The sequence below is a fragment of the Treponema parvum genome, from assembly GCF_017893965.1.
Lineage (GTDB): Bacteria > Spirochaetota > Spirochaetia > Treponematales > Treponemataceae > Treponema_D > Treponema_D parvum.
Genome location: NZ_CP054142.1, coordinates 2,017,560 through 2,132,902, shown reverse-complemented (window position 1 = coordinate 2,132,902; position 115,343 = coordinate 2,017,560). Strand labels below are relative to the sequence as shown.

General features: G+C 43.2%; 91 protein-coding genes and 1 pseudogene (1 of these 92 only partly in view). 62 read left to right on the top strand and 30 right to left on the bottom strand.

Going from position 1 to position 115,343, the window contains the following annotated elements; genetic code table 11:
- The first annotated feature begins 216 nt into the window (after window positions 1-216).
- From HRQ91_RS09390 to HRQ91_RS09370, 5 genes are all read left to right on the top strand, one after another.
- Window positions 217-654: a radical SAM mobile pair system MarR family transcriptional regulator gene (locus HRQ91_RS09390; protein WP_210117973.1), complete on the top strand. Its 438-nt coding sequence runs from the start codon at window positions 217-219 to the stop codon at window positions 652-654.
- A complete protein-coding gene (locus tag HRQ91_RS09385) occupies window positions 651-1,340 on the top strand; it encodes a radical SAM mobile pair protein A (protein ID WP_210119302.1) in 690 nt (229 codons plus the stop codon). The genes HRQ91_RS09390 and HRQ91_RS09385 overlap by 4 nt, the downstream gene beginning before the upstream one ends.
- On the top strand, window positions 1,328-2,236 hold the full coding sequence (locus tag HRQ91_RS09380; protein WP_210119301.1) for a radical SAM mobile pair protein B: 909 nt from the start codon (window positions 1,328-1,330) through the stop codon (window positions 2,234-2,236). Before HRQ91_RS09385 ends, HRQ91_RS09380 begins: the two co-directional genes overlap by 13 nt.
- Window positions 2,237-2,574: 338 nt before the next feature.
- Window positions 2,575-3,048, top strand: a complete 474-nt coding sequence (locus tag HRQ91_RS09375) for a cyclophilin-like fold protein (RefSeq protein ID WP_246473207.1) — start codon at window positions 2,575-2,577, stop codon at window positions 3,046-3,048.
- A 196-nt stretch (window positions 3,049-3,244) separates the two neighbouring features.
- Complete coding sequence (locus tag HRQ91_RS09370) at window positions 3,245-4,306, top strand: family 20 glycosylhydrolase (protein ID WP_210119300.1); 1,062 nt, start codon at window positions 3,245-3,247, stop codon at window positions 4,304-4,306.
- Between the two features lie 69 nt (window positions 4,307-4,375).
- Here HRQ91_RS09370 and HRQ91_RS09365 read toward each other — a convergent pair whose 3' ends face one another.
- The 5 genes from HRQ91_RS09365 to HRQ91_RS09345 all read right to left on the bottom strand — a co-directional run bounded on the left by HRQ91_RS09365 (window position 4,376) and on the right by HRQ91_RS09345 (window position 10,760).
- Window positions 4,376-5,332 carry a helix-turn-helix domain-containing protein gene (locus HRQ91_RS09365; RefSeq protein WP_210119299.1) on the bottom strand — a complete coding sequence of 319 codons (957 nt, stop codon included), beginning with the start codon at window positions 5,330-5,332 and terminating at the stop codon, window positions 4,376-4,378.
- 567 nt (window positions 5,333-5,899) lie between these two features.
- A complete protein-coding gene (locus HRQ91_RS09360) occupies window positions 5,900-7,642 on the bottom strand; it encodes an ABC transporter ATP-binding protein (RefSeq protein ID WP_210119298.1) in 1,743 nt (580 codons plus the stop codon).
- 24 nt (window positions 7,643-7,666) lie between these two features.
- Complete coding sequence (locus tag HRQ91_RS09355) at window positions 7,667-9,502, bottom strand: ABC transporter ATP-binding protein (protein WP_210119297.1); 1,836 nt, start codon at window positions 9,500-9,502, stop codon at window positions 7,667-7,669.
- A 608-nt stretch (window positions 9,503-10,110) separates the two neighbouring features.
- Window positions 10,111-10,548, bottom strand: a complete 438-nt coding sequence (locus tag HRQ91_RS09350) for a PIN domain-containing protein (protein ID WP_210119296.1) — start codon at window positions 10,546-10,548, stop codon at window positions 10,111-10,113.
- The gene (locus HRQ91_RS09345; protein ID WP_210119295.1) at window positions 10,545-10,760 is read right to left on the bottom strand and encodes a DUF2281 domain-containing protein; all 216 of its coding nucleotides are present in this window, start codon (window positions 10,758-10,760) and stop codon (window positions 10,545-10,547) included. Before HRQ91_RS09345 ends, HRQ91_RS09350 begins: the two co-directional genes overlap by 4 nt.
- Before the next feature lie 272 nt (window positions 10,761-11,032).
- Between HRQ91_RS09345 and HRQ91_RS09340 the strand changes: the two genes are divergently transcribed.
- The 9 genes from HRQ91_RS09340 to HRQ91_RS09300 all read left to right on the top strand — a co-directional run bounded on the left by HRQ91_RS09340 (window position 11,033) and on the right by HRQ91_RS09300 (window position 25,322).
- Window positions 11,033-12,010: a helix-turn-helix domain-containing protein gene (locus tag HRQ91_RS09340; RefSeq protein WP_210119294.1), complete on the top strand. Its 978-nt coding sequence runs from the start codon at window positions 11,033-11,035 to the stop codon at window positions 12,008-12,010.
- A 296-nt stretch (window positions 12,011-12,306) separates the two neighbouring features.
- Window positions 12,307-14,034, top strand: a complete 1,728-nt coding sequence (locus HRQ91_RS09335) for an ABC transporter ATP-binding protein (RefSeq protein WP_210120780.1) — start codon at window positions 12,307-12,309, stop codon at window positions 14,032-14,034.
- Window positions 14,035-14,154: 120 nt separating this feature from the next.
- Window positions 14,155-15,765 carry a DNA methyltransferase gene (locus tag HRQ91_RS09330; protein WP_210119293.1) on the top strand — a complete coding sequence of 537 codons (1,611 nt, stop codon included), beginning with the start codon at window positions 14,155-14,157 and terminating at the stop codon, window positions 15,763-15,765.
- Window positions 15,766-15,769: 4 nt separating this feature from the next.
- The gene (locus HRQ91_RS09325; RefSeq protein WP_210119292.1) at window positions 15,770-16,546 is read left to right on the top strand and encodes a TdeIII family type II restriction endonuclease; all 777 of its coding nucleotides are present in this window, start codon (window positions 15,770-15,772) and stop codon (window positions 16,544-16,546) included.
- 248 nt (window positions 16,547-16,794) lie between these two features.
- On the top strand, window positions 16,795-17,841 hold the full coding sequence (locus HRQ91_RS09320) for a nucleoid-associated protein (protein WP_210119291.1): 1,047 nt from the start codon (window positions 16,795-16,797) through the stop codon (window positions 17,839-17,841).
- Window positions 17,834-19,372, top strand: a complete 1,539-nt coding sequence (locus tag HRQ91_RS09315; protein WP_210119290.1) for a hypothetical protein — start codon at window positions 17,834-17,836, stop codon at window positions 19,370-19,372. The genes HRQ91_RS09320 and HRQ91_RS09315 overlap by 8 nt, the downstream gene beginning before the upstream one ends.
- Complete coding sequence (locus tag HRQ91_RS09310) at window positions 19,345-20,382, top strand: nucleoid-associated protein (RefSeq protein ID WP_210119289.1); 1,038 nt, start codon at window positions 19,345-19,347, stop codon at window positions 20,380-20,382. Before HRQ91_RS09315 ends, HRQ91_RS09310 begins: the two co-directional genes overlap by 28 nt.
- Window positions 20,383-20,917: 535 nt before the next feature.
- On the top strand, window positions 20,918-22,672 hold the full coding sequence (locus HRQ91_RS09305; protein ID WP_210119288.1) for an ABC transporter ATP-binding protein: 1,755 nt from the start codon (window positions 20,918-20,920) through the stop codon (window positions 22,670-22,672).
- Between the two features lie 655 nt (window positions 22,673-23,327).
- Window positions 23,328-25,322, top strand: a complete 1,995-nt coding sequence (locus HRQ91_RS09300) for a DEAD/DEAH box helicase (RefSeq protein WP_246473205.1) — start codon at window positions 23,328-23,330, stop codon at window positions 25,320-25,322.
- Window positions 25,323-25,414: 92 nt separating this feature from the next.
- Here HRQ91_RS09300 and HRQ91_RS09295 read toward each other — a convergent pair whose 3' ends face one another.
- The 7 genes from HRQ91_RS09295 to HRQ91_RS09265 form a co-directional block, all read right to left on the bottom strand.
- Entirely contained in the window at window positions 25,415-26,347 is a 933-nt protein-coding gene (locus tag HRQ91_RS09295; protein WP_210119287.1) for a hypothetical protein, read from the bottom strand.
- A gap of 140 nt (window positions 26,348-26,487) precedes the next feature.
- Window positions 26,488-27,081, bottom strand: a complete 594-nt coding sequence (locus HRQ91_RS09290) for an ECF transporter S component (protein WP_210119286.1) — start codon at window positions 27,079-27,081, stop codon at window positions 26,488-26,490.
- Between the two features lie 78 nt (window positions 27,082-27,159).
- The gene (locus tag HRQ91_RS09285) at window positions 27,160-28,134 is read right to left on the bottom strand and encodes a nucleoside hydrolase (RefSeq protein ID WP_210119285.1); all 975 of its coding nucleotides are present in this window, start codon (window positions 28,132-28,134) and stop codon (window positions 27,160-27,162) included.
- A gap of 8 nt (window positions 28,135-28,142) precedes the next feature.
- Window positions 28,143-28,940: an energy-coupling factor ABC transporter ATP-binding protein gene (locus tag HRQ91_RS09280; RefSeq protein ID WP_210119284.1), complete on the bottom strand. Its 798-nt coding sequence runs from the start codon at window positions 28,938-28,940 to the stop codon at window positions 28,143-28,145.
- A 4-nt stretch (window positions 28,941-28,944) separates the two neighbouring features.
- Window positions 28,945-29,796 (bottom strand): energy-coupling factor ABC transporter ATP-binding protein, encoded by an 852-nt coding sequence (locus HRQ91_RS09275; protein ID WP_210119283.1) that lies wholly within the window; start codon window positions 29,794-29,796, stop codon window positions 28,945-28,947.
- Window positions 29,784-30,539: an energy-coupling factor transporter transmembrane component T gene (locus tag HRQ91_RS09270; RefSeq protein WP_210119282.1), complete on the bottom strand. Its 756-nt coding sequence runs from the start codon at window positions 30,537-30,539 to the stop codon at window positions 29,784-29,786. The genes HRQ91_RS09275 and HRQ91_RS09270 overlap by 13 nt, the downstream gene beginning before the upstream one ends.
- Window positions 30,540-30,687: 148 nt before the next feature.
- Complete coding sequence (locus HRQ91_RS09265; RefSeq protein ID WP_210119281.1) at window positions 30,688-31,593, bottom strand: ribokinase; 906 nt, start codon at window positions 31,591-31,593, stop codon at window positions 30,688-30,690.
- Between the two features lie 393 nt (window positions 31,594-31,986).
- Between HRQ91_RS09265 and HRQ91_RS09260 the strand changes: the two genes are divergently transcribed.
- Window positions 31,987-33,915, top strand: coding sequence for a PfkB family carbohydrate kinase (locus HRQ91_RS09260; protein WP_210119280.1), 1,929 nt, complete (start codon window positions 31,987-31,989; stop codon window positions 33,913-33,915).
- A gap of 23 nt (window positions 33,916-33,938) precedes the next feature.
- On the opposite strand, the gene HRQ91_RS09255 is transcribed toward HRQ91_RS09260, so the two are convergent.
- The 4 genes from HRQ91_RS09255 to HRQ91_RS09240 form a co-directional block, all read right to left on the bottom strand.
- Window positions 33,939-35,465 carry an NFACT RNA binding domain-containing protein gene (locus HRQ91_RS09255; protein ID WP_210119279.1) on the bottom strand — a complete coding sequence of 509 codons (1,527 nt, stop codon included), beginning with the start codon at window positions 35,463-35,465 and terminating at the stop codon, window positions 33,939-33,941.
- An 87-nt stretch (window positions 35,466-35,552) separates the two neighbouring features.
- Window positions 35,553-36,182, bottom strand: a complete 630-nt coding sequence (locus HRQ91_RS09250; RefSeq protein WP_210119278.1) for an adenylate kinase — start codon at window positions 36,180-36,182, stop codon at window positions 35,553-35,555.
- A 76-nt stretch (window positions 36,183-36,258) separates the two neighbouring features.
- Window positions 36,259-36,861: a helix-turn-helix domain-containing protein gene (locus HRQ91_RS09245; protein WP_210119277.1), complete on the bottom strand. Its 603-nt coding sequence runs from the start codon at window positions 36,859-36,861 to the stop codon at window positions 36,259-36,261.
- Complete coding sequence (locus HRQ91_RS09240) at window positions 36,839-37,930, bottom strand: hypothetical protein (protein WP_210119276.1); 1,092 nt, start codon at window positions 37,928-37,930, stop codon at window positions 36,839-36,841. Before HRQ91_RS09240 ends, HRQ91_RS09245 begins: the two co-directional genes overlap by 23 nt.
- Window positions 37,931-38,181: 251 nt before the next feature.
- Here HRQ91_RS09240 and HRQ91_RS09235 point away from each other — a divergent pair, with 251 nt between their 5' ends.
- From HRQ91_RS09235 to HRQ91_RS09195, 9 genes are all read left to right on the top strand, one after another.
- Window positions 38,182-39,441, top strand: a complete 1,260-nt coding sequence (locus tag HRQ91_RS09235; RefSeq protein ID WP_210119275.1) for a vWA domain-containing protein — start codon at window positions 38,182-38,184, stop codon at window positions 39,439-39,441.
- Window positions 39,442-39,511: 70 nt separating this feature from the next.
- Window positions 39,512-40,477 carry an RluA family pseudouridine synthase gene (locus HRQ91_RS09230; protein WP_210119274.1) on the top strand — a complete coding sequence of 322 codons (966 nt, stop codon included), beginning with the start codon at window positions 39,512-39,514 and terminating at the stop codon, window positions 40,475-40,477.
- Between the two features lie 266 nt (window positions 40,478-40,743).
- Window positions 40,744-41,637: a nucleotide exchange factor GrpE gene (locus HRQ91_RS09225; protein ID WP_246473204.1), complete on the top strand. Its 894-nt coding sequence runs from the start codon at window positions 40,744-40,746 to the stop codon at window positions 41,635-41,637.
- Window positions 41,638-41,717: 80 nt separating this feature from the next.
- Window positions 41,718-43,694 carry a molecular chaperone DnaK gene (dnaK, locus tag HRQ91_RS09220; RefSeq protein ID WP_210119273.1) on the top strand — a complete coding sequence of 659 codons (1,977 nt, stop codon included), beginning with the start codon at window positions 41,718-41,720 and terminating at the stop codon, window positions 43,692-43,694.
- 286 nt (window positions 43,695-43,980) lie between these two features.
- Entirely contained in the window at window positions 43,981-45,123 is a 1,143-nt protein-coding gene (dnaJ, locus tag HRQ91_RS09215; RefSeq protein WP_210119272.1) for a molecular chaperone DnaJ, read from the top strand.
- A gap of 117 nt (window positions 45,124-45,240) precedes the next feature.
- Window positions 45,241-46,644, top strand: a complete 1,404-nt coding sequence (locus HRQ91_RS09210) for a PP2C family protein-serine/threonine phosphatase (RefSeq protein WP_210119271.1) — start codon at window positions 45,241-45,243, stop codon at window positions 46,642-46,644.
- The gene (locus tag HRQ91_RS09205; RefSeq protein WP_210119270.1) at window positions 46,641-48,902 is read left to right on the top strand and encodes a PP2C family protein-serine/threonine phosphatase; all 2,262 of its coding nucleotides are present in this window, start codon (window positions 46,641-46,643) and stop codon (window positions 48,900-48,902) included. Before HRQ91_RS09210 ends, HRQ91_RS09205 begins: the two co-directional genes overlap by 4 nt.
- A gap of 3 nt (window positions 48,903-48,905) precedes the next feature.
- Window positions 48,906-49,232 carry an STAS domain-containing protein gene (locus HRQ91_RS09200; protein ID WP_210119269.1) on the top strand — a complete coding sequence of 109 codons (327 nt, stop codon included), beginning with the start codon at window positions 48,906-48,908 and terminating at the stop codon, window positions 49,230-49,232.
- 18 nt (window positions 49,233-49,250) lie between these two features.
- A complete protein-coding gene (locus HRQ91_RS09195) occupies window positions 49,251-50,030 on the top strand; it encodes a M15 family metallopeptidase (protein WP_210119268.1) in 780 nt (259 codons plus the stop codon).
- Between the two features lie 54 nt (window positions 50,031-50,084).
- Here the strand turns inward: HRQ91_RS09195 and HRQ91_RS09190 are convergent, their stop codons facing one another.
- Window positions 50,085-50,954 carry a diacylglycerol/lipid kinase family protein gene (locus tag HRQ91_RS09190; protein ID WP_210119267.1) on the bottom strand — a complete coding sequence of 290 codons (870 nt, stop codon included), beginning with the start codon at window positions 50,952-50,954 and terminating at the stop codon, window positions 50,085-50,087.
- Between the two features lie 260 nt (window positions 50,955-51,214).
- The gene (gene leuS, locus HRQ91_RS09185; protein WP_210119266.1) at window positions 51,215-53,881 is read right to left on the bottom strand and encodes a leucine--tRNA ligase; all 2,667 of its coding nucleotides are present in this window, start codon (window positions 53,879-53,881) and stop codon (window positions 51,215-51,217) included.
- A 273-nt stretch (window positions 53,882-54,154) separates the two neighbouring features.
- On the opposite strand from leuS, the gene HRQ91_RS09180 reads away from it, so the two are divergent.
- The 17 genes from HRQ91_RS09180 to HRQ91_RS09100 all read left to right on the top strand — a co-directional run bounded on the left by HRQ91_RS09180 (window position 54,155) and on the right by HRQ91_RS09100 (window position 72,754).
- Entirely contained in the window at window positions 54,155-56,218 is a 2,064-nt protein-coding gene (locus tag HRQ91_RS09180; RefSeq protein WP_210119265.1) for a toprim domain-containing protein, read from the top strand.
- Between the two features lie 137 nt (window positions 56,219-56,355).
- Window positions 56,356-58,281, top strand: a complete 1,926-nt coding sequence (locus HRQ91_RS09175; RefSeq protein WP_210119264.1) for a DNA topoisomerase IV subunit A — start codon at window positions 56,356-56,358, stop codon at window positions 58,279-58,281.
- Between the two features lie 3 nt (window positions 58,282-58,284).
- Window positions 58,285-59,307, top strand: a complete 1,023-nt coding sequence (locus tag HRQ91_RS09170; protein ID WP_210119263.1) for a glycosyltransferase family protein — start codon at window positions 58,285-58,287, stop codon at window positions 59,305-59,307.
- Window positions 59,304-59,915 (top strand): IMPACT family protein, encoded by a 612-nt coding sequence (locus tag HRQ91_RS09165; protein WP_210119262.1) that lies wholly within the window; start codon window positions 59,304-59,306, stop codon window positions 59,913-59,915. The genes HRQ91_RS09170 and HRQ91_RS09165 overlap by 4 nt, the downstream gene beginning before the upstream one ends.
- A 61-nt stretch (window positions 59,916-59,976) precedes the next feature.
- On the top strand, window positions 59,977-60,831 hold the full coding sequence (locus HRQ91_RS09160) for an aldo/keto reductase (RefSeq protein WP_210119261.1): 855 nt from the start codon (window positions 59,977-59,979) through the stop codon (window positions 60,829-60,831).
- Between the two features lie 95 nt (window positions 60,832-60,926).
- Window positions 60,927-61,325 (top strand): type II toxin-antitoxin system RelE/ParE family toxin, encoded by a 399-nt coding sequence (locus HRQ91_RS09155; protein WP_210119260.1) that lies wholly within the window; start codon window positions 60,927-60,929, stop codon window positions 61,323-61,325.
- Window positions 61,312-61,584, top strand: a complete 273-nt coding sequence (locus HRQ91_RS09150) for a helix-turn-helix domain-containing protein (RefSeq protein ID WP_210118011.1) — start codon at window positions 61,312-61,314, stop codon at window positions 61,582-61,584. The genes HRQ91_RS09155 and HRQ91_RS09150 overlap by 14 nt, the downstream gene beginning before the upstream one ends.
- 202 nt (window positions 61,585-61,786) lie before the next feature.
- A complete protein-coding gene (locus HRQ91_RS09145; RefSeq protein WP_210118012.1) occupies window positions 61,787-62,068 on the top strand; it encodes a BrnT family toxin in 282 nt (93 codons plus the stop codon).
- Complete coding sequence (locus HRQ91_RS09140; RefSeq protein WP_210118013.1) at window positions 62,037-62,357, top strand: BrnA antitoxin family protein; 321 nt, start codon at window positions 62,037-62,039, stop codon at window positions 62,355-62,357. The genes HRQ91_RS09145 and HRQ91_RS09140 overlap by 32 nt, the downstream gene beginning before the upstream one ends.
- 228 nt (window positions 62,358-62,585) lie before the next feature.
- Complete coding sequence (gene pflB, locus HRQ91_RS09135; protein ID WP_210119259.1) at window positions 62,586-64,841, top strand: formate C-acetyltransferase; 2,256 nt, start codon at window positions 62,586-62,588, stop codon at window positions 64,839-64,841.
- A gap of 153 nt (window positions 64,842-64,994) precedes the next feature.
- A complete protein-coding gene (gene pflA, locus HRQ91_RS09130) occupies window positions 64,995-65,741 on the top strand; it encodes a pyruvate formate-lyase-activating protein (RefSeq protein WP_210119258.1) in 747 nt (248 codons plus the stop codon).
- Window positions 65,742-65,870: 129 nt separating this feature from the next.
- Entirely contained in the window at window positions 65,871-67,097 is a 1,227-nt protein-coding gene (locus HRQ91_RS09125) for a DUF3798 domain-containing protein (protein ID WP_210119257.1), read from the top strand.
- A gap of 31 nt (window positions 67,098-67,128) precedes the next feature.
- A complete protein-coding gene (locus tag HRQ91_RS09120; RefSeq protein ID WP_210119256.1) occupies window positions 67,129-68,352 on the top strand; it encodes a DUF3798 domain-containing protein in 1,224 nt (407 codons plus the stop codon).
- A gap of 227 nt (window positions 68,353-68,579) precedes the next feature.
- A complete protein-coding gene (locus HRQ91_RS09115; protein ID WP_210119255.1) occupies window positions 68,580-70,205 on the top strand; it encodes a sugar ABC transporter ATP-binding protein in 1,626 nt (541 codons plus the stop codon).
- On the top strand, window positions 70,202-71,263 hold the full coding sequence (locus HRQ91_RS09110) for an ABC transporter permease (protein WP_210119254.1): 1,062 nt from the start codon (window positions 70,202-70,204) through the stop codon (window positions 71,261-71,263). Before HRQ91_RS09115 ends, HRQ91_RS09110 begins: the two co-directional genes overlap by 4 nt.
- Window positions 71,263-72,369 carry an ABC transporter permease gene (locus HRQ91_RS09105; RefSeq protein ID WP_210119253.1) on the top strand — a complete coding sequence of 369 codons (1,107 nt, stop codon included), beginning with the start codon at window positions 71,263-71,265 and terminating at the stop codon, window positions 72,367-72,369. Before HRQ91_RS09110 ends, HRQ91_RS09105 begins: the two co-directional genes overlap by 1 nt.
- 1 nt (window position 72,370) lies before the next feature.
- Entirely contained in the window at window positions 72,371-72,754 is a 384-nt protein-coding gene (locus tag HRQ91_RS09100; RefSeq protein ID WP_210118021.1) for a DUF6672 family protein, read from the top strand.
- 114 nt (window positions 72,755-72,868) lie between these two features.
- Here HRQ91_RS09100 and HRQ91_RS09095 read toward each other — a convergent pair whose 3' ends face one another.
- Together HRQ91_RS09095 and HRQ91_RS11890 are read right to left on the bottom strand one after the other, a co-directional pair.
- Window positions 72,869-74,995 (bottom strand): methyl-accepting chemotaxis protein, encoded by a 2,127-nt coding sequence (locus HRQ91_RS09095; protein WP_210119252.1) that lies wholly within the window; start codon window positions 74,993-74,995, stop codon window positions 72,869-72,871.
- Window positions 74,996-75,464: 469 nt separating this feature from the next.
- Window positions 75,465-76,559, bottom strand: a pseudogene (locus HRQ91_RS11890) (adenine-specific methyltransferase EcoRI family protein); the annotation flags it as partial.
- Between the two features lie 421 nt (window positions 76,560-76,980).
- Between HRQ91_RS11890 and HRQ91_RS09085 the strand changes: the two are divergent.
- From HRQ91_RS09085 to HRQ91_RS09045, 9 genes are all read left to right on the top strand, one after another.
- Window positions 76,981-78,441 (top strand): FGGY-family carbohydrate kinase, encoded by a 1,461-nt coding sequence (locus HRQ91_RS09085; RefSeq protein WP_210119251.1) that lies wholly within the window; start codon window positions 76,981-76,983, stop codon window positions 78,439-78,441.
- Window positions 78,442-78,473: 32 nt separating this feature from the next.
- Window positions 78,474-79,538 carry an L-ascorbate 6-phosphate lactonase gene (gene ulaG, locus HRQ91_RS09080; RefSeq protein ID WP_210119250.1) on the top strand — a complete coding sequence of 355 codons (1,065 nt, stop codon included), beginning with the start codon at window positions 78,474-78,476 and terminating at the stop codon, window positions 79,536-79,538.
- A gap of 234 nt (window positions 79,539-79,772) precedes the next feature.
- Window positions 79,773-81,023: an ABC transporter substrate-binding protein gene (locus HRQ91_RS09075; RefSeq protein ID WP_210119249.1), complete on the top strand. Its 1,251-nt coding sequence runs from the start codon at window positions 79,773-79,775 to the stop codon at window positions 81,021-81,023.
- Window positions 81,024-81,320: 297 nt separating this feature from the next.
- Window positions 81,321-82,211: a carbohydrate ABC transporter permease gene (locus HRQ91_RS09070; RefSeq protein ID WP_210119248.1), complete on the top strand. Its 891-nt coding sequence runs from the start codon at window positions 81,321-81,323 to the stop codon at window positions 82,209-82,211.
- A 19-nt stretch (window positions 82,212-82,230) separates the two neighbouring features.
- The gene (locus HRQ91_RS09065) at window positions 82,231-83,076 is read left to right on the top strand and encodes a carbohydrate ABC transporter permease (protein WP_210119247.1); all 846 of its coding nucleotides are present in this window, start codon (window positions 82,231-82,233) and stop codon (window positions 83,074-83,076) included.
- A 6-nt stretch (window positions 83,077-83,082) separates the two neighbouring features.
- The gene (locus HRQ91_RS09060; protein WP_210119246.1) at window positions 83,083-84,816 is read left to right on the top strand and encodes a glycoside hydrolase family 3 protein; all 1,734 of its coding nucleotides are present in this window, start codon (window positions 83,083-83,085) and stop codon (window positions 84,814-84,816) included.
- 558 nt (window positions 84,817-85,374) lie between these two features.
- Window positions 85,375-86,649, top strand: coding sequence for an ABC transporter substrate-binding protein (locus tag HRQ91_RS09055; protein WP_210119245.1), 1,275 nt, complete (start codon window positions 85,375-85,377; stop codon window positions 86,647-86,649).
- A 28-nt stretch (window positions 86,650-86,677) separates the two neighbouring features.
- Window positions 86,678-87,580, top strand: a complete 903-nt coding sequence (locus tag HRQ91_RS09050; RefSeq protein WP_210119244.1) for a carbohydrate ABC transporter permease — start codon at window positions 86,678-86,680, stop codon at window positions 87,578-87,580.
- Window positions 87,580-88,416, top strand: coding sequence for a carbohydrate ABC transporter permease (locus HRQ91_RS09045; RefSeq protein WP_210119243.1), 837 nt, complete (start codon window positions 87,580-87,582; stop codon window positions 88,414-88,416). Before HRQ91_RS09050 ends, HRQ91_RS09045 begins: the two co-directional genes overlap by 1 nt.
- A 6-nt stretch (window positions 88,417-88,422) precedes the next feature.
- Here HRQ91_RS09045 and HRQ91_RS09040 read toward each other — a convergent pair whose 3' ends face one another.
- The 6 genes from HRQ91_RS09040 to HRQ91_RS09015 form a co-directional block, all read right to left on the bottom strand.
- Entirely contained in the window at window positions 88,423-90,498 is a 2,076-nt protein-coding gene (locus HRQ91_RS09040) for an ADP-ribosylglycohydrolase family protein (RefSeq protein WP_210119242.1), read from the bottom strand.
- Window positions 90,499-90,523: 25 nt separating this feature from the next.
- A complete protein-coding gene (locus tag HRQ91_RS09035) occupies window positions 90,524-90,781 on the bottom strand; it encodes a hypothetical protein (protein ID WP_210118028.1) in 258 nt (85 codons plus the stop codon).
- Window positions 90,774-91,061, bottom strand: coding sequence for a toxin (locus tag HRQ91_RS09030; protein WP_210118029.1), 288 nt, complete (start codon window positions 91,059-91,061; stop codon window positions 90,774-90,776). The genes HRQ91_RS09035 and HRQ91_RS09030 overlap by 8 nt, the downstream gene beginning before the upstream one ends.
- Window positions 91,062-91,125: 64 nt before the next feature.
- Window positions 91,126-91,920: a DeoR/GlpR family DNA-binding transcription regulator gene (locus HRQ91_RS09025; RefSeq protein ID WP_210119241.1), complete on the bottom strand. Its 795-nt coding sequence runs from the start codon at window positions 91,918-91,920 to the stop codon at window positions 91,126-91,128.
- A gap of 25 nt (window positions 91,921-91,945) precedes the next feature.
- A complete protein-coding gene (locus HRQ91_RS09020) occupies window positions 91,946-92,980 on the bottom strand; it encodes a hypothetical protein (RefSeq protein ID WP_210119240.1) in 1,035 nt (344 codons plus the stop codon).
- Between the two features lie 202 nt (window positions 92,981-93,182).
- Window positions 93,183-94,712, bottom strand: coding sequence for an FGGY family carbohydrate kinase (locus HRQ91_RS09015; RefSeq protein WP_210119239.1), 1,530 nt, complete (start codon window positions 94,710-94,712; stop codon window positions 93,183-93,185).
- 303 nt (window positions 94,713-95,015) lie between these two features.
- Between HRQ91_RS09015 and HRQ91_RS09010 the strand changes: the two genes are divergently transcribed.
- On the top strand, window positions 95,016-96,185 hold the full coding sequence (locus tag HRQ91_RS09010; protein ID WP_210119238.1) for a cation diffusion facilitator family transporter: 1,170 nt from the start codon (window positions 95,016-95,018) through the stop codon (window positions 96,183-96,185).
- 190 nt (window positions 96,186-96,375) lie between these two features.
- Here HRQ91_RS09010 and HRQ91_RS09005 read toward each other — a convergent pair whose 3' ends face one another.
- Complete coding sequence (locus HRQ91_RS09005; protein ID WP_210119237.1) at window positions 96,376-97,056, bottom strand: ATPase domain-containing protein; 681 nt, start codon at window positions 97,054-97,056, stop codon at window positions 96,376-96,378.
- A gap of 8 nt (window positions 97,057-97,064) precedes the next feature.
- Window positions 97,065-99,155, bottom strand: a complete 2,091-nt coding sequence (fusA, locus tag HRQ91_RS09000; RefSeq protein ID WP_210119236.1) for an elongation factor G — start codon at window positions 99,153-99,155, stop codon at window positions 97,065-97,067.
- A gap of 497 nt (window positions 99,156-99,652) precedes the next feature.
- On the opposite strand from fusA, the gene HRQ91_RS08995 reads away from it, so the two are divergent.
- The 11 genes from HRQ91_RS08995 to HRQ91_RS08945 all read left to right on the top strand — a co-directional run bounded on the left by HRQ91_RS08995 (window position 99,653) and on the right by HRQ91_RS08945 (window position 112,098).
- Window positions 99,653-100,657, top strand: coding sequence for a C4-dicarboxylate TRAP transporter substrate-binding protein (locus tag HRQ91_RS08995; RefSeq protein ID WP_210119235.1), 1,005 nt, complete (start codon window positions 99,653-99,655; stop codon window positions 100,655-100,657).
- 121 nt (window positions 100,658-100,778) lie between these two features.
- The gene (locus HRQ91_RS08990; protein ID WP_210119234.1) at window positions 100,779-101,288 is read left to right on the top strand and encodes a TRAP transporter small permease; all 510 of its coding nucleotides are present in this window, start codon (window positions 100,779-100,781) and stop codon (window positions 101,286-101,288) included.
- Window positions 101,285-102,619 carry a TRAP transporter large permease gene (locus HRQ91_RS08985; protein ID WP_210119233.1) on the top strand — a complete coding sequence of 445 codons (1,335 nt, stop codon included), beginning with the start codon at window positions 101,285-101,287 and terminating at the stop codon, window positions 102,617-102,619. The genes HRQ91_RS08990 and HRQ91_RS08985 overlap by 4 nt, the downstream gene beginning before the upstream one ends.
- A 322-nt stretch (window positions 102,620-102,941) precedes the next feature.
- On the top strand, window positions 102,942-104,477 hold the full coding sequence (gene gatB / locus HRQ91_RS08980; protein WP_210119232.1) for an Asp-tRNA(Asn)/Glu-tRNA(Gln) amidotransferase subunit GatB: 1,536 nt from the start codon (window positions 102,942-102,944) through the stop codon (window positions 104,475-104,477).
- A 257-nt stretch (window positions 104,478-104,734) separates the two neighbouring features.
- Window positions 104,735-105,514 (top strand): nucleotide-binding protein, encoded by a 780-nt coding sequence (locus HRQ91_RS08975; protein ID WP_210119231.1) that lies wholly within the window; start codon window positions 104,735-104,737, stop codon window positions 105,512-105,514.
- On the top strand, window positions 105,501-106,760 hold the full coding sequence (locus HRQ91_RS08970; RefSeq protein ID WP_210119230.1) for a nitrogenase component 1: 1,260 nt from the start codon (window positions 105,501-105,503) through the stop codon (window positions 106,758-106,760). The genes HRQ91_RS08975 and HRQ91_RS08970 overlap by 14 nt, the downstream gene beginning before the upstream one ends.
- The gene (locus HRQ91_RS08965) at window positions 106,757-107,965 is read left to right on the top strand and encodes a nitrogenase component 1 (RefSeq protein ID WP_210119229.1); all 1,209 of its coding nucleotides are present in this window, start codon (window positions 106,757-106,759) and stop codon (window positions 107,963-107,965) included. The genes HRQ91_RS08970 and HRQ91_RS08965 overlap by 4 nt, the downstream gene beginning before the upstream one ends.
- A 20-nt stretch (window positions 107,966-107,985) precedes the next feature.
- Window positions 107,986-109,083 carry an ABC transporter substrate-binding protein gene (locus HRQ91_RS08960; protein WP_210119228.1) on the top strand — a complete coding sequence of 366 codons (1,098 nt, stop codon included), beginning with the start codon at window positions 107,986-107,988 and terminating at the stop codon, window positions 109,081-109,083.
- Between the two features lie 117 nt (window positions 109,084-109,200).
- On the top strand, window positions 109,201-110,301 hold the full coding sequence (locus tag HRQ91_RS08955) for an ABC transporter substrate-binding protein (protein ID WP_210119227.1): 1,101 nt from the start codon (window positions 109,201-109,203) through the stop codon (window positions 110,299-110,301).
- A 1-nt stretch (window position 110,302) separates the two neighbouring features.
- Window positions 110,303-111,313 carry a FecCD family ABC transporter permease gene (locus tag HRQ91_RS08950; RefSeq protein ID WP_210119226.1) on the top strand — a complete coding sequence of 337 codons (1,011 nt, stop codon included), beginning with the start codon at window positions 110,303-110,305 and terminating at the stop codon, window positions 111,311-111,313.
- Window positions 111,310-112,098: an ABC transporter ATP-binding protein gene (locus tag HRQ91_RS08945; RefSeq protein WP_210119225.1), complete on the top strand. Its 789-nt coding sequence runs from the start codon at window positions 111,310-111,312 to the stop codon at window positions 112,096-112,098. The genes HRQ91_RS08950 and HRQ91_RS08945 overlap by 4 nt, the downstream gene beginning before the upstream one ends.
- 116 nt (window positions 112,099-112,214) lie before the next feature.
- On the opposite strand, the gene uvrB is transcribed toward HRQ91_RS08945, so the two are convergent.
- Window positions 112,215-114,212, bottom strand: a complete 1,998-nt coding sequence (gene uvrB, locus HRQ91_RS08940; RefSeq protein WP_210119224.1) for an excinuclease ABC subunit UvrB — start codon at window positions 114,210-114,212, stop codon at window positions 112,215-112,217.
- A 20-nt stretch (window positions 114,213-114,232) separates the two neighbouring features.
- Window positions 114,233-115,343, bottom strand: partial view of a S1C family serine protease gene (locus HRQ91_RS08935; protein ID WP_210119223.1) — the 3' portion only. It continues 137 nt past the right edge of the window; 1,111 of the gene's 1,248 nt are visible here — the last part of the coding sequence; its start codon lies off the right edge, out of view — the gene reads right to left on this strand; the stop codon is at window positions 114,233-114,235.

The following is a 115,343-nucleotide window of genomic DNA, read 5'->3' as shown; positions in this document are numbered from 1 at the left end:
TACTGTTTTGATACTAAAAATGAGAAAAAGTAGGTTTAAAAGGAAGTTGTTGAATTTAGATAAATTGTTTAGAAAGCCTTCCATCATTTTGGTGGGAGGCTTTTGTGGAAATAGTGGTTGATAAATTTGAATTTACCTCTATTTAGACATACAAACTGTTGGCAACAAAGCTCCTATATAGTATGATTTGATAAACTACTATATAGGAGCTTTTGTATGGAAATGAATGGAGGATTTCTTGTTACCAAAATAAAACAGCTTGGAGACCGGATCTTTGAGAAGATTCTCAGTGAAAAGAATATTGATGCGTTCAATGGAGCCCAGGGGCGTATTCTTTATGTGCTGTGGCAGGAGGATGGAATCCCGATTGGGTCACTCTCGATCAAATGTGGATTAGCGATAACTTCTCTTACGACGATGCTGGAAAGAATGGAAAATCAAGGGCTGATAAGCCGCGTTCAGTCTGAAACGGACAAAAGGAAAATACTCCTGTTTCTGACTGAGAAAGCACATGCCGTAAAGGACGAGTACAATTCTGTATCTGATGAGATGGGCAGTATTTACTACAAAGGTTTTTCAGAGGAAGAAATTACCCGGTTTGAGGAATGCCTCGACCGTATCAGAAAGAATCTTGAGGATTGGCAGGAGTCATGAGTATTTGTATCAAAAATCAGATTCAGAACATGAATATCGTCATCGGCTGCACAGTGGGGTGTGCATATTGCTATGCCCGCAACAATGTGAAACGCTGGCATATGATTGATGATTTCGCTGTTCCTGAGTTCTTCTCGGGTAAGCTCAAGATGATGGAAAAGAAACGTCCGCAGAACTTTCTTCTTACCGGCATGAGCGATCTCTCCGGATGGAAGCTGGAATGGAGAGACGAGGTATTTGCAAAGATCCGTGAAAATCCACAGCATCAGTTCCTGTTTCTTACCAAGCGCCCCGATCTGCTGGATTTTGATACCGATCTGGAAAACGCATGGTTTGGCGTTACGGTAACGAGGAAAGCAGAACTGTGGCGTATTGACGCCCTTCGGAAAAACGTCAGAGCAAAACACTACCATGTTACCTTTGAGCCGTTATTCGACGATCCCGGTACAGTTGGTCTTTCCGGAATCAACTGGATCGTTGTCGGCACCATGACTGGAGCTCAGAGCAGGAAGGTTCATACGGAGCCGGAGTGGGCATGGTCTCTGACGGACCAGGCACACGCGCTCGGCATTCCGGTGTTTATGAAGGAAGACCTTGTCTCTATCATAGGGGATGAAAATATGATTCAGGAAATGCCGGAAGAATTCAATAAAGTGTTGGAGGTACAGAGATCATGGCAGAAGTAATCGATGGAATCCTCATTGGTGAGGTGGAAACAAAGAACATCATGACCAAGTCCAGTCTACCTGTAGGCGGTTACTCGGTCAATCCCTATGTAGGCTGTACACATGCCTGCAAGTATTGCTATGCTTCTTTTATGAAGCGCTTTACCGGACACAAGGAGGAATGGGGCACTTTCCTTGATGTGAAGCATTGGCCGGAAATTAAAAATCCGAAGAAATATGCCGGACAGCGGGTGGTCATCGGTTCTGTGACGGATGGCTACAATCCACAGGAGGGGCAATTCGGGAATACCAGAAAACTTCTGGAGCAGCTGATCGGCAGTGACGCAGATATTCTAATCTGCACAAAGTCTGATCTTGTGGTACGGGATATCGATCTGCTGAAGAAGCTTGGACGAGTAACCGTTTCATGGTCGATCAACACACTGGATGAAAATTTTAAGAACGATATGGACTCTGCTTCGAGCATTGAGCGTCGTATCGCTTCTATGAAGCAGGTATATGACGCAGGGATCCGTACAGTCTGTTTCGTATCCCCGGTATTCCCCGGTATCACGGACTTTGAAGCGATCTTTGAGCGGGTAAAGGATCAGTGCGATCTGTTCTGGCTCGAGAATCTCAATCTTCGGGGCGGTTTCAAGAAGACGATTATGGATTATATCGCTGGAAAATATCCTGACCTTGTACCGCTTTACGATGAGATCTATAACAAGCATAACCGCAGCTACTTTGAAGCGCTTGAAGTAAAAGCTGAGGAAATGGCTAAGAAGTATGATTGTCCCTTTGTGGATAATGAAATGCCTTATGGCAGAGTCCCGCAGGGACATCCGGTGATCGTGGATTATTTCTATCATGAGGAAATCCGAGGGACAGAAAATACCGGAAAAAGGAAACGTTAAACAGAAATTGACCGAGCTCTTTGAACGAGGGAGACTCCTTGTCCGAAGGGCAAGAAGGTGCAACCGAGAAGACTTAGAACAACTCCAGTTTGTCTAAAGCATCAAACAGCATAAAAAGCACATGACTTTAAGATTGTAAAATCTTTCAGCTATGTGCATTTAATGAGCAAAGAATAAAAGACTATCAAACAGGAGCATATGAAAGGGCAGGTGGAGTAGTCGATCCACTTCCTGAAGATGCACCTCAGTTTGTAAAAGATTATTATGCTTATTATAAGACAGAGCGTGGTTATCATAGCAGGTCGCTTAATTCCAATGAGGGATGGAATACTATAGGGATGATATCTTTTCTAAACCAACCAATTCTACAGTATAGTAATGAAATCCGTAGTGCTGTACTTATCGTTCATGGGGATAAGGCATATAGCTATTACTTTGGAAAAGATGCCTATGAAAATATGATAAAAGACATGCAAATAGATGGCACTGTACTTGATGTTGAATGGGAAAACAATAATACTGTAAAGGAACTAAAGGAAGAATTAAAACAAGGAGAGGTAACCATCCGGTTATCTAAATATAGCGATTTTGAGCAGGTAGGAGAATTGGGTAAAACTTACTCCTCATCTGATAAAAGAATTACAGCAGAAGCCGGAGATATAATGCTGTACTCCGGAAACAAAATAGTTGTATTTTATGGAGCAAACACATGGGAATATACTCGAATTGGGAAGATTAAAAATTTAAGCAAGGAAGAAATAAAGCGATTATTAAGCAATAGTGATGTGGTATTAAAGATAAAAATGGAATGATTATGATAGTAATATTTTTAGTATCATTATTGATACTGTTTTGATACTAAAAACCTCTAAAACCACAAAAAATAGGTATAAAATGTTTGGTTTTAGAAACTTAATAGATACTGACAATACATAAAAGAAACAAATATGCTATGGTAATTATTGAGTGGGAGTGATGAAGGTGGTACTCTAAATAAGGAGGTTCACTATGACAGCAAAAACTCTCAAAAAAAAAGCAATAGTACTAGTATCCTTGTTCTTGCTTCTTTTATTTTTACAGCCGGCTGTTTATGCTCAAACAAAGGGTGTGCCGGAACAAGAATTCGTCATTGCATTTCACGCAAGCGTCAATTCCGACAAAACGGGTAAAAATCTCATAAAAGAACTGCCCGGCTTACAAAAACGGGGAATCAACACGCTTTTTCTCCAAATAGGCTACAACTACCAATGGAAAAGCGATCCGAAACTCTATAACAAATATGTGCTTTCCGAAACCGTCGCACGCGAAATTGCCGCCGAATGCCAGAAGCTTTCCATCGACCTTATCCCCGAAATAAACTGTCTCGGCCATCAATCATGGAAAAACAAAACCTTCTCCCTGCTCAAAGCCTATCCCGAACTGGACGAAACGCCGGACCTCTACCCCGGAAATAAGGGTATTTATTGCCGCAGCCTGTGTTCTTCCAATGAAAAAGTCTACACGATTTTATTCGGTTTAATCGACGAGATTACCGAAGTCTTTTCGGTAAAAAAAATACACGTCGGCTTGGACGAGGTGTTTTTGATAGGCGAAGATGCATGCCCCCTTTGCCGCGGAAAAGACAAGGCCGAACTGTTTGCCGGCGCTGTGAACAGGCTCTACGATCACTGTGTCAAAAAACGGGGACTTACAATGTATATGTGGGGCGACCGCCTCATCAATAGCGAGGATGAAGATAGCGGTTATAAGGGCGAATACGAAAGTTCGTGTAACGGCACCGCAGCCGCCGTCGACCTCATTCCCAAGGACATCATCATTTGCGACTGGCACTATGACGAGCTGGAACACTACGGCTCCATTCCTTATTTTTTAAACAAGGGCTTTCGCGTCCTGCCGACAAGTTTCAAGGGCATTAAAGCGGTAAGCGCTCTCATCGACTATTCGTTTTTGTACAAGGATAACCCTGCTATGCTCGGGCACATGTACGCGGCATGGGACAATTTTACAAATAAGAATCTTGCGCGATATAAACCGATGATCAAAACGGTCGAAAAATTAAAAGAGTACTGATTTTAAAAAGAAAACTATCCGTCATCGTAGTGTCACTCATCTTTCTGACAAATATTTTTCGGGTTTTATTTATGTCGCTCTGTTTACGCGAAAATCCGACGGCAGAATGCCTGTGTAGTTTTTGAACTGCACGGAAAAACTTCCCGCATTTTCATAGCCGAGCCGGTAGGCAATTTCCGAAACATAGAGATTGTTATGCTTCAACAGGTCACACGCACACTCCATCTTTTTTCGCATTATGTAATCGGAATATGTTTGCCCCGTAACCGCTTTAAACACATATTTGAATTTTGAAACGCTCATATATGCCTCAGACGCCAGCTCGGACAATAAAAAGTTTTTAGATAAATGATCGTTCATATATGCTATAACCCTTGCAACGGCGTGTCTGTCGGCAGCTGCAATTTTCCTGTCATCCGGCAGGCGGAACTCTTCCGCTTTTTGAATAATGATTGCAGTAAGTTCATCGATCTTGCCCTTGAAAAAAAGTCGCGTACTGAGTCCGTTCCCGTTAAAAGTGCGTATCCTGCTAAATATTGCTGCAATTTCCGGAATTACAACACCGTGCGGAAATGCTTGTAAGTCTTTTTTCAAATCGATGCCTTTTATACCGGACTCTTTTTTCAGATACATTTCGTAATAATCCGGCATAAGCTGAACGCCGATCACTTTTGCGGGAACGTCCTTTTTGATTACATACCGGTATGTTCTGTTTCCCGGCGCATAATCGATATACTGCATCCCTGCCGAAACATTTCCCTGCGGATAACGCCGATCGGAATCGATCGAATCGTACTGCTGTATGATGATGGAGTCTTCCGTCGTCACAGCATATTCAAAATCTCTGACGTATGAATGTTCCGCAATGCAAATGCTTGCATAAGAATCGAGTTCGTATACGGCAGTGTACCCATTGCCGTAGTCTGATGAAAATTGATAGGTGTCAAAACACTCGTTCAGCACCGCCCCCTTTTTTGTAAGCGTGCTGCCGGTATGTTCTATAAAACTTTGATAGCTTTTGGTCATTTTCGGTGTTCCTAATATAATCAATTATAAAATTGCACTTTTGCGCATGGGCTCAGGCGTTCTCCAGTGCATCAAGATTACGGAATGCCGTTATCGACTGATAAATCCTGCTTGAGAATCTTCAAAACACACATCGTTATCGGTAATTAAAATTCCATCTTTTTCACAAAAAACTTTACGGCTCATAATAGGCACCTATAGCCTAATTATACGATACATAGTCGAATAATGCTATGTATGGGCATTCATTTTATTGGAGTAGAGGATCGAAAAAAGGAGTCCTTTCCTCGTGACCGAGAGGATAGCGGAAAAACAAACGGCAGGCGGAAATAAAACAATTGTTGCGGTTGAGAGAACCGAAAACGCAACCGCGAATGCTGCAAAAGTATGCCGTTTTTTGTAGCGATGCCCATCATTTTACGTCCATGTAAAATAATGGGCGCGGGTTTTGTGAAACACAAAACATCACACATAATTTCTTTTGTGCCATCCATGGCACAAGCTTTTATTCGGGGAGACTTCCCCCTCCTTATACATCTATAAATATTCTGTAATGAAAATACAAGTTTATCCCAGCGACCATTCCTTCGAGCGGTTTTGCAGATTCCACAGGCGGGCGTATAGACCGTTGCGTTCAAGCAGTTCGCGGTGTGTACCGGTTTCTTCAATGCGCCCCTCGTTCACGACCAGAATCTGATCGGCGTGTTCGACTGTTTTAAGGCGGTGGGCAATCATTATGACGGTTTTATTCCGTACCAGCTGACCAATCGCTTTTTGTACCGCAACCTCATTCCGTGCATCCAAACTGGCAGTCGGTTCATCGAGCAGCAAAAGAGGCGCATCTTTCAGTAACGCCCGCGCAATAGCGATCCGCTGTTTTTCTCCGCCGGAAAGCGTGGAGCCTCCTTCACCTGCAACCGTGTCATACCCTTGCGGCAGCTTCATAATAAAATCGTGGCAATTCGCCTTTTTCGCCGCACGAATCATCTGCTCTTCGGAGGCATCCTTTCTACCGAATAAAATATTTCCCCGAATCGTTTCGTGAAACAAATACACATCCTGCAGCACCATAGAAACTGCCGCAAGCCATTTTTCATTGTCGATTGTTTTTATCGGCGTATCACCGCATAGAATCGTTCCGGTGTCCGTTTCCCAAAATCGCGCCAGCAGCCGGATAATCGTTGATTTTCCGCTTCCGCTCGGCCCCACAATCGCCGTGAGCTTTCCTTTCGGGATAGTGAACGACACATCTTTCAGTACGGCGCTGCCGCTTCCCTTCACATACGAAAAGCCGATATTCTTAAATACGATATCGTCAACCGCAAAGTGTTCCATCGTTCCCGGTAAGGGCTCCTGCTTCATCACTGCACCGATGCGGGACGCTGACACATAGTGTACCCGCAGGAGTGCGATATAGCGCATCCAAACGAGCAAGGGGCTGACAATCTTCGTACCGACAATAATCAAACTGAGATAATCAACCAATGCAAATCGTCCGCCTTGAATAAGATAGGCGCCGGTAAAGCACATAAGCGGCAGGCCGAGCCGGATGCAGGTTACGGCAAGCGATAAAAGCGTACCGCCGGTGATTTCTCCTTTTAAAGCAGTATCCCGCACATCACGATATGCATTGCTCAGGCGGGTAAATCCCTGTCCCGTTTGATTATATGAGCGCAGCACCTTCATCCCGAAAAGATATTCATTTAGCGAATCGGCTGCCGCGTCTTTTGCCGACTTTGCTGCAGAATCCAGTTTTCCGAATGTCTTTAATGAAAGCACGATGATGAGCGCTGCAACCGGCATCGTCATATAAAACGCGAAGGCCATCTGCGGATTAAAATAAAACATAAAGAGGGAAGTGATGATGCAGCTGAACACTACCCCTGCCAAGCCGGTAAACAGGGCGACCATCGACTGTTCAAGCGCAAGAAAGTCCGACGTAAAAGTATTGATCAGCTCTCCTGCCGCCTTTTTGGAAAAATAACCGAGCGGCAGTGTTTTCAGTTTGTAGACAAAATCGGTTTTGTTTTCAGCCGAATGTGTTGCAGCCGGTAAGAACGTACCGAGAAACGAACCCCAGCTGACGAATAGCTGCACGGCAAACAAGCCGCCCATTACAATACAGATGATGCGGAGTGTGTGCATATTCAGTGCAGCCGGATTCGCAAAACCTTCAGCCAACAAATTGATTGCAAAGTATACGGCGATGGCAGGGAACGAAATCGTCAGTCCTTCAAAAAAATGGCACAGCGCCGGTCCAATCATCTGCTTTGGGTGTCCCATCGTAAATGCATCGATGATATTTTTCATACTGTTGTCCTACCTTTCATCTTCTTATTCATGCCGCCGGTCAATCGACCATTCGTCCGCGGTGTGCTGTAAGTTCCACAGGGCTTTATACTCCGTGTCTCCGCTCATAAGTATGTGGTGCGTACCGCGTTCAATAATCTTTCCATCCTGCATCACCAAGATTTGACCGGCTTCGGCAATGCTTTGCAGCCGATGAGCAATGACGATGAATGTTTTATCCCGTACCAGATTTTTAATCGCTGTCTGAATTTGATTTTCATTTTCCGCATCCGTATAGGCAAGCGCTTCATCAAGAATAACAATCGGTGCATTTTTCAAAATCGCCCGTGCAATGGAAATCCGCTGTGCTTCCCCTCCCGACAGTTTGCTGTGTCCCGACCCGACCATCGTGCCGTACCCGTGCGGCAGCTTCATAATAAAATCGTGACAGCACGCCTGCCGTGCAGCTTCCATAACCGCCTCATCGCTCGCGTGTGAATGCATTCTGATGTTTTCCATAACCGTGCCCGCAAAGATGTACGTGTCTTGAAAAACCGCCGCCGTATACTCCATCAGGCGGGAAAAGGGAATATCGCGGATAGACACACCGCCGATACTAATTGCCCCTTCTTCCGTTTCCCAAAAGCGCAAGAGCAGCTGTCCGATTGTTGATTTTCCTCCGCCTGATTCTCCGACCAGCGCTGTCATTTGTCCCTGCGGTGCAGTAAACGATATCCCGGACAGCGCTTGCTTCCGTAGCGGGTCGGTGCTTTTTTGATACGAAAAAGAAACATTGTCAAAACACACCTCCCAGCTGCGCGGTACAAAAGCAGCGGCTCCGGCATCGGAATCGGTATCTATATCTGTTGCTCCTGTATCGGAATCGATATATGTAGGTTCCTGCACAATCTCATCAATTTGCACAAGACCTGCTTGCAGCATCCGCAGCTGCGTTGCATATTCGATACAGCCGGTCAGCGGTTCAAACAATGCCGGTACAAGAATCAGCGTCATCAAAATAGAAAGAATTAACTCCTTGCTCGGATCACGGGCAAGCAGCCATACGCCGACAGGCAGGGCCACACTCAAAAGCGACAGCACAATGCTCTTATACATGCTCATCGCGAAAGCGCTGTTTTTATAACTTTTTATCTCCCACCCCATATACGCGGCGATATGCTGTTTCAACGCATTCGTTACCGCCCCCGCACGTCCGAACAGTTTAACCTCAGCCATACCCCGCACATATTCCGAAAAGGCGCCCGTCATCTTTGCGGAAGACTGCATCACCTCCGTCATAATCGTTTGCACTCTGCTGCCGCCGAACACCAGCATCTGAAAAAAGAAACCCGCGATAATTGCAGAGGCGACAGCCGCAGCTAATACGAGGTTCAGATACGCGATACTCAAGAACAGGATAGTAACCATAACCAGCGAGCCGATAAGATCAGGCAGTATATGCGCGATAAAGCCTTCCATTTTTTCGATATTTTCATCCATCAGTTTTTGAATACCGCCGCTCGTGTGCGTAGAAAAATAGCCCATCGAAATACGGCCGAGATGTTCCATTACGTACAGGCGGTAACGATACAGCGCATCAAAGGCAACCGCATGACACCCGGCGCTGCCTAAAAACGTGAACACCATATTTCCGATAATGGCGCCTCCGGCAACCGCCGTCCACAGCACAATACCGCCGTGCTCCCCCGCCGCACCCAGCAGAAAATATTTGCAGATAAAATACACGGAGAGATAAGGCACCAAGCTCAGCGTCATACCGAGCACGGAAGCAATACAGCTCGCTGCCAGCAGCCCCTTCCCTTTCGATGAAACGGCAAACACCCGCTCCAACACACCTTTTTGTTTATGGTTTTCAGTCATAATCCGCTCCTCGACCTCACTTACATTTCAAAGCAACCTGTTCCGAAACAGAAGCTTTTAAACAGGGTTTAATCCCCCGATGCTCTGCGTCAGGGGTGTTGATTCAATCCTTTTCGTCAGTAACCCACGGCAAACTTATATGGGCAGTATAAACGAAACGCTTTTCTGATTCAAGCTGGAAAACTGTAAAAAAGAAAGAATGTTGAGGAAAATAGCTGTTTTTAGTGCCTTTATGCTGCAAATAAAGAATAGGTTGCTGTAAATAGAGAAGATGCAAGAAGGATAAAGAAGATGGCGTTCCGGTTTACGCGAGTTTTGGCAGCAATCAAAACATCGATTCTGACTCACCCCACCGACTTCCTTGTCAATTTTTGAATGAGATTTTTTGTTCAACTCCCGTCACGGAGGGGTGGGTGTTATCTGTGCATGGGGGGGGAAATAAAAAGTGACTTCTATTTTTTCATCTTTGCAAAAGCGGGTATTAGGTTTTATCGTTCCTTAAAATTCAACAGTCGAGCAAAATATCAATTTTGGAGACTGTTGAATTAGAGCGCTCTTTGCGCACAGCTATAATCAGCGACGTTTCGGCTTTATCCGAAACTCGTCGTTTAACGAGACCGCGATGTCTCAGCGGTCGAAGTTAAACCTTCTAATTTTTTGTTTTCTTTCCAGTCAAATAAATCCAATTGAGGCAAAAATTCCTGCATAAGTTTAAAATGCTTATCATTAGTCCACACTTTGCAAGCATACTTTATTGCAATATATGCAATCATTGCATCTTGAAAAGGAACTGCAAGCCCATTTTGTTTCAATGTAATAAACTGCTTTGAAAGTCCAAGCCAATCATTGTCAGAAAATGAAAGATATGAAAAGTCGTTAAGAGCTTCCGCAATCTGTAAAAATTGCTTATCCAAATTACTTCCGCGTAAAAGTTCTGTTTTTATAACTCCACAAGTCGCAATTTCGTATTCTTCAAAGATTTTCTTTGCTTCTTCCGTGGGGTTATTCCAAAAATCTATGATAATATTTGTATCGACAAGAATCATAACAAACTTGACTCACGAAGTTCTGTCACAGAATTACAGTCAAGATGGATTTTTCCTGCCAATTCAAAAAAATTTTGCTTAGTTTTCGGAGGTATTTTTATTTCATTCTTTCCACATTGTTCTGCTTCAAGAAATTTTATAAATGCAGCGACCGATGTTAAAAGCTGTTCGGGAAGGGTTTTGATTTGTTCGATAACCATTTCGTATGACATATACACCTCCGCTTCGTATAATTTTGAGACATTTTTTACACTCATATTCTGTCACTATATTTTCTACCTCCAATTATACATTATCACACATGATCTATCTATACTTTATTTTCAAACTTTAACATTCTCGTAGATACTTTTACTGTTTTTATATCAGCTATCATAAATTTGTGCCCTCCGTGGCACAAGCTTTTATCTGGAGAGACTTCCCCCTCCTTATACATCTATAAGAAATACGCTACAATCAAAGTAGTTATAATGTAGAGAACACTATGAGAACGATCGAAGATTATTGGAAGGATTGGGAGCGGCTGGGGTTTGAAAAGAAAGTGGAAGCGGGATGTATTCGGTACACGGCGTCGCCTGAGCTGGGGACGGGAGGTTTTACCGTTATGGGGGACACTCGGACTGCGATGGGGATTGTGTCCGACTGTACGCTGGAGAAGCCGTGTATTATAGAAGAGTCGGTTGACGAGCGGGGAATCGAGATCGGCCGGTATTACGAGGGTTCGGTGGAAGTGTATGATGCGGGGCGTAATCCCGTGCCGGATGCGGTGGACTACGGATTAAATGTCTATGTGAATGAGCCGGTTTTTCATGGGTTTAAGCGGATCAACCCGCACGTACGGATTGTCAATGCAGGGTTTTCGTATCGTCCTCAGTTTTTTGAAACGCTGCCTATCGCACTGCCTGATGATTTTTGGAAACGTGCGGCGGCACTTCTTAATCCTGCTCCGCTGCATATTCCGCAGATATCCGCGATCTGCGATCAGCTGAAAAACTGTGAGCTGACGGGAGATTTACTCGTGCTGTATATACAAGCGAAGGCGTTGGAAGCGTTTGTGTATCTTTTTGACTATATCTATTCGCATACGGAAAAACGGACAGTACATTTATCAGCGGATGATAAAGTGCGTTTGCATGCATTGAGGGTGTATCTTGAAAAGCACGCGGTGAATCCGCCGACTATTCAGGCGTTGTCGAAACAATTTGCGTTGAACAGGGAAAAACTGGTAACGGGATTTAAGGAAACGTACCGTATTACGGTCAATGGGTATGTGCAAAATGTGCGGATGCATAGAGCGGTTGAGCTTTTAAAAAACAGCGATGTGTCGATTACACAGATTGCTCGCGAGGTGGGCTATTACGGCGACGGGTATTTTCAAACCGCGTTTAAAAAATGCTACGGAGTTAGTCCCGGCGAGTTACGAAGAGAGATGAAAGAAAGAAATACAGCGAATAACAGTTAACGGACGGCTTTATAAAGAGCATTCCTTTGTATTATAACTTGCCGTCATTTTGCTTTCAGCCAAAATATATCGCTATCGGACAAACTTTTACCGGTTTTGCGTACAGCCCATTCAAAAAGACGTATAAACAAACCATGCGATTTAAAGATTTTGTAAAAGAACGTTTATTTTCAGTCGCTAAAATGGCACGGCTGAAAAACACTGTCGAGTTTCGGACGGAGCCGAAACATCGCAAAATTGTATGTGCGCTTTTCGCGTACCAATGCAACAGTTTCCAAAGTTCAAACTTTGTTCAACTGTTGCATTTGAAAGAGCATATTCCGGTTTATAGTGTTTCCGTGGCCTTGGCGATTGCTTCCGTGTTTTTCGGGCTGTTGCCGTATTATATGGTGTATCGGTTGCTGCTGCGTATTGTGCAGAGCTGCGATGGGCGGACGGTGTTGTGGTATGCACTGTTGATTTTGCTGTCGCTTGCGCTCGAGATACTGATGCACTGTCTTTCAACCGCTCTTTCGCATAAGACGGCGTTTTCTATTTTGAAAAAAGTGCGGCTTTCTATTACGGAAAAAATGATGCGTATGCCGCTCGGCTACATGCAAGCAAAAGGGAGCGGCTACTTTCACAGTCTCTTGATTGACAGCCTCGAACACCTCGAATATCCGCTTGCGCACGCAATCCCCGAAACGACTTCAAACATAGTGCTGCCTGTCAGTATTATCGCGCTGCTTTTCAGTTTTGACTGGCGGATGGGACTTTCGGTTTTGGTTCCTGCGGCGTTGACGTTGTTGTTTTATCTTCCGATGTATATCGGCATTATGAACGAATTTGCTGACACCTATTATACCATGCTCGAAAATATGAACGGTAGAGTTATCGAATATATCCGCGGAAATAAAGAAATCAAAATTTTCGGGAGAGAGGATGCAGCGCTTTCTCAATATGAAACTTCCATCGACAAATACAAAACGGCAACACTCCGGCTTTATAATCGAATGTATGTTGCAGCGTCCCCTTCGATTGTTTTGCTCTCCTCGCTTTTGGCAAGCGTACTGAGTGTCGGCGGCTTTTTATATTGCGCCGGCAGTTTAAGTGCACACTTGTATTTGTTTTCCGTGTTAGTGTCCGTCGGGATCGGCACTTCGCTTTTGAAGTTCACGGAATTTATGGATAACTTTTATTACATTAAAAACGGCGAACGCCTCATCAACGAAGTTCTCTCTGCTCCTGAATTACAAGAACCCGATAAGGTCGCCGGTGAAATACCGAATAACGAAATTGCACTGCATCATGTTTCTTTTGCGTATGACGATGTCCAGGTGCTGCATGATATTTCACTTGTGTTCCCTGAAAAAACAAAGACCGCGATTGTCGGGCATTCAGGTTCCGGTAAAACGACCGTCGCGAATCTTATTGCACGCTTTTGGGATGTACAGGAAGGAAGTATAACAATAGGCGGTGTTGCGTATCGAGATTTATCTCTGGATCAGCTGATGCAGCGGGTCAACTATGTAACGCAAGACACCTTTTTATTCAATATGCCGATTATCGAAAATATACGGCTTGGTAAGCCCGATGCATCCGATGAGGAAGTGATTGAAGCGGCGAAGAAAGCTCGTTGCCACGAGTTTATCATTGCGTTTGAGAATGGCTACAACACGAGTACAGGAGACGATGGAGCAAAATTGTCGGGAGGACAGCGGCAGCGAATTATTATTGCACGTGCTCTATTGCGGAACGCACCGATACTGATTCTTGACGAAGCAACCGCTTATGCGGATATGGAAAATCAGCACAAAATTCAAAAGTCGCTCGAAGAATTGTGCAAAGACAAAACGCTCATTGTAATTGCACACCGGTTATCAACGGTTATCGGCTGCGATCAAATTATCGTGATGAATAATGGAACGGTCGCTGCAACGGGAACACACGGCGAACTGTTGAAGCAATCACCGCTGTATGCAAAGCTGTGGAGTACGCAGGTACAGAGCCGGAACTGGAAGCTGGCGAGGGGAATGGGGGAGTAAAGTGCGGTAAAAGGTATTTTATAGTGTTAAGGGTCTAGCGAAAGATAGAAAAAAACAGCAGAATATGGTAAGATAATTCTCAATTTTACCGTTGCTTTAACGGTAAAATTGGGAGATCCTATGCAAAATGAGCTTTTCGCTACAGTACAGCAGGACGATTTTATCTCTATCCCCGAAGCAGGTCATTGGGCTACGGTATTACTGGGAAAGCATGTAACCAACTCAAATATTACGTATCTTATTCAATACGGACGAATAAATAAATTTTTTCATAACGGTGCCCCTGCAGTTTCAAAAACGGAATTGCTTCACTATTATCAGTCGCGTTCCGGTAAACGGCAGACGGATTGGGAAGAGAGGCTCGGTGAAAAATTGAATTGGACTTTGTCTTTCGAACAATATAAAGAAGCTGAAACGACAAAACATGTTCATAGGCTGCATCCTTATAAAGGGAAATTTATTCCGCAGCTTGTCGAATATTTTTTAGATAAGCATACCGACAGCTTTAAACAAAATGTCTTTTTTCATAAGGGCGATGTTGTGCTTGACCCTTTTTGCGGTAGCGGAACAACACTTGTACAGGCAAATGAACTGGGTATTCATGCAATCGGCGTGGATATTTCGGAGTTTAATACAGTCATTGCAAATGCAAAAATACAAAATTGCGATTTACAAATGCTTGAAAATGAACTTTCGTTTATAACAAATAGACTTCGCGATTTTACCGCTGCTTCCTCCATACCGGAATTTGAAGATGCGCTAAGCGCTGAGCTTTTAACTTTTAACAATAAGTATTTTCCGTCGCCGCAGTTTAAAATCGATGTACGGCAAAAGAATATCGATGAAAAGACCTATGGAGCTGAAAAAGAAAAAGAATTTTTTCCTCTTTATGAAAAACTTGTCCATACATTTAATATTCAACTAAAGCAAAAAGAAACGGATACATTCTTAGATAAATGGTACGTGCAGAATATTCGGAACGAAATTGATTTGGTCTTTCAGCTTATTAAAAAAATACCGAATGAAACTGAACGGAATATCGCAAAAATAATTTTAAGTAGAACAATGCGCAGTTGCCGGGCGACAACCCATTCAGATCTTGCGACAATCTATGAGCCAGTAACTACTCCGTACTATTGTACAAAGCATGGAAAGATTTGCAAGCCGCTTTTTTCGATATTGAGATGGTGGAATACTTATGCAAATGATACCATCAAACGCTTAGCCGAATTTAAAATGCTCAGGACGCAAACTTTTCAATATTGCGTAACCGGAGATTCCCGCACAATCAATCTCGATGAAAAAATAAAACAAAATAAACCTGAGTTATATGAATTAATCCGGAATCATAAAATTGCAGGTATTTTTTCTTCTCCGCCGTATGTCGGATTAATAGACTACCATGAACAACATGCGTATGCATATGACATATTCGGCTTTACCCGTCATGATGATTTGGAAATAGGCCCCTTATTTAAAGGAAAGGGAAAAGATGCCCGCGAAAGTTATGTGGAAGGCATTAGCGCTGTTCTAAATAATGCAAAGCCCTATTTAGCGGCAGACTATAATGTATTTTTGGTTGCAAATGATAAATTCAATATGTATCCGCTTATTGCAGAGAAAGCCGGAATGCGTATTGTTAATCAATATCATCGTCCGGTTTTAAATAGAACAGAAAAGGATAAGGGCGCTTATTCCGAAACAATTTTTCATATGAAGGAATGGAGATGAAAAGATGAGTCTTACAAATACACAAATGACTGAAATTGAAGAGATTTTAAAACAAAGCTTACGGAATAAATTTACGCATTATAATCCCGAACCTGCCGTTATGCCTTTTCATACCCGCTTATTAGGAAAAGACAGAATGGCATTGTTTTCGTTTATTCATTCCCTAAATACAAATTTCGGTACAACTATTTTTGAACCGGTAGCGGCTGCTCTTGCAAAAACAGCATTTAAAAGCGCTGAAAAGCAACAAACAGCCGGAAAAACTATTTCAAGTGAAGCGCAAAATATCATTCAGACTATTATGGACGATCTTGAAACAGGACGGCAACTACCGAACAAACTTCAAGAAATTGAACGGATACGGGCGGTATGCCAAAAAGGAGAAATGAAAGAAGTAAAACCGACAAAAGTTGATATAAAACTTGTTTCAAAGAATGATGAAATTTTCCTTATCGATATAAAAACAGCCAAACCAAATAAAGGTGGGTTTATAGAGTTTAAACGCACGCTTTTGAAATGGGTCGCGGTAACACTTGCTGAACATCCGACAGCTCATATCCATACACTTCTTGCAATTCCGTATAATCCGTATGAACCGAAAGAATACGGTCGCTGGACAATGCGAGGGATGATTGATTTGGAATATGAGCTAAAAGTTGCGGCAGAATTTTGGGACTTTTTAGGCGGCACCGGATCATACGAAGCATTGTTGAATATTTTTGAGAAAGTCGGAATTGAATTGCGCCCCGAAATCGATGCGTATTTTGCACAGCATAGATAGAAAAAAATCGGAATTTGTGTATGATAGATAAGAAAATAAAAAGTCTGATTTAGCCGTAGTTACAGAGCCTCGATTGACAGAATTAAAAGCCTTTCGGTGCAAGCGGATCCGATTGAAGAGCAGCGGAAGGTCATCAAAGAGATAGCGATCTACGAATCCGAGATTGCGTCTGCAAAAGGGATGATAGCTGCTTGCGCAGAAAAGAAAAAAATGATATTGGAAAAGTGGTTGTGAGGGGGGAAATTAATATGGAAATAATATTTTATAACTTATTAAAAGTGGATAATGAGGAAAATACAGTATCTGTTGAATCTTTTGCAAATAAACAAAATATTCAAGGTTATATTTGGGACTTGATTACTAATTGTGTAGATACTAAAGGAGATAGAGAATATATTTTTGACCCAAATTTGCAAACAACTAAAACCCATATTGATAATATTATTCAAAACAATAATAGTAGAGATGATGTATGCAAGTTGTTGGCAGAAAAATTACTATCGGTTGAAAATGATACAAAAGAAAAAATTGCACATTTAGACAAAGAAATTCCTAAAGGGATTTTAATGATTTCATTTACAAAAATGACAGAAACCGAATACAAGTTGATTATTACAAAAGCTGATTATACAGAATTTTTGGAAGAACTAAGTGGAGAAAAGAAAAGCGGATTACCAACTAAAAAGAAGATATTTAAATCCTTTATTATGAATGTTTCATATTTTGATTATAAATTTGAATATACAAAAATATTGACATATGATGCTAATTCTAAAAAAGCAGCTTATTGGTGGAAAAACTTTTTAGAATTAAGTGAAGTAAGGGACGATATAAAAAATACAAAGACAGCATATGATGCCATAAAAAAAGATATAATTGAACCTTTAAGGCGTAAACACAAACAAGATTATCTATATTTAAGAAATGCTACTATTGCCTATTTTAGAACAGATGGTGATTTTGATATAAATCATTATAAGGATGTTATCATTGGAAATTATCAACCTTTTGATAATTCTTTAAATATTGAAAATATAAAGATAAAAATTGAAAGACTACCCCAAAAACATGGTTTTGATAATTCATTCCAAAAAACACCGACTGTAATAACAGATAAATTCAAAGATACCATTTTTCTCTCTGAAGGAATAGAATTAAAACTCAAGCAAGACATATTAGATATTAATAGAGTTATTAAGCCCCATAGAGATGATGAAGGTAAAGAATATATTATGATTTTGAGTTCTGAGGGATATCAATACGCGATAGGTCTGGACAGAGAACAAAATGAGTAAGATCTGTTATAATATAATAAGTTTATTTTCCACATCTTTTGAATTAATATCAGAAAAAGAAGATTGTGATGAGGTAGTTGCTGTATATGAAGTAAAAGATTTTGTCAAAATATTATCACAACAAAATATATGTGAATTTTTAAATGCTCGTGACCAAATTGCCATCTATGTTTCCGAAAATGAAGAAACAATATCTTATCTCTCAAAACTTAAAAATAGCTGGAATGATTTTATTGATGAATTTCGTTTAAAGAATATTCAGCATGCCAGAATTAAAATTCATATAGCAAAATATATTAAAGAAAATTATTTATCAATATATGATATTAATAATTTTACTAAATATATCAATGAATTATCATTATCGCAATTTCTTGAAGTGATTAATAATAGATTAAATGGTTTTCTTATTTTTGAAATTCAAGATGAAAATTATTCTCAATGGAGTACAACTACAATCTCTTTTATTCCTAAAAATGCTACAGGCAATATATCAGGCATCGAAAGTATTATCAAAAGGAATAGAATAAATGATGCCAGAAAATTATGTTACAGTGAAATGAAAAAATATAATCTCATTCCTGAAGATTTGTATTGCTCCGAAATAGATGTAACGAATTCCTTACAAAAAACTTTTTTAAAGGCGTGCATAATTTATATGTGCAATTTTATATTTGATTATTCAATCTTTAAAAATGATGTCTATGAGTATAAGATCAATGGTTTTAAAACACTAAGTGAACAAATTGACATAAAAACAATCTCTAATATCAAAGTAGATATAAATTCTTGTAGAGCAATATATGATATTTATCGATGGATATATTTAGGTGGAAATAGTACAGATAAAATAAATATTGCTAGAAATATTATATCATTAAATATTAGTTGCATGACATTACAACTTAATCCTTTGGCTTTTGAATCTATACTTTCAAATTACAAGATATATGAAAAGCAAAATGTAACACAATACCTTGAAATGAGAAATCAGTTATCAGAATTACTTATAAATCTCCAAGAAAAAATTATGAATATAATGGATACATTTATCGGAGATTTTAAAAAAAATATATTAACATTAGTTTCTTTTTTTATATCAGTCATAGTTATTGAAGTTGTATCAAATGGAGATTTTACACATGGATTTACAAATGAAATCATCGGCTTGTCATCGCTCTTTTTATTGATATCATTCGGATTACTTATATATTCACGCTGGGAATTAACACAAAAGCTTAACTTATACAATAAACATTATAATCAAATAAAAGAGCGGTATAAGGATGTTTTAAGTGATATAGAATTAGAAAATATCTTTGAAGAGTGTGACCCGCAAAAAAATGATACAAATGCTCATTTTGTAAAAAAACAAAAGAAATACTATTCTATTTTATGGTTCTTGTCTATCATAGGATTAGGTGTATTTTTATATATAATCTATTTGGATAATAATAGCAATAGTAATAATGTTTCAAATCCTGACATTGGAGGTGCATTGATATGTTGTATACGGAATATCTTTCAATAAAGAAACTTATACTTCATATAACTGGTAATAAATTAAATCAGGATAATATTATATTGTCAACAGATATAATTGAAATTAATCCGGATATGGAGAAAAACTTAATATCCTACTTCCTCACTCCTTTCGATTCTGAAGAATTTTATCAGTTTTATCATGAAAGTGATTTAGCTTTGAACGAAGTATATACCTATGTTTCAAAAATTTTTGACAATGGAGAACAACTTTATGAACAATCCGTCAATTTAGCCAAGCACCTCTATGAACAAAGCACTCATCCTAAAATTAAGGGTGGCGAGTTTTATACCGTTTATTTTAAAGATTGTATTTTAGACAGCGAAACGCTCGATGCAGTAGGTTTATTTAAATCTGAAAATAAAGACACCTTTTTAAAAGTTCTACAGGAAAACGATAATTTTAACTTACAGACTGAAAAAGGTATCAATATTAAAAAACTGGATAAAGGGTGCCTTATTTTTAACAAAGATCGTGAGAATGGTTATATAGTTGCTGTAGTAGATAACGCCGGAAGAGGCGTTGAAGCCCGCTATTGGCTTAATGATTTTCTACATGTCTGCCGCCGAAAAGATGAATATACCAATACGCAAAATTTTATGACTTTAGCAAAAAACTTTGTTACACAAGAGTTGCCCAAGGAGTTAGGCACTTCAAAAGCCGATCAAATTGATCTTTTGAATAAATCTTTGGATTTTTTTAAAGATAAAGATACTTGTGATATTGATGACTTTACCAATGAAGTTATGATTGAACCCGATATCATTGAAAAATTCTATCACTACAAACAACGCTGCGAAGATGAAAGCGGCACATCAATAAACAATAGCTTTTCTATTTCCGAAACCGCACGAAAAAAACAGCAGCGATCGTTCAAACGGGTCATCCAACTGGATAAAAAAATCAAAATCGTTATCGATGGTAACAGTCAAAACATCGAACAAGGTACGGACAAAAAAGGTAAATTCTACAAAGTGTATTACAACGAAGAAAAATAGAACTTATTGTATACGTATATTGCTCATACGATATCGAAACTAAGATTATATAAATTTTTAAATTTTTCACAGAAGATGACGGTTCTGACATAAGCTCGTCTGTCGTGCATATTCTTGTCACGGATACCGCTGGTTCCAAGCGAACTCATGTTCAGCAGAGCCTCAAATGTTCCTTTCTCAAACGGACAAGGATGTCAATTCTTGGACAGCGTGAGGGATTGCAGCGGTAGCCTTTTTGCCGTTGATACGTAGCAAAAGCAGTTTTCGACGTGAGGCGAAACACTGCTTCTATAATGCAGTAACGGCAAAAAGCTACAAGCGAAAAGCCCGACGGTTTACGCCGCGGCACATAATTGTGCGGCGTAAACCGGCACGCCCGAAATCATAATATTATAATTAAAAAATGCAATCATGTTCATTTACTTCCCCCACTTATGCTTGCAGTTAAAATATATCGCAGGAAGACAATGTTTCGTTTGTTATACGGACAGCGGACGGGAAAATGATATAGAATTGCAGAAATGGGGGAATCGGTATGTTAAAAACAGTACGGGATTTTATCAAGTTGATGAGCGGGCAAAAAAGAGAGCTGTATGCTTCGCTTGTGTTGAGCTTTTTTGACGGCTGGCTGATTGTGGTTCCTTTGCTGGCAGCGTTTCATATTACCGCGCGGATGCCGGAATTTAATCCTGATGTTGCGGAGGCTTTGACGATGCCGGTAATGATCCGGTATTCGCTGATTATGCTGGCGAGTATTCTTGTCCGCATCGTGCTGCGCTACCTTGTTTCGCGTCTGCGGTCGGGCGCGGGGTATAAGTGTATGGCGGAAGAGCGCAAAACGTTGGGGAAGGAATTGCGGAAGGTGCCGCTCGGTTTTTTTAATGAAAAGAATTTGGGCGATGTGGTTTCGACGATTACCTCGGACGCGGCGTTTTTGGAAATAGAAGGCATAGGTGTCATTGAAAAAGTTGCAGTCGGCATTCCGGTATTTGTCATCGCGCTTATGATCTGCCTCTCATTTGATTACCGTATTTTTTTGCTCGTGCTTGTCTTGCTCATTCCGACATGGTTTGCCTACCGATATCTTGCAACACGGCAGGATGCGCTCAAGCTGAACCGGCAAAAATTGATCGGACAGGTAACGGAGGATACGATTGAATTTATCAAGGGACTGCCCGTATTGAAATCCTACAACATGACGGAAAAACAATTTTCTAAAACACAAAACGCTTATGAAAGATTGCGCGCATTTTCCGTGCGAGGAGAATTTGTTCATATCCCGCCGATAGGCATGTATCAATTATGTTTTCGGCTCATTACGACGGGGATTGTATTTCTTTCCGGACTGTTTCTATTGCACAAGGACTTCGTATTTCCGCAAGCCTTTTTATTGATGCTTGCCTCGTTCAGTCTTTTTACCGGCGCCGAAGCGATGGGGATATTCAGTATCTTTGCAAAGATGACGCAGCAGTCCATCGACCGGATGAATCAAATTAAGACGATTCCTAAGTTAGAAGATATTTCCGGCACGGAAAAACTTGAGCGGTACGATATTTGTTTTGAGCATGTGAATTTTGCATACAATAAAACGCCGGTATTGCGAGATGTTAGTTTTTGCGCACCGGAAGGAACGACGACGGCTCTTGTCGGACTTTCGGGAGGCGGCAAAACAACGGTTACGAATTTGATTGCACGCTTTTGGGATATCCGGCCCGGGCATGGGGAGATCAGCATCGGCGGTAAGGCAGTAAAAGCGCTCTCGTACGAACACTTGTTGAAGAATATCAGTTTTGTATTTCAGGATATGTTTTTATTTAATGATACCGTGCTGAACAATATCCGTATCGGACAGCCGGACGCAACGCTCGAAGAAGTCCGTGAAGCGGCTCGGCGTGCAGGCTGTGCGGAATTTATTGAAGCGATGGAAGATGGCTACAACACGGTTATCGGTGAGGCGGGAGCACGACTTTCCGGCGGAGAAAAGCAGCGTATTTCCATTGCGCGTTCTCTTATCAAGGATGCGCCGATTATCCTTTTGGACGAGGTAACGGCAAATGTCGATGCGGAAAATGAACAGCTGATTCAAACGGCTTTACAGGAGCTTTTAAAAAACAAAACGGTGATTATGATTGCGCACAAACTTTCGACCATACAAAACGCCGATCAGATTCTCGTGCTGGAAAACGGAACAATCAGTCAGCGCGGCGCTCATGAAGAGCTGATTGCACAAGCGGGACTATATCGGCGGCTGTGGGATATACAATATGAAGCGGAACGGTGGAGAATGTAGGGACTTCCCCGACATCCGTGCCGGGAATCCCTTCTTTATACTAGACTCTCGAGAAGAAAAGGCGCTCGCGATTTCTGCGCAATCGCTCTTTTAAGTCTGAAGTAGAAAAACCGGCCGAGCCGCTTTTCTTTTATAGGAGGCGCTCACAAATCCTGCGCCTGCTCGGATTTGCTCGTTTAAGTCCAAAGTAGAAAAACCGGCCGAGCCGTTTTTCTTTTATAAGAGGCGCCCGCGATTTCTGCGCCACTGCTCGAAATCGCTCTTTTAAGTCTGAAGTAGAAAAACCGGCCGAGCCGTTTTTTCTTTTATGAGAGGCGCCCGCGATTTCTGCGCCACTGCTCGAAATCGCTCTTTTAAGTCTGAAGTAGAAAAACCGGCCGAGCCGTTTTTTCTTTTATGAGAGGCGCCCGCGATTTCTGCGCCACTGCTCGAAATCGCGAGCTCTTCTTGCAATTATTCCTCTTATTATATATATTAGCGGAGCACGATCAAAGTAGTTAATGTGCGGATCTTATCTGCGTGTTATGCCTGCCTCTAATGCACGGTCTGTCTAAACAGCGGCTTTAATTTCCTTGACATCGATATTAAATGTTTTTGTAAGGAAAGGAATAGAATATTTTTGCGTTTCCGGCGGTTCGTCACACAGTATTGTAATATGCGGCAAGTTTTTCTTGTCGCCGGGAAACGGATGGAAACGGAAGAAATCTCTTTTGAAGACTTGGGTCTTGACGAAAAGACCCTTGTCGCTGTTACTAAAAAAGGCTTTGAAACGCCTTCTCCAATTCAAATTTTGGCGATTCCCCGTCTTTTAAACGGCGACGCCAATATCATTGCAAAGGCGCGCACAGGCACCGGTAAGACGGCGGCTTTCGCCCTTCCTCTTATTCAGGAGCTAAGAGAGCAAAGCGACCATGTGAGAGCTTTGATTCTTGAACCTACGCGGGAACTTGCCGTTCAGACTTGCACTGAAATAAAGTCGTTTGTTTTTGATAAATATCCCAGATCGGCGGTCGTTTACGGCGGCGCTTCCATGGGAATGCAAATAAAGGACTTAAAGCGCGGAGCGGAGATCGTCGTGGGAACTCCGGGGCGTATTCAGGATCATCTTGAACGCGGCAGTTTGAACATTGAAAAAATCGATTATTTTATCCTTGACGAAGGCGATGAAATGCTTGATATGGGGTTTATCGAGGATATCGAAGCCATTTTTGCAAAGGCGAATCCTTCAAGCAGGATTCTTTTGTTCAGCGCGACTATGCCCGAACCCATTCTCAAGATCGCTCATAAATTTATGGGCGAGTATGAAATAATTGAAGAAGAAGGAATAACGGAAGAGCCGCTCTTAATTGACCAAAAATATTGGGTTGTGCGTGAAAATGAAAAGATAGAGGCTCTAGTACGCCTTATAGATATTTCTCCGGATTTTTACGGCCTTGTGTTTACGCAGACCAAGGTCGACGCGGACGCCGTAAGCCGCATGCTTGACGAGCGCGGATACGAAGCTTCCGCCCTGCACGGCGATATTCCGCAGCTTCAGCGTGAAAAAATCCTTATGCGATTCAGAAGCAAAAAAACGCGCGTCCTTGTAGCCACGGATGTAGCCGCCCGAGGTATAGACATTACGGGGCTGAGCCACGTTGTAAATTATTCTTTGCCTTTTGACGGAGCTACCTATGTTCATCGCATAGGCAGGACGGGGCGCGCCGGTTCGTCGGGATGCGCAGTAACCTTTGTAAGGCCTGACGAACGTAGAAAACTTAAGTTTATGCAAGCGGCTGTGCGGCGCGCAAGCAAGGGTGAAATGATCGAAGAAGAAATTCCTTCCGTAGATGCAGTTATTGAGGCAAAGCGTAAACGATTGTTCGATGAGATTAAAGTATCTCTCGGTGTTTCCGAGCCTGCTGAGGCGGACAGTGTTCGGAACGGCATATCCGAACGATGTGGGGAAGACGATCTTCTCGGCAGCGTTTCCGATCCTTCTGGGGCAGGCGGTTTCAATGGCGGCGTCTCTGAGGCGACCGTTTTGGGCGATATTAACGATCCGGAAAATCACGTAAAGGCGTCTTTTATTTTTGAAAACCTCGCGGAACAGTTATGTTCCGGTATATATTCGAATCCTAAAGAGATTCTTGCGAGAGTACTTGAAAATTTTTACGGTAAAACTCTTGACAGATCGCGCTACGGTTTGATTTCTTCGGTAAAATCTTACGGAGAAGGCGGTCAGATAAGATTGTTTGTTCAGCTCGGCAGGAGGGACGGATACAATGCGCGTTCGATAGCCGATTATTTTAGCAATTTGCTGCATATTCCCGGACGTATGGTCGATAACATTGACATATCTTCAAGTTTCAGCCTTGTAAGTTTGCCTGTCTCGGCCGGAAAGAAGGTTCTTGAAATGTCCCGTAAAGACAAGGGTTTACCTCACATGCATGTTGACAGTAAATCCGGCGGAGGCTTTGTCTTAAATTCCCGTACCGGTCGAGAAGGCAGAGTCGGGCGAGGAAAGTACGGCAGAGCTTTTCCGAACGATGTGCGTTCGCCGTCAGGCAGGGCTAAAAGGCGGGCGGGCAAGGGTTTGAACAAAGTCGAAGGGCGTAAGGGCGGCGCTGAACTGTATAAAAAAAAGAAATCCGGCGAGGAAAGGTTTTAACGCTTTTTAAGAAGCGCGCCTTGCTGCCGGCTTATAGGCGCACTGTCAGTCTGCGATTAAAGTGCGCTTAGCGTGCTGTTAACGTGCGTTTTTTATAATTTTGTTTTGTCTTGTCCCGTCGCTTTTGCATGGCTTACGATCCATCGCTGCACGGGTACTGCCCAATCGTCCTCATGACAGCCTTCGAGTATGAGCCTTTCATACATATAGTGTATGTGTTCGATCACTGCGCGGCGGTTTTCGCCTGTAAGTTCCGGCGTGTTTTTAAAAAGATCGTTTATAAAATTTACTGCGTCGTCCGTTGTAAAAAAATCCGTGATATGCGACATCATATAAAGCGCAGCAGGAATGCAGTTTACGCTGTGCTGCTTTACAAAAAGTACGGATTCCGTTATAGCGACGGCTCCTTCGTAAAGTTCCTTGTTCCACTTTTCTTTTTCCCGTTCGGTAAAATTTTCTCTCTCAAAAAGCATTTTGTAATATGAAAAACAAAGAACCGCTATTGCGACGTGCAGGCTCGGCACGCAAAGATAGTGCGGATCCAGATTGTGAATATTTTTGAATTTTGCATTTTTACGATAATCGGGACGGTTTGTCGTCGTCAGTCTGAACTTATACACGCGGGCAGCTTCGTTATATGCCTTTGTTATGTATTCTACAAATTCCTTTGCGAACGGTAAGGAACGGCCGGCGCCGAACCGTTGTATGAGCATGCTTAAGGGCGACAGCCAGAAATTCACAAAGTGCATGTAAATGTCGATTTTACCGGGAATAAACGGAACCGTATTGTCAAGAGGACTTTCCACATTTACGACCGGTATGTGGTAAAAGCCCCATTTTTGAAAGAATTGTAATATAAAAAAATTTTTTATTACGGACCCGATGTATTTCCACGACGTCTTAAAGGTTTTCGCCCTCCACGGAAGGACAAAATAAGGAAGCAGCCAATTAAAGGATGATAGCGAACGCGAAGAAACTTTTGCAATACGGCGCAGCTGCTTATTTGAAAAAATATCCGGACGCATTATTTAATTTTATAGCAAAAACTGGGGATTTTCAATTGTAAGATGAAACTGTTGTCGGCCTGTATTTGCGGTCTTGAGGTTATACTTCAAGCCGCATTTTTATACGATGGCCGACTTTAACACAAACTGCTTAATGTGTACTATTCGCTCTTTGCTTTTATAAATTTATCCCCATATTTATATTTTACAAGAGATCTTTCCGGTATGGCTTTAATGATAAAGTATGCTATAAATATGGAAATTAATTTACCTACACTTTCAGTTACAATGTAAACTGATAAAACCGACTCTAAAATCTGTTTTCCGGTCGCCATCAGTCCGGCAGCCAGCATAGAGGCGCCTCCGCCTGTTGATCCTCCAAAGAAGAATACGGTGATCGGCGTTGCTGTAATTGTTGCTACCAAAGCAATAATAATTCCTGAAACTATTAATTTCCAAATCTTATTCATCATATTGTATTTTGACAATAATCCTGCCGCAATTCCAATAAAGAATGCACAAAATGCATACGGAATCCATGTTGGATCAAAAATACCGTTAATCAGGTTTGTCAATACGCCTGTAACCGCTGCCGGGATCGGTCCTGCGAGCGCGCCTACCAGTAAAACGCCTATCATGTCTAAATCTACCGGTATTTTCAATAAGGAGGTCATCTGTCCTCCGACAATATTAATTGCAATTGCTACCGGAATTAATAAAATAACCACCATTGAAAATGTTTCGTTCTTTTTCATTGTTTATTCCTCCTATTTTTTTGTCAATCAAAGCTGTAATGTCTTCATATTGAAAACATTTTATTTTTTTTTCATTATTCATTCCTCCTGTTTTTTGTCGATCAAATCTGTAATGTCTTCATTGAATATTTCTTTATAAAACAACTTATAAAATTTAGCTGTATCAACATCATATGCATATTTTGCATTACATTTGTTTTTATTCCAATGTCCATTTATATCTACAATGGACTGTCCCCGGGCAATTCCTTCCGTCACTACATCAATATATGCCGGTTTTACATTCACAATGGAATTGTCAAGGAAGTACGCAACAGTTAGTACGTCATGCATTGGCGAAACGGCTTTTCTTCTTTCTTTCCAGTTTTCATCCATCCCTATTTGAGTAATATTATAAACAAATGTTGATAATTTGGTATTTAACATTCTTAATATTTCCCGCATGTTGCAGTCTAAGGCAATTTTATTTGTAACATCCAAACCTATCATCGTTACTTCTTGAATACCTGCCATCAGAACTTCATGCGCTGCCAGCGGATCCGCCCAAAAATTATACTCTGCCACAGGACTCATATTTCCAGTGTACTTTGCCCCTCCCATAATAATTAAATGTTTTAGATTTTTGGCAAAATCCTTAGACTTGCGTATCGCATGGGCTATATTCGTACAAGGTCCTATCGCAAATAGTGTAATTTCGTTAGGATATTTATTCACATATTCAACCAAAAAATCTACTGCGTTCAGATCTTCTTCTTTTTTATTTGAAGATATAGTATCTGCAAAGCCTCCCAGGCCGTCATCGCCAAATGCACTCACTGTTGCCGGCTGTTTCCGGTCTAATGCAACTGCCGACCCGCGATATAACGGAATGTCCTCTCTTCCACATAACGAAAGAATATTCAATCCATTCCTTGTTGTCGTATCTAATGCTCCATTTCCTGTCACGCTACATACTGCTTTTAAATCCAATTTTCCTGAGTATAACGCCAATATGATAGCCAGCGCATCATCTGTTCCCGGGTCACAATCAATGATAATTTTTTCTTTCTCCATTTAAACCTCTAGTTGTAATAACTCAGAAATTCTTCCATTGTGACAGCTGTTTTATCCGATTTTAACTTATCGCATAATTGTCCTATATATGTCTTTTTCAACATACTATCTTTTAAAAGATCTTCATCGGAAAATATCTCTTTTGCACTTCCTACTTTAAGCAGATTTTTATGTGACATTACAAATATTTTCTTGAAATTATTTACCGCAAATTCTATATCATGGGTTATTGTAACTACGGTTTTATTCTCTTTTTTTAATTCTTTAAGGATGTCCTCCAATCTCTTGATTCCAAACAAATCCTGACCTGCGGTGGGCTCATCCAGTATCAATATTTTTCCGTCCATTGCCAATACGGACGCAATGGAAACAAATTTACGAATGGAAAGCGGAAGATTATAAGGATTTTCCTGCATCTGTTCCGATAATCTACATAGATCGGCTGCCCATTCGGTTTTTTGCGCAATTTCTTTCTCCGACAATCCCTGCTTTTTTGGTCCGAATCTAATCTCATCTTCCACATTGTTATGAAAAATTTGATCATCAGGATTTTGGAATACATATCCTGCAACTTTTGACAATTGCGCTGTTGTATAGTCTTTCGTATTCATTCCATCAACCAAAACCGTTCCTTGAGTTGGTTTTAATAATCCGTTAATCATTTTAACAGTTGTTGTCTTGCCGGCGCCGTTCTGACCTATGATAGCGACTGCTTCTTCTTTATTAATTTCAAAACTTATATTTTCAACAGCAGAAAAACCATTCGGATACTGAAAACTTACGTCTTTGAATTCAATAATCCCCATACTGCTACTCCTTCTTTCCGATTTTTTGAAGCTGATAAGCCATTTCATCTGTAGTAATAATATTTTCTTCTATTCTTACTCCATGTTTTTTTAATTCATTTGCAAGATATACTGTTAACGGCAACCTAACCCCAAACTGTTCTAATTCAATTTCAGATAAAACTTTATGTTTATCGCCATGTCGAATTACTTTCCCTTGGTACAAAATTACTACTTCATCACAATATTCAGCCACTAATTCCATCTTATGCTCAACAAGAATGATGGTCTTTCCCATTTTTTTCATTGTTTGTATAATTTCAAAAACACGTTCCGTTTCCTGTGGATCCAACTGTGATGTCGGCTCGTCTATCACTAATATATCCGGTTCCAGAACCAGCACCGATGCCAAAGCTACTCTCTGTTGTTGACCGCCTGATAACTCAAAAGGATTTTTATTTTGAAGATAAGCGGTGTTGGTAATTACCATAATCTTTTCTACACGCTGCTTTATTTCCTCTACCGGAACTCCAAAATTTTCCAATCCATATGCGATCTCGCCATATACAGTGTCTCTGGCTCCCGTAATCTGATTAAATGGATTTTGAAAAACATATCCTATTTTAGATGCCAGTTCTCCCATTTCATAGTCTTCTAGATTTTTTCCGTCAACTATTACTTTTCCTTCGATCTTTCCTTGAAAAAAATTAGGAATAAATCCTCTTATAATGTTACACAGTGTTGTTTTTCCACTTCCATTTGCGCCTAATATCGCATAAATTTTTCCCTTTTGGAAAGATAAGTTTACATCAGCAATACTTGGTGTTTTAGCCAAAGGATATGTGTAATTAACATCTTGTATATCTATATAAGCCATAGCGCAACCCTCCCGGCAATACCTAAAACACCGAATATTGTAATTAGTATAACGACTTTTTTATCCGATTCCGTTTTTTCTATATCATACAGATGTGTCGGCTTTATTCCTGATGAAAAACCTCTGGCTTCCAATGTCAACGCCCGTTCTTCTATTCCTGCTATTGAACTTAATACAAGTGGAATAATTGTTGGAACAAATACTTTTGCTCTTACAAAAAGATTTCCTTCCGTTTCCACTCCTCGTGCTTTTTGTGCATTCATAATCGTCTGGGATTTTTTCTTTAAAACGGGAACCATTTGTAGTGTTGACAGCACCACATAAGAAGCTTTTGCACTCATTACGCTCTTTTCTAACGCTAATACAAAATCTTTTTCCTGCGTAACTGAAAAGAGCCAAATCAAACTGCCTCCTGCACCCATTAATGTAAAGCCAAGTTTTAAGGCAAATAAAAGTCCTTCCAGCTTTGCATTAAATATCCAAACTGAAAATATAACTTCTCCTTTCGGATAGAAAAACGTTTGTATAAATAGCAATATCAGAAACAAAAGCCCCACGGAATTTTTCACTCTTCGGATAAATATTTTCCAAACACCGCTCATTGCAGCTATAATATTTATTATTACAAATATAACCAGCTTGCTCAAAATTCCCGGCATAATAATATCTAAAACAACCAGAACTATTGCCAAATAAAATTTAGTTAACGGATATAGCGCAACAATTTTATTCTCTTGCTTCATTATTTGCTCTCTCCTTATTGAAAAATAACATCACAAAGATCGTATTTGTGATTTAATAAATTCAGCGTCCCTTAAACAAGAAACGTTTAATCACGTAGTTATTATCCGACTGCATAATTTGCAACATAATATGGCATCCGTTGTAAGTTTATTTGAATTGGTGTGACAGAACCTCTTCCATATAAGGAATGGATTCGGTCGCACCTTTTTTTGAAACAGCCAAAGCTGCAGCCTTTGACGCTATCTCCATCGCCTTTTGTATGCTCTGTCCCCCTGCAAGCTGTGAAATAAAATAGCCTGTAAAAGTGTCTCCCGCTCCCGTAGAGTCCACAACAGGCGCGTCATAGATACCTTGGAAGCATGAAGTCTTATCGTCCAGGTAGAGCGCTCCGGCCTTGCCCAATGTCAACACAATTCGGCTGTGCGGAAATTTCTTTGCTATTGCTTGTGCAAGCCGTTTATAATCGCCGCCATATTCCTCTTTGCAGCCGGACAAGGCCATCCCTTCGACTCTGTTCATTATAAATATGTCTACAAGATCGAGCGGATATTCATATACAGTTTCATCCAGCGGCGAAGGATTAAATACTATTTTTATGTTTTTTTCCTTTGCTTTTTTCATTATATAGGCAATGTTGTTGATTTCGTTTTGCAAAAGCACGTAATCGCCTGCGGTAAAATTATTAAAGACTCTATCGATATGTTCTGTCGTAATAGTGCGGTTTGCTCCGCTGTAAAGTAAAATACAATTTTGCCCGTGCGTATCCACTTGGATTATGGCATGCCCTGTTTCAACCTCCGGGTTTTCGACAACAAAGCCTGTATCGACGTTGAATTTTTTGCAATAATCGGTAAGAAACTTTCCCGATGCGGCAACCGAGCCCGCTAAAAAGGTTTGGGAGCCGGCTTTTGCCAGCGCTGCCGCCTGATTAAGACCCTTTCCTCCGCATTTTTTTGAAAAACTTTTTGAGGAAATGGTTTCTTCCGCTTTTACAAACGTATTTACTTCATAGATATAGTCGATATTTAATGAACCGAAGCAAAGGATTTTCAATGTTCCTCCTCATCATATTACGGCGCCGGTATGAGCCGGCCATCGCTTTTAGTTGGCATAAACAAATTATGAATTGCGAAAATATTTTCGAAAACTGTTTCGTTCAGCTGTCAATAAATATTGTATATTGAGAATTTCAATAACGCAAGAAGAATTTTATCTTTTTTTCGTGCGGAGGGTTTGATACCCCGACGCTGCTTGAAGCTTTGCTGCGAATCTGCGTGAGGACTGCTGATTTCTAAATATAAAGCAATATAATGCGAAACTTGCCGTCGGTTTTAAAACCCGTCGTTATTCAACCGTTATTCTGCATGTTGTCTGCAATGGACAATATAGGGTAATATTAAAGCGACCTTATGTTCTTAGATCCGTTGTATTTGGAGGGATGTCAAAATGAATATGAAGGATATTGCAAATATTGCAGGCGTGTCCATATCAACGGTATCAAAAGTCGTTAACGATAAGGCTGCCGATATAAGCGAATCTACGCGTAAAAAAGTTTTGGACGTCATAAAAAAGCACAAATATCATCCGTACGGTTTAAAGAGCGGCGCGAAATACGGAATGCGCATCCTCGCGCTTATAATCCCTTCGGTCAGTAAAATGTATTACGGACGGTTGCTTGAGTCCATAGAGAAAGAGGCTGCACAGAACGGATACGCCCTTTCTATTTTTTGTTCGATGTTTGATGAAAACCGTGAACACCGTTTGATCATGACGGTTGCGGACGGTTATTATGACGGACTTGTGCTTGTGACATTTTCCGGAGCGAATGCTTCAAAATATAAAAATTATAAAAAGCCTTTCGTAGTGATAGGCGTTCCGTTTGATCATATATCGTCATTTTATTTTGATTATGTAGGCATGTGCGAAAGAGCCGTATTTGAATTGCTGGAACATAAACATAAAAACATAGGCTGCGTTTTTGACGACCATTCCGAAGAATTTATTCAGGGCGCGAAATTTGCAGTGTCTAAGGCGGGACTTTCGGCGGATAAATTATCGTGCGCGGATTTAACTTCCTCAACGGCAGGAATAGGTGAAACCTCTATTGCAGCTGGGATTGAAAAAGAAGTTGAGCATTTGCTTTCGTTGGGGATCACCGCTTTTTTTTGCGGCAGCGTGAAGATTGCCGCATGTATTTATAAGCTGATGGATAAGAGCAATTGGAAGATCGGCAGGGATGTTTCTTTGATCGCCTTTGAAGACGAAGAAGTTCCCGATATTTTTTTTCCGGAAATTTCTACCGTTCGCATCAATTTTGAAAACGTTGCCTCAAAAGCCGTGAACGGGCTGATAAATTTTATTGACAACGGAATCATAAAAACGCGATCTTCAAAATGTGACTTTTTGTTAAAACGGACAGCCGGTATTGCCTTTCCTCCATCCGTAAAAGGCAGAGAAATCGTTGTGATAGGAAGCCTTAATACGGACACTATTTTGTCCCTTCCTCATTTACCGCAGACAGGCGAAACTCTTATGGTGCGCTCAAAATCATCAATTCCGGGGGGAAAGGGGGCAAATCAGGCTATAGGCGCTGGAAGGCTTAACGGTCAGGTTTCAATTATAGGAAGATTGGGTGATGATCTAAAGGGACATGAAATCTATAGGAATTTGCTTAATAATAATGTGAACGTCGAAGGAATAATATTCGATGCCAGAGAAAGAACGGGATCGGCTTATATAATGTTTGACGAAAAGGGAAATAATACTATCGCCGTTTACGGAGGGGCAAATGATTATTTCGTTGCCGATCAGCTTGAAAACGCAGAAAAAATAATTTCACGCAGCGCATACGCCCTTATACAGACTGAAATTCCTATTGAAACCGTAAAAACGGCAATAAATTTATGCAGGAAAAACGGAGTAAAAGTGATTTTAAAACCGGCCCCTGTAGTGCATATTCCGCCGGAATTTTTTAAAGATCTTTTTTTGTTGATCCCGAACGAGATGGAAGCCAGATCCATGTGTCCGCAAAAAAAGACCGTTGAAGATCAAGCGGATTTTTTTATAGAGCAGGGGATAAAAAATGTTATTATTACTCTTGGAGAAAAAGGATCGTTTTATACCGACGGCAAAACAGGCGTGTATTATAAGGCTTTCGATTTTACCGCAATAGATACGACGGGCGCAAGCGATGCTTTTATAAGCGCGCTTTCGGTATACCTTTCGGAAGGCAATGATATGAAATCGTCGATCGTCTTTGCAAGTTATGCTGCGGGACTTAGCGTCACAAAAGCCGGTGTTCAGACGTCTCTCCCTGGCAGAGAACAGCTTAGAGACTTTGAAAGAAATTCTATGAAAGCCGCATGCAAGCCGTAAAGACGCGGTTTTTAACGGACTCCTCACGGTTCTTCTTCCTGCGCCCTTATTCGGTCGAGTTCTTTTAAGATTCTGTCGTCAAGCTCTATTGTCAGATTTTTTTCTTGCGTAGGGATTACAAGCCCTTTAGGACCGTTTTTTGCACGGCGCAGATATTTTACATAAGTGTAATACAGATCGGCTTTTTTCGATTTTCGCGCTTTTGAATGATAAACGGCAAGATTCCCTGCGTATAAAAGTATTTTAAGAGGGACGGTCTTTCCTGCGCGGTTTTTAATAAAGACAAACCCTCCCGGGCAGTCCCTCGTATGCAGCCACAGATCGCTTCCCTTTGCGTGACGGCGCAATAATTCGTCGTTTTCATCGGCGTCGCGTCCTACAAGTATGTACCATCCGTCTACAGTGTAGTCCAGCCCGGGGCGGATCTTTTTTTCCTGCTGTTTGGGAGTTAAGTTTTTCCGGAGCATCTGTTCGATTTTTATCGGGTTTGTTTCTTTTTTTATCGCCTCATACGAGCGCTCCAGTGCGGCAAGGGCTTTTTTTGCCGAATCTATTTCATATTCAAGTTCAGTTGCGCCCGACATCTCTTTTTTATATCGATTGTAATAGGCTGCGGCATTTTCCTGTACGGTCTTTGAGGGGTCTATCTTTATGCGAACCGTGCTTCCTGTAGTAAAATCTCGGCACTCGAGAAAATTCGAACTTTTGTCTACGGCACAGCCTACGCAGCTTAGAATCAAGTCGCCCTGATGCTTAAGGTATATAGCGTTTTTAAAATTTCTTTGCTTTACGGTCAGACGCTCAAGAGCGTTTTCCTGCCGGCTCTTATGGCTGTTGTACCATTTTTTTGCCTGTTCAAGCAGGGCTTCGCGCGACAGCGCCTGAGCGTATTCGCTGTACCAAATATCGACTTTTTGATTAAAGGTGAGAGGTCCTTTTGACGGATTCGTTTTGCGGTATTCCTCTTCAATATCGTCGAAGCGGCGGATGGGGTAGCTGTCTTTAGGCGGCGGCTCAGTCGGAATTGACGTAATGCCATTTGCACTATCGGCAGCGGCCGGTTCGTAATTTTCCGCTTTGTTTATTTCGGGCGGAATGTAAGTCCGGCCCGAAACCTCGCCTTTTGAAGGTCTTCTGTACATTGAATCGAGTATATTGTTGTTTTTATCGCAGAGAATTATATTTGCGGCGCCGCTCCACAATCGGATAAACATGTTAAAATATTCGTCTTCACCACTGTGGCGTAATTCCATTTTAATAATGCGTTCCAGACCGATCTGTTTACATGAAGCGATCTTGTAACCGCGTATCTTCGAACGCAAAAATTCCATAAAGCGCAAGGGCTTGTCGTTCTTCGGGATTTTTTTGCAAGTCTCGTTTATACGGCAGGAATTGGGCTTTGTGCAAATTATAACCGTCTTTGCAGCGCCGTTTTTATACGTACAAAGCGCGACGGTGTCAAAACCCGGCTGTATTATGTCCTGTATAAAGGCTCCTGTCAGATCCAGTTCTTTAAGAATAAGGTTTATCTCATTGCAGTTTAGCGACACGCAGGAATTATAGCAAAAGTTTTATTCAAAGTGTAGCCGCCGTGCGCAAGTGCGAAGTTTCCCTCGCAACGGAGGCCGCCGCCGAAATCAAATCTTGAATTTCATTTTAAATGACTTTAGAACTTCCGCCGTGGGTTTTTCAGCGTCTATGTCGAAAAGCCTCCCTTTTTCCCGATAAAAAGCTATCAGAGGCTCGGTCTGTTCGCGGTAGACTTCCATACGGTGACTTATGGCTTCAGGTTTGTCGTCGTCTCTTTGAAAAAGCTCTCCGCCGCATTTGTCACAAATTCCTTCTTTTTTCGGAGGAACGCTTACGATATTGTAATTTTCTCCGCATTTTTTGCATACGCGGCGCGTGCTCAACCGTCGTATTACGGACTCTTCAGGTATTGCAAAATTTACTGCCGTAGCGTCGGGGCAAAACGTATCAAGGGCATTTGCCTGGGCTATCGTTCGCGGAAAACCGTCCAAAATGAACCCGTTTTTGCAGTCGTCTTCGGCAAGGCGCTCCTTTACAAGAGCAGAGGTGATGTCATCGCTTACGAGGGAACCGGAATCGATTATAGCTTTAACCTGTATTCCAAGCGGTGTCTTATTCTTTATTGCCGCACGAAAAATATCTCCGGTGGAAATATGAGGAATTTTGTATTCCTGAGCGACTTTTACGGCAAGGGAGCCTTTACCGGCTCCCGGCGGTCCTAAAAAAATAAAATTCATAGCGTCTCTCCAGTTATTTATTTTGTTCGACTGTTGCATTAGTGCGCGCCTTGCGCACAGTTAAACGATCGATGCTTCAATATACAAAACGCTGAGGCGGGGTTACTACCCAGATCGCTTCAAGCGGCACTTGTCCTATGTTATAGATAACGTGAGGCGTTCCGGCTGAAAAAGAAACGCTGTCGCCTTCGTTAAGCTCATACACCAAGTTTTCATAGTGCAGTTCCGCTTTTCCGCGCACTATAAACCCGAATTCCATGCCTAAGTGCCCGTAGGATCCCTTGTGCGTATGTGAAGCGACGGGAACCCTCAGAATAAATGCTTCAAACGCGCGCTCTCCGTTGCCGGTTTCAGGATGCGAAATTTCTTCAAACGTGATGTCTTTTTCAGAAACGATTCTGCCTTCGTCTTTTCGAATAATTTTAACAGGCCTGTCGCGCCGGTATTCTTCAAAAAGAAATTCAAGGTTTATATCAAGGACAGCCGCCAGTCCGAGAAGCGTGTCGATCGCAGGAGAAACCCTGTTCCTTTCGATTTGGGAAACAAGACTTTCGCTCACTCCCGCACGTTCTGCAACGGTTCTAAGCGTATATCCTTTTCTTTCACGCACTGCGCGGAGTTTTTCTCCGAAGTGGTAGGGTATGCGCTTCTTTTTTTTATCGGCCTGCGGCTGAATCATTTTGCTGCTTCTCCCTGTTTAATTCCATGACGAATTGTATAAAGTAATCTTCAAGCGTTTTATGCGGGCCTTCCAAGTGCATGCGGCGGCGTGCTCGGGCGTTGTCGCGGCGAAGAGTGTATATGGAATAAAAATCTCTGTAATCCAGACCGGCGTCAACTTTTACGTGTTCGCCTAAAAAATCGGAAACTTCGTCGCGGCTTATGGCGGAGATTCCCTTATTTTTAAGTATGGAACGCAATGTTTTTATCTGTTCGTAAGAGATGCCGAAAAGGAACTCTTCCATTGCCTGCGAAACTTCCGGCGTCCCGAGTTGCTTTTTTATAAACTGTATCCACTGACTGTCCATCTGTATTGAAATAAGCAAGAGTTCGCTTGTTCCCATCATTGTACCGAAAGCAGGAGCGAGTTTTCGCCTTGCGTTCCAGACGCTTTGAAGAACGGGAGCTATATCGCTTATGTTTTGGTCGTTTCTGTGTTCCCACAGGAGCAAAAGTGATATTGACAGGTGCCGCCTAAATTCCATGGGGATGGAAGTGTCGCGTATCAGGTTAAGATATACGTCTTCTGCCAGCAGCATGAACATCATGGAAATTGTTTCCGTCTGAAAATCGTCGGCGAGGTCCTGCAGTTCCGGCGTGCGGTGCGTAAGACTTGTTAAGGAAGAAAACGTGTGGATCTTTGCGACTAAAAAACCCTTGCCCAATGTCGCTTTCGACGGCAGCTGCAATGTCTGATCGCCTTCGTTTTGATTTGAAATCAGGGAATCTATGAGAATCTGCGGCGTTCGCAGGTCTGCAGTGAGTTCGTGCTTTTCAAGCAGAGAAGGAAAATTTTCAAAACTTTCAACGAGGAGTTCAAGATCTGTTATTCGCTCTCGTATTCGTCTGCAGCGCTGTTTGTCTATAGGTTCAAGGCGCGAAAGGAAGGAGTCTATCATAGTCCTTTGCTTAGGGGTAAAAACGACTATGTGGGTTTCCTGAGGCGTTTCTTGGGCGCCGTCAAAAAAGTCGCTTATATTAACGGATTCATATTCTATTTTTTTTGACGTAAAAGATTCTTCAGACACATAGATCAGTATATCACATTTGGGACGAAAAATCAAAGATCCGCGAGGGGTATATCGCGCGGGACTGCTGATTTCGGCAGGTGGTTTTGCGCGAGCTCGCTTGCGGGTTCGGCGTGTTTCGGCTGCGGGCACGCTGCTCGACGTATGACGCCGTAATACGTTCCTGCGGTGTTTCGACGTGTTGACATCGCCCTCCCGCCGAAATGCACGGATTTTTACAGAATGCGGAATTTTTATCCGATAATTGAAGTATGAAAAAGTTTACGGCATTTTTTCTTTCATCGCTGCTTGCAGCGTTCTTTTTAAGCGCCCAAAGCGGCGCTGCGGATGATCTTTGGGTTACGCAAAGCGACATAAGACTTGTGCCCAAAGACGGCAGTGATTTTTCATCCGTGACGGGCTACGATCTTTACATTAAAAAAAAGCCCGGCATCGAATCCGTTTTACTTACGGAAACTACCAAAGACCCTGAAGGGAAAAAAGACAATTACGCTTACCGCGCGCTTGAATGGAATGCGGTAAACGGCGACGAAATACGCTATCTTGACGGCAAAGTGCTGGATTCAAAGTACGCAAGATATTCTTTGGTGGATTCGAGCGCTTCGGAATATGACGACATGGGCGAATGCTTCCATATATATATTCCCGCGAACATAGTGTTCGGCTATCCGTGGTCAAGAAACGGAAGCGTAAAAATCGGCAGAGGCTTTTTTATCAACATAAGAACGTTTGAAAAAAAATACGCCGATTATACCGGGCGCTATTTTGACAATCCGTTTATGTTCGACTTGGGAAGACCCGTCGAGCGGCAGCCTGAAATAAAAGCGCCCGAAGCCGCCGCTCCTGAGGCTATCCCCGATCCGCCTAAAGAAATTTCAGCAGGTCCTGTTTTGACCGACGCGTATAATCCCGTCGCCGCCGAAAAATTCAAAGAAATTTCCGAAGAATTGATATATTCCGCAGGACCTTCGACTATCATTGACGACATTATGCAGCCCATAAATTCCATAGCGGCCGGTTCTACTGTTGATTGCGTCTTTGCGATCGACGCCACAGGCAGCATGCAGGACGACATTGAAAAATTGAGAAAGGAATGGATACCTCGTCTTTTGGAAGATTTGAAGAAATTCAATCGCGTTAGGCTGGGATTGATTTTATACCGCGATTATGTGGATTCTTGGCGGTACAGAAATTTGCCTTTAAGATTTTTTGACTTTACGGACGATTTAAACGTGTTTTTGAAAAATTTAAACGACTTTGAGATAAAGGGTTTTGAAGGCGGGGACATACCGGAAGCCGTTTATGAAGCCTTGTACGCTTCGATTGAATTTTACAGGTGGCGGCCGGCCGCGGTTAAAAAGATAATACTCATAGGCGACGCCGAACCTCATCCCCGTCCGCGCGGTACGGGACGCTATTCAAAGGAACTCATCGAAGAACTTTCCGTCAAAAAAGGGATAAGCGTAAACGCGATAATTTTGCCCGACGATAAGGCGAGCCGCGGAAGATAGCGAGCATTGAAATTTCGGCCTTTGCGGAAGGCATTTTTTTTGAACCGTATAGAGTGAAATTATGGCAGTGATGAATTTTGATTTAAAAAACGGCGTCCGTAAAAGGCTCGATATGATTTTGCGCGAAAAACTTCCGGAATTTATGTGCGCACCTCTTTCCAACGGAAAAATACGCCGCCTTATTGTCGCCGGAGGAGTGAGCGTCGACGGAAAGATCGTCCGATCTCCGAGTTTTTCGGTCTGTGCGGGGGCGGTAATCAAAATAAGAGTTGACGAAGAAAAATTATTTTTTGAAAAAAAGACGAACGATATTGAGTTTGAACTTGAAGAAAAAAATATTTTATTTGAAGACGAGTATATTATTTTAATAGACAAGCCCGCATTTTTTCCTGTGGAAAAGACTTTTTTAGAGAGCAGGGACAATCTGCATGACGCTCTTGTAAGGTATTTATGGAAGAAAAATCCTCATCTTTTAAATCCGCCTTACGCGGGAATCATGCACCGCCTTGACCGCGAAACCAGCGGAGTCATACTTTTTACAAAGCAGCGTTCGGTAAATGCCGCCGTACACGAAATGTTTGATTTTTATAATAACGAACGCCGCGTAAGTAAAGTGTATAGAGCCGTGTGCTCTCAAAGGAGCGGCGGCATAAAGCATATAGGCGACAAATTCAGCGTTGAAATGTTTATGGGAAGGATAAGCTCCAAGACTAAGGCCGGAAAATGGGGCAGGCTTTCCGAAAGCGACGGGGGTGTTTTTTCTCATACGGATTTTTTTATAAAAGATGAAAAAAATGTCGGCGGAAAAAACTTATTGTACATTGAAGCCCGTCCGGCTACGGGAAGAACTCACCAGATAAGAGTTCATCTTTCGGACATAGGTCTTCCGATTATGGGAGACTCTCTTTACGGCGGCGCTCCTTCGCTCCTGCCGGACGGCAGGATAATGCTGCATTCTTTGAGTCTTTCGTTTACGCATCCTGTAAGCAAAAAAGAGATGACCGTGAGCTCCGTGCTGCCGGACGGTTTTTTTTGACAAGCGGGAAATCCTATAAACACATGTGTGCATCACGAAAAAATCGCCTTTAGCGATTTTTTCGTGATTTTGCGCAAGGGATCGCGCGGAAAGACCGGAGCCGTATTCGGACGGCGAGGACTTGTAGCAAGAGCCCGACGGCGGCTTGCCGCCGGTGCGCCCGTATTAAAATTAGATTTTTTATGCGTTTATTTTTAAATTTGTTGACGTTTTTTGTTCCTGTTTATTATCTTTAATAATGAAAACAATCAAAATAAGGAAAAAGAGTGAAAGCTAAAGAAGATGAGACCGTAAAGGCCTCGGAAAAAGATTTTGAAAAAAACGGTAAGATGGAGCACGGTTTTGAGGGCCCGCACGGCGGAAAACATGCTGAAAAAGTTCATCACGGTAAGCATTCGGAGACCGCTTGCGAAGCCGCACAAGATGCGGCGGACAAAGGCGACGCAAAAAATGCGGACAGGGCTTTCGGCTCGGAAACCGGTACGGGCGGTAAAGAAGGCGCGTCCGGCATGAAGCAGGGCGGAGCGCGTGAAAGCGGGGAATGCGGCGCTCGGAATGGGAGCGGCTCTTCAAGTGTGTGCAGTTCCGAAAAAGTCTGCTGCGGCGAGGGATCTTCTGCGTCCGACGCCGAAAAAATCGAAGCTCTTACAAAAGAGAACGCTGAATTAAAAGATCAGCTTTTAAGAAGGGCTGCGGATTTTGACAATTACCGAAAGCGCATGCTTAAAGAAAAGCAGGACGCCTTTGATTACGCAAATACGAATCTTTTGCAGGACTTGCTTGAAAGTCTTGATAATTTTGACCGCAGCCTTGAAGCCGCTAAAAATGCGACCGATATAAAGGCCATCGTCGAAGGCATTAAAATGGTGAGCGGGAATTTGGTTTCGATGCTTGAAAACAAATACGGATTGATATCTTACGGCAACGCAGGGGACGCTTTTAATCCGGACGAGCATGAAGCTATAGGAAGCAGCGACGGGCCTGTGGCCTCGCCGGTCCTTAAAGATGTCTTTTTAAAAGGCTATAAATTAAAGGACAGGATAATAAGGCATGCGAAGGTTTCTGTTATGATGCCGGACGGAAGCGCAGGTGAAAAGCAGGCAGACGCGGACGGCGCGAATGCTGAGAGCGCTGCAGACTCTGCGAACGCTCTCAGCTGACATCTGAAACGGCGAATTTTAAACGAAAATAATGTGAGAAGATCCTATGGGGTCTTTGTTTATAATTAGGAGAACAGGATATGGGTAAGATTATTGGTATTGATTTAGGAACAACGAATTCTTGTGTTGCGGTTATGGAAAACGGCGAGCCCGTCGTTATTCAGAACTCGGAAGGCGGACGCACTACGCCGTCGATCGTAGGTTTTACTTCCAAGGGAGAGCGCATTGTGGGTGCGCCCGCTAAAAACCAGATGGTCACTAATCCCAAAAACACGGTTTATTCGATAAAACGCTTGATCGGGCACAGGTTTAACGAACTTCAAGGAGAAGCTACAAAGCTTCCCTACAAAGTTATAGATAACGGTTCCGACTGCCGTGTAGAGATCGATGAAAACGGAACGAAAAAACAATACAGTCCGCAGGAAATAAGCGCCTTTATTCTTCAGAAGATGAAAAAGACGGCGGAAGATTACCTGGGGCAGGAAGTTACGGAAGCCGTCATTACGGTTCCAGCATATTTTAACGACGCTCAGCGCCAGGCTACAAAGGACGCCGGTAAAATCGCAGGCCTCGACGTAAAAAGAATCATAAACGAGCCGACGGCTGCTTCTTTGGCGTTCGGGTTTAACAAGGATTCAAAGCAGGAAAAGACAATAGCCGTCTATGATTTGGGCGGCGGTACGTTTGATATTTCCATACTTGAGCTCGGCGACGGTGTTTTTGAAGTTAAGTCCACAAACGGTAACACTCACCTCGGCGGCGATGACTTTGACCGCAGGATAATAAACTGGCTCATTGCGGAGTTTAAAAAGGATACGGGGATCGATCTTTCAGGCGATTCCATGGCTATGCAGCGTCTGCGCGAAGCCGCTGAAAACGCAAAGATCAACTTGACGAACCAGACAAGCACGGACATAAATCTTCCGTTTATCACAGCCGTGGACGGTACGCCTAAGCATTTGCAGAAAACTTTGACTCGCGCTCAATTTGAGCAGATGACCGAAGATCTGTTTGAAGCTACAAAGGAACCGTGCCGCAAGGCTCTTGCGGACGCGGGACTGACGGCCGACAAAATCGATGAAGTTTTGCTCGTAGGCGGATCTTCCCGTATGCCCAAGGTTCAGGAAATAGTTAAGTCCATTTTCGGCAAGGAAGGAAGCCGCGCCGTAAACCCTGACGAAGCCGTTGCCGTCGGAGCCGCGATTCAAGGCGGCGTTCTCGGAGGCGACGTTAAAGACGTGCTCTTGCTGGACGTTACGCCGCTTTCTCTCGGAATTGAAACTATGGGCGGAGTGTTTACAAAACTCATTCCGCGCAACACTACAATTCCTACGAAAAAGAGTCAAATCTTTTCTACGGCTGCTGACGGTCAGACTGCGGTATCGATCCACGTGCTTCAAGGCGAGCGCGAAATGGCGGATCAGAACAGAACGCTCGGCCGCTTTGATCTGGTAGGTATTCCCGCGGCGCCCCGCGGCGTTCCGCAGATAGAAGTTACGTTTGACATTGACGCAAACGGCATTGTGCACGTTTCGGCAAAGGATCTGGGAACCGGTAAGGAACAGCATGTTCAAATTACGAGTTCCAGCGGTTTAAGCGAATCCGAAATTGAAAAAATGGTTAAGGACGCCGAAGCTAACGCCGAAGCCGACAAAAAGAAAAGAGAAGGCGTCGACGCTAAAAACGAAGCCGACAGCCTTATTTACGCTACGGAAAAGAGCGTAAAAGAATTGGGCGATAAGGTTTCGCCTGCCGAAAAGCAGAAGATCGACGACGCTGTAGCCGCTCTTAAAGCCGCCTTACAGAGCGACAATGTTGAAGACATTAAGGCAAAAACCGAAGCGCTCAAACAGGCTTCGTACAAGATTGCCGAAGAAGTTTATAAACAGCAATCGGCTGCAGGGGCCGCTCAAGGCGGGCCGGGCGGAACAAACGGCAGCGCTGAAAACGGCGGAACTTCCGCTTCAGGAACTTCCGATGCGGGCGGCACAGCCGGCTTTGACAAGGGTAAGGCGGACGATGCCGAATACGAAGTTCATGACGACGATAAAAAATAAGGTTTTCGCCTAGTAAAAGGTTTTATCGGAAAAACACCTTCGGCATCGGTTTGACAGTGCGTCGGCTGATCGCCGGGGTGTTTTTTATCTTTGTTTTGTGATATAAGTTTATTGTAAAATTAAGGTTTAACTTCGACCGCTGAAATATCGCGGCCTTGTTAAACTGCGAGTTTCGGACAAAGCCGAAACATCGCTTATTATCTGTGCGCAAAAAGCGCACGAATGCGTCTTCCGTGAAAGCTCAAAGCTTTTTTTCGGCGGCGCATTTAAATAAAGGTTAGAATTAATGGCTAAACGTGATTATTACGAAGTTTTGGGTGTTGAAAAGGGCGCATCTAAAGACGATATAAAAAAAGGATACAGAAAACTTGCAGTAAAATATCACCCGGATCGCAATCCCGGAAATAAAGAAGCCGAAGAAAAATTCCGTGAAGCGACGGAAGCTTATGAAATTTTGTCTGACGATCAAAAAAGACCGCTTTACGATCAATACGGATTTGCCGGCGTAGAGGGTATGAACCAGGGCGGAACGGGATATTCGCATGCGTTTAACGATTTCAGCGACTTGTTCGGCGGAATGGGCGGCGGCTTCGGCGACATATTTGAAAATATTTTCGGCGGCGGCTTCGGCGGTTCTTCAAAGAGAAGAAGCTCGTCGGACCCTGCGCAGGGCAGCAGTCTCCGCTACGACCTTGACCTGGGCTTTAAAGACGCGGTTTACGGTACAAAAATAGAAATAAAGTTTCAGCACAATGAAATTTGCGAATCTTGTCACGGCACGGGCTGTTCTGCAGGTTCAAGCAAAAAGACGTGTACTTCTTGCCACGGAGAAGGTCAAATACGCAGAAGCGCGGGTTTTTTTGCCGTGCAGCAGACCTGTCCCACCTGCAACGGCAGCGGAACGATAATTGAAAATCCGTGTTCTATTTGTCACGGAAGCGGCGTGCAGGTAAAAAGCAAAAAGATGACTCTTTCCATTCCCGCCGGCGTTGACGACGGAAAGCGCATTACCATTCCTCACCAAGGTAACGCCGGCGCGAACGGCGGACCGTCCGGAGATCTAATCGTATTTTTACATGTCGCGCGGCACCCTTACTTTGAACGTGACGGACAGGATCTGTATTGCGCCGTTCCTGTAACTATGGTTCAAGCCGCCATAGGCGCGACGATAAATATCTCTTCTCTTGACGAAAAGAAAATTGAAATAAAAATTCCTGCGGGAACGCCTCACGGCAAGGTTTTGCGCGTAAAAGGGGAAGGAGTGCCTTTTACGGGTTCTACAAGGAAGGGAGACCTTTATGTAAAGATAATGGTTCAGATCCCGCAGCGCATGTCGAGCCAGCAGAGAGCGCTCCTTGAAGAGTATTCAAGGATCGAAGGATCCACAACATCTCCCAATCTTATGCCTTTGTCTTCTTTAGGAAGATAGTGTATTATTTCCGGAAGAGAGATCTCGAAAATCGCTTTTGACGATTTTTTAAGTATGCCCACATATTAACCGCGCTTAATATGTGCCGTCTTTAAAATCTCATGTGCTGGAGGCTTGATGATAAGGACTCAGGCTAAATTTATCAGGGCGATATGCAATTTTACTGCAGCGGCCTTGTCCGTCATAATAGCGTTTTTTATTTTTCCTCATCACGCGACGAGTTTTTCAAAAAACTTTACGGTCGTTTTGATAAGCGCATGCATATGCCTTGTTCTTAGCTTAAAAAGAAAAATACTCGTCCGCTTCATTACCTTTATAGAAAACAAGGGATTAAGCGGCGGCGAAACCGCCGTCTTATTGCAGTTTGTCAAGTCTCTTAGAAACTGTTATTCTTACGACGATTTTTTTTCCGCTTCCGCGGACATCCTTGAAATACAGGGCGGCTGTTCGGTTATCTACATAGACAGCGCACAAAAATACGTTCTTTACAACAGTCCCGATCGAATTGCATCTTCGCCTCATATAACAAAGATCCTGCAGCATAATTTTCCTCATACGTGGGAAGACGGTATTTATTTTTTAGACAGAAAATTCGGCTTAAAAAATAAGAGCGCAGGCTCGTTCGGCATTTTGTGCTGTGTTGGCGTTTATCACCTTTTTATCATAGGCAGCTCTGCCCAACGCTTCGACAGCGCGGTTTATCCCGTTTTGCTGTACGAAATGCGGCGTTTCCAGACTCATACCAAAATTATTTCGGAAATGGGAAAGATTTCCGAACTGTCGCGGGAATGGAGAAAGCTCGCCGAAACGCAGCGCTATTTTTTACCGCAAAAAATGCCCGAAATAAAAGGATTAAAAGCCGCGTCGTTTTTTAAACCTTTGATAAACGTTTCAGGCGATTATTATTCGATGCTTCCCGTCTCTCAAACAAAGGCCATAGTTTTGCTTGGCGACGTTTCCGGCAAAGGCCTTGCGTCGGCTCTCATAATGGGAATCGCTATGAATACGGTAAAAAGCGCTGAAAACAAAGAAGATTTAGTCGCCATAGTGAGGGCTATCGATCACTCCATAAAAGAAATGCGCCTTCAGGATAAATATACGGTTTTATTCATAGGCTTGATCGATACTGAAGATATGAGCCTTAAATATATAAACGCTTCCGTAGACGACGCCATGATTTTTTTCAGGAATGAAGACGGGATAAGCATGAAAAGACTTAACCCGAATTGTTCCATCTTGGGAATCATAGATTTGGAAGAAATTCATGTTGACAGATGCGCCTTGAGGCAGGAAGACGTTTTGTTTTTAGCTTCGGACGGAGTTTCCGAAGTAAAGAATAAGAGCGGCGAAGATCTGGGCGGCACGGAAATATATCTTGAAACGCTTAAAGAAAGCAGTATTTTATCGCCCGACGATTTTTTAAAAAGGATAATGCATCTCGTACAAAAATTCTGCAATAATAAGCTGCATGACGATATTGCCATGCTTGCGGTTAAGGTATCGGCCGGAGGAAAACAGTGATATTTATTTTGATAACGCTTATCTCTGTTGTTTATCTTTTTTTGATACTTTCGGAGAACTCCGGTGTGCGTCTGAAAACACCTGTTCTTTTATACGAGTCCTGTACGTGCGCTTTTATATTTGCCGTTTCTTTGGCGGTAGGGCAGACCGCTCTGTACTATTTTCAGAAAAACTTACATGTTTTTCAATTTTTGCTTATTCGCTTTTTGCTGCTCATGGAAAGCTTTTTTTACATAAACATAGCGCTTTATTTTTTTTCTCATCTCATAAAGGAAAACAATAAGATATTTGTTCGCTTGCGTCATATACTGTATCTGTTGTCTCTCGTTTTTGTAGTTATGCTTCCCGTTTCCGTTACGGTGGCAAAAGCGGCAGCGGGGAATTTACTTTTGCTGGAAGTCCTTAGGACGGTAGGTGGTTCTACACGGCTTTCTCCGCCAGCGATGGAAAGTTTTTATAATGTAACGGCTTCGTGTTTTTTGATGACGCCGTATGAAAATATGAATTTTCCGGCTGAAATGATTATAGTTACTTATCGCGTAATTCTGCCTTTAATTTCCGCCGTCGCCATGTTTTTTGACGCCGGAAAAAACGCATTGAAAATTCAAAAGGCTTTTTTTAATGCTGCAGCCTTGATTTTTTTATGGCTAGGATGGTACGTAATCCGGTTTGCCTGTAGACATGACAGCAGCTTTATTGTTTTTATAGTTCCTTTTTATGTCTGTGCGCTTTTGACGCTCATAAAATCCGAAAAGATAACGGGATTATTCAGAAGACGCTATTTTATCATGGATTTTGCGGCGGTGTTTTTGCGGTTTATACTTCCTTCCCTGCTCTGCGCTTTAATGTATATTCCCGTGTGTTCGATATATAAAAAATCTCCGGCATTCGCGTGGACGTTTTTCGGTTTTTATGTTTTAGGCATTATAAACCTTGCGTACTGGGCCAATGATAAATTCAGGTTCAAAGCCGGCGGGCTTGCCGACCGCTATAAGGCGGAATTTGAAAATGAAATAGCTTCACTGGATTATAAGCAGGAGCCGTCCGTCATTACCATGAACATAGCGGCGTTGTTTAAAAAATACGCTTTTGCCGGAAATGTTTCGGTCGCAATTCCGGAATCCGCTTCTCAGCTGAAGGTGATTTACAGTTCCAACGAGACGAATTTTCGCTTTTCCCCCGACGACGTAAAACTTTTTGACTTTCTTGCCGAAATTCGAAAAGAAATCGTTTTTGCTTCGGACGCAGGAACCGACGTGCACTTGGAGGGAATCCGTAAACCCCTTTCAAATCTGTTTCGCCGTTCGGCTTCGGAAGCTATTATAGTTATGCACGAGGGACTTCATGTGTCCGGCGTTTTTTTACTGGGTAAAAAAATAAACGGCCACGGCTATAATTCTTACGACAGAATCGCGTTTTCGGATCTTTATTCATATTTTTTTGTTTACAGCTATTTTATCCAAAACGCCGCAAATAAGTCGATTTTGAGCGTTTTTGCGCGCGAAGTAAGTTTGTCGTCTCAGATTATAACTTCGATCAGACAGAACGTGGATCTTCCCGATCAAAGCAGGATGGATGTCTCTTACAGGATGCTCGCCGCCCGTGAAATCGGCGGAGAGTTTATCGACATGATAAAACTGTCGGCCGATGAGCATTTTTTTGTGCTTGGCGCCCTTGCTGGAAGAGGCGTGAGCGCAAGTATGAATATGGTCATACTAAGAAATTTTATAAGAACCTATGTTTCCAAAAATAATTTGCACGGCGGAGGGCTCATTGAATTTGCCGACAAAGTCAATTCCTTTATAATTGAAAATTTGCCTAAGGAGACTTTTTTTTCGGGCGCCTTCCTTTTTGCCGACCTTAAAAAAACTCATATGCGCTATATCAACTGCGGCGTTCCGGCTATATTTTTGTATTCTGCCGAGCTTCACAATGTTACGGATATCGAAGGCAAGGGCTGCGTGCTTGGAGTTTTAAAAGACATACATGAGCGTATTTCAGTTAAAGAGCGGCGTTTGCACAGGGGAGATGTCGTGTTTATGTGTACGGACGGGCTTATCGATTCGCGTTCCGTTCGGGGAGAGTGCTTCGGCGGAGAGAGGATCCGCCGCTGTATCGAAGAAAGAAACTTTTATCCTGCGGATCAGATTATCCGGCACATACTCAACCAGCTTGCGGTTTTTATGCCCGAAGAAATTTCAAACGACATAACCGCATTGGTTTTAAGAAGCGATTCGAACGGACGGGCGGAGGGGTAACGTATGGAAAAACTTTCAATGAGCGAAAGATCGGAATCGAATTTCACCTTGTATGAACTGCGCGGCGCGTTTACGTTTTATACGATCGACGCGGTCAGGTCTGTTTTGTATAAAAAAATTTCAAGGTCGAACGTAGTTCTTGATCTTTCTCAAGTGTCGGATATAGATTCTGCAGGAACAGGGCTTCTTCTTGCCGTATTTAGCGATGCCCTTAACGCGGAACATATCTTATACATGTTAAATCCTTCCGAAAACGTCCTTCGCTCTTTGGAAAAGACGGGACTTTTCGATCTGCTTTCAGTGATCGCATCCGTAAACGAAGCGGTATGATTTTGTTTCGAGGTTAAAATGATAAAAAGATTTTCCATATTGATAGTTGTTTTTTTGTTCGCTGCAGGCAGCTGCAAAAAATCTTACGCCGAGTCCGTAAACATGAAACAATCGGAAGCCAAACTTGCAAAGGCCTTTGCCGCTCTTAGCGAAGACGCCCGGAACGCGATACCGAACGGCGATCCTGAAGAGTTTTTGGCGGATCTGCAAAAAGTTTTAGACGCTGATAAAGACGGACTTCTTATTTTATGCGACAAAACGCACTCGCTCGGAGCTTCCTATGTTCCGAAGGATCTTGTAACTCTGGAACAAAATGACGCTTATTCCGTAAACAGAAAAGGCCTTCAATTGCGTATTGCAGCGGAAGAAAATTTGCGCATTATGGCGCAGGCGGCAAAAAAGGACTCCGTCACTTTGCTTGTAAGTTCCGCCTACCGCTCATACGATTACCAGAGAGCGGTATATGACCGCCTTGTAAAACTGCAGGGACGGGAAGTTACGGACCGGGAAAGCGCCAGACCGGGAACGAGCCAGCATCAGCTTGGAACTACGGTGGATTTCGGTTCGATCGACGACAGTTTTGCGGACACCAAGGCCGGCAGATGGGTAAACGAACATGCGTCGAAATACGGATGGTCGCTTTCTTTTCCGGACGGGTACGAGCACGTTACAGGATACCGCTGGGAAAGCTGGCATTTCCGCTATATCGGAAAGGAAGCGTGCGCCTTTCAAAATAAATGGTTCGGCGGAATACAGCAGTTTATGCTGGAATTTATCCACGCGTACAGATCTATATGATGTTTCAGCTGCGGACGCCGCGGTTCCGTAGCCCGCCGCCTTCCGAATAAGGGCCTACCGAACACAGTCCACCGAATAGGAAGTTACGTTCGGAAACGCTTCCCCGTCGATCTGGATCGTAACGGGGTTGTCAAAAGTTACGGTGATTTTTTTTGCGGGAATCACATCTATGTAGTTTTTTCGGCGCACGTATTTTCCCAAAAGAAATTCCGGAAATATCCTAAATGTTTGACGCCTTTTTAGACTGTGCGCCGCTACAAAGCTCACGGTCTTGTCTTTGGCCAGCCGATCCTGTTCAGGGGCAACCTTCATTCCGCCGCCGAAATAGCGCCCGTTCATGGAAGAAATAAGCCATATGTCGTTATAGCGGTGCGGAATTCCGTCTACCACTGCGGTAGCCGAAAAAGGCTTGTATGCGTAAAGGAGCCCCCTTGCGGCGATTAGCGTGTAGTTTATCGGTTTATCGCTTTTTTGCCTGCTTTTTTCGGCTTCATAACAGCACCAGCCGTCAAGTCCCGCTCCAGTTCCGTTAATAAAGTGATGAATTTTGCCGTTTATGCTTACGGAAGGCAGGTTTTCAATATATTTTTTAAGGTCGATAAGTTTTTTTTCTTTGGAATGATGAATATCGTGCATAAAGTCGTTTCCCGATCCCGACGGAAAAAAAAGCAGCTTTGCATGGATTGAAGAAGGAGAGCCGAAGTCGTCGTAGAGCATGTTAACAAAACGGTGCAGGGTTCCGTCTCCGCCTGCGATGACGGCAGTGTCTTTGGGAGACAATCCTATCAAAAGACTTTTTACATTTTTTTCCTGAGTTACGTCAAAAAAAGAAATGTCGTTTTCCGTTAAGAGAGAGGCGATCAGAGAAAGGTCTTTTTTTGCTTTTTTGTTGTTTGCAAGCGGATTATAAAAAACATATATCATAAGTAAAAAATATAAGGCCGATCGCCGGATATTTCAAGCGTATCCCCGGTGTGTCGAGCGAACGGCGTTCTTGCCGGGCCTAACCCTGCCGGGGTAAACCTGCGGGGAACAGAGCGGCTGCGGAAAATATCTCAAGCCACCAAGTATCGCGCGGTAATCGCCGCGCCGCACAAGCATTGCGCGCCTATAAGCATTGTGCCGGAAGGCCCTGCGCCGCACAAGCACTTTGACGGCCGTCCCGCAGCGACAATGGCTTCCGATTATTTCACTACGATATTTACGAGCTTGTCCGGAACGACTACGGTTTTTACAACAGTCTTGCCTTCCATGAATTTACGGGCGCCCTCCGTCGCATAAGCTTTGTTTTCCAGATCCTTTTGGGAAGCACCCGGAGGAGCGTCGAATTTATCCCGCAATTTTCCGTTGATCATAACTACGATTGTCTTGGAATCTTCTTTGCAGTAGTCTTCGCTGAATTCCGGCCATTTTTCATAAGCGATCGTTTTATCATGCCCCATGATCTGCCAAAGCTCTTCGCCTATGTGCGGAGCGTAGCAGGCTAGCATTTTTACAAAGCCTTCCCACATCGTGCGCGGTATGGAATCCAATTTTGAAACTTCGTTTATAAAGATCATCATCTGGCTGATCGCCGTATTAAAGTTAAGAGATTCCGTGTCGGAAGTGACTTTTTTTACCGTCTGCGCGTAAAGTTTGCGTACGTCGGCAATGCGCTTGTCAGTAAGCGGCAGAGTGATGTCCGTTTCGCTTAAGGGTTTTTCGCCTATCGACCATACTTTTTCAAGAAAACGGCTTATTCCTATTAATCCCTGTGTATTCCAAGGTTTTGACATCGTAAGCGGACCCATGAACATTTCATACATGCGCACGCTGTCCGCCCCGTATTGCCTTATCATATCGTCGGGATTTACAACATTTTTAAGCGATTTTGACATCTTTGCCGTAACCTGCTCAAGTTTTTCATGAGTTTCTCTGTCTTCGTATATGCCGGGGGCAACTTCTTCAACCTTGTCTACGGGAACTAAGGACTTATTAGCCCTTTGGTACGCAAAGGACGTGATCATTCCCTGATTTACGAGCCTTTGGAACGGTTCCGTCGTATTTACCGCTCCCAAATCGTAGAGCACCTTGTGCCAAAAACGCGCGTAAAGCAGGTGCAAAACCGCGTGTTCCGCGCCTCCCACGTATAAATCGACAGGCATCCAGTATTTTATTTTTTCCGTGTCCGCAAGAGATTTCGTATTGTGCGGATCTATGTAGCGGAGATAGTACCAGCATGACCCCGCCCACTGGGGCATAGTATTCGTTTCACGCTTTGCCGGCCCTCCGCATTTGGGACATTTACAGTTCACCCAATCGTCGATTCCTGCAAGCGGGCTTTCTCCCGTTCCCGTAGGCTGATATGTTTTCACATCGGGCAGCTCAAGCGGAAGGTCTTTTTCATCTAAGGGGACTGTTTTACATACAGGGCAATGAACGAGGGGTATCGGTTCTCCCCAATACCGTTGGCGGCTGAAAACCCAGTCCCGCAGTTTGTAGTTTACGGCCTTTTTACCTATACCTCTTTGTCCAAGCCATGCGATAATGTTTTCTATCGAACTGCGGGTATCCATGCCGGTAAATTGCCCGCTGTTTATCGAGTATCCGTCCGCAGCCGTGCATTTTTCCGCCGCTGCAAAAACATCGTTGTGTGCAGAAGCGAGAGCCTTGTATTTTTCAGGATCCTTGGCGGCGTCATTTAAAATTGCAAGACCTTTTTTCTCATCGCCGTCCGCTAAAGAAGCGATCTCTTCTTTTGAAGCCACAACCTTGATTACGGGCAGAGCGAATTTTTTTGCAAAGTCCCAGTCGCGCTCGTCGTGCGCCGGAACGGCCATAATCGCTCCCGTTCCGTATGAGATAAGAACATAGTCCGAGATCCATATAGGAATTTTATTTCCGTTTACGGGATCGATCGCAAAGCTCCCCGTAAAAACGCCTGTTTTGTCCTTGTTAAGGTCGGTTCTTTCAAGATCCGATTTTTTTGAAGCGGCTTCAACATATTCGCTTACGGCTTTTTTTTGTTCGGCGGAAGTGAGCTTTTCTACCATCGGATGTTCGGGGGAAATTACCATGTACGTGGCTCCGAACAGGGTGTCCGGACGAGTCGTATAGACCGTCAAAAAATCTTTTGTTTCTTTTCCGTCTTTGTCCGCTATGTGAAAATCAACTTCTGCTCCTGTGCTGCGGCCTATCCAGTTTTTTTGCATAAGATTTACCGACTCAGGCCAATCAAGCGTGTCAAGATCTTTTAAAAGCCTGTCCGCATATGAAGTGATCTTTAAGATCCACTGACGTATAACTTTGTGGGTAACCGAAGTTCCGCAGCGTTCGCATTTACCTTCTTTGACTTCTTCGTTTGCAAGACCTGTCATGCAACTGGGGCACCAATTGATCGGCGTCTTGGCTTCATAGGCAAGCCCCTTTTTGTACAGCTGTAAAAATATCCATTGAGTCCAGCGGTAATAATCCGGCGTGCAAGTGGAAACGCAGCGATCCCAGTCGTAAGAAAAACCGAAGGCCTTTATCTGCTTTGTAAAGTGATCTATGTTTTCCATCGTCGTAGTACGCGGATGTGTTCCCGTCTTTATTGCATAATTTTCTGCGGGAAGGCCGAAGGCGTCGTAGCCCATGGGATGAAGAACGTTGTAACCGTTCATGCGCAAAAAGCGGCTGTATATGTCGGTGGCGGTATATCCTTCCGGGTGGCCTACGTGAAGTCCCTGGGCGGAAGGATAAGGAAACATGTCAAGTATGTATTTGCGCTTTTCCTTAGGAACGTTGGGATCTTCTTCCGTCTTAAATGTTTTATGCTCTTCCCAATATTTTTGCCATTTGGCTTCGATCGTATCAAAGGGATATTTTGCCATATTTTTACTTCCTTACATGCGCTTTAGGTTTTGCGCTCGGCGATTATTATTTTAGGAATTATATTAAAAAAAGAGGATGAATTCAATGAATCGGTTGTGTGTGACGGGTAGGGAAAGCGCGGTTCGGCGGAAGAAGCTCTCCCGTAACAGGCGGCTTTTGCCGGTGGCAACTGCGCGCATTATGTGCAGTCTAGTTTGCCCGTGACATACGTGCGGCGGCTGCCAGTGCGTGCGGTTTGAAAAAAATCCGCCGTTAATGTATACTTGTACCTTATGGGTGGGGAAAATTTAAAAAGGGCGGAAGAAAACAAAAAATCCGCCGTATCTAAGACTGATAAGACGGCGTCTGCCGCACAAAGAAGCACACAAAAAAGCATTAGCAATGCGGAACAAAAAAACAAAACGGCGCGAAAGTCCGGGCAGATCGCTGTAGACGTGACGGCGCAAAAATCGGCGGCGCAGGGAGTAAACTCGATTCGCCGCAAAAAAACTTCGCCTAATACGGCTGTGTATGACGAAGACAGCATACAGCACCTTGAAGGGCTCGAGCATATACGGCGCCGGCCGGGAATGTACATAGGAAGCCTGGGCGACGGTTCGGACGAAAACGACGGAATTTATATTCTCTTAAAAGAAGGAATCGACAACGCAGTCGACGAATTTTCACAGGGGTTCGGCAACAGAATAGACATTTCCATAGACGGAAGCGGACGGGTTCGCATACGAGACTACGGCCGCGGCATTCCCTTAGGAAAACTTGCCGACTGTGTTTCAAAGACAAACACGGGAGCAAAATATAACGATTCGGTCTTTAAACAAGCGATAGGAATGAACGGCGTAGGCATAAAGGCCGCAAATGCGCTTTCGTCCTATTTTAGAGCCGCTTCGATGCGCGACGGAAAATGCGCCGTAGTGGAATTCGAGCGCGGCGTAAAAAAATCCGAAAAGATGGGAAAAGTTCCGCAAGGTTCAAAGGACGGAACGTATCTTGAGTTTATCCCCGACGAGCTTATGTTCGGCAAATATTCGTTTAACATGGACGTTGTGGAAAAGCGCCTTTGGAACTACGTTTATCTTAATCCCGGACTGAAGATTGTTTGCAACGGCAAAGAATATTTTAGTGAAAACGGTTTCGTCGATCTTTTGAACAAGGAAATGGACGGAACTCCCCTTTATCCTTACTGTTCATTTAAAAATGAAATGCTGGAATTTGTCTTTACCCATACCAATGAATTGGATAAGACATTGTACTCGTATGTGAACGGACAATCCACCGCAGACGGCGGAACCCACGTTACTTCATTTTTGGAAGGCTTTACAAAGGGCTTTAACGATTTTTACAAAAAAAACTATGACATAAAAGACGTTACAGGCGGACTTGTAGGAGCTTTAAAGATCAGCATAGACAATCCCATGTTTACCAGTCAGACAAAAAACAAGCTGGGCAATGTGGAAATTCGATCTCCCATCATAAAGGCCGTCCAGTTTGCCATTGACGATTGGCTTCGCAGAAACCCTTCGGCGGCCTCGGGCATTGAAGAAAAGATCATTCGCAACCAAAAGGCTCACGCTGAAATAAACGGTGTAAAAAAAGAAGCCCGAGAGGCCGCAAAAAAGATCTCGCTTAAAATTCCGAAACTGAAGGATTGCCGCTATCACCTCCAAGACGGTAAAGCCGGTGAAGATTCCATGATCTTTATTACGGAAGGAGATTCGGCAACCGGCTCTATGGTCGGAAGCCGCGACGTAAGAAATCAGGCGATATTCAGCTTGCGCGGCAAGCCTGAAAACATGTTCGGCCGTAAGCAAAAAGATATATACAAAAACGAAGAACTGTATAATTTGATGATGGCTTTGGGAATTCAGGAAAATGTCGAAGACCTGCGCTATTCAAAGATAATAATTGCGACCGATGCCGACAACGACGGATTTCACATAAGGAATTTGGTTTTAACGTTCTTTCTTTTGTTTTTTGAAGAACTTGTTACCGGAGAGCGCGTCTTTATACTTGAAACTCCTCTTTTTCGCGTGCGAAACAAAACAAAGACTGTTTATTGCTACGACGAAGAAACGCGCGACAAACAGATGAAGGCTTTGGGAGCGGGCGCGGAAGTTACGCGTTTTAAAGGCCTCGGCGAAATAAGCCCCGGAGAATTCGGACAATTCATACACGAACGCAAGCCCGGCGACGGCGAAGACGTAGGCATGCATTTAACTTCGGTGAGCATTCAGACTCTTAAAAACGTTCCTAAAATACTTTCGTTTTATATGGGAAAAAACACGCCTGAAAGACGAGACTTTATCGTGCATCACCTTTCCGCGGACATAGACGCTTGACTTACATGTTTGGGCGGATGGTTTTATGGAACGGCGCAGGACATGTTTTTATATTATGCTTGGGAGCCTCTGAAAACTGCCGTTTTTAGAGGTAACTGCCGGCTTATGAGCCGGTAAAAGACTTGTAGGAAATTTTTATGGCCTTTGTAAAAAATATTTTTGACGAAAATTTTATTCAGTATGCAAGCTACGTTATCCGTGACCGCGCTATCCCCGACCTTGTCGACGGATTAAAACCCGTTCAGCGCAGGATAGTGCATACGCTTTTTGAAGTAGACGACGGGCGTTATCACAAAGTTGCTAACGTGGTCGGGCAATGCATGAAATATCATCCGCACGGAGACGCTTCCATATATACCGCGCTTGTGAACCTTGCAAATAAAGAATTGTTTATAGATAAGCAGGGAAATTTCGGAAACATGTATACCGGAGATTCGGCCTCCGCTCCGCGCTATATAGAATGCCGCCTGCGCCCGATAGCGCGCGATATTTTGTACAGTCCTAAAATAACGCAATTTGTGCCGAGCTACGACGGCCGCAGCCAAGAGCCCGTCGTTTTTCGCGCAAAGCTTCCTCTCGTCCTCATAATGGGGACGGAAGGAATCGCCGTCGGCATGAGCACTAAAATACTGAGTCACAACATACGCGAAGTCATAGACGCTGAAAAAAAATGCCTTTTAGGGAAGAAGTTTCGCCTTTATCCGGATTTTCCTACCGGAGCTCTCATGGACGTTTCGGATTACAGGGACGGCAACGGCAAGATCGTTATGCGCGCCAAGATGGACACGACAGATGAAAAAAAGATCAGCATAACGGAAATTCCGTGCGGCTGCACTACGGAAAGCGTTATGAATTCAATAGAAAATGCGGTAAAAAGCGGAAAGGTAAAAATAGCTTCGATTCACGATTATACTGCGGAAAGCGTAAATATTGAAATAAAGCTTCCGCGCGGCGTGTATACAAAGGACGTCGTCGACGCACTTTATGCGTTTACCGAATGCGAACAGTCGATTTCATGCAATCTTCTTGTAATACGCGACAATATGCCGGTCGTAATGAGTGTTTCCGAAGTTATAGAGTATCACGCAAAGCAGCTTACGGGTATTCTTCATGACGAACTGAAAGTTGAGAGAGCAGAAATGATCGACCGGCTTCACGCCCGCACGCTTGAGCGCATCTTTGTTGAAGAGCGCATCTATAAACGCATCGAAACCATGAAAACCGCAGAAACCGTAGAAAAAGCCGTGATCGACGGATTTAAACCGTTTAAGGCGGAACTTATACGTGAGGTAACTCATGACGATGTAGACCGGCTGCTTAAAATTCCTATCAGGCGCATATCGCTGTACGATATAAATAAAAACCGTGAAGAAGTTAAGACGATAAAGGAACGCATAAAAGAGATAGACAGACTGCTTAAAAATCTTACCGAATATGCGGTATCGTATTTGGACGGAATACTTGCAAAGCTCGATGAAAAAGCCGTAAAACGCCGCACCGAAGTAACTTCGATAGACATGGTTGACGTAAAATCCGTGGTTCAGCGCAATATTCCCTTGCGTTACGATGCAAAAACAGGTTATCTGGGGACCGACGTTTCAGGGGGAGAAGAAAAACTTCTTGTAACGCCTTACGACCGAGTGCTTTTTGTGCGCGGCAGCGGAATATACACCGTCATGGAAGTTCCCCAAAAAACGTTCGTCGGGCCTAAGATGTGGTTTTGTTCGCTTGCGGACAAGGAAACTCTCGGCGCCGTCTTGTTTACGGTCTTGTACCGCGATCCCAAGACAAAGTATCTTTTTATAAAACGCTGCAGAATTTCAGCCTATATCATGAACAGGGACTATTTTTTTGCGCCGGACGGAACGGAAGTGATTCACATAGATACTCGTAAAAATTTTTCGTTTACCGTTCATTTTACCGCAAAACCGCGGGTTAAAATTTTGGAAAAACGCTGTAAGGCTTCGGATTATGCCGAAAAAGGGCTCAAGGCTTTAGGCGTAAGGATTGAAGCGCGCGAAGTCGACAGTGTGGACGTTGAAGCGGCAAAAGGAGAGCCGTAGAATATGAAAACATACAGGCAAATGATACATGTTTTAAACGCATGCATGCGTGTGAACATGTGGAAAGCTCTTTTTTCTTTTTTGCTGATGTCCGTGCTCGAAACGCTCGTTATGTCGTTTTTTTCGGGGCCCGTGATTATGCTGCTTGCCAAAGGCGGCGTTGCGGTTTTTCCTATAGCCGCGGCGGTTGCCTTGCTTTTTATGGGATTTGTGTTTGTTATGTTTTTGCAGTACGGATATCAAGTATTGCTTTTACGCATTTTGCGCGGCGAATTCGTTACGCTGGGATTCTTGTTCAGCGGTTTTAAAGACCGTAAAAGAATTTTGCGCGCTTCATCATTATTTTCTTTGGGAATGATAACTTCGCTTATCATTTGCCAAATTCTTGCCTTAATAATAAATCTTAACTTTGAAAAAAATATACAAACTCTAAAATTTCCCGTCCTTGTAGGAATAATTTTTATCGTGTATACGATAATTTGTGCCGTTTTGCTTATACGCTTTGTTTTTGTTTGGGTATGCCTTTACGACAATCCCGATTCCAAAGTAGCGGACGTTTTTAAGACGAGCGCGACATTGCTTAAAGGCAGATGTTTTAAACTTGCAGGATTTATACTTTATGCCGGCGGAATATACCTTTTAGTCGCCGTAAGCGCATTTTTGTTGTCCTTTCTGATTCCGCGTGATTTAAAAGGATTGCCGGCTTTTTTATTTTCCGTAACGGAATTAGTGTATTTTGTTTCCGCTTATACGGCCGTCGTAAGAATGTTTATGTCGGTTCCGCTGTTTTATACGGAAGTTTTGGCGGTGTCGGGAGCTGACGTAAAAAACGAATATAAGGCGCTTAAAAGCCCTGAGGATAAATGCGACGCCGTAAATCCCCTCGCCGCAGACTCGGGCGAAAGCGACGCTGTGGACATGGGCGGCGACTCGGATAAGTGCAGCGCCGATTCTGGCAACAGCGCCACGAATAGGCATGGCGCCGATTCGTCTGAAAGTCCAACTGTTGATGAAAAAAACGGATGAATGTTTTATCGGTGCGCGTTGTTTTTGAAACCGTCGTAAAGAATTCGCGTTTTATCGCCGAGCTTTTGCCTTGTTCCGCTCAGGCTCAGGCGAGGTCGCTCCTTAAAGAACAAAAAACGAAATACAATGACGCGTCGCACGTGTGCCATGCCTTTGTCATAGGCGCTGCGGCTGAAATTCTAGGCATGAGCGACGCGGGAGAACCGCCCGGCACGGCAGGCCGCCCTATGTTGGACGTGCTTAAAAACTGCGGCTGTACGAATATACTTTTGACGGTAACGCGATATTTCGGCGGCACCCTTTTAGGTACGGGCGGCCTTGTAAAAGCATATTCCGATTCCGCAAAGCTCGTACTTGAAAAAGCAAGAGAGCTCAACGCATTCGAAGAGCTTGTGTTGAAAAAAGAGTTTTCGTTTGCGCTGCCTTATAAGCTCTATGACACGGTAAAACGCTGTTTTGCAACGTTTCACATATACGACCTGGCGGAAGTTTTTCAAACGGACATAAACATAAACGGCCGGATCCGAGAAGACGAAGCCGATCTCTTTGCAAAACATGTTTTTGATATTACGGGCGGCGCCGTTGTCGTCGAGTTTTTAAAATTTTAAATGTGGATCGCACATCCGTGTTCGGCTTTAATTAAAATAAAATATGTTATAATATTTTATCATGAATGATTATGTGATTTTGCGGGACGGCACGAAGCTATCGAAGTTGGGCATGGGAACTTGGTTCTTAGGCGAAAATTCGTCGACTAAAGATAAGGAAATTGACGCTGTCCGCACAGGTATCGAAAACGGCGTTACGCTCATAGATACTGCGGAAATGTACGGTTCCGGAAAATCGGAAATGCTCGTAGGCGAAGCTATAAAGGGCTTTGACCGCACTGAACTTTTTTTAGTTTCAAAAGTATATCCCCACAATGCAGGAAAAGCGCATATTTTTACCAGCTGTGAAAATTCTCTTAAAAGACTCGGCACCGACTACCTTGACATGTATCTTTTGCACTGGCGAGGTTCGATTCCTTTGTCGGAGACCGTATTTTGCATGGAAAAATTAGTTTCTGAAGGAAAAATAAAACGCTGGGGCGTTTCAAACCTTGATCTTTCTGACATGAAAGAACTGTTTTCAATTAAAGACGGAAACAACTGTGCCGTCGATCAAGTGCTGTATCATGTGGGCTCTAAGGGAATTGAATACGATCTGTATCCGTGGTTAAGAGAGCACAATACGGCTGTAATGGCCTACTGTCCTATGGCTCAGGCCGGATCTCTTCAGTATGAACTCACGGAAAACCGCGTGTTAAAAAAAATCGCCGATTCACGCAATATAAGCGTTGTCAATCTCATGCTAGTTTATGTGCTTTCAAAACCCGACATGATAGCGATTCCCAGAACGAGCAATAAAAAGCACGCCTTGGAAAATGCAAAGATGCGAGACATTGTCCTCACGGAAGATGAAATAAATATGATAGACGCGGAATTCCCTCCGCCCAAACGAAAAATTCCGCTGGATATAGTATGACGTTTCAGGTAAACAGTGAATTTGATGGTATTCCATGTTGTTTTACGGGTGCAGTGTAAAAAACATTTGATCTGACATATCAAATATGATATACTTTGGTCATTGGATATGAGATAGAATTTTATAAGACCGAAAGCGGAAAAAATCCTGTAAATGAATTTATACAATCGCTTCAAAAAAAACAGATTGCTAAAATTTTACGGGATATAACGCTCCTTCAAGAAATGGGGTCGGATTTACATTATCCCTATGTAGATTTCATTAAGGGCGACAGATATGCAGGCTTAATGGAACTTAGGACAAAACAATCAAACAATATTTTCAGGATTTTCTATTTCGTTGTTGTAAAGGATAAGGAAACGAAAGAGGAAAAGGCTGTTCTACTTCATGCGATACAGAAAAAGACGGACAAGACTCCGCAAAAGGAACTTGAAACCGTATTGGCACGAATGAAAGATTATAAATCAAGGGGTAGTTGTTATGGACGATTTTGACAGATTGAAGGCTGAACTTTTCAAAGACGTGCAAATAAAGGCGGAGTATGACGCTCTTGAGCCTGAATATGAGCTGATAAAACAGATTATAAAGGCACGGGCTGAAAAAAAGATGACACAGAAGCAGCTTGCCGAAAAAATCGGCACACGACAGTCCAATATTGCCCGATTGGAAAGCGGAAACTATAATCCATCATTTAAGTTTTTGCAGAAAGTTGCAGTCGCATTGGATAAAAGATTGTCTTTTTCGCTGAGTTAGTATTCTGTCTGTTTTTCTATCGGTCTTTCACTGTGTCGGAAGGAAGATAGATAAAGATTTATGGAAAGTGAGGTTTGATATTTCAGCGGTCGAAGTTAAACGATGATTTTTTATACGGAAATTCCATAACTTCGCAAATGCAAATTTTAACACTACTTGACGAACCGATTTGTACATTATACTATGTACATGGGAATGAACAATGACATTCGAGTGGGACGAGAAAAAAAATGCCATAAACAAAAAGAAACACGGGATTGATTTTTATGAAGCTGTTCGTGTTTTTCTGGACGACAAACGAATTGAAAAATATGATGAAGGAAATTCTTCACCTGAAGAAGAACGAACAAAAGTTTTAGGACTGGCACATAAAGTTGTCGTTGTAATATATACAGAACGGCACGAGAATCTAAGAATAATATCTGCACGGTTTGCAACGAAGGAGGAAAGAGATGAGTACTACAGTAACTATGACCTTAGATGATGTAAGAAAACTTCCGCCTATTAGTGAAGAACGAAAGAAAGAAATGGATTCATTTGTAAACACGGATTTTTCCGACTGCCCGAAAATGACAAAAGAGGAGCTGTCGCAGTTTAAACCGTGGTATGAAGTTCATCCTGAATGGGTTCGGATTAAAAAAGGCGATATTCATACCAAAATAGATTTGGATCTTCTGGATGCTCTTAAAAAGGGCGGAAAAGGTTATCAGAAACGCCTGAATCAGGCGCTTCGTTGGGCACTTGAAAATAACTGCCCTTATATGACAGTTTAATATTTGATTTCCCTCTCCTTAAAATGCGTCACCTCAGAAAGCCTACAGCTTTCAAAAATTCCGCATTCGTACGTATTTGTGCGCGTATTGCACGAGTTCTCCGCATTTTAGGCCTAAAAATAAATTCCTTGTCATTGTATAAAAAATGTAATTATATTATTATTGGTACGTGAATATATACGTTAGCCCTAGCTAATTAAATATATCAATAATAACACAGGAGGGATCATGTCCTACGATAAAGCATGGGCCGGATTTACCGGCAGGTATTGGAAGCAAGAAGTTAATGTTCGCGATTTTATTCAGCAGAACTATACTATATATACGGGTGATAAATCTTTTTTGGAAGGTCCTACGGAGGCAACCGATAAGCTTTGGGGCGAAATTAAAAAGCTTCAAAAAGAAGAAATAAAAAAGGGCGGAGTTCTCGACATGGACACAGAAGTGGCTTCGACGCTTACTTCCCACGCCGCCGGTTACATCTGCGCTGAAGGTAAAAAGCTTGAAAAGGTCGTCGGACTTCAGACGGACAAACCCCTCAAGAGGGCTTTTATGCCGTTCGGCGGAATTCATATGGCGGAAGAAGCCTGTGAAATGTACGGCTATAAACCGAGTCCCGAACTCCATAAGATATTCACTCAGTACCGCAAAACACACAACGACGGCGTTTACGATGCGTATACGCCTGAAATGCGCACCGCCAGGAAGAATAAGATCATTACCGGTCTTCCTGATACTTACGGGCGCGGCCGCATAGTAGGGGACTACCGCCGCGTAGCCTTGTACGGCATTGATTATCTTATAGAACAAAAAAAGGCTGATCTGCACAAAAGCGATAAGCTGGCAATGGTGGAAGCCGTTATCCGTAAGCGCGAAGAAATTTCCGAGCAGATAAGAGCTCTTAACGGCATGAAGGAAATGGCGCAGATATACGGCTATGACATTTCGCAGCCCGCGACAAATGCTCGGGAGGCTTTCCAGTGGCTCTACTTCGGTTACCTTGCCGCAATAAAAACGCAAAACGGCGCCGCTATGAGTGTCGGCCGAATTTCAACTTTTTTAGACATATACATTGAGCGCGATCTTAAAAACGGTACGATCACTGAAAAAGAAGCTCAGGAATTGGTCGATCATTTTGTTATGAAGCTTCGCTGTGTAAAATTTGCCAGAATAAAATCGTATAACGAACTGTTCTCAGGCGATCCCGTTTGGGCTACGGTGACTGTCGGCGGAATGGGAACGGACGGACGTCCTCTTGTTACAAAGAACGATTTCCGCTTCCTGCACACGCTTGAAAACATGGGCCCTGCTCCCGAACCCAACCTTACGGTTCTTTATTCGATATATCTGCCTGAAAACTTTAAAAAATATTCCACCGAAATTTCCGTAAAAACCAGTGCGGTTCAGTATGAAAATGACGACGTTATGCGTCCCATTTGGACCGACGACTATACGATCTGCTGCTGTGTTTCGGCAACTCAAGTGGGAAAGGAGATGCAGTTTTTCGGCGCTCGAGCGAATCTTGCAAAATGTTTGCTTTACGCCATCAACGGAGGAAAAGACGCTCTTACGGGCACTCAAGTAGGTCCCGCTTACGCACCCGTAACATCGGAATATCTTGATTACGACGACGTTGTTACCAAATATGACGCGATGATGACGTGGCTGGCCGGACTTTATGTGAACACCCTCAACCTTATCCATTACATGCACGATAAATATTACTATGAGGCGGCGCAGATGGCTTTGCTGGATTCAAAAGTGCATCGCTCGTTTGCGACCGGTATAGCGGGTTTTTCCCATGTCGTAGATTCTCTTTCCGCAATAAAATACGCAAAAGTCAAGGTTATCCGTGACAGCGAAACCGGACTGTCAAAGGACTTTGAAGTGACGGGTGATTTCCCGCGTTACGGAAATGACGACGACCGTGCGGACGACATTGCAGTATGGCTTTTAAAGACCTTTATGAATAAGATCAAACAGTACAAGACATATCGCAATTCCGTAGCTTCAACATCCATCCTTACGATCACTTCAAACGTGGTTTACGGTAAGGCTACGGGAACGATGCCCGACGGACGTAAAAAAGGCGAGCCTCTGTCGCCCGGCGCAAACCCTGCGTATGGAGCCGAAAAGAACGGACTCTTGGCGTCTTTGAACTCGGTTGCCAAACTGCCTTACGAATACGCGCTTGACGGCATATCGAATACACAGACGATCAATCCGTCCGCGCTCGGCCATAACGATCAGGAACGTTCCGAAAAACTGGTTCAAATTTTGGACGGATATTTTAAACAGGGGGCTCATCACCTTAACGTCAACGTCTTCGGTATCGACAAACTCAAGGACGCCATGGAACATCCCGAAAAGGAAGAATACCAGAACTTTACGATACGAGTATCAGGCTATGCGGTACGGTTTATTAAATTGACAAAAGAGCAGCAACTTGACGTAATAGCGCGTAACGCTCACGGCGTTTTGTGATTCGGTAAGGTAAGACCGAACTTTTGACAATTTCAGATACGGAGCCGTTGTGATTTTAATATTTGCAGCGGCTCTGTTTTTTTGTAATAATATCTGTAAGTTTAAGGCGCTAAACTTCAATGCGATGGAACCGCAATTCGGCGCTATGATAACATGGAAACTTGTAAAGGCAACATACATCAAATAGAAACTTTCGGTTCCGTAGACGGACCGGGCGTTCGCTTTGTGATCTTCGTACAGGGATGCAATATGCGCTGTAAATTTTGTCACAATCCGGACACTTGGTCTTTGGAAGGCGGCCAAAGAATTTCCGCAGAGGAACTCGTCGCGCGCGCCCTGCGTTACCGCCCTTATTGGGGAAAAGACGGAGGAATTACCGTCAGCGGCGGAGAACCTCTTCTTGAAATTGATTTTCTTATCGAACTGTTTAAAGAAGCCAAACGCTACGATATAAGCACGGTGATAGACACCGCCGGCGGGCCTTTTACCCGGCAGGAACCTTTTTTTTCAAAATTTAAAAAACTTATGGAATTCACCGACCTTCTTCTGGTCGATATAAAACACATCGACGATAAAGAACACGTAAAACTTACAGGAGTCTCAAACGGCAATATTCTGGACATGTTTCGCTATCTGTCGGATACGGGCAAGCCTATCTGGGTAAGACATGTGCTTGTTCCCGGTATTACCGATAATGACGAATATTTGACCCGCACGCGGGATTTTATCCGCACTCTTAAAAATGTCCGCCGCGTTGAAGTTTTGCCGTATCATTCGTTCGGTAAGGCAAAATACGATGAAATGGGAATCCCTTATCCTTTAAAAGACACGCCCACGCCGTCCGTAGAGCGCGTAGAAAACGCAAAAAAAATCCTTGAGACTGAAAAATATGAAGAATAAGAGTTTTTTTATATAAAAAAGCGCTTTCTTTTTAAATTATTTTAAAATTAATCTTGACGTGTTGTTTATGGATAGTCATAATTATTAGGCGTATTTTGTTTTTTTTATAAAAAGTTACAGGAGCAAAAAATGAAAAAAGTTTTTATTTTGGTAGGGATATTTATGTTGCCCCTGGCCTTATCATTTTCAGGCGGAACAAAAGAATCCGCTGTAAGCGGCGCTTCTTCTAAAAATTTTCACATCGGTATTGTTACCGAAACCGTTTCACAGGCGGAAGACAATCTTCGCGGAGCTGAAGAGCTTATAAAACGCTACGGCGCCGTAAAAGACGGAGGAATGATTCAGCACGTAACATATCCTGACGACTTTATGTCTCAGCAGGAAACTACGATCTCTCAGATTGTAGCTTTGGCTGACGATCCTCTTATGAAGGCGATCATTGTGAACGCGGCTGTTCCGGGCACTGCGGAAGCTTTTAAACGCGTAAAGGCAAAAAGATCGGATATTTTGTGTTTCGCAGGCGAACCTCAGGAAGACCCGCTCGTTATAGAAGCAAGCGCGGATCTTGCTATAAACGCGGACTTTGTTTCCCGCGGATATACGATAATCTGGGCTGCAAAGCAGATGGGCGCAAAGAGTTTCGTCCATATTTCGTTCCCGCGCCACATGTCTTATGAATCTTTGGGAACTAGGCGTCAGATTATGGAACAGGCGTGCGCGGATTTGGGGATTACGTTTGCATTTGAAACCGCTCCCGATCCTACGAGCGACGTAGGCGTTGCAGGTGCACAGCAGTTCATACTTGAAAAAGTTCCGCAGTGGGTTGAAAAATACGGCAAAGAAACGGCGTTTTTCTGTACGAACGACGCGCACACCGAGCCTCTTTTAAAGCAGATAGCCAAATACGGCGGAATGTTCGTGGAAGCGGACTTACCGTCGCCTCTCATGGGATATCCGGGCGCGTTCGGTATAGATCTTTCGTCCGAAGCGGGAAACTTCCCTGCGATTCTTAAAAAAGTTGAAAGCGTAGTGGTTGCGAACAACGGAGCGGGCCGGTTCGGCACGTGGGCATACTCTTACGGCTTTACCGTCTCTGCGGGGCTCGGAGAATTTGCAAAGCGCATAATCGAAGGCACGGCGAAACTTGAGAGCGGCAAAGATCTGTTTGACAGCCTTGCGGTGTTCACGCCGGGAGCTAAATGGAACGGAGCTAACTACATAGACCAGAACACGGGCGTTCGTTCGAAGAATCATATGCTCATTTACATGGACACCTACGTATTCGGAAAGGGCTACCTGCCTACAACGCAGCAGGAAGTTCCCGAAAAGTATTTTAAGATAAAATTTGTAAATTAATAAGATATTTATTGATTTTCTGGAGGAAAAAATGAAAAAAGTTATGGGGCTTGCGGCGCTTTTTTGCGCTGCATCGTTGATTTTCGCCGCCGGTACAAAAGACACCGGCTCTACAGGTTCTTCTGGCAAGAATTTCCACATAGGTATTTTGACGGGAACTGTTTCACAGTCGGAAGACGATTTGCGCGGAGCTGAAGAGCTTATAAAACGCTACGGCGCCGTAAAAGACGGAGGAATGATACAGCACATCACGTATCCTGACGACTTTATGTCTCAGCAGGAAACTACGATCTCTCAGATTGTAGCTTTGGCTGACGATCCTCTTATGAAGGCGATTATCGTAAACCAGGGTGTTCCGGGCACTGCGGAAGCTTTTAAGCGCGTAAAAGAAAAAAGATCGGATATTTTGTGTTTCGCAGGAGAGCCGCACGAGGATCCTCTGGTTATCGAATCAAGCGCGGATCTTGCTATAAACGCGGACTTTGTTTCCCGCGGATATACGATAATCTGGGCTGCAAAGCAGATGGGCGCAAAGACTTTCGTTCATATTTCGTTCCCGCGCCACATGTCTTACGAGACGTTGGGAACCCGCCGTCAGATCATGGAACAGGCGTGCGCGGATTTGGGGCTTAAGTTTGTATTTGAAACCGCTCCCGATCCTACGAGCGACGTAGGCGTTGCAGGCGCACAGCAGTTCATACTTGAAAAAGTTCCGCAGTGGGTTGAAAAATACGGCAAAGAAACGGCGTTTTTCTGTACGAACGACGCGCACACCGAGCCTCTTTTAAAGCAGATAGCCAAATACGGCGGAATGTTCGTGGAAGCGGACTTACCGTCGCCGCTCATGGGATACCCGGGCGCGTTCGGCATAGATCTTTCGTCCGAAGCGGGAAACTTCCCTGCGATTCTTAAAAAAGTTGAAAGCGTAGTGGTTGCAAATAACGGAGCGGGCCGGTTCGGCACATGGGCATACTCTTACGGCTTTACGGCGTCCGCAGGGCTCGGAGAATTTGCAAAACGCATAATCGAAGGCACGGCGAAACTTGAGAGCGGCAAAGATCTGTTTGACAGCCTTGCGGTGTTCACGCCGGGAGCTAAATGGAACGGAGCTAACTACATAGACCAGAACACGGGCGTTCGTTCGAAGAATCATATGCTCGTTTACATGGACACCTACGTATTCGGAAAAGGTTACCTGCCCACAACTCAGCAGGAAGTTCCTGAAAAGTATTTTAAGATAAAATTTGTAAAATAAAATATAAGGGCATCTCGAAAAAACGCCTTTGGCGATTTTTTCGAGATTTTGACGAGTTTTAACTTTCTGTATTATCGCGAGTTAAAACTCGCATTTTAACGGCTCAGAGCCGCAGTTGCCTTTAAAAACTGCAGTTTTTAAAGGTTTTCATAAAATTATAAAGGACGGCTTTTGTTTTATCTTTCTCTTGACTTACAAAAGCTGTCCTTTGTTATGCTAGGTTATAAATGAATGAAAACATCCCCCTATTGCGTCTTAAGGGCGTAACAAAAGATTTTTTCGGAACGACCGTACTTGAAGATGTCTCGTTCGATCTTCACAAGGGTGAAATTTTAGGTCTTGTCGGTGAAAACGGCGCCGGTAAGACTACTTTGATGAGTATCCTTTTCGGAATGCCGCACATAGGTGACTCGGGCGGTTACGGCGGTAAAATTGAAATAAACGGTTCCGAAGTGCATTTTAAATCACCGTTTGACGCTTTGGACGCCGGAATAGGTATGGTTCACCAAGAATTTTCTCTCATTCCCGGATTTACGACTACCGAAAATATTATGCTCAATCGCGAGCTTACGAAGCCCAATTTTATGGTCGATATTTTCGGCTCACGCTTAAGCACTCTCGATCGCGCCGGTATGCGTGCGCACGCGATCGCCGCCATAAAAAAACTCGGAGTTTCCATCGCGCCTGAAATGAAAGTTTCCGAAATGCCTGTGGGACACAAACAGTTTACGGAAATTGCGCGTGAAATAGATCGGGAAAAGATGCGGATATTGGTTCTGGACGAACCTACGGCGGTACTTGCCGAGTCCGAATCCGAAATACTCTTAAAGGCTATAAAAGAATTGGCTGCAAGCGGAATTGCAGTCATCCTTATTTCTCATCGTTTGCAGGAAGTCGTAAATACCTGCGATCGTGTGGTAACGCTGCGCGACGGACGCTCCGTGAGGGACGTTCCCGTTTCAGAAACTAATGTCTCGGATATCGCCGCTTCGATGGTCGGGCGTACCGTCACATATGAACACTTAAAAAAACACGCCGAGCTTAACGCCGCTGAAACGGAAAAGCTTGACGAAAACGATAAGATTCTTACGGTTGAACATTTATGGGTGGACATGCCCGGAGAAACCGTACGCAATGTAAATTTCAGCGTAAGACGCGGAGAAATCTTCGGCATAGGCGGACTGGCAGGGCAGGGTAAACTCGGCATTCCGAACGGGATTATGGGATTGTTCCCCGCCGGAGGAAAGGTTGTTTTTGACGGTAAAGAGATAAAATTGAACGATCCTAACGCCGTTTTACGCGACGGACTTGCCTTTGTTTCGGAAGACCGACGTGGCGTGGGACTTTTGCTTGACGAAAGCCTTGATTGGAATATCTCTTTTACGGCGATGCAGGTAAGGGGAATGTTTCTTAAAAAGATACTCGGCGGACTTTTTTCTTTGCGCGACGAAAAGGCCATGCAAAAAATCGCCCAAGAATATATAAAACTCCTTGACATAAAGTGCACTTCTTCAAAACAAAAGGCAAAGGAACTTTCCGGCGGAAACCAGCAGAAAGTTTGCCTTGTTAAGGCTTTTTGCATGGAACCCAAACTCTTGTTCGTTTCGGAACCGACCAGAGGAATCGACGTGGGAGCAAAGGCCGTAGTTCTTGACGTTCTGCGCCGATATAACCGGGAAAACGGAACTACCATAGTTATGGTTTCAAGCGAATTGGAAGAATTACGTTCGGTCTGCGACAGAGTTGCCGTAGTTGCCGGCGGAAAGATAGCGGGCGTCTTATCCCCGCGAGAAAAGGCTGAAGAATTCGCTTTATACATGTCCGGAATAAAAAACACGGAGGACGCCGGATGATCTCTGAGAATTTAAAAACCTCATTAAAAGAAAAGCTGCACGAGTTCGGACTTCCCCGCATGATCATTGCGGGATTTTTGGTAGTGCTTTTTATCACTGCTCCGTTTGTAGGCGTTTCGATGAGCGCTTCTTTGACGGACATTTTTAACCGTTTCGGACAGAACGAGCTTTTGACTCTTGCCATGATTCCGATGATCCTTTCAGGCGCGGGGTTGAATTTCGGCCTCTCGTTGGGGGTAATTGCAGGACTTTTAGGTTCTACTATTGCAATGCAGCTGGGACTTACGGGCTGGACGGGAATTTTCGGCGCTATGGCCGTTTCGCTTCCGTTCGGCATATTATTCGGCTGGCTTTACAGTTTGCTTTTAAATCGTGTGCACGGCGAAGAGATGACGATAGCTTTGTACGTAGGTTTTGCGGCGGTAATGTTTATGTCCATAATGTGGCTCGTTCTTCCGTACACAAGTGAAAATATGGTTTGGGGCTATAGCGGCGAAGGTCTTAGAACGACTATTACCCTGGACGGTTATTGGGTTAAACAGCTCAATGATTTTCTTGCTATAAACATAGGCGACTTTTTCATATTTCCTACGGGAATGATCTTGTTCTGCGCAGTCATAAGTTTTTTTATGTGGCTCTTTATAAGAAGTAAAACAGGAACCGCGATCACGGCTGTAGGTTCAAACCCGGACTATGCCCGCGCCGGAGGAATTAACATAAACAGAATGCGTACGATAAGCATAATAGTTTCGACGGTTACCGGCGCCATAGGAATTCTCGTATATCAGCAGAGTTACGGGTTCATTCAACTTTATCAGGCGCCGCTTTTTATGGCCTTCCCTGCGGTAGCTGCCATTTTGATCGGCGGAGCATCGATAAATAAGGCGTCCATATTGAACGTTGTCATCGGTACGGTTTTGTTCCAAGGAATTCTCACACTCACGCCGTCTGTGATCAACAGCGTACTGCAAACGGATGTGTCCGAAGTTATAAGAATAGTGCTGTCAAACGGCATGATATTGTATGCCTTGACAAGGAAAACAGGAGCGACCAGATAATGAAGTTGAATAAAGATAAAATTAAAGGTTTTTTAGCGGATAATCTGGTTGCCGAAATATTTTTGGCGCTCACTATCGTGTCTATTCCGCTGTCGGGATTTTCCGCACAGCTTATCATCGACGACATACTAACGCGCATAGGAAGAAACGCTTTTTTGGTATTTTCTTTGATCCTTCCCATCATGGCCGGTATGGGTATTAACTTCGGCATGGTGCTGGGAGCCATGGCGGGGCAAATCGGGCTTATTTTTGCGATGGACTGGAGAATTGCAGGGATACAGGGACTTGTGTTTGCAGCCCTCGTAGGAATTCCCATTTCCGTAATTTTGGGATGGATTGCCGGCTCTATTTTAAATAGGGCGCGCGGTCGTGAAATGGTTACCAGCTATATCTTGGGATTCTTTTTTAACGGGGTATATCAGTTTTTCGTTTTGTATCTTTTCGGGTTTTTGTTTCCCTTGCATAACAAGGCGATAGCGCTTTCCCGCGGATTCGGCGTAAGAAATACGTTGAACCTTGATCCCGTGCGTCAAGTTCTTGACAACCTTTTGATGCTCCACATCGGCGGAATAAAAATTCCCATTTCAAGCTACATTGTGATAATCGCTCTGTGCTTTTTTATCATATGGTTTAGGAAAACAAAGCTCGGCCACGACATGAGGGCAGTAGGGCAAAATCAAATGGTGTCCAATTCGGCGGGAATCCCGGTCGAAAAGACAAGGATAGTTTCGATCATAATTTCTACGGTTTTGGCATGTATAGGTCAGATCATTTTTTTACAGAATATGGGAAACATGAACACATATAACGCACACGATCAGACGGGTTTTTTTGCCGCCGCCGCGATACTGGTAGGCGGAGCTTCGGTTGCGAAGGCCACGATTCCCAACTGTTTTATAGGAGTTTTTTTGCTGCATTTGATGTACATTGTCGTTCCGCGCGCAGGGCAGAATTTGTTCGGCTCGGCAAATATCGGCGAATATTTTAGGCAGTTTATCGGTTACGGAGTTATCGCATTGTCGCTTGTGATCCATGCATGGCGTACGCGGCGCAATGCCGAAAAACAGCGTGAAAACCTTAGACGCGCATCGACGGAGGAAGATTAAAATGCAGGCTTCGCGTAAAAAAACGCTGATCATAAGGGCGGTTCTCATTACAGGATATGTTTTGCTTGGAATTGTGATGTTTGTCACGGGACGATCCCACACGGTGCTGATAGACAATAAAAACGCCGAAGACGCTTCTTATAAAGCGATTAACGGTATGGAGGTTTCTATAAATCGTCTGCCTCCGAGCGAATTTATGAAGGGAGACCGTGACAAATTTATCATAAAGGGGCAGCGTTTGAAAATCCGCGTCGCCTCCTTTGACGGGCAGGTAGACGAGGTGTTTAATCTTAAAATTCCGCTTACGCAGGATGCCGTGCTTGTTTCCGTACCGAAACTTGTAAATAAAATTTCGGGCGCGGTCGAGCCTTTTTCCGTATATTAAAAACTCGTCGTTCGACGCCTCTGCCGCACGATTGTTTCGATCGCATTCCGTTTTGCGCAGGATCATGCGCAGAACAGGATCGGCGACTTTAAGCGTGCGGCTGCAATCCTCCAATCAAACTTTGAATTTTTTTACTTCTTGCAGCAATGTGTTAATGCTCGTCTTATTGTTTTGTGTCATTTCATTTACTTCTTGTATCGCGTTGTTTATTTCCTGTGCGCCGATCGACATTTCATTCATCGCCGCAGTGATTATCGCCGTAAGTTCGTTAAGGTTTTTCATCTTTTCCGTGATGTGATTGCCGCTCTTTAGCATTTCGGAAGAACCTTCGCTTACTTCCGCCGTCGCAGCGTTCATGCTTTTTATGGCCGACAAAATTTCGGAACTTCCCACGTCCTGTTCTTTCATCGCCGCAACGATCAGTTCTTCCTGCTTTGAAATTTCATTTACGGAGTCATATACTTCTACAAAAGAATCTTCCGCGCTTTTTCCGGCTACGGTCAGATCTTTGATCGTTTTTATGGATTCGCCGATGACTTCTCCTATTTGTTTTCCCTGTACGTTGGATTCTTCGGCAAGTTTTCTAATTTCATCGGCGACTACGGCAAAACCTTTCCCCGTTTCGCCGGCGTGAGCGGCTTCGATAGCGGCGTTCATCGCCAAAAGATTTGTTTGGTTCGCAATATTTTGTATTACTTGGCTCGCTTCAAGCAGGGATTCGGATTTTTCGGCAATCTGGTTTACGACTTCGTTCATTTCCCGTACGCCTACCTTGCCTTTTTGAGTCTGTCCGTATACGGTTTTGATGATCGAATTGTTTTTTTCAAGCATTTTTGCCACCGATGCAATGTTCGCTACCATCTGTTCAATCGCTGAAGACGAGCGCGATATGCTGCCAACCTGTATTTCTATCCTTAAATCCTGCTGACTGAGTTTCTTTGTAACTTGTTCAACGGCGGCGGCAGTTTCATTGACGTTTTCATTTTGAGATAATACTTGTCCTTTTATGGAATCTATATTTCCGTTGATTTGGTTTATGCCTGAGGCGGCTTCGGTCATGTTGGCGGAAAGATTTTCTCCGATAATCCCCATCTTATTTGCATTTTCTTCTACGGACTTTATGGTAGCGCTTATCGATTTTATCGTTTGATCGAAATACCCTGCCAGCGTCGCAAGTTCGTCGTTGCCGTTGACGGGGAGATCGACCGTTAAGTCGCCGTTTGCAATGTCTTTTAATGAGGTCATGATCTTTTTTACAGGTTTAATGATAAAACGCTTCGTAAAACCTGTTATAGTAAGGACGAACAGGAGCAAGATGAATATCAATATTCCGGTTGTTTTTATGAAGAATATGTTTTTTTCCGTTTGTATGTTTTTGATGGAATAGCGCAGCTTTACAAAACCGATACGGTCTCCTGAAAAATCTTCGAGCGGATAATAGGCTACGGCATAACTGCCTTCCGTACGGATGAGCCCCTCATTTGTCAAGGATTTTAGAATGGAATCGGGATCTTTTTCCATTTCTTTTTCAAAATTAGTTCCTATGAGCTTATATGTTTTGTCCAAAGCAAGGGCATACACGCTTACGTCCAAACCTCCCGATAAAACTTCGGGCGTACAGTTGCTCGTAAACTGTTTTATAAAGTCGTCGTTAATGGCGCCTCCGTATTCTACGCTGCCTATATGATGGCCGTCTTCAGCGAATACCGGATGGACTACGCGGAACCCCAAATCGCTTACGCCCGCTTCAAGGCCGTGAATTTCCTTTTTTTCGGAATTCGCTTTAACTACCGTCGCCCGGAACGAAGAAAGATCGTCCCCGAATTTGGAAGGCCTTTGAACGCGCAAAAACGAAGTTGCAGGCGGCGTATGAAAATGAAATTGTTGCGCATGGTATTTTTCTTTCATAGTTACGAAAAGCGGTGCCGTTAATTGCAGGAGGGTTTTTCTGTCGCGCTCGGCAAAAGCCTTGACTATATTTTTATCCGAAGTGACGTTATTTAATATGATGTTTCCCATGAGGGTATAGGTGTTGATTTCATTATTGAAGGCAGAATATTTTAGGTCTCCAATGATTTTTATTTGGTCGTTTGAAAACTTCGTAATGCTTTGCCAGTCTTTTGCTGAAAGAATGATGTATTGGATGACGAGCAGCAAGATCGTCGCGCCTATGAGTTTTTTTCCAAGGGACTGCGGCCGTTTTTTCTTTTCTCCGTGACGTGATATAGCTGTCTTGTTCATAAATTGTAAAACTCCTGCTTGTTATGTATGTTAAATATTTTACTATTATTTTCGGATAATGACCACATAATAGTAAGCAATAGCGATTTTGTCGCGTTTTTTGAAACATGCCCCGCACTTTGTATTTGCCGAAAGCCGCGTTAGGAATTTTAAGGCTGTGCCGGTGCCGGTTTTCCGGCTTATGTCTTTTTTCTGATGATGATTCTGAAATACGGAGTGATCCTTCTGGCTTCTGGCTTCTGGCTTCTGGCTTCTGGCTTCTGGCTTCTGGCTTCTGGCTTCTGGCTTCTGGCTTCTGGCTTCTGGCTTCTGGCTTCTGGCTTCTGGCTTCTGGCTTCTGGCTTCTGGCTTCTGGCTTCTGGCTTCTGGCTTCTGGCTTCTGGCTTCTGGCTTCTGGCTTCTGGCTTCTGGCTTCTGGCTTCTGGCTTCTGGCTTCTGGCTTCTGGCTTCTGGCTTCTGGCTTCTGGCTTCTGGCTTCTGGCTTCTGGCTTAATTTTGAGGGCAAAATCGTGAATGTCAAGTCCTTTTCATCGTTTCCTTTACGAAATTTTATGATTTCAAATTGTTCCGGACAATATTTATGAAGAAAACTTATAGGCACTCCCATGTCTTTATTGTAGTCGGACGGGATTGCGTCGGAAAAAGGCACTTCGATGGCGTCGTAATTGTCGTATTTGGGATAACCGTTTTCTTTTATGCGCCTGTGCCGGCTGAAACGTAAATTTTCTTCCATAGTCATAAGTTTTAACGGCCTGTGGCGTTTACTGTGGTCGAGATTTGTAAACCAGCAGGAGTTTCCGAGCCGTGTATAGTTGCCGGAATAGCCCATACGTGCCGCTTTTTGTCTGTCTTTTTCTGAAAGACGCGTTCCCTCAGGAACCGCAAACACCATGTCGGAACCGTTTCCCGTAGCTCCGAGCCAAAGTTTATTATCTTTTATCAGCGGAAAAACTTCTTTGTAAGTAATTGCATTCATGCTGCCTATGAGTAAAAATTTTTTGTCAGCCTCAAAAATCCATGCAAGAAATTCTCTGAACAGGCTGAACGGAGGGTTAGTGACTATTATGTCGGAATTATTCCTTAATTTTTTCATTTCATCGCTTCTAAAATCTCCGTCGCTCTTAAGATAACCGTATTTTAAATGAACGGATTCAAGGTTCCACTTGCAGAAAATTTCCGAGCATTCGTTGGAACTTGAGTTTTCTTTTTCTCGGTTTTCAATTACGAGCATTTTTCCTTTTGCGCCGATTGCGCCGGCGTTATTTTTAACGGAAGAAGATTCGCAAAATTTCTGAGGAGCGGAGTTTGCCGATGTGCAAAGGCGTCTGCCTGCGTAACATGTGCTGATAAGCTTTTTCAATTCGAATTTTTTAAAGTTTTGAACAAAAAATTTTGTGAAATTGCTTTGATCGGGATCGTCGCAGGGAAGAAAGACGGTTTTATTTTTAAAAACTTTATCGTTAAATTCAACGTATGCTTTAACTTCCTTTTGGATATCGGAATACTGCGTGTAAAACTCGTCGTTTTTTTGTTTTTTTGCGTTTTGCAGTCTAAAATTCGTCATGTTTATTCGTGCGAGGGTTCAATACCTCGCTGCCGTTTGAAGTTTCGCTATGAATCTGCGGCTAAGTTGTTGATTACCGCAGGTCAATATGTTAATTATATAACCGCTTTGTCCGGCTGTAAACGGCGGCTGTACGGCGATAGCTGCCGCTCGGTGTCAGTCCCCGCGCCTTTCATTCCGCGGGTATTGTTCCGGAACTCCGATGTGAACTGCCGCTTGCGCGGGCGCCATATAAAGTCGCCGGAATTGCTCCGGCTGCGCCGCAAGCTTCAATATAGGCGGATATGTTCGGTTTATGATCTGTTTGTGATACATCAATTAATTAAAAATAATAAAATGTTCCGTCAGGTTTGACAAAACGGTAAAAAGCACATATAGTAAACTTATCTTTATTTTATAGCCGCATTGCGGAAAGATACAAATGATAGTTGTTGTTGATGTAGGAACTTCCAGCCTGCGCGTGTCGCTGTTGGATTCTCAGGGACTCATAGTACACTGCAGTCAAAGCAAGTATTCGCTCTCATACCCCGAACCTGACGCCGTCGAAATGGACATGAAAGTCTTTACCGGCGCACTGTGGGCGGCTCTTAAAGATTCCGCTTTGTGTGCGGAAGCTAACGCTCTTAAAGTCGAAGCTTTTGCCGTGACCGCTCAGCGTTCTTCCGTGATACCTGTGGACGAAGGCGGCAAGGCTTTAGACAATGCGCTCATGTGGCAGGACACAAGGTCTTTCCCTATATGCGACGCTCTTAAACAAAAAAAGAAAGAGATATATTCGATTACCGGCATGAGTCTTTCTACTGTATTTTCATCGCCCAAGATGCAGTGGCTGAAAGAAAATAAAAGAGAAATATACGACCGCTCGTATAAACTGATCGGATTTTGCGAATACACCGTACACCAGCTGTGCGGCGCTTTCGCGACGGACACTTCGATTGCAAGCCGCACGAGTTTGTTTGACGTAGCCGCTCTTAAGTGGAGCGACAGCCTCATAGATATTTTCGGAATTGCAAAAGAAAAACTTTGTCCTGTAATACCTGTAGGTTCAGTTGCAGGATTCGCTTCAAAACGTCTTTGCGAATTGTTCAAACTTGATTCCGACGTGCCGGTGATCTCTTCCGGGGGAGACCAGCAGTGCGCAGCCTTAGGACAAGGCTGTACCCGACCCGGCGACATAATGATAAATACCGGAAGCGGCGCCTATGTGCTGGGGCTTGTCGACAGACCCGTGTATTCTTTTGAAAACGGAATAAGCTGCAATGTTTCAGCCTTAAACGGCAAATGGAATGTGGAAGGTTCCGTTTTAAGCGCGGGAAAAACCCTTGACTGGGTAAACGAGCTTTTTTTTGCTTCCGAAGCTGAAAAAAACAAATACGAAAATTTTACTCGGGCTTGCCTTGCTTCGCCTCCCGGCGCAAACGGGATGCGTTTTTCGGTTCACTTTGCAGGGCGGGGCACTCCGGTTTGGGACGCGTCGGAGCGCGGAGCCGTGTTCGGTTTAAGCTTTAAAAATACGAAAAACGATATTGCGCGTGCGGTTATGGAAGGAATTGCCGCCGCGATAGGCGAGTGCCTTGAATATACGGAGAAGACTATGGAAAGCTGTACTAAATCCGTTAGAATTTCAGGCGGGCTTGCAAAAGACGCTCTTTTTATCCGTATGCTGTCCGCGGTGTCGAAAAAAAAATTGCTTTATTCCAATGAAAGCGAATCCACAACTCTCGGCGCATGGATCAATGCAAGTCTGGCCTTGGGAAAGTATAAAACCGCCGAAGATGCCTTCGGTGTATTGAACGAAAGACTTGAAACTTCGGCGTTTCAAAGTTCTATCGAAGAATGCGAATTATACGGAAAAATAGCTTCAGAGCTTAGACTTAAATAAACGGCAAATTGCATATTATTAGGAGGAAATACATGTCAAAAATCGATGAGATAACCAGAGAATCGTGGTTATTGGATTCCTTTCCTGAATGGGGAACATGGCTGAACGAGGAAATAGAAGAGGAAATCGTACAGCCCAAGACGGTTGCAATGTGGTGGCTCGGCAACGTAGGGCTTTGGATAAAGACGCCGGGCGGAGCGAACATCTGTACCGACCTTTGGTGCGGCAAGGGTAAGCGCACTAAAAAAGTAAAAGACATGGTCGCCGGTCATCAGATGGCGAATATGTGCGGCTGCAGACGGCTTCAGCCTAATTTGCGCAATTCGGTTTTCGTAATCGATCCCTTTGCGATCAAAAACGTGGATGCAATTCTTTCGACGCATTATCATCAAGATCACATAGATCCTAACGTAGCGGCTCATGTAGTAAAAAATCTGGATCCTTCCATTCCTTTTATCGGTCCTAAAAAATCCGTAGAACTTTGGGTAAAATGGGGCGTGCCGCAGGACAGGTGCGTTACTGTGAAACCCGGAGACGTCGTTAAGATAAAAGATACCGAAATAGTTGCCCTTGATTCATTTGACAGGACGTGTTTGGTTACGACCGACGGCTATCAGGACATAAGAGGCGTTTGTCCCACCGATATGGACGAGAAGGCCGTAAACTTTTTGTTTAAAACGCCGGGCGGAAATATCTATCACAGCGGCGATTCTCATTATTCAATCTATTTTGCAAAACACGGCAAAGATTACGATATCGACGTAGCCCTTGGAAGTTACGGTGAAAACCCTGTCGGGATTCAGGACAAAATGACAAGCGTCGATATGCTTCGCATGGCCGAAGCCCTTAACTGCAAGGTCGTCATACCGGTTCACTATGACATATGGTCTAATTTTATGCCGGATCTGAATGAAATAAAGGTTCTCTGGGATCTTAAAAAAGACCGCTTGGGTTATAAATTCCACCCGTTCTTTTGGGAGGTCGGCGGAAAATATATATATCCCACCGATAAGGAAAAAATCTATTATCATCATGACCGCGGTTTCCACGATTGCTTTGACCACGAGCCGAATACCCCGTTCCGTTCTATATTGTAGTTTCGGTTATGCCGTGCGCGGCTGATGTGCCGGCCGTGCTTTGTACGCTGAAAATTTATGCGGCCTATTTTATAAATCGTTGATTTATGCGATAATAGGCATATAGGAATTACAATAGCGTCTGATGTATTTCAGTTTACAGCTGTTTATTAAACTGTGCGTAAAGAGCGCACTAATGCGTCGTCCCGAAAGCTCAAATCTTTCTGCGGCGGCACATTCGAAAAGGAGTTTTAAATGAAAAAAAATCTGTTGAGTGTTTTGGCACTTTTTTTTGCGTTTTCATTGCTTTTTGCCGGAGGAGCAAAAGACGAAGGGGCTGCACAAGGCGTAACGACTGTGCGTATCGCTTTGTGGGACTATGACGTTGCCGGTTCGGTATATCCGGCTTTGTTTGCGGAATTTGAAAAAGCCAATCCCGACATAAAAATTGAAGTCGTAAACGCACCTGCAAACGATTACGAAACAAAACTTACCACAATGCTCGCTTCAGGCGACAGCATTGACGTTTTTTTTGCAAAGTCTAACACTTCGTATCCTACCGTAGTTGAAATGGATTTTGCAAAGGACTTGAATCCTCTAATAAAAAAATACAATTATGACGTTAAACCCTACGGAACCGTTCTCAAGCAGCATTATGAAATAAACGGCGGTTTGTACGCTCTGCCGTTCAGAACGAACGATTGGGTTTTGTACTACAATAAAGCTATGTTTGACAAAGCGGGACTTCCTTATCCTACAAACGATATGACATGGGAAAAATTCTTTGAGACTGGTAAAAAACTTTCGCACGGCGACGAGTACGGCTCTGCATTCTACCCCAAGCCCGGTTTTATTGTTCCCGTGTTGATCGGCGCTGTAGACGGGTTTGATATTTCCGTTTCGGATTTTAACCTGCTGGTTCCGGCTGCAAAAAAAGTTAAGGCAGCTATGGACGAAGGCGCTTGGGAAAAATTTGCGGAATCCGTATCTTTGTCTAAAGATCAGACCTTCTTTTTCCACGGCAAGTGGGGAATGTTTTACGACGGTTCGTGGTTTACGCAGATGCTTGAAGCAAGAAAAGATCTCGGCTTTAAGTACGGCATTGTGAAATCTCCGTATTGGGCGGGGACGGCTAAAAAAGGATTTGCAACTTCGACGCCCGTTCTTATGAGCTCTACTACTAAAAAAGAATCTGCCGCTTGGCGCCTCATAACGGGTATTTGCGGCGCCGAAGGAGCAAAGATGGTTGCAAAGTCAATGCTTGTGCCCGGATATATGAGCGGCGATATTATGAACACGTTTAAAGAAAGCGCAAAGCTGGATGAAAGTTCGATGAAGGCTCTTACAAACAATGTTTCTTACGGGCTTGGAGCCGCAAGTGTAAATTTGGCAAAACTTTCGGCGGCGTTCAATCAGGAACTCGAATCGTTCCTTACGAACAATCAAAGCGCCGAAAAGATGGCCGAAAATCTTAATAAACGGCGTGTGGAAATTTTGAAAAAATAAACTTTATGCACCCTCTAAAAACTGCGGTTTTTAGAGGGCACTTTAGCCGTATTCGCTTTTGAAAGTGAAATTTCAAAGGCGAATGACGTACACCGGTGAAGACGGCCGGCAGCAGCCTCTGCGCCGTATGAGACTTTCGGATTTTGGCTTTGGGCGCTGCATGTCTGAAAACTGCTGCCGGCCGTGTCCGATGTGATACTGTCGACCGGTATGGTTGTAAGTGCCGTGTTGCTTGTATTTGCCTTATTTTGTGAGGCCGTGGTTTTTTATTTCAGTTTATAAAAACGAGGTTTTAATATGGCGTCCGCCGTTTCAAAAACGAGCAAGATCGTAGTTAACCGTAACAGAAAAATGGCTTTTTTATTTTTACTGCCTAATATAATAGGTTTTGCAGTTTTTACGCTGATCCCTGTCGTGAGCTCGATTGTATTAAGTTTGATGAAGTGGAACGGGCGCAGCGCTGCAAAATTTGTAGGTTTAAAAAATTTTATAACAATATTTACTTCTTCCGACTTTCTCATAGCTTTGAGGAATACAGTAGTTTATACGGTCGGAACGGTTCCTTTTATAATCGCGTTTGCGCTTATTATCGCCTTTCTTTTGGAAAATGATTTTAAAGGGGCTGCGGCTGTCCGCGCCATGTTTTTCTTTCCGCATATTTCATCCATAGTAGCAATTTCGGTTGTATGGCAATTGGTTTACGCCAAGAGCGGGGTATTAAATAATTTTTTGACACATTTGGGGCTTACGGATCCTCCCGCCTGGCTTTCGGATAAAAACTGGGCGCTTCCCGCCATAATGCTCATGATCATATGGAAGGGCATAGGATACTACATGATCATCTATCTGGCGGGGCTTCGGAACATTGACAAAGCATTGTACGAGGCCGCCACCATAGACGGCTGCAACTCGTTCAGGCGATTCTGGCATATTACCATTCCCTCCTTAAAACCCATAACCTTTTATATTTCGGTCATGTGCATTATAAATTCGTTCCAAGTGTTTACGCCCATATACATAATGACAAAGGGAGGTCCGGGCAGAGCGACTACGGTTATGGTCTTGCAAATTTATCAGGACGCGTTTGTCAATTATGAATTCGGCGTCGCTTCGGCCGAAGCGATGGTCTTATTTGCTTGTATACTTATTGTCACTCTGATCCAGTTCAGAGGACAAAGAGACGATTGATGTCTTGAGGAAATCGGATATGAATAGAAAGGACAGTTTTAAAAAGTCGCTGAACATAGGAACCTTTATGCGCTATGCGGTGATATTTATCATCTCGCTTACTATGATCTTTCCGTTTCTTTGGATGATCAGCGCTTCTTTTAAAGACAGCTTGGATGTTTTTGTTTTTCCCATCGACTGGATTCCCGACACACCCAAATTTTCAAATTACGTTTACATATGGCAAAAAGTAAATTACGGTCTGCTTTTTTTTAACACTTTAAAAATTGCGGTGATAGTCACCCTGCTGCAAATTTTAACTTGCAGTCTTGCCGGTTACGCTTTCAGCAAACTTGAGTATCCTGAGAGAAATAAGATCTTTATCATATATCTTTCGACGCTTATGATCCCGTATCAAGTGATTATGATTCCTCAGTTTTCGATAATCAGAATGTTGGGACTCTCCAATACACACGCGGCGCTGATTCTGATACATGCGTTTAATCCTATGGGCGTGTTTTTAATGAAACAGTTTTTTGACAGCATTCCTAAAGAATTGAACGAGGCTGCCTGTATAGACGGGCTTAACGATTTTAACATTTACTATTTGATCATTATGCCGCTTTCGAAATCCGTTATAGGGACTTTAGTGATTCTTACTTCGGTTTTGATGTGGAATGATTTTATTGCGCCGCTCATATATCTGAATTCGGAAAAACTTTTTACGATACAGTTGGGACTTCGCAATATGATAAGCGAACACGCCGCCGAATATGCGCCTATCATGGCCGCTTCCGTAATTTCAATAATACCGATATTGATTGTGTTTTTAAAATTTCAAAAGTTTTTTGAACAAAGTTTGGTTTCTTCAGCTGTTAAGGGGTAGAATTTTATGTCAAACGATTATGCAAAATATATGAAAAAACCGTTTTCTCTTTCAGAATCCGACTGCGAGTGGATAGACCGCACGTTGAAAGGGATGACGCTTGAGCAAAAAGTTGCGCATCTTTTTTGCATATTGATTAAGGACAAGCCTGTCGAACGGATGATCTCGGAAATGCGTTCTCTTAATTTTCAGCCGGGAAGCTACATGTCGGATTCGTTTCCTGCGCAAAAAGTGAAAGATAATTTTTGTAAACTGCAAGCGGAGACTGAAATTCCTCTATTGTTTGCCTGTAATCTTGAGCGCGGAGCCGACGGAATTTGTACAGAAGGAACTTTTTACGGCACTCAGATGCAAACTGCCGCAACGGCGGATTCTCACTACGCTTACGAGCTTGGCAGAGTTTGTGCGCAAGAGGCCGCCGCCTGCGGAGCGAACTGGAATTTCGGTCCAGTAGTTGACATTGACGCAAATTTTCATAATCCCATAACAAATACAAGAGCTTTCGCCTCGGACAGAGATACTGTAATTGAATTTTCAAAGGCTTTTATTAAAGGACAGATAGAAGAAGGACTTGCGGTCTGCATTAAACATTGGCCGGGCGACGGGCAGGATGAAAGGGATCAGCACATGCTCACGTCTATAAACGGTCTGTCTGCCGCCGATTGGGACGCTTCTTACGGCAGAATATATAAAGAACTTATCGATTTCGGCGCGCAATCGGTTATGGCCGCTCATATTTTACAACCATCATATTCTCGCTTGCTTAATCCGTCTTTAAAAGATAATGAAATTTATCCGGGCTCGCTTTCCTACGAGCTTACCACAGGTCTTTTAAAAGAAAGGCTGGGCTTTAACGGTCTTGTAGTTACCGATGCAACGAGCATGACGGGCTTTATGCAGGTTATGTCCCGGCACGATGCCTTGCCTGTTTCAATAATGGCAGGCTGCGATATAATACTTTTTTCACTGGATATTAAAGAAGATTTTGATATAGCTCTTCAAGCCGTAAAAAACGGCCGCATCACTATGAAAAGATTGGACGAAGCCGTTTCAACCATACTGGCGCTAAAGGCGCATCTTAGGCTGCATAAAAAACTTGCGGAACAAAAGACGCTTGAAATCGATGATGTTTCTTCTTTCTTTTCCGACAGTCCTGCCAAGAAAAAAAACGTTGAAAGCGCGAAGGATTGCGCCGATAAGGCTGTAACGCTTGTAAAAGACGTTAGGCACCTTTTGCCGCTTGATGTAAAAAAATATAAGCGCGTATTGCTGCATGTTTTGGGCGATAAGGGCGGCTATCATGATCCTGTAAAAAACACTCATAAACTTTTTGTTTCGCTTATGGAAAAAGAAGGCTTTGAAATCACTTTATACGATTCTGAAAAGCTTGATTTACGTCCGATCGGCAACAGCGTTTCAAGCTTTGTGGAACGTTTTGACTTGATAATATATTATTGCAGCGTTAAGACGAGCGGCAGCGATACCGTTTCCCGCATAAGTTGGGCTCCCCCCGGCGGATGCAATACGCCCAGATATTTTAACGATATTCCGACGCTTTTTATATCAGTTGATAATCCGTATATGCTTTTTGACGTGCCGCGCGTTCCCTCCTATATAAACGGATATACGCCGACTCCTTATGTTATCGAAGCGATCGTTGAAAAAATAATGGGACGCAGCGATTTTAAGGGCAAGAGTCCTGTGGATCCTTTTTGTGGCCTGTTCGACGCCCGTTTTTGAGAGGCTGTGAATGCAGTATGCTGGGGTGGGGAAATACTTTCAAACAAATTTACGTTTTTCAAATATCAAATTTTTGAAAATATCAGCTAATAAAGCTATGTTTCAGCAAAAATTTGTCTGCTTATCATTTTTTATATTATTGCAAACATCCGTTACTTTTTAGCTGTTTGCCGAAAAATTTTTCTTGTAATATAAGCGTTCGGTAAGGCGTCATCTAGCATCATCTTAAACCGTAAAAACGGTTTTTCCAATGAAAAAATTAGTAAAATTGACACAGGCGTTGTATGGCGGTCGGAAACGAACGCAATGGAAGTCGAGAGATGAATTTTTCGATTCGCCGGATAACTGTTTTTGTGTTATTGTTAGTTATACGTGTGAAATATTACATTTATATTAATGTTTTACTTATTTTTTAATAAAACGAATAAATACCGAATATTTTATTTGACAAATCGATAGTTTAATATGATTATAATTATAGTAAAAGAGTTTTAGCATTTAGATTCATTATTCTGTACTGTATTTTAAATTAGAATGTTCATGAAGGGGGAATTAAAAATGAAGAAGTTTTTTTGTATTTTTTTTGCGTCATGTTTGTTATGCGTTGCAATTTCAGCCGGTGGAGCAAAAGATGAAAGTAAAAAGACAATAACATTTGGTTTTTGGGGCGACAGTATGGAAGCCAATATGAAAATGGAATTGGCAAAAGAGTATATGAAACAACATCCTGATGTTATCATTGAATTTGAATATACGGATGGAGCCGGTTATTTAACTAAATTACAGACATGGTTTTCATCTAATACTACGCCTGATGTTTTTGGCGTTGCAAGCGATATAATTACTAATTTTAAGGATAATCCGAATTTTACCGACTTAAATCCTTATATTAAAAAGGACTCTATGGGTAAATACTGGAATTTAAATACGATAAACAGTATGTATGCAAATTCCAAGGGGGAAGTGATAGCCGTTCCTTTTATTTCAAAGGTTTTTGCAATTGCATATAATAAAGATTTATTTGATAAAGCGGGCATCCCATATCCGAAGGATGATTGGACAGTTGAGGATATGATCAAAGCTGCACGCGCAATAACTTCCGGTGAAGGTGTAAATAAGATTTACGGAATTCGATGGGGCGTTAGACCGATGGAATTTTATCGAAACCTTTATGGCACTCCTGTATATGAGGTCGGCTCAAAAACGATAAATGCAAAAAACAATAAAGAGTTTAAATCTGCGATTTCATTATTTGCTGATACAATAAAAGAAGGTTTGGCACCGAATGAGACGGGCGGTGCTCTTTCTACGGGGGGCTTTGAAACAGGGCGTTTTGGAATGCAACTTTCTGCAACTTGGGATATTGCAACGCTCTTAAAACTTGCAAATAATTCGCTTAAATGGAACGTAGTTATGCTTCCCAGAAATTCGCAATTGAATAAAAAAATGTTAACTACTTACCGCGGTAATGGTTGGAGTATAAGTTCAAAGGCAAGACATAAGGATATTTGTTGGGATTTTATAAAATATATGTCTGCAACGGAAGAAGCGCAAAAGAAAGCTCAGTCCTTTGGACTTCCGGAATTGCAGAGTTTTGCCAAAAGTAAAGAATATTTGAATGACTTTGGGACAAGTTCATCGACTTATGATAAAACCGTATTTATTAAAATGCAGGAGCAGAGTACTTCCTTTACAAATATGGGTATGTATGCGCAGATAAATGATGTCATTAAAGTAAAGTATGAGCTTGTTCTTGCCGGCAAACTTACTGTAGATCAAATGGCCGAACAGGTACAACAAGAAGCGGAACAACTTATGGCCTCTCAAAAGTAGAGTGTTTTATTAATTTGGGAATTATCCGATGAACAAGACAAAAGTGCGTAGACTAAATGACACTTCATATTTGTTTTATTTATTTATTTGCCCTTGGTTAATAGGTTTATGCTTTTTTGTCTTGTTCCCCATGTTTTTTTCTTTATTCACATCATTTACTGATTGGAATGGAACTAATCGCCCAAGTTTTATCGGATTTAATAATTACAAATTTATTTTTACTGTAGACAAGCTTTTTCAGACATCATTAAAAAATACTATTTTTTATGTCGGTTTTTCTCTTCCGTTGAATTTGATTATTTCAATTGCTTTAGCTGTTTTATTGAATAGACGCAGCAAGTTATTCCATCTATTTCGGGCAATATTTTATTTACCAACTATATGTACCGGCGTTGCATCTTATATAACATGGCTTTATTTATATAATTCGGATTTCGGCTTTATAAATTTGCTTTTAAGTAAGATAGCTATTAGAGGCCCTCTTTGGCTTTCCGATACAAACACGGCTATGCTTTCAATAATAATTATGGACATGTTCGTATGCGGAACATCTATGACTATTGTGTTGGCAAGTCTACAGGAAATCCCGAGCATGTATTATGAAGTGGCGGATTTAGAAGGTGCAAATTCATTGCATAAATTTTTTTATATTACATTCCCAATGATAAGTCCTGTTGTGTTTTTTAATCTTTTGATAACTTTGATCAAAGGCCTTCAAATTTTTACGCAGCCGTATGTTATGACTGAAGGTGGACCTGCTAATTCTACGTATGTATATGGCTTACACTTATATAAGACCGCGTTTTTGTATGCAAATTTCGGCTATGCGTCTTCTCTTGCTTGGGTTCTTTTTATTTTTTTATTGATTGTAAGTGGGCTTATTTTTGCGTCATCAAGGTTTTGGGTCTTTTATGAGGAGAAGATTAAATAATGAAAAAATATACGTTTTTAAATAATTTATCTATTCATTTTTTCTTATTTTTATTCAGTCTGCTATTTCTTTTGCCGTATTTTTGGATGATTTCCACATCTTTAAAAACTTCTGAGCAAATAACGAATTTCATGGAAATAATTCCCGACCCGATCAGCGTTAGGAGTTTTAAAGAAGGTTTTGAATTAGTTCCATTTTTTAAATACATAGTTAATACTATGAGAATAGGATTTTTATGTGTTTTAGGAAGCATGTTCAGTTGTTCTATGGCGGGGTTTGGTTTTGCAAAATTTAGAGGAAGGGGGAAGAACTTCCTTTTTATAATTTTGCTTGCGACTATGATGGTGCCGCAAACCGTAACTCTTATTCCATCTTATATGCTGTATAGTAGGCTTCGTTGGGTAAATACAATAATTCCTTTGACACTTCCATCGTTTTTCGGGGCAAGCGCCTTTAATATATTTCTTATGCGCCAGTTTTTTTCTTCGTTGCCTAATGACTTGGCGGAGGCTGCTTTGATAGACGGGTGCAGTTGGGGGAGAATTTTCATTAATATATATATACCTAATTCAGTTGCAGCGTTGATGGTGGTTGCAATAAATCAATTGGTATTTGTTTGGAATGATTATTTAAGCCCCCTGGTATATTTGGGTAGGCCTTCCAAGTATACTGTTGCATTGGGACTTAATATGTTTAAAGGACAATACGGAGGTTCAATAGATCCTGGGCCTCTTATGGCAATGGCTTGTGTTTCAATTATACCTTTATTTATTTTATATGTCTTTTTTCAAAGATATTTCGTTGAAGGTATCGCTGCTTCCGGCATAAAGAGATAAAAATTCTTAATCGAGTTTTTTTATCATAAAATTATCTGCCATAATAGTACCTTGACTCACTAAAAACCCTGCGCCTCCAGTATAGTAATCCTCGCAGTTGGCTTTAAGTATATTTTTATTGTTTAATGATATTGTTATATTGCTTCCTATTCCGCTTATTTCAAGCGCTAACGGATTGTCAAGCTCATAATAACAAGAGATGCTTTTTACGATATGTTCCTTTTCTCCCGACATGATGATCAGTGATAATATTTGATTTTTATCAATTACTGCCGCATAAAAATGCCTATGCCCCTTTGTCCTAAAAGTCAAACCGAAGCGCGAAGCCATACATGGAATTATTGTTGCCGAAACCGAATAATTGTCCCATTGTTCTGTTCCAATATCTACAATTCCATTTTCTTCCGGATGAGAAATGGTAAAAGTATAGCGTTTATCGAATGAAAAATGTTTGGCTGATGAAGTAAATGCTTGCAGAGCCATAATAGGTTGCAAATTATTTTTGTTTTGATAAAAGCCGCCCTTTAGGGAAAATAAAATAGGACTTCCGCACCAATCCATTGATTTCAATAAAATTTTTGAATTACTATCCTTGTTTACAATTTGTAAACCTACACGGAAAACAGGCATCCCGTCTAGATCGTCAATAGTCCATTCGATATTTTTTTTATCATCTACATGTTCTGAAGGTCCGAAAAGCACTTTTAAGATGTCGTTTTTATCGTAATAAATTACATAAAGTTGAACGATCGGGTTACCTTCGATTTTTTTTATTTCAGCGCGGATGGTTTGTCCGTAATAGAGTGTAGGACTGCCTAATAACGAATAGCTACCATATCTGTCGTTACAGTCCCAAAAGGTTAAAGTGGAGATGGCGTCGGTACCTTCTGTTGTATCAATTACTAATCCACTCTCCATTCCAATCATATTCCCGTTGATTACGGGCGGCTTTAATTTTGCAAGAAGCGGGCAGTTTGTAAAACCTTGAACGGATCCGGGAAGCTCAAAAGAAAAACGAGGAATTTTCTTGTTTTTCTTCTTATTATAGAGCAAATTATGTAATTTTAAAAGTCTTCGGGTCTGAATAACGGCATCAGTAACACATTGTGAGCCATAGCTTGTTATACAATAGAATCTGTCTGCAATTGGGGAACGATAATCGAATTCTTTATTTATTGCATCTAATCCAAGTCGTATTCCATTTATACAGCAAATATTTGCGGCATTACAGTCTGTGTCCCACCCTGATGATACGGCAATTTCCAATGCTTTTTTAAAACTATCTCCGCCTAAGATCAGAGAACTTAACAGCAATGTAAGATTTGGAATTACATGACAGTTTCCAGGATATAAGTGATAGCCGTAGTTTTCATCCAAAAAATTACGTACATCTCTCCAATTATTATTTTTTTTACATATGCTTATAACATTGTTTATGATATTTGTAAGATTTTTTGACCAGGGTGCTGAAGTTAAAGATAATTGTATTAATTTTTCCAAATTATCTATACTAAAAGCCAGGGCTTCCATTGTAGCTAAAAAACAAGCGGATTCAACGGCAATTCCGTCATGACTGACGGATGCTGCTTGTTTAACAAGCTCTCTCGCTTTTTGAGGATCATCGGGACAAAGCATAGCAAATCCATCCATAAAGATTTGCGCACCTATTTGCTCCGCTATTCCTTTACCGTTTAATTCAATTGAGCCGCTTTGGGGAGATTTATACCCTGTTCTTAGACGCGAATATGCCGTGTGTTCGGTTGAGCGTCCAACACCGCCCCACCAAAATGTAGATCTTTCTTCAATTATGTAATCAAGCCATGTTTCTCCGAAATCCTTTGCATCTATATTATGAATGTCTTTTGCATCGTCAAGAGTTCTTAAAAAGGCGAACGTGCCGGAAAGGTCGTCATCGGGAACATGCAAAGGCATATCCAATTCTTTGTTGACATAATGATCGACAATTCCGAAAGTTTCTCTTATCCTATCATAAGACCAGCCTTCAACGGGACGTCCGAAATAAACTCCTATTATCTTTCCTAAAATACCGCTGTATAATTTTTCTTTATATTTATTTTTCAACTCCCGTCTTTCTCCGCTTCTATTTTTACCCTTCTACTAGTTTTCCTGTTAAATATTTATGTAAAATACTTCCTGCAAAAACTTCATATTCCATACCTTCTTCAAAAGCTTTTGCTTTTAGATTATTCATATCTTGCTTGGCAAGCATTATATCCATCTTTTCACTTTTCATAAGCATACTTTCAGCAGCTTTTTTTAAATCGTTATTAAGATCATAAAAATTTTTTACCGATTTCCATTCATCATTTTCTATGGATTCATATAGCTCTTTCTCACTATTCATTTTCTTCTCCTTCCCAATCAAGATATTTTGCCGTATATTTTCTACTCGGAAAAATGGTTTTCAAAAAACAAATATTATTTTCGAGTACACAAGGGACTACATATACATATCTATCAATTTTAACAAGAAGCAAAAGTTGATTCGCATATTTTTCTTTATTCGGATTTTCTAAAATATCCAACAAACCGTCTTGTTCAATTGCTACAATAATTTGCTCAAAAGATATATTTCTGTTTCTTTTAAGCATCATATTCTTTTCATTATTCCAATCGAATATCATACTGTAAAATAATATATCACTTTTTCAGTCTTTTAATAATAGAACTAGGTTATTAATTTAGCTTTTACCCTTTTATTTCCGCATCTGCTATGACAACTTTTACGCCCTGGTCTATGATTTTTTTGACTTCGACAGGATCGGCAAGGGAATCGGTTATAACAATATCAATGCTGGAAATGCTTGCCGTATTAAAGCTGAACGTCTTGCCCAGTTTGGAGCTGTCGCAGGCAACTATTTTAAGTCCCTTGCTTTGCTTTAGAAATTCCTGATTTATCATCGTTTCAGGGTAAAAAGCCGTGGTTATGCCGTCCGAGGCGGACAATCCGTTTACTCCCAAGACCGTAACGGAAGAAAAAATCTTATTGATAAGATAAGTTGCCAAAACTCCCGAATAAGAAAGATTTTTGGAATTAAATTCGCCGCCGGTAGAAATAAGAGAAGCGTTTGTATTCCTTAAAAATGTAGATGCCAAGGAATTATTCGTAATTACGGTGATGTGCTTATTTTTTACGGCTTTGATTATTTCAGTCGTGGTGGTTCCCGCATTTAAGAATACCGTATCGCCGTCTTTTACATATTGCGCCACAACTTGCGCGATATGCTGTTTCTGTTCCTGCGCGATTATTCCCTTGTTTGCATAACCCGGCGCTTCGTCGGCATTTTGTGTGACAAGCCTTGCCCCTCCGTGGAAACGTTTTATTATGCCCGCTTTGGCAAGGGCTTCAAAGTCGCGGCGCACGGTAAGCTCCGAAACATTGAGCTTTTGACTTAATTCCGTCACATATATGGGATTTTTTTTGTTTAACAGTGCGATTATTTGCTGATGGCGCTTATCGACGATTTCTTTACTCTGTTTCATAATAATTTCAATTTATAAGACGACCTTACGCTTCAAATTCGTAAAAGGCAATTTCATTTATTTCTCTGTTGGTAGAAACAATACGGTCTTTATTCATAAAGTTGTATACAAGGACGTTTGTGCTCCCGCAATCTTTGTCTAAAATTTCCGCACGGTATCCGTTGTCGTATGAAAAAACGTAAAGATCGCGGCTTTCACCTTTTCGATGTCCGATCACTGCGACCTGCTTGTTTTTTACGGCTCCTGCCCATATCGCATGTACAAATTCAAGTTTTTTGGGAAATTCATAAACGCATTTCCATGAATTATCAGAATCTTGTTTTTTAAAGAATTTTACGGTATTTCCGTGGAAGGGCGACAGGGTTACCATTTCATCCTGTCCGTCTCCGTCAAAATCCGCAAAGGCCATATCGCTTGTTTCTTCATCAAGAAGTTTTTCTACCGACCATTTAGAATCTTTGTCCGTAGGAGGATGAATTTCAAAAATTCCCACTGCCGATGAGATTACGGAATAATCCCCGTTTTTGTCGTGCCGGCGAATATATCCGTGATTTTTTAAAAGAGAGTCAACGACAACTTGCATCTTTAATTCGGCATTTTCAGGCTCGGGCGGCAGTTCGCAGGCCAAATATTGTCCCGGAAAGCGCCAGTCGTCTTCATATTCCTTTGATTTTTTTATGGTGGCGCAAACTAAATAACGCTTGCCGTTAGATTCAAGCACGTCAAATCTGTGCGCATAAGGTACTTTTATGAGAGTCTTTTCCTTCCAGCCTTGCGCCGTCGGACGCACCAAAACTATACACGCCTCATCCGCATTGTTCGGCGAAAACATTTTTTTTGTCGCGAGAAATGCGCCGTTTTCTCCTTGGAGAGGAACGATCGACATGGTGCCGCTGGGTCCCTTCCATATTGTCTCTACGAACTTGCCTTCCGGTGTAAACAGCAAACAGTCGTCTTCTTTTTCCGCAGCAACGGCAATGTAAGGTTTATCGTTGTGTTGCAGTTGCGCTATTGAATAACACTTTTGCATGGGATAAACGGCTTTTTTTATCGCTTTCATAGATTTCCTCTGATTTTTTGAATGAATATTCATAAAATAAACATAATATATGAATATTTATAGTTTATTATAGATCATAATGGGAATTAGTCAATAAAGCGTCCAAAATAAGTCCAAAATAACGGCGGAACATATGTGTGCGCGCCGCAAGTAAAAAACGCGTGCGATCGGAGTGTTTGCCGACGACTAAATTAGAACTCTATTAATGTACAGTATTTTGCACCAATTCAAGCCATCTTTTCTTATATTCATCGTATCCTGTAAAAATGCCGGGGATGTCGGACGTGTATTCAATATTTATCGATTTTGAAAGTTCTTCCGTACTCTGCTTTGTAGCGGCCATTATCGCGGTGATCGCAGCTCCCGCTGCGGTCGCTTCTTCCATGCTTGTTCTGAAAGTCTTGTTTTCGCCTAGTGCGAATGCGAGCAAAGAATTGTAAAGTTTGTTTTTTCTAAATCCGCCTTCCGTAAAAATTTTAGTACCCGACTTAAGTCCTGAACGTCTTAAAGCCGTCTCCGTTTGAATAACCAGCGAAGTATCCAGTGCGGCAAAAAAAGCCTTTTCGTTTTTTACAATTTTCGGTATGGTTTTTCCGGATTGAATTTCTTTAAGGGAATAAAATTTCCCTTTTTCGCTTATTCCCGGCTTTGAACCTGTGAATTGTCCCGTAGACGGCAGAATTTCAGGCAAAATAAACGTGTCGCAATCTTTAAACAGTTTGTTTACTTCTTCTTCGGAATATGAAGGAAATGCCTTTGTGTTATTTATGCTTTTATAACAGTTGATCCATGTGTCGAATTCCATTCCGCCGAGAAAAATGGATGTTTTTATGGGATTACCGAATGCGGATTGGTTAAAAAAAACCGTTTTTCCCAAATCTTCAGGATAAAGCTCCAAAGAATCCTGCGGATGCATTGAAACGCACCAAGTCCCCGTAGAATTGAGAACAAAGTCATTGCCGCTTTCCTTTATGAGGTAGGGCAGAATCGAAGCGTTTGAGTCGTGAATCCCCATCGTTACATAAGTTTCCGTCGAAAGCTCAAGCTCTCTTGCGGCGTATTTTGTGAGAGTTCCCAGAATGCTGCATGTGTCGGCGCAGTTTTTGGGCAAGAAGTTTTTTATTTCAAGTTTTTCAGCTATGTTCGACCAAGACCGAATTTTATGATCCCACAGATAAGTATGACATCCTGCATATGTGGGTTCAACGCCTGCAATGCCTGTAAGAAGAAATCCCCAGTATTGCGGATAAAATAAAATATTGTTTGTCTTTGCGAATTCTGCCGGAAAATATTTTTTCAGATAAAAAATTCCTTTTGCGAGATTTATCATTGCATCAAATGCGGGAGAGAACGTGCTTTTTTGAAGATCCGTCTTGTTTCCGGCCAGGGCGTAAAACTCGTTTTGAAATTCCACTCCCGGTTCTTCCGTGTAAAATATGCACGGAGCGCAGGCGCGGCCTTTATTGTCCGTGCATACGAAAGTCGCCCCGTGCGTGGAAACAGAGACGGCCTTTATAGGATATTTTTTTGCGAATAACCGTATCTGTTCGAAAAACCATTTTTTCATTTCGTCAAGATCATGGGTTTTCAGCTCTTGTCCTGTAACGGGATTTTTTATGATGAGAGGCTCAAAAGTCTTGTATGCCGCATCCAGCTGTTTAAGGGCGGCGTCATAAACTGCGACTTTCTTGTTTGTCATTCCTATATCGATGACAGCTACGGCGTATTCCATGTTGTTTCCTCTCCAAATAATTTTACAATAAGCAATTTTAAGATGCACGGGATTTTACGGTTCAATCTGTTTTTTAGGAAACACTGATTAAAGCGAGGTGCTCATTTAATCAGCGTTCGGATTAATCAGTGCTTCCTCAGTATCGATTTCAATTTTAGGCATTTTTACCCGAAATTGCAAATTCCGCTTTAGCCGGACTGCTTGCCTAGCCCTCAAACCTGCGCTTACAATTTTTTTATTTTGTGATATGATCGTTCAACGAGACCGCGACAATTTCAGCGGTTGAAGTTAAACGATTGTTTTATGTTTGGAATTTTAGTGCGGATCTTTATAGCGAATCCTGAAAACACCTCCGATTTTGCCGTTCGCGAAAAGTACGGAATCTTGTGCGGCGCTCTGGGACTTTTTTTTAATCTGCTTTTATTTATTCTTAAACTTGTAGTAGGAATCGTAACGCGATCCGTCGCCGTTACGGGAGACGCTTTTAATCATCTTTCGGATTCGGCGGCTTCTTTGCTTACTATTATAGGATTTAAATTTTCTTCAAAAAAACCCGATAAAAATCATCCGTTCGGACACGGCCGGCTTGAATACGTTATGGGGCTTGCGATTGCGTTTTTTATCATTACGGTAAGCTTGGAGCTTATGAAATCTTCCGTTTTGTCGCTGTTTTCGCCTAAGATAATAAACGCCGGGCTGTGGACGTGCGCGGTTTTGGTTTTTTCCATCCTCATAAAGACGTACATGTATGCCTATAACCGCTTTACCGCAAAAAAAATAGATTCCGCGGCAATGTCCGCCGCTGCAAAAGACAGTTTAAGCGATACCCTTACAACCTTCGTAGTTCTTCTTTCCATATTGGTGAACCGCTATTTTGATTTTCCGATGATAGACGGAATTGCGGGAATGATAGTTGCGGTTTTCATCTTTCTAAACGGTATAGAGGCTGTGAGAGACGTGGTTACGCCCCTTTTAGGCACAATTCCGCAAAAACAACTTGTGCGCGATATTGAAAGAACTGCGCTTAAATTTCCTCTCATCAAGGGAGTTCACGATATTGTTGTGCACGAATACGGCCCGGGTCGCATGATAGTCACACTTCATGTAGAAGTTCCTGGGGAAGAGTCGGTCTTTAAAGTTCATGAAGCGATCGACCGTGCGGAAAAAGCGATACAGGAGGAACTTAACTGCATTGTTCTGATTCACGCCGATCCCATAGATTTTAATTCAGAAAAGAATCTTAAGGTGCGTAAGCTGCTTCCGAAAATCGCCTCCGGGCTTAACGCCGGAATTACGGTTCATGAAGCGCGCTGCATCGTCGAAAACAAAAAAACGAAAGTCGTCTTTGAAGTGACAAAACCTTTCGAATGCAAACTTTCTGATAACGAGATACGCTCTTATATTACGGCTGCAATGAAAAAGGAATTTCCCGAATGCGAGTGCAAGATGACAATAGAACACCCTTTTACATAATAATGCGGGGCGTCGCGCTGCCGGATCCTCGCCTTAAGTATCTCATTTTTCAAAACGCGCCATCTCATTGAACAACATAGGAGTCCAAAAAAAGGCCGTCCAAAAGCTTAAGTTTTTGGACGGCCCATCGCTTTGCGTCAGGAATGTATTATGCAGCTCTTCCCATACGCAAATTTTATAGTCAAAAAAATTATTTTTCGGTCAAGAGCAGGGTTTTTGCGTCAAGTCTCAGCGCATCCTGAATTGCCGGCATACCGTGGAATTTCAGGATGGAAACATATACGCCGTCCTGCTTTGGCGACAGATGTATAACTCCCGCAAAATATTTTTCCAAGTCTGCCGGGACGGAATCGTTTAAGGCGCCGCCTTCCGCAGTAGCGCTGAACCAAGCCGTGAGATTGTGTTTTTTTGTAAAATCGGCGACGGCGGTTATGTCGTCTACGGTCACTTTTGACAGATCCACCCCGTCTATAACCAGAGCTGAAACCGTGATGCCGCCTTCATTTAAAGCTTTCAGAGTATTTATGACTTTCGGCAGTGAAAAATTTTCCTGATTGAAATTCAATATGGTTCTGTTGCGCACCATTTTGTCTTTTAATTCAGATGCGTTAGCCACGTTTTTTCTCTTAGAGGCTTCGTTAAATATGCTTTCATACCAGGAAATCACATTTGACGAATGCTGGTCGAAGGAAACATGCACCAGATGTTTTCCCTGTGCAAGTTCATCCATTCCGAATTGGACGAGAACGGACGTCTTTCCGAGTCCTTTTTTGGACGTTACCAAACCGATTTCACCGGTCTTTAAACCGCCGTCGGTGCATTTATCGAAAATACGTACGGGGCTGTAATCGTAGTAGTCTAACTTTTCCATCTGAACTCCTATTTATTCTCTGCTTTTAATTTTTCAAGATAAGCCTTTCTAAGCTCCTCGGAAATATTATTAGGTACGCGGCCGTATTTAAGGAATTCCATAGAGAATTCAGCCTTTCCCTGCGTAGAAGACCGCAGAACGGTTGAAAATCCGAACATTTCGCTCAAAGGAACTTCGGCGTTCACCGTAGACTGGTTATTCTCATCGGTACTGTCGATTATAACACCGCGGCGCTGATTTATCAAACCGAACATATTACCTTGGAATTCCGTGGGGCCTTCGATGGAAACCTGCATAATCGGTTCAAGGATAACGGGTTTTGCCTTTTCATATGCTTCGCGGAAGGCGCCGATGGCGGCCGTCTGGAACGCAATATCGGAGGAGTCTACAGGATGATATTGACCGTCGTTTATTGTGACTTTTACACCTACGATCGGGAATCCGATGAGCGTGCCCTTTTCGATTGCGCGGCGGAAGCCCTTGTCGCAGCTCGGTATATATTCGTTGGGAATCGTACCGCCCTTAATCGCATCCACAAATTCGTAATCTTTGTCTACGAGAGGTTCGATAAATCCCGCTACGCGGCCGTACTGACCTGCGCCGCCGGTTTGCTTTTTATGCGTATAGTTGAAGTCCGCCCGCTGAGTGATAGATTCGCGGTATGCTACTTCCGGAGCGCCGGTAACAACTTCGCACTTGTATTCCCTTTTCATGCGCTCTACATAGACTGCAAGGTGAAGCTCTCCCATACCTTTTATTATAGTCTGGTTTGATTCGGGATCCACATAGGTTTGGAATGTCGGATCTTCTTTTGTAAATCGGTTAAGAGCCTTTGCCATTTGATTTGCAGCGGCCTTGTCTTTAGGAGTGATGGATAAGGAGATAACCGGAGCGGGAACGAACATCGAGGCCATGGAATAGTTTAATCCGCCTCCGCAGAAAGTATCGCCTGAAGCGCATTCGATACCGAACAAGGCTACGATATCGCCGGGAACGCCTTCGTTTATGTCTTCCATTGAGGCGGCGTTCATGCGTACAAGACGCCCCACCTTAAATTTTTGCCGTGAGCGGGTATTGTATAATTCCTGCCCTTTTGAGATTTTTCCTTGGTAAACTCTCACATAAGTAAGCTGGCCGTACTGACCGTCGTCAAGTTTAAATGCAAGGGCTACGGTCGGTTTTTCGGCGGAAGAGCCTAACTCTACCACGGCTTCGTTATTATCCAAATCGAGAGCCGAGTTTTTTACTTCGGTGGGATTGGGCAAATATCTGGAAACGCCGTCGAGCAGGGGCTGAATTCCCTTGTTCATGTGGGCGGATCCGCAGAAAACGCCTACAAATTGTTCCGACAGCGTTCCCTTTCGGACTGCCGAGATGAGTAAGTCTTCCGGAATTTCTTTTTCTTCAAGGAGAGCTTCCATAAGAGTGTCGTCAAAATTGGAAGCGGCTTCAAGAAGTTCCGCGCGGTATTTTTTTGCCTCGTCAACGAGGTGTGCGGGAATTTCCGCCGTTCGGACTTCTTCTCCGGAAGGTCCTTCAAAGTAAAGAGCCTTCATGCTTACAAGGTCGACGACGCCTTCGAGTTTGTCTTCAAGACCGATCGGAATTTCCATCATGTATGCGTTAAGCCCCAATTTTTCACGCAATTGCATGCGCACGCGGAATGGATTTGCGCCCTGCCGGTCGCACTTATTTACAAATGCAATGCGAGGAACGTGATAGCGTTTTAACTGCCGATCCACTGTGATCGACTGCGACTGAACGCCTGCGACGGCGCAGAGAACCAGGATGGCGCCGTCAAGAACGCGGAGCGCCCGTTCCACTTCAATCGTAAAATCCACGTGTCCGGGAGTATCGATCAAATTTATCGTAATATCTTTCCACTTAACCTGTGTGGCGGCGGATTGGATCGTTATTCCACGCTCGCGTTCCAGATCCATACTGTCCATCACAGCTCCTACACCGTCTTTCCCGCGAACTTCATGAATCTGATGAATTTTGTTACAATAAAATAAGATTCGTTCTGACAGAGTGGTCTTGCCCGAGTCTATGTGGGCGCTAATACCGATATTCCTCATTTTGGAAATATCAAAGTTCATATCTCTTACCTCTCACAAATGGTATCAATAAAAGTAACTTGAAAAATAAACAAAACAACCAAGTCTTTTAACGTATTTGACGATAATACTGAAAATACGCGATTTGTTCAACACTATGGTCGAATTTCGACTTTTGAAAAATTTTATGTCTTCGGCGAGAATGCTGTTCGGCTTTTCCTCACTTACGAGTTTGCAAGACAAACTCGCGATAAAATGCCGCGGTACAAATGCCGCTGTTTTTTTCTTGCGTTATGGATAATCTCGTGTTATCATTCTTTTAGGTTTAAGAGCCAGCGCTTTCATAAAGATATAACCATAGTTTCTGTTTTTGAGATTTAGAGTGAAACAGATACCTGATTGTTCTATTACCGATGCTATTTAAATTAGTATGGTTTTAGGGCTCGGTATGTTTGTTTCACTTTTTGTTTTTTAGACACGACTATGGTGATTTTAGAAAGTTCTGGGAATCAATAATTCTGCAAGGAGGAATTATAATAATGAAAAAGTTTGTAAAATCGATCGTTACGGGCCTTTTAATTTTGAGCGTTGCAGGTCTTGCGTTTGCCGCACCAAAAAAGAAATCTCTTATTCTTGCAACCAAATTCTTGGATTCTGAAGAGACGGCGATGTCGTTAAGAAGGGTAGAGGCCGCCATTAACGAACGCGGTAAGGCCGTAAATCTTGAAATCAAGATGTACCCCGGTCTTACGTATGCAAAGGCTGCGGACTGCATGGAACAGATCACTCAGGGGGCAAACGTTATTTCCTGCGACGGTATAAACTTTATTGCCGAATATGTTCCGGATTATGATGCCGTAACGGGTCCGTTCCTTTATGCGGACATGGCGGAATATCTTGCTATGACAAAGACAAAACTCGTTCAGGATCTTAACGCCAAAGCTGCAAAGAAAGGAATTCACGTTCTTTCCTTGGATTATGTATTCGGATTCCGCAGCATGATGACCAATAAGGTTATTTCAGAACCCGCCGACATGAAGGGACTTAAGATCCGCGTTCCAGAGTCAACTGTTTATTCATATACTCTCGACGCTCTCGGTGCAACTCCGATCGCTATGCCTTACCCGGATACGTATTCCGCCATACAGCAAAAAGTTATAGACGGAGTTGAAGGTTCCATTTCCACATATTGGGGAACAAAGCAGTATGAAAACGTAAAGAACTATTCTCTTACTAATCACATTCTCGCCGTTTCCGGTATAGCGATGTCCGAAAGCTATTGGAAAGGACTGACAAAAGAGCAGCAGCAGATTATTGCCGAAGAATTTAAAAACGGCGCAGACGATCTTTACAAGAATACGCTCGCTCAGGAAAGCGCAATGCTTAAAAAGCTTGAAGCGGTCGGCGTAAAGGTGAACAAGGTGGACACACCTGCGTTCTCGGCGGCATGTAAATCCGTATATTCAAGGTTCCCGAAATGGACGCCCGGAATTTTTGATCAGATTCAGGCAGAACTTGCAAAGATCCGTGCAAAAAAACAATAGACGTTTTTAACGGATGCAAAACCGTATGCTCCGTTTACGGAGTGTACGGTTTTGTTATGCCTCTAAGCGCGTGTCTTTTTAGATTTTTAAAGTTATATAAAATTTTGATCAGGAAAAAACGGTGAAATTCGATAAAAAAGATTTGTTATCAAATTTTGAATTGTACCTTGGCGGTTTTTTTATCGCTTGCACTGTAATTATTACCATTGCAAACGTGTTTACCCGATACTGTTTAGGTTTTACATTTTTTTGGAATCAAGAAGTTGCCTTAATAGGCTTTGTTTGGACAATTTTCCTTGGCGCCGCGGGTGCATTTAAACATAGGATGATGATGGGTGTAGACTTTTTATTGCAAGTTACGCATGGAAAAGTAAGAAAAACTATAAGATTGGCCGGAAGTATTTTTGTTTTGATCATTACTTCTACAATGTTGTCGCTTTCGACGGCGTACATATTAAGAAGCCAGAAAATAACCCCTGTTTTACAGATTTCATATAAGTGGTTAAATCTCAGTATAATTCTTTCATTCGTTCTTATAACAATCTATGCAATAAGAAACGTTATAAATGAAATCCTTATTTTTATAGGTAAACGGCCGGAACCGGCTCTGATCGTGGAGGAAAATATATGATTTTTACGCACCCGATGTTTCCCATTTTCGTATTGTTTTTCCTTTTCTTTATGAACGTTCCCATCGCGCTTTCTCTCATAGGTTCGACGCTTTATTATTTTGTAATTATCAACCATAACATGCCGACAAGTCTTGTCATTCAGCAGTTTGTTTCAGCCGTAGAGTCGTTCCCTTATCTTGCGGTGCCGTTTTTTATCATGCTCGGTTCCGTCATGAACTATTCCGGCTTGAGCGACAGGCTTATGGACTTTGCCGAAGTTCTGGCGGGACATCTTAAAGGCGGGCTTGCGCAGGTAAACTGCGTGCTGAGCGCCCTTATGGGCGGAATTTCAGGTTCTGCGAATGCCGACGCCGCTATGGAATCAAAGATTCTCGTTCCGGCAATGCTGAACAAGGGTATGCCCTTGGATTTCAGCGCAGCTGTTACGGCAGCTTCGTCGGCGGTAAGCCCTGTAATTCCTCCGGGAAATAACTTGATCATGTACGCTCTTATCGCAAACGTAGCGGTCGGAGACATGTTCTTAGCGGGTTACACTCCCGGTATTTTGATGACTATTTCCATGATGATCGCGGTTCATTTTATCGCTGTAAAACACAACTACGCTCCCAGCCGCGACAAAATGGCTTCCCCTTCGGAAATTTTGCGCCAGGTGGGAAAATCGATCTTTGCGCTTTGCATTCCGTTCGTGATAATACTCGGAATGCGTATCGGAATCTGTACTCCGACGGAAGCCGGCGGGGTTGCTGTTCTTTTTGCTTTTATTATAGGAGCGTTTGCATACGGGAAATTAAAGTTTTCGCATATTCCTCTTATTTTGAAAGAGACGGTTCAAAGCACTGGTTCCGTTATGATCATTATCGCCGCCGCAAAAGTGTTCGGTTTTTACATGTCTTGCGAATCAATCCCTGAAATGATTACAAAGGCTCTGCTGGGACTTACGCAGAACAAATTTTTGCTTCTCATGGTGATAAATTTGGTTCTTCTCGTTATCGGCATGTTTATCGAAGGCGGCGCCGCCCTTATTATACTTGCGCCTCTTTTAGTGCCCGCCGTTATGAGCCGCGGCGTGGATCCTTTGCATTTCGGAGTAATTATGATTGTTAATATCATGATAGGAGGTTTAACGCCGCCGTTCGGTTCGATGATGTTTACGGTTTGTTCCATAGTGAACTGCCGGTTTGATAAGTTCATCAAACAGGTTTGGCCTTTTATCATTGCGCTTTTGATAGTTCTGGTTGTCGTTACATATTCGGAGAGCATCGCCTTGCTTATTCCGAAAATATTCGGATACGAACCGATTCATACGGGAATCCAAGCCCTTGGCGGGTGACGCCGGGTATCTAAGGAAGCGCTGATTAAAGCGAGGAGCGCATTAATCAGCGCTTCCTATTTGTCCGATAAAATTACGCGTTTTGAAACATGTTACGCTGCCGCCCGGTTTTATTTACCGAACCGTGCGGCGTTTTTTTTGACGTATGTGTGTTTTTAGAGGTCTCGCGGGCATCTTTTCGAAACGGATAATCAATATTCGCCCTGCCGCCCCGCCTGCGAAAAGTCCGCCTCCTAAAAGATTGTTCAAATGATAAAAACTCTGTATACTGTATGGCGCACGGACGAGATGCCGCGCTGCATACTGCAAATTAAGGAATATTATGGGTATCGATAAATATGAGATAGTTATAGGCTGTGAAATTCACACACAGCTTTTAACAGCGACAAAAGCTTTTTGCGCATGCGAAAACCGCTACGGCGGTATGCCCGATACGCGGGTATGCCCCGTTTGCTTGGGGCTTCCGGGTGCAATGCCGCGCGTAAGCAAGGGCTATGTTGAACTCGGCGCCGTCGCCGGACAGGCTTTAAATTGCCGCATAGCGCGTTTTACCAAATTCGACCGCAAACACTATTTTTATCCTGATTTGGCAAAGGGTTATCAGATTACCCAGTACGATATTCCTCTTTGTTCGGACGGATATGTCGATTTGCCTTTTACGCATTTTCCCGAAGAAGAGCGCCCCGGCGGTAAAAAATTTCGGCCTGATAATTTTAAAGGCGAAAATTGCGTTATTGGCGGAAGCTATCGGCGCGTCCGCGTAGAGCGCATTCATTTGGAAGAAGACGTTGGAAAATCGCTTCATTTTGAAGGAAAACATTCCTATATAGATTATAACCGCTGCGGAACTCCCCTTATCGAAATAGTTACAAAACCCGATATTTCAAGTCCCGACGAAGCGTCTCTTTTTATGCAGACGGTGCAGGAAATTCTCCGTTATGTCCGCGTCACGAAAGGCAATCTGGAAGAAGGAAATATGCGCTGCGACGCAAACATAAACCTTAATGTTTGGGAAAACGGAAAACTCTACCATACTCCTATTTCCGAAATTAAAAATTTAAACTCGTTCCGTTCGATACGAGAGGCCTGCTCTTATGAGGCTGAACGGCAGCTGCATGAGTTTGAAACCGACAGGAAGGAATTCGAGCCGGGCTATAAAAACACCATGACATGGGACGAAGAAAAGGGCGTTACGGCCGTCATGCGCACAAAAAATTCTTTTGTAGATTATCGTTTTGTGGTCGAACCGGACATAAAACCGTTCAGCGTAAGCGAAAGTTTGATAGAAGACGCCCGTAAAGCCGTCGGAGAACTGCCTGAAGCGAAGCGTACGCGCTTTAAAAAAGAATTCGCCCTCAGCGATTTTGATGCGGAAACTCTCACTTCAACGCGAGAGCTTGCCATGTGGTTTGAAGAAGCGGCAAAAAATTCAAAAAGCGCAAAGCGCGTTGCAAATCTTATACTTTCGGAACTCCTTGCTGTTTTAAACGAAAAAAATCAGACGATCGACGAAATAAAAATTACACCTTTGCATATCGCGGAGCTTGCGGATGCGCTGGAATCGAACAAGATCACAAGCAAGCAGGGAAAAGAAGTCTTTGCTCTGATGCTTGAAAAAAATCTTCTTCCGTCCGTTATCATCAAAGAAGAAGGTTTTGAGCAAGTCAGCGACGCAAACGCGATAGAAAAGATCGTCGACGACGTTATAAGCGCTAATCCCAAAGCAGTGTCCGATTTTAAAGGCGGAAAAACAAATGTAGTAGGCTGGCTTATGGGACAGGTGATGAAACAGTCTCGCGGCAAGGCCGATCCGAATCAGGCGTCCGCTCTGTTGAACAAAAAACTGTCGGTTTTATAAAAACGACTTTGGGTGCGAAAACGTACCGGCGCTTTGCATAAATCTCCGTATAAAAGCTATAGCCGTAAAACCTTCGCCTTTTATAAACCGGCTGCTCTAAGGAAGCGCTTATTAATCCGAATGCGGATTAAATGCGCACATCGCTTTAATAAGCGTTTCCCGAATAGCTTGCGGTCAAATTTTTAATTTTCCGACTTGTTGACATTATTTAAAAAAAATTCAAGAATTATGGGTAGCTAACAAAAGTTAGCCATGGTATGAAAAAGATAGCGATTTACGGTAAGGGTGGAATAGGCAAATCCACTACTACATCGAATTTATCCGCAGCCTTAAGCACTTTGGGTTTTAAAGTGATGCAGATCGGCTGCGATCCCAAATCGGATTCTGTAAAGAATCTTATGGGGGGAAAAAGAATCCCTACGGTGCTGGATCGGCTTCGAGAAAACGAAAACGTTAAACTAACATTGGACGACATAGTTTTTAAGGGGTTTAACGGCGTTTTGTGCGTTGAAGCCGGCGGGCCGACGCCGGGGATCGGCTGTGCAGGGCGCGGCATTATCACCGCGTTCGATAAACTCGAAGAACTCGACGCCTACGTAACCTATAAACCGGATATAGTTTTATACGACGTTTTAGGCGATGTTGTTTGCGGAGGGTTTGCTATGCCTATCCGGAACGGCTACGCCGATGAAGTTTATATAGTTACGTCAGGCGAAATGATGGCTTTGTACGCCGCTTCCAATATCGTTCACGCTATAAACAATTTCGGTAAACGCGGTTACGCGCGATATGCCGGCGTTATTTTGAACGCGCGAAACGTGGCTGATGAAATTGAAGTGGTAAATAAGGCCTTAAAAGAGATAGGCGGTTCGATAATCCAAGTGATTCCGCGGAACGCGACGGTTCAGGATTCCGAAAATCAGGGAAAAACCGTTATTGAAGCTTATCCCGAATCCGAAATGGCAGGGGTTTACCTCGAGCTGGCAAAAAAGATAGGAGCCACGCTCAAAAAAGAAGAAAACGATGCAGTGCTGTAACGCTAATTTCGATAAGTGTCTTCACTACGTATCTCCAGGTCACGGAGGCTGGGGCGTTATCCGTGTCGCCGCCTTAGTTCCCGAAAGCCGGATGCTTTTTATTTCTCCCTTCGCTTGCGGAAGGCACGGCGCCTTAGGCGGAACGCTCGCAGGCGTAAAAGACAGAATATCATATCTTTTTATCGACGAAAGCGACATCGTTTCAGGCAATTATGAAGAGATGATCCCGAATGCTGTTGAAGAGCTTTTTGAATTTTTAGGCGAGCGTCCGAAAGTTCTGTTTTACTTTGTTTCTTGCCTTGACGATCTTTTGGGAACCGATCACGAAGCCGTATGCGCCCTTCTTTCGGAAAAATATCCCGACGTTCATTTCCGTTCCTGCCACATGAATCCTTTTCAAATGGACACCGCGATCCCGCCCATGGTCGGCCTTCAATTGAATATTTACAGTCTCCTGCCGGAAGGCAGAAAAAAAAATCCCAAGCAGATAAATTTGCTTGGAAATAACGAGCCCGTAAACAAAAGCTGCGAATTGTTCCGTTATGCTGCGGCGCAGGGTTTTACGGTTAAGCATATTACGGATTGCAAGACTTTTGAAGAATTCGAAAGCTTTGCGGAATCCTGTTTGAACATAATCGTAACTCCGCCTGCAAAAAAGGCCGGCGTTGAATTGGAAGAAAGGCTTAAAATTCCTTATTTGATCCGGTTTGTGACTTATGACGTTGAAGAAATAAAAGATTTTTATTTAAGCCTTTTCGCCAAGTTGAATATGACGCCCGTCGATATGACGAGCGATATTGAAAAGGCCGAAAACGCGTTTAAGGCGGCAAAAAAGGTAATAGGAGATTTTCCTATTGCGATAGATTTTCAGGCGATAAAGGCGCCGTTTTGTCTTGCCCGCGTGCTTTTGCAGCATGACTTTAACGTTCAACTGATATGCGCCGATCAGGTTTTGGAATTCGATAAAGCAAATTATGAATGGCTTGGACAAAATTATCCCGATCTTGAAGTGATGAATCCGCTGCATCCCGATACGGTAAAATTTGAATACAAAGGCAGAGATTTTCTTTGTATAGGTTTTGACGCCGGCTATTTAACCGGCAGCAAACACGTCGTGGACTTTCTTGACGACGCCGGGAACTACGGTTTTGACGGCGTCGCGAGGCTGTCAAACCTTATGATCAAAGCGTACGAACAGGAAGCTGACGTTAACAAAATGATCAATGACGCCGGACTGATAATATGAGTAAACTGTGTATAACCTTACCGCCTTTAGCCCCCGACTATTCGGGCGTAGCGTCCGCCCTTTTCGATATGGGAGGAATGATCGTAATTCATGACGCTTCCGGCTGTACGGGCAATTACGTCGGTTACGACGAACCGCGTTGGATGGGTTCAAAGTCGGCGGTCTATTGCTCGGGGCTCCGCCACATGGACGCCGTTTTAGGCAGAGACGATAAATATATCGACATGATCGTAAAAGCCGTCGAAAGCATACGCCCGAAATTTTTTGCTTTTTTGGGCAGTCCCGTTCCGATGGTAATAGGCACGGACTACAAGGGAATTGCGGAAGAAGTTGAAAACATCACCGGCGTCCCTTCCATGGGATTCGATACGAAGGGGCTGGACTATTACGACAAAGGAATTTCCGAAGCGCTCATTGAAGTTTTGAAAAAATTTGTTCCTGCGGCAATGACAGAATCTTCCGCCCCTAAGATCAAAGCGATAAACCTTGTAGGCGTTACGCCGCTTGATTTCGGGAATAAGGGAAACGACGTATTTCTTAAAAAGGCGTTTGAAGACGAAGGCGTTGCGGTTAATTCGGTTTTATCGATGGGATTGACGATTGACTCTCTTATATCGTCCGTTAATTCAAAATTGAACGTCGTCGTTTCTTACAGCGGATTGGATATTGCGCGGTTTATGAAAAAAAAGTACGGCATCCCGTTTATCACAGGGCTTCCGTTGGGAAACAAGGACAAGGGGTTTATTCTTAGAGTAAAAGAGCTGCTTGAAAGCGTTCCGCCCGTTCCGCCGGATTTTGAAAGCAACGGAATGTCGCTCGACAAAGGGCTTAATAAAAACAGTCCGGTAAATGTTTTGGTTGCGGGAGAGCAAGTGTTCGCCCTTTCACTAAGAAACAGATTGCTGCATATGAATAGCGATGTTCATGTTGACGCGGCCTTTTTATACAATGCGGCTGAAGAATATTCGGAGGCGGGAGACCGTATTTGCAAAAACGAAGGAGAGCTTCGCGCCATGCTCAATTCGGGAAAATACCGAAAGGTCATTGCAGATCCGCTTGTCAGACAGCTTATAAAAGACCGGCCGGAAATTGAATTTTACGGAACGCCGCATCCGGCTCTTTCGAGCAAAATCCATTGGAATGAAATTTTTAATTATTTCAGTTCGGATATGGAGAATTTTCTCCATTCGATCGTAAAAGAATAAAGTTTTTATGGAGGTTCATAATGAAAAAAACAATATTCCGTATTTTTGCAGTATTTTTACTTGTGACGGCCTTAGGATGTTCGAAAAAAGGAAAAACTGCTCAGGAAACAACGCGCACCGTTGTTGATCATAACGGAGACACTATCGTGCTTCCGGCAAAGATAGAAAGGGTTGTTATCGCAAGCCTTATTCCGCTTCCTTCCGTTTATTGTCTTTATCGCGGCGGAACGCAAAACCTTGTGGGAATTCCGCCCGCTTCAATGTCCGCCGCCGTTAATTCGCAGCTTGTAAAAATCTATCCCGAAATTGCAAAAATGGACACAAGTTTTGTTCAAAGCGGGGGAGTAAACATCGAACAGCTCATGAGCTTAAAGCCGGATGTTATTTTGTTTTCGGCGACAAACGCAAAGGAACGCGAAATGTTCAAAACCTCGGGGATCCCTGCCGTAGGTTTTTCTTTTGCTCAGTTTGATTTTGACGCGATTGCGATCTATGAAAGCTGGATAAAACTTTTAGGTGAAATTTTCGGCGACACCGGACGTGCGGATAAGATGCTTGCTTATAGCCACTCGGTTGAAAAGTTTGTAAAAGAGCGTGTTGAAAAAATTCCCGAAGATAAAAAGCCCCGCTGTTTGGTGTTTTACGCCTGCGATGATAAAGGAATGAGAGTTTCCGGTTCAAAGATGTTCGGACAGTATTGGATTGAGACTGTAGGGGGAATCAATGCCGCGTCGGAGTTAAAGGGAACGGCCGCCGTCAATATGGAACAAATTTATGACTGGAATCCGGACAAGGTATTTCTCAATAATTTCTGCGCAAGTCTGCCTGAAGATCTTTACAACAATGCTTTTAAAAACCAAGACTGGAGTTCCGTAAAAGCCGTACAGACAAAGCAGGTATATAAATATCCTTTGGGAATGTATCGCTGGTGTCCGCCGGGACCGGATATTCCTTTAAGTTTGCTTTGGTGTGCAAAGCAAATTCAACCAGAAGTGTTTTCCGATGTCGATATGGATAAGGAGATAAAAACTTATTTCAAAAACATGTACGGCGTCGAATTGTCCGATAAGGATCTGTCAGAAATTTACAATCCTCCGCGCGAAGCTGCGATTTACTGACAGACGCAGCCTCGTTAAGCGGCGCCGCTGGAAACTTGCGCCCGTGCGTTCGTTGCGCGGCGCCTTTTAACTGCGAGTTTTCTTTCGAAAGCTAATTTATTTTTTAAGGAAGAAATAATGAAAAAAATATTGTTGAGTATTATCGCCGCGACTTTCGTCTTTACGGCGCTCGGATGTACGAAAAAAAGCGGAGCGGCTTCGGAACCTGCGACAAGGACTATAGTCGATCAGAACGGAGACTCTATTACGATCCCTTCAAAAATCGAACGTGTCGTCATAACGTCCCTTTGGCCTCTGCCTTCAATTTACTGCTTGTACCGCGGAGGAATTACGAATCTTGTAGGTATGCATCCGGGATCAATGGCCGCCGCAAAAAATTCATATTTGGCCGCAGTCTATCCGGATGTTTTAAATATCAGCACGAAATTTGTGGAAAATAACGTCGTCAACATCGAACAGCTTATGAGTTTAAAGCCGGATGTGATTCTTTTTTCCGCAACGAACACTAAAGAAAAAGAAATGTTTCGAGCGGCGGGGCTTCCTGCAATCGGCTTTGCCACTAACATTGCAGGCTGGAACACTATTGAAACTTATGCGAGCTGGATTCAATTGCTCGGTGAAATTTTCGGAGACACCGGCCGCTCTACAAAGATAATCGAATACGGCCGGAAAATCGAAGAGATGGTAAAGTCCCGAAACGATTCCGTTTCGGATGCGGAACGTCCGAAAACGCTCATATTGTTCAGATACGATCAGTCGGGCATTGCGACTTCCGGTTCTACTCACTTCGGGCAGTACTGGATCACTACGGCCGGCGGTAAAAATGTCGCGCAGGATATGAAAGGCGTTCCTTCGATAAACATGGAACAGATTTATCAATGGAATCCAGATATTATAGTATTGACGAATTTTACCGCATATCTGCCGGAAGATTTATACGACAACAGGATCAAGGGGTACGACTGGAGCACGGTCAACGCCGTCAAAAACCGTAAGGTGTATAAATTCCCTCTGGGAATGTACCGCTGGTATCCGCCGTCCTCGGATTCCCCTCTTTCTTTGCTCTGGCTCTCTACAAAGCTTCAGAGCGAAAAATTCGCCGATATCGATATGGATAAAACGATCAAGGATTATTTTAAAAACCTTTACGGTGTGACGCTCACCGATGAAGACGTAAATACAATCTATAATCCGCCAAGAGAAGCGGCGGTCTATTAGTATGAAAAACAGGTTATGTAAAAATACGCTTTATACGGTTTTAAGTGTCTTGCCCTTTGTCCTGGCGTTGTTTTGCTTGGGGGTAGGACGCTTTAAGCTTTCGATCCCTGAAACGCTCGAGACTTTGTCTCAAGCGTTTACCGGAAACGTTACAAACCAAATGGCGCATTCCGTCATCTGGAGAATTCGAGTGCCTAGGATTATCCTTTCACTTCTTGTAGGCGCAGGCTTGTCGGTTTCAGGGGCGGCGTTTCAGGGGCTGTTTTCAAATCCGCTTGCTACGCCCGACACGATCGGGGTTGCAAGCGGCGCGTCGTTCGGCGCCGTGCTGGGTCTTTTATTTGACGGAAATTTGGTAATCGTTCAGATTATGGCGCTGATATTCGGACTTCTGACCTGTCTTCTTACTTATCTTATAAGCCGGTCGAGGGGAAAAACTTCGATCATTATGATCGTTTTGTCGGGAATGATAATTTCCGCAATGTGCCAGGCTCTTGTGTCCTTGCTCAAATACGTTGCGGATCCTCAGGAAAAACTTCCTACGATTACATATTGGCTTATGGGAAGCCTTGCCAGCGCTTCGTACAGAGCGTTGATCCTGGGCGCACCGTTTATACTGTGCGGCTGCATGGTCATTTTTTTTCTGCGCTGGAGGATAAACATTCTTTCGCTGCAGGAAGATGAAGTAAAATCCATGGGAATAAATATCAATCTGATGCGGTTGATAGTCATCGTAGCATCTTCGATGATCACGGCTTCTTGTATTTCAATGTGCGGGCAGGTAGGATGGGTAGGACTTTTGGTTCCGCATATTTCCCGCATGATCGGGGGCAGCAACAACAAGACTGTAATTCCTTTAAGCATTGTGATCGGAGCTTCTTTTATGCTTGTGATAGATACTTTTGCGCGCAGCATGACTGCGGCGGAAATTCCGGTTTCAATTTTGACTTCCGTTATCGGAGCTCCGATCTTTATTATGCTTTTAAGAAAGACGGGAGGGATAAAAGAATGATATTTTCCGTGGAAAACGGATTTTTCAGTTACGGAAATGCGACCGTGCTAAACAATATTTCTTTTGCGATCGAAAGCCCTGAAATTCTTTGTGTGCTGGGTTCCAACGGCGTAGGGAAAACCACTTTGCTAAAATGCATGATGGGAATACAAAAGTGGAACAGGGGGAAGACACTTATCGACGGAAAAAGATTGGAACAGATTCCCACTAAAAAATTGTGGCAGAAGATCGCATATGTGCCTCAAGCTAAAAATTCGATGTTCGCGTACACCGCATTGGACATGATCCTTATGGGAAGGAGCGCCCACTTAGGCGTTTTCGCACAGCCTTCGGCAAAAGACTACGAAATCGCTCTTAAGTCGATGACGGAAGTCGGCATTTTACATTTAAAAGATAAGCTTTGCACACAGATAAGCGGCGGAGAGCTTCAGATGGTGCTTATCGCCCGCGCTCTTACGACGAATCCCCAACTGTTGATCCTTGACGAACCTGAATCCAACCTTGATTTTAAGAATCAGCTTATCATACTCGATACTATAAAAAAAATGTCTGCGGAGCGCGGCATAAGCGCTATAGTAAATACGCATTATCCCGCTCATGCTCTGCAGATTGCAGATAAGGCTCTCATTCTTAATAAAGACGGAACTCACAAATTCGGCGAATGCGGATCTACTATCACGGAAGATTCTCTTCGTAAGTCGTTTTCCGTTAATGTCGCTATTACGGGCTTTGCGAGGGACAAACATGAATACAGAACCGTAGTCCCGCTGAGCATTGTGAATTAGGAAAAAATTTTGATCAGGGGAGAGAGCCTTTACCTTGCCGCATTGCGCCGCGCCGGTTGAATCCTGCGCTTTAACGCTTCGGCTGTGGCTTTAGAAGGGCTGCGATGTGTTTACGGTTATTTTCCGTATTGCGCTTCTATGTCTCTTATGCTGTCTCTCACTTCCGCCGCCTTTTCATATTCCATATTGTCTGCGTATTCTTCCATCTGCCTGCGGAGAGCCTTTAAAAGTTTTCTGCGTTCGGCCGGTACAAAAAGATTTGCGGATTTTTTTAACACGGAAAGTTCTATTTCAACTTCCTCTTTTGCATCGCTTTCTTGCCTTACAAGGATGTCTTCTACGGCCTTTTTTATCGTCTGGGGCGTAATGTTGTGCTCCAAATTGTAGGCTTGCTGAACGGAGCGGCGGTATTTGGTCTCGTCGACGGCTTCCTTCATGGCGTCGCTCATCCTGTCGGCATACATGACTACCTTGCCTTCGGCATTGCGCGCAGCGCGTCCTATTATCTGTATAAGGCTTGTGGCGCTTCGTAAAAAGCCGATCTTGTCCGCATCGAGAATAGCTATGAAGGTAACTTCAGGCAAGTCTATACCTTCGCGCAAGAGGTTTATTCCTATGAGAACGTCAAATTCCCCGGCGCGCAGTCCTTTTAAGATTTCAACACGCTCAAAGGTTTCTACCTCGCTGTGTATGTATTTTACTTTAAGCCCCAATCCGGTAAGATAATCCGTCAAATCTTCCGCCATCTTTTTTGTGAGCGTTAAAACAAGGGAGCGCTCTTTTTTTGCAATCCTGAGTTTTATTTCTCTGTAAATATCTTCCATTTGTCCTTCGCTGGGGCGGACGTCTATTTCAGGATCGAGAAGGCCGGTAGGACGTATGAGCTGCTGCACGACTTGAGAGCTTTGTTCTATTTCCTGCTTCCGCGGAGTTGCCGTAACGTAGATCACTTGATTGAGTTTTTTACTGAATTCCTCGAATTTAAGCGGACGGTTGTCAAGCGCGCTCGGCAGTCTAAAACCGAAATCTATGAGGTTTTGCTTTCGGCTTCTGTCTCCTTCGTACATTGCCCCCAGCTGCGGTACAGAAACATGGGCTTCGTCGATGATGCATAAAAAATCATCCGGAAAATAATGGAGCAGCGTGGCCGGCGGCTGCCCTTTTTTGCGGTCCGCTATAGGCGCCGAATAGTTTTCTATGCCCGGGCAGTAGCCCATTTCTTTCATCATTTCTATATCATACGTGGTGCGGGTTTTGAGCCGCTCGGCTTCGAGCAGCTTTCCCTGTATTTTAAAGCGCTCCACGGATTCTTCCATTTCTTCCCGTATTCTTTCGGTGGCTTTTAAAAGCATTTCATGAGGAACTACAAAGTGTTTTGCCGGATAAAAAACCGTTTCGTCCAAATTTTCTCTTGTTTGTCCCGATATTGCATTAAAGCGCGAGATCTTTGCGACCTGTTCCCAATCCAATTCTATCCTGTATGCTTCGTCGGTTTCCATGTACGCAGGATAAACTTCTATTACGTCTCCGCGGATCCTGAAGTTGCCGCGCTCCAAGACGGCGTCGTTTCTTGAATATTGAAGCGAGATCAGTTCACGCGCAAAATTGTGGATATCGAGAGTTTGTCCCTTTTCGATGTGAATACGCATTTCCTTGTAAAGATCCGGCATTCCCAGACCGTATATGCAAGAAACTGTGGCGACTACGATTACGTCGCGCCGTTCCATGAGGCTGTATGTGGCGGAAAGTCTTAAACGGTCGATTTCGTCGTTTATCGCCGCATCTTTTTCAATATACAGATCCCTCGCGGGAACATAGGCTTCCGGCTGATAATAGTCGTAATATGAAACGAAATATTCTACGGCGTTGTCGGGGAAAAAACCTTTGAATTCACGGTAAAGCTGTGCCGAAAGCGTTTTATTGTGACTGATTATCAACGTAGGGCGCTGGACTTTTTCGATTATCTTTGCCATCGTAAAAGTTTTTCCGCTTCCGGTAACGCCTTTTAATGTTTGATAGCGCTCTCCGCGTAAAAAACCTTCGGCCAACTTTTGAATAGCTTGAGGCTGGTCGCCGGAAGGTTCGTAAGGAGCTTCAACACGGAATTTCCGCATGTTCCTGCCTGCCTTGCGTTCTAGTTTGCGGTTTTTTCCGCAAGTTTTATTCGTAAATTCATGTCTTTTCTGTTTCTGCGGACGGTGACGTTTACGGTGTCGCCGGGGCGTTTGCTTTCGAGCACTGAATAATAATCGGCTATGGTCGCAACGCTTATATTGTCGATTGAAGTGATTATGTCTCCGCCAAGGTAGATTACGCTTCTTGTGCCGTAACGAACAGGTTCCGTACCGCCTTTTATGCCTGCCGCGTCCGCGTTTCCGCCTTTTGCGACTTCCGATACTAAGATTCCTTTTGCCGTATCAAGGTTCGCGTAACGCGCAATTGAAGAATTAAGCTGTATCATTGAAGCCTGTATTATGCCTCTGTTAACCTTGCCGCTTTGGATGAGCTCGTAAGCTACACGCCGCGCAGTTTCAGACGGAACTGCAAAACCCACGCCCGCGGAATTTCCCGACGACGAATAGATTATAGTGTTTATGCCTATCATACGTCCCGTCGTGTCGAGCAGGGGGCCGCCCGAATTTCCGGGATTTATCGCCGTGTCGGTTTGAATCATGTCTCGAATGATCGTATTGTTTGAATTCTTTATAGGGCGGCCTAATCCTGAAACTATCCCCGTAGTCATAGTTCTTTCCAAGCCGAACGGGTTTCCTATCGCAATTACTTTTTGACCTACCTTGAGAGTCTTTGAGTCGCCGAACGAAATGGTTTTTAGCACTGTTCCCGACGGCGGATTAAATCGAAGGACGGCTATATCGCTTTCAGGATCTTGTCCTACGACAGAGCCTTCGTATTGAGTTCCGTCGGAAAGTGAAATGTAAATCTTTGTGGCGTTTTCTATCACATGAACGTTTGTTATCACATAGCCCCTTTCGTCGATGATCGATCCTGAACCTGAGCCGCCTTCCTGTACTACCGGTTCTAAAAACCAGTTAATTCCCGTAACTTGAGTGTTTATGTTTACTACGGCCTCGTTGCATTTTTCGTATACAAAAATATTTTGAAGCTCGTCCTGCGTATAGCTTGTCGCATTTGAAATTACTCGAACCGCGTCGGAAAGATTTTCGTGAGAAGCGGAAAGTTCTATGGAATCGCTTTTTTTATCGTTTTGTTTTTCTTGATGAATT

Coding starts and splice junctions, on each gene's coding strand:
- HRQ91_RS09305 (WP_210119288.1), top strand. CDS start 20,918: ATGTTAAAAACAGTACGGGATTTTATCAAGTTGATGAGCGGGCAAAAA.
- HRQ91_RS09050 (WP_210119244.1), top strand. CDS start 86,678: ATGAACAAGACAAAAGTGCGTAGACTAAATGACACTTCATATTTGTTT.
- HRQ91_RS09330 (WP_210119293.1), top strand. CDS start 14,155: ATGCAAAATGAGCTTTTCGCTACAGTACAGCAGGACGATTTTATCTCT.
- HRQ91_RS09290 (WP_210119286.1), bottom strand. CDS start 27,081: ATGAAAAAGAACGAAACATTTTCAATGGTGGTTATTTTATTAATTCCG.
- HRQ91_RS09125 (WP_210119257.1), top strand. CDS start 65,871: ATGAAAAAAGTTTTTATTTTGGTAGGGATATTTATGTTGCCCCTGGCC.
- HRQ91_RS09025 (WP_210119241.1), bottom strand. CDS start 91,920: ATGAAACAGAGTAAAGAAATCGTCGATAAGCGCCATCAGCAAATAATC.
- gatB (WP_210119232.1), top strand. CDS start 102,942: ATGGGTATCGATAAATATGAGATAGTTATAGGCTGTGAAATTCACACA.
- HRQ91_RS09085 (WP_210119251.1), top strand. CDS start 76,981: ATGATAGTTGTTGTTGATGTAGGAACTTCCAGCCTGCGCGTGTCGCTG.
- HRQ91_RS09015 (WP_210119239.1), bottom strand. CDS start 94,712: ATGGAATACGCCGTAGCTGTCATCGATATAGGAATGACAAACAAGAAA.
- HRQ91_RS09365 (WP_210119299.1), bottom strand. CDS start 5,332: ATGACCAAAAGCTATCAAAGTTTTATAGAACATACCGGCAGCACGCTT.
- HRQ91_RS09275 (WP_210119283.1), bottom strand. CDS start 29,796: ATGGCTTATATAGATATACAAGATGTTAATTACACATATCCTTTGGCT.
- fusA (WP_210119236.1), bottom strand. CDS start 99,155: ATGAACTTTGATATTTCCAAAATGAGGAATATCGGTATTAGCGCCCAC.
- dnaK (WP_210119273.1), top strand. CDS start 41,718: ATGGGTAAGATTATTGGTATTGATTTAGGAACAACGAATTCTTGTGTT.
- HRQ91_RS09190 (WP_210119267.1), bottom strand. CDS start 50,954: ATGATATATGTTTTTTATAATCCGCTTGCAAACAACAAAAAAGCAAAA.
- HRQ91_RS09385 (WP_210119302.1), top strand. CDS start 651: ATGAGTATTTGTATCAAAAATCAGATTCAGAACATGAATATCGTCATC.
- HRQ91_RS09110 (WP_210119254.1), top strand. CDS start 70,202: ATGATCTCTGAGAATTTAAAAACCTCATTAAAAGAAAAGCTGCACGAG.
- HRQ91_RS09380 (WP_210119301.1), top strand. CDS start 1,328: ATGGCAGAAGTAATCGATGGAATCCTCATTGGTGAGGTGGAAACAAAG.
- HRQ91_RS09325 (WP_210119292.1), top strand. CDS start 15,770: ATGAGTCTTACAAATACACAAATGACTGAAATTGAAGAGATTTTAAAA.
- pflA (WP_210119258.1), top strand. CDS start 64,995: ATGGAAACTTGTAAAGGCAACATACATCAAATAGAAACTTTCGGTTCC.
- HRQ91_RS09360 (WP_210119298.1), bottom strand. CDS start 7,642: ATGAAAAATATCATCGATGCATTTACGATGGGACACCCAAAGCAGATG.
- HRQ91_RS08985 (WP_210119233.1), top strand. CDS start 101,285: ATGATTTTTACGCACCCGATGTTTCCCATTTTCGTATTGTTTTTCCTT.
- leuS (WP_210119266.1), bottom strand. CDS start 53,881: ATGGCAAAATATCCCTTTGATACGATCGAAGCCAAATGGCAAAAATAT.
- HRQ91_RS09295 (WP_210119287.1), bottom strand. CDS start 26,347: ATGCGTCCGGATATTTTTTCAAATAAGCAGCTGCGCCGTATTGCAAAA.
- HRQ91_RS09300 (WP_246473205.1), top strand. CDS start 23,328: ATGCGGCAAGTTTTTCTTGTCGCCGGGAAACGGATGGAAACGGAAGAA.
- HRQ91_RS09310 (WP_210119289.1), top strand. CDS start 19,345: ATGTTGTATACGGAATATCTTTCAATAAAGAAACTTATACTTCATATA.
- HRQ91_RS09280 (WP_210119284.1), bottom strand. CDS start 28,940: ATGGGGATTATTGAATTCAAAGACGTAAGTTTTCAGTATCCGAATGGT.
- HRQ91_RS09175 (WP_210119264.1), top strand. CDS start 56,356: ATGGCCTTTGTAAAAAATATTTTTGACGAAAATTTTATTCAGTATGCA.
- HRQ91_RS09105 (WP_210119253.1), top strand. CDS start 71,263: ATGAAGTTGAATAAAGATAAAATTAAAGGTTTTTTAGCGGATAATCTG.
- HRQ91_RS09060 (WP_210119246.1), top strand. CDS start 83,083: ATGTCAAACGATTATGCAAAATATATGAAAAAACCGTTTTCTCTTTCA.
- HRQ91_RS09180 (WP_210119265.1), top strand. CDS start 54,155: ATGGGTGGGGAAAATTTAAAAAGGGCGGAAGAAAACAAAAAATCCGCC.
- HRQ91_RS09165 (WP_210119262.1), top strand. CDS start 59,304: ATGAATGTTTTATCGGTGCGCGTTGTTTTTGAAACCGTCGTAAAGAAT.
- HRQ91_RS09350 (WP_210119296.1), bottom strand. CDS start 10,548: ATGATTCTTGTCGATACAAATATTATCATAGATTTTTGGAATAACCCC.
- HRQ91_RS09010 (WP_210119238.1), top strand. CDS start 95,016: ATGTTTGGAATTTTAGTGCGGATCTTTATAGCGAATCCTGAAAACACC.
- HRQ91_RS09095 (WP_210119252.1), bottom strand. CDS start 74,995: ATGAACAAGACAGCTATATCACGTCACGGAGAAAAGAAAAAACGGCCG.
- HRQ91_RS08970 (WP_210119230.1), top strand. CDS start 105,501: ATGCAGTGCTGTAACGCTAATTTCGATAAGTGTCTTCACTACGTATCT.
- HRQ91_RS09370 (WP_210119300.1), top strand. CDS start 3,245: ATGACAGCAAAAACTCTCAAAAAAAAAGCAATAGTACTAGTATCCTTG.
- HRQ91_RS09245 (WP_210119277.1), bottom strand. CDS start 36,861: ATGATTCAGCCGCAGGCCGATAAAAAAAAGAAGCGCATACCCTACCAC.
- HRQ91_RS09045 (WP_210119243.1), top strand. CDS start 87,580: ATGAAAAAATATACGTTTTTAAATAATTTATCTATTCATTTTTTCTTA.
- HRQ91_RS09345 (WP_210119295.1), bottom strand. CDS start 10,760: ATGTCATACGAAATGGTTATCGAACAAATCAAAACCCTTCCCGAACAG.
- HRQ91_RS09260 (WP_210119280.1), top strand. CDS start 31,987: ATGAATATGAAGGATATTGCAAATATTGCAGGCGTGTCCATATCAACG.
- HRQ91_RS08945 (WP_210119225.1), top strand. CDS start 111,310: ATGATATTTTCCGTGGAAAACGGATTTTTCAGTTACGGAAATGCGACC.
- HRQ91_RS09160 (WP_210119261.1), top strand. CDS start 59,977: ATGAATGATTATGTGATTTTGCGGGACGGCACGAAGCTATCGAAGTTG.
- HRQ91_RS09355 (WP_210119297.1), bottom strand. CDS start 9,502: ATGACTGAAAACCATAAACAAAAAGGTGTGTTGGAGCGGGTGTTTGCC.
- HRQ91_RS09035 (WP_210118028.1), bottom strand. CDS start 90,781: ATGAATAGTGAGAAAGAGCTATATGAATCCATAGAAAATGATGAATGG.
- HRQ91_RS09170 (WP_210119263.1), top strand. CDS start 58,285: ATGAAAACATACAGGCAAATGATACATGTTTTAAACGCATGCATGCGT.
- HRQ91_RS08975 (WP_210119231.1), top strand. CDS start 104,735: ATGAAAAAGATAGCGATTTACGGTAAGGGTGGAATAGGCAAATCCACT.
- HRQ91_RS09390 (WP_210117973.1), top strand. CDS start 217: ATGGAAATGAATGGAGGATTTCTTGTTACCAAAATAAAACAGCTTGGA.
- HRQ91_RS09270 (WP_210119282.1), bottom strand. CDS start 30,539: ATGAAGCAAGAGAATAAAATTGTTGCGCTATATCCGTTAACTAAATTT.
- HRQ91_RS09230 (WP_210119274.1), top strand. CDS start 39,512: ATGAATTTTGATTTAAAAAACGGCGTCCGTAAAAGGCTCGATATGATT.
- HRQ91_RS09340 (WP_210119294.1), top strand. CDS start 11,033: ATGAGAACGATCGAAGATTATTGGAAGGATTGGGAGCGGCTGGGGTTT.
- HRQ91_RS09120 (WP_210119256.1), top strand. CDS start 67,129: ATGAAAAAAGTTATGGGGCTTGCGGCGCTTTTTTGCGCTGCATCGTTG.
- dnaJ (WP_210119272.1), top strand. CDS start 43,981: ATGGCTAAACGTGATTATTACGAAGTTTTGGGTGTTGAAAAGGGCGCA.
- HRQ91_RS09055 (WP_210119245.1), top strand. CDS start 85,375: ATGAAGAAGTTTTTTTGTATTTTTTTTGCGTCATGTTTGTTATGCGTT.
- HRQ91_RS09235 (WP_210119275.1), top strand. CDS start 38,182: ATGAAAAAGTTTACGGCATTTTTTCTTTCATCGCTGCTTGCAGCGTTC.
- HRQ91_RS09150 (WP_210118011.1), top strand. CDS start 61,312: ATGGACGATTTTGACAGATTGAAGGCTGAACTTTTCAAAGACGTGCAA.
- HRQ91_RS09065 (WP_210119247.1), top strand. CDS start 82,231: ATGAATAGAAAGGACAGTTTTAAAAAGTCGCTGAACATAGGAACCTTT.
- HRQ91_RS09200 (WP_210119269.1), top strand. CDS start 48,906: ATGGAAAAACTTTCAATGAGCGAAAGATCGGAATCGAATTTCACCTTG.
- HRQ91_RS09070 (WP_210119248.1), top strand. CDS start 81,321: ATGGCGTCCGCCGTTTCAAAAACGAGCAAGATCGTAGTTAACCGTAAC.
- HRQ91_RS09250 (WP_210119278.1), bottom strand. CDS start 36,182: ATGAATTTTATTTTTTTAGGACCGCCGGGAGCCGGTAAAGGCTCCCTT.
- HRQ91_RS09115 (WP_210119255.1), top strand. CDS start 68,580: ATGAATGAAAACATCCCCCTATTGCGTCTTAAGGGCGTAACAAAAGAT.
- HRQ91_RS08955 (WP_210119227.1), top strand. CDS start 109,201: ATGAAAAAAATATTGTTGAGTATTATCGCCGCGACTTTCGTCTTTACG.
- HRQ91_RS09320 (WP_210119291.1), top strand. CDS start 16,795: ATGGAAATAATATTTTATAACTTATTAAAAGTGGATAATGAGGAAAAT.
- HRQ91_RS09075 (WP_210119249.1), top strand. CDS start 79,773: ATGAAAAAAAATCTGTTGAGTGTTTTGGCACTTTTTTTTGCGTTTTCA.
- HRQ91_RS09005 (WP_210119237.1), bottom strand. CDS start 97,056: ATGGAAAAGTTAGACTACTACGATTACAGCCCCGTACGTATTTTCGAT.
- ulaG (WP_210119250.1), top strand. CDS start 78,474: ATGTCAAAAATCGATGAGATAACCAGAGAATCGTGGTTATTGGATTCC.
- HRQ91_RS08960 (WP_210119228.1), top strand. CDS start 107,986: ATGAAAAAAACAATATTCCGTATTTTTGCAGTATTTTTACTTGTGACG.
- uvrB (WP_210119224.1), bottom strand. CDS start 114,212: ATGCGGAAATTCCGTGTTGAAGCTCCTTACGAACCTTCCGGCGACCAG.
- HRQ91_RS09100 (WP_210118021.1), top strand. CDS start 72,371: ATGCAGGCTTCGCGTAAAAAAACGCTGATCATAAGGGCGGTTCTCATT.
- HRQ91_RS09315 (WP_210119290.1), top strand. CDS start 17,834: ATGAGTAAGATCTGTTATAATATAATAAGTTTATTTTCCACATCTTTT.
- HRQ91_RS09210 (WP_210119271.1), top strand. CDS start 45,241: ATGATAAGGACTCAGGCTAAATTTATCAGGGCGATATGCAATTTTACT.
- HRQ91_RS09285 (WP_210119285.1), bottom strand. CDS start 28,134: ATGGAGAAAGAAAAAATTATCATTGATTGTGACCCGGGAACAGATGAT.
- HRQ91_RS09145 (WP_210118012.1), top strand. CDS start 61,787: ATGACATTCGAGTGGGACGAGAAAAAAAATGCCATAAACAAAAAGAAA.
- HRQ91_RS09195 (WP_210119268.1), top strand. CDS start 49,251: ATGATAAAAAGATTTTCCATATTGATAGTTGTTTTTTTGTTCGCTGCA.
- pflB (WP_210119259.1), top strand. CDS start 62,586: ATGTCCTACGATAAAGCATGGGCCGGATTTACCGGCAGGTATTGGAAG.
- HRQ91_RS08950 (WP_210119226.1), top strand. CDS start 110,303: ATGAAAAACAGGTTATGTAAAAATACGCTTTATACGGTTTTAAGTGTC.
- HRQ91_RS09020 (WP_210119240.1), bottom strand. CDS start 92,980: ATGAAAGCGATAAAAAAAGCCGTTTATCCCATGCAAAAGTGTTATTCA.
- HRQ91_RS09140 (WP_210118013.1), top strand. CDS start 62,037: ATGAGTACTACAGTAACTATGACCTTAGATGATGTAAGAAAACTTCCG.
- HRQ91_RS08965 (WP_210119229.1), top strand. CDS start 106,757: ATGAGTAAACTGTGTATAACCTTACCGCCTTTAGCCCCCGACTATTCG.
- HRQ91_RS09375 (WP_246473207.1), top strand. CDS start 2,575: ATGATATCTTTTCTAAACCAACCAATTCTACAGTATAGTAATGAAATC.
- HRQ91_RS09030 (WP_210118029.1), bottom strand. CDS start 91,061: ATGATATTCGATTGGAATAATGAAAAGAATATGATGCTTAAAAGAAAC.
- HRQ91_RS08995 (WP_210119235.1), top strand. CDS start 99,653: ATGAAAAAGTTTGTAAAATCGATCGTTACGGGCCTTTTAATTTTGAGC.